Genomic DNA, 104,503 nt, shown 5'->3' with positions numbered 1-104,503 from the left:
CGCGTTCGGTGGCCACGCGTACGCGGCCAACGCGCACCAGGCGAGCAAGGCGCAGCAGATCGCCGTCGCGGAGAAGGTCCTCGCGGGCCTCCGCGGCCCGGACCGGTGATCCCGGACCCGGCACCCCGCACCCCCGCACGGCCCGCTCCCCGCACCCGGGAAGCGGGCCGTCGCCGCACCCGGATCAGGCCAGGGCGTACCGGAAGGCGTAGGTGTGCACGCCCGCGTCGTCGATCCGGATCTCGAAGCCGCCGGTGATCCCGGTCAGCTCCTCGGTGCCGGTGCCCGGCACCACCGTGATCACCAGCCGCTCGCCGCGGCTGCCGGGCGCGCAGTGCTGCAGCACGAAGCTGCCCTTCCGGCCGTCCAGCTCGCCGGTGTACCGCTCGAAGGCGGTGTACGCCGCCGGCTGACCCGCGCCGTCCGCCGCGCTGATCATGTGCACGGTGCTGGTGCCGGCCAGCCCGCCCCGGAAGGTCTTGGTCAGCGTCACCCGGGCGAGTGCCGCACCCGGCCGGTCGTCCAGCACCTCCGGCTCCCAGCTGTCCACCGTGAAGCCGCCCTCGGCCAGCCCGTCCATCCCGTCCGTCCCCTCGTCGCTGCGGATCGCTGCGGCCAGCCTGGCACGGGCCACCGACAACCGGGCCCACGACCGGCGGGCGGGCCTGCACGTGCTCCGGTGTCAGCCGGTGAGCGCCCGCACCGCGGCCGCCAGCCGCGCCGGCGCCCCGGCGTCGTACTGCAGGAACAGCCGCGGCTCGGTGAGCTCCAGCTCGATCAGCAGCGGCGTGCCGTCCGGGCCGCGCACCAGGTCCACCCGCGCGTACAGCAGCTCCGTGCGCTCCGGCACGGCCGCGAGCACCCCTTCGGCGACGGCCAGCTGGTCGGCGTCGGGCCGCCGTGCCTCGTCCGCGAACCGGCCCGCCGGGCCGGACAGCATCGGGCCGCGCCGCACCGCGTGGCTGAACGCGCCGCCGATGAAGACCAGCGAGGTCTCGCCCTCCCCGTCCACCGCCGGCAGGTAGGGCTGCACCATGGCCGTCCGCCCGGCTGCGGTCAGCAGGTCGGCGTGGGCCGCGGCCGCCGCCCGGTCGGTGGTCCGCACGGTGTCCCGGGCGCCCGACGACACGGTGGGCTTCACCACCAGCTCCGGCCAGGGCGCCGTCCCGCCGTCCAGCCGCTCGCCCGGCCCGACCCAGGCGGTCGGCACCACCGGCACGCCGGCCCGGGCGAGCTCCCGCAGGTACGTCTTGTCGGTGTTCCGCTCCAGCACGGGCACCGGATTGCAGAGCCGGGTGAGCCCGGCCGCCCGCCGTGCCCAGGCCAGGAACTCGGCGCGCCGCCCGGTGTAGTCCCAGGTGCTGCGCACCACCGCGGCGTCGAACCGCTCCCAGGCGACCGCCGGGTCGTCCCACACCACCGCCTCCGCGGCCAGCCCCTGCGCGGCGAACGCGGCCAGCGCCGCCCCCGCCTCCTGGTCGGGGGCGTCCTTGCTGGTCACATAGGCCACGGCGGGGGGCGCGGTCACGGGGTCTCTCCTTGCTCGGTGCGGGCTTCGATGCGGGATCCACGCCGGACGGGACGGCGCCGTTCCCGCGGCAGCCAGTGGTCGGCGACGGGCTGCCGGACGGTCGGTCCGCCGGTGTGCGGGCCACGGACGTACCCCTCCGGCGGGGTGGGCAGCGCCGCGACGCAGGCCCTGGAACAGGCGTCGACCAGCCCGAGCCTGCGGACGGCGGTCAGCTTCGCGATCGTCGGGGGCAGGGTGACGATCTGCCGGCGATCGTCGGCCGGCAGCCCCTGCAGCGGGTGGAACTCCTCGCGGCCGTCCGCCGCGGCCTCCTCGACGAGGTCGAGCAGCCGCAGCCGGCCGGGGCCGAGGTGTCCTGCCGCTCGGTGTGGAAGGCGACCCGCCGGCGGTTCGTCGCGTGTCCCCGGTCGAAGCACCGGCAGAGGTCCTGGCGGGCGCTCCGCTCGTCGAGGACGGCGGGCACCTGCGGACTGTTCGGCATGTGATCACCCTAGGGAGCGGGGTCGCCCGGGTCCGCACGGGGGCGGTGATCTCGTCGGGGACGTCGAACTCGCCGCCTCCTCGGTGGTGGGGCAGACAGCACCACGAACGGACCCTCACCGGCGTGAACAGCTACGCCCGGGAGCGGCCCGGTGCCCGGCCGGACCGGCCGGCCGGCGGTGGCCTCGGACTACGCCTGAACCGGTTGTCGGGTGCTACGGCCGGGCGGTGCCGGTGAGGTCGGCGAGCAGGCGGCGGCCCTCCGGCCAGTCGCCGAGTCCGGAGTCGCTGTTGATGTGGCCGAGCGCCCCGACGTCGACGAGCTTCGCGCCCCAGGCGTCGGCGAAGGCAGCGGCCCGCTCGGCGGTGCACCAGGGGTCGTCGGTGCTGGCGACGACCGTGGCCGGGAAGGGCAGCGGGCGCAGTGGCACGGGCCGGAAGTTCTCGAGCTCCGGCACCTCGGCGGTGTCCACGTCGGCGGGGGCCACGAGCAGGGCGCCGGCCACCCGGCCGGGCCCGGTGCGCCCGGCGGCCCAGTGGGCGACGGTGATGCAGCCGAGGCTGTGCGCGACCAGGACGACCGGGCGGTCCGCGGCGGCGACCGCGGCGTCCAGGGCGGCCACCCAGTCGGTGCGCTGCGGCGCGTCCCAGTCAGCCTGCTCGACCCGGACGAAGCCCGGGTCGGCGGCCTCCCAGCGGGTCTGCCAGTGGGCGGGGCCGGAGTTCTGGTAGCCGGGCAGGACGAGGTGCAGGGGTGCGGCGGGGGACACGGCGGGCTCCTCGGATCGGGTTGTGGGTGCGGCGTGCGGGCGGCCGGTGCGGGTCAGCCGGCGGGCGGCAGGACCTCCTCGACCGCGCTCGTCCCGGCGCCCGGGCGGGACTCCCAGCGCCAGGACTCGTCGAGCCGCAGGCGGCCGTCGGTCAGCCGGGAGAGCGTGCTGGCGCAGTGTCCGCTGCTGGTCTCCCCGGCACGGTTGAGCTGCACGTACCTGAATTCGAGGGTGTCGCCCGCGCGGGTGCCGACGAGGTGGCCGTGCACGATGTCGCCGCCCTGGTAGGAGGCCCAGACCCGGCCGTCCTGCTCGCGGTAGGCGAAGCTGGTGGCGGCGTCGACCTCGCCGTGCTCGGCGCGTCCGGTGGGTGAGAAGACCAGGCCGTCGAGGGATGGCAGCATGGCGGCGCTCCTTCCGTGCGGGAGCGGACAGTCGATCACGGCGGCCGCGGGCGCTGCCAGCGTTTCCGCATACTGGGACGGTGTCTCGCTCCTCGGGCGGCCCGACTGCGCCCCGGTACCGGGCCGGGCCGCCGTGGGGCGGCTCAGAGGTAGTCGTCGAGCAGGGCCAGGGCGAAGCCCTGCTCGTCCACCGTGCGCAGCACCCGCCGCAGCACGTCCGTCATCGTCCCGCCCCACTCCGCGCGGCCGCGGAAGTGGGTGAGGATGATGTCGCCGGGGTGCAGCACCCGGTCCGTGTGGCGGTACTCCGTGCGGTCGGGGAAGGCCTCCTCGTTCCACAGGGCGAGGGCCCGGATCCCGCACTGCTGGGCGGCCCGCAGGGTGTCGTCGGTGTACTCGCCGTAGGGCGGGCGGAACAGCGGCGGCCGGGAGCCGGTCTCGCGTTCGAGCTCGTCCTGCTGGCCGCAGATCTCGGTGCGCTGCTCGGCGGCGGTGAGCTTGCGCATGTCGCGGTGGTTGAGCGTGTGGTTGCCGGTGGCGGCGTGCCCGTTCGCGAGCAGGCCGCGGAAGTAGCCCCAGTCGGCCCGGGCCAGGTAGCCGGTGAGGAAGGTGCTGTAGGGGATGCCGAGTTCGGCGGTCATCCGGGCGAACTCCGGGTCCTTCTCGGCGCCGTCGTCGATGGTCAGGAAGACCACCCGGTCCTCGGTGGGGACGCGCTGGACGACCGGCGGCAGACCGGGCCGCAGGACGACGCCGGCCTGGCCGGCGGCGAGCGCCGGCCGCTGTTCGGGCGGGGCGGGGGCGACGGCGGGCAGCCGGTCGAGGCCCCAGCGGGCGGCCTGCTCGCGGGCCCGGCGCTCCGCGGACTGCCGGGCGGCCTGCACCGGGTCGATCCCCAGGGGCGCGTGGCGTTCTCGCGTTTCCACGGCGGCGAGCGGCGGCAGTGCGGCGGGCGCGGTGGCGGCGGGGGGAGCGGTGTTCCGGGAGGGCGCGGTCGAACAGGCCGTCAGGACGACGGCCAGCCCGGCCCAGAGCGCCGGGCCGACCCGGGGGTGGCAACCCGATGAACCGATCTTCATACCGGCGGATGATCCCCGAGGTGCCCCGCGGCCAACCGCCCGCCGCCGCAGGGCCGCACGGACGGCGCAGTGGCGGGGTGTCAGACCGGGGGCTGCACATCGCCCGTGGTAGTGCTCCGCCCACCGGGCCGGCCCGGCAGGTCCCCGGGCGGGATCCCCGGATGGTGGCCGCCGCCCCGGCCCGCGGCCGCCGTCCCGCCCGGGCCGTCGTCGAAGGCGATCCGGGAGACGATCCGGTACCGGTCCCCGCGGTACACCGAGTGCACGTACTCCACCGGCCGGCCGGCCGCGTCACTGGTCAGCCGCTCGAACAGCAGCGCCGGCGAGAGCACCGGCACCCCCAGCAGCCGGGACTCCGCCTCGTTGGTGACGGTCGGTTCGATCGACTGGACGGCCTCCCGCACCCGGACGCCGTGCCGCTCGCGCAGCAGGTCGTAGAAGTCGCCCGACTCCATGTCGGCCGGGGCCAGCCCGGGCACCAGCGCGGCCGGGATGTGCAGGTGCTCGATGGCCATCGGCTCGCCGTCGACCAGCCGCAGCCGGGCGATCCGGGTCAGCTCCGCGGCGGGGGAGATCCGCAGCCGCCGGCCGAGCCGCGCCCCCGCCGGCACGGTCTCGAACTCCAGCACCCGCCCCGCCCAGCTGCCGGCGGCCCGCGGAACGCTGAAGGCACTGCCCTCGGAGGCCATCGCCATCTCCTGGACGACCTTCTCCGGGGCCACGAACATGCCGCGGCCGTGCTCGCGGACCAGCAGGCCGGTCGCCACCAGTTCGTCCACCGCCGCCCGCAGGGTCGGCCGGGACACCCCGAGCTCCTCGCAGAGCGCCCGCTCCGACGGGATCGGGTCACCGGGGCTCCGGGCCTCCACCAGATCCCGCAGGTGGTCGCGCACCCGCGTCCGCTTCATCGCGACCCCCGGTCTCTCGCCCGACATGGCAGCTCCCTCGTCCCGAAACTGACCAGTACCTTACCAATACGGCCCCGCCGGGGCGGGGGCGAAAACGGGTTGCCGTCCGGGGGCGGCGCCGGATAGGAAGCCTGAATGCTCAGAGGCAGCACGGTCGGGCTCAGGGCCCGGCACGAGGACGACATCCCGGTCCTGCGGACCGAGCTCTACGACGACGTGGTCAACGCCTCGCGCGCCGAAGGCAGACCCTGGCGGCCGATGACGCCCGGCTCGAAGGACCCGCGGCTCGTGGTGGACGACAGCGACCAGGGTCTCGTCCAGTTCTCCGTGGTGGAGCTGGACGGCGGCGCGCTGGTCGGCACCGCGACGCTGTGGGGCATCGACACCCACCACCGGTCCGCCCACATCGGACTGGGCCTGCTGCCGTCCGCCCGCGGCAAGGGCTACGGCACCGACGTGGTCGCGGTGCTCTGCCACTACGGCTTCGTGGTGCGCAGCCTGCACCGCCTGCAGATCGAGACGCTGGCGGACAACCCCGCGATGCTGCGCTCCGCCGAACGCAACGGCTTCGTCCGCGAGGGCGTGCTGCGCTCCTCGGCCTGGGTGATGGGCGAGTTCGTGGACCAGGTGCTGCTCGGGCTCCTCGCCGGCGACTGGAAGCCGGACCAGCAGCTCCGGGCCGCGCCCTCCGCGGCGAACGGAGGCCCCCGCGCGCCCCGGTAGCGGTATCCGCGTGCCTCGGAGGACCTGCCCGGTCAGCGGTCGGCGACCACGACGTAGAGGGTGAAGGCCGCGAAGAAGGGGCCGTTCTCCAGGTGGTCGAGCCAACGGGCCGCCCCGTCCTCGGTGAAGTACCCCGCGGTGACGGCCCGGCGGGTGCAGCGTTCCAGGCCGAGGATCAGGTCGGCGGTGCGGACGTCCCGGAAGACCGGGGTGATCGGGAGGACGGCCGTCACCGTGAAGCCGGCCTCCGCCGCCAGCCGCGGGAGCCGGCCGCCGATGTGGGCGTTCCGCACGGCCTGCTCGGTGACGTACCGGGTGTAGGCCTGCGAGAGGTCGCCGTCCGGGTGGTCGACGGTCAGGGTGCCCCAGTCGGGCTCGCCCGTGACGAGGCGTCCGCCGGGGCGCAGCACCCGGTGGATCCCGCCGAGCGCCCCGGCCGGGTCGGCGACGTGCTGCAGGACCCGGTCGGTGCGGGCGCGGTCGGCGGCGCCGTCCGGCAGCGGCAGCTCCTGGAGGTCGCCGAGCCGGACCTCGACGGTGGGCAGCCCGGCCGTGCGCGCGGTGGCGGCGTCGACGGCCGCCCGGTCGAGGTCGATGCCGATCACCCGCCCTGCCGGGCCCGCCGCGGCGGCCAGCGCGCCGAGGTCCGCGCCGGGGCCGCAGCCGAGGTCCAGCACCGTCCCGCCGTCCGGGACGTCCAGTTCGGCGAGCATGCGCTGCTTGTAGGACCGGCCCGGATCGGTGGCGGCCACCCGGTCGAGGTAGGCGATCGGGTCGGGGGTGTCGGTCTCGAACACGGTGGAGGTCATGCCTCCAGTCAATCAACTCCCGGCCGGCCGCGGGCCGACAGCTCTTCCGCCGCCGCCCCTTGACGGGCCAACTGGTCTATGCCACTTTCTTTTACCAGTGGTGCTCCAGTCCGCAAGTGGTAAGTTTCCCGTCCTCCCGAGGTGGCCCCGCAGTGATCATTCCGACGCCCCACCGGATCGTCTCCGCGCCCGGCCGGTTCACCCTCGACCGCACCACGGCCGTGCACGCCCCCGGCGCCGCCGCGGCCGCCGCCGACCTGCTGCGCACCCTGCTCCGCCCGGCCACCGGCCTGCCGCTGGCACCCTCCCCGGACGGTGCCGTGCTGTTCGCCGTCGACCCCGCGCTCACCGCCGGGCTCGGCCCCGAGGGCTACCGGCTCTCCGTCACCCCCGCCGCCGTCCGGCTGCACGCCGCCGCCACCGCCGGTCTGCTGCACGGCGTCCAGCGGCTGCGCCAACTCCTCCCCGCCCAGGCCCTGCTGGACCGTCCGGCGCCGGACGTCCGCTGGGAACTGCCCTGCCTGACCGTCACCGACCGCCCCCGGTACCCGTGGCGCGGCCTGATGCTCGACGTCGCCCGGCACTTCCTGCCCGTCGCCCACCTGCACCGCACCGTCGACCTGCTCGCCCTGCACGGACTGAACGTCCTGCACCTGCACCTGACGGACGACCAGGGCTGGCGGATGCCGGTCTACGCCTACCCGCGGCTCACCGCGGTCGGCTCCGTCCGGGCCCGGACGATGACCGGACGGGCCGGCAGCGGCCGCTTCGACGACCGCCCGCACGGCGGCGCGTACACCAAGGCCGAGCTCCGCGGACTCGTCCGGTACGCCGCCGAACGCGGGGTCACCGTCGTGCCCGAGATCGAGATGCCGGGCCACGCCCGCGCCGCGCTCGCCGCCTACCCGCGGCTCGGCAACCGTCCCGAACGGCGGCTCGACGTGTGGACGGAGTGGGGCGTCTGCGAGAACGTCCTCGGGGTGCACGACGAGGCGCTGGCCTTCTGCACCGAGGTGCTGGACGAGGTGATGGACGTCTTCCCCTCGCCGTACGTGCACCTCGGCGGCGACGAGTGCCCCACCGCCGAGTGGGAGGCCGCGCCGTCCGCGCGGCGGCGTGCCGCGGAGCTCGGCCTCGCCTCGCCGAAGGACCTGCACGGCTGGTTCCTCGGCCGGGTCGGCACCCATCTGCTGGAGCACGGCCGCCGCCCGGTCTGCTGGGCCGAGGACAGCAGCACCCCCGCACTGCCGCCCGAGTTCACCGTGATGCCCTGGCGGGACGCCGACCACGGCCTGGACGCGGCCCGCCGCGGCCACGACATCGTGATGGCGCCCTACCGCGCGACCTACCTGGACTACCCCGCCTCCGACGGCCCCGGCGAACCGCTCGGCCAGGAGGGCGCGGTGGTCGACCTGCGGGCCGTCCACGGCCTCGACCCGGCCCCCGCGCACTGGCCGGAGGAGGCCCGGGCCCGGGTGCTCGGCGCCCAGGCCCAGCTGTGGACCGAGTTCGTGGCCGACGCCGCGGAGGCCGACCGCCGGCTCTACCCCCGGCTCTGCGCCCTCGCCGAACGTGCCTGGAACCCGGACGCCGAGTGGCCCGCCTTCGAGCAGGCCCTCACCGGCCACCGCCCCCGACTGGCGGCACTCGGCCTGCCCTCGGCGTTCTGACGCCCCGCCGGCCCACCGACCGGGCGACCCCCGAACCGTCCGCCCGTGTGAGCCGCCCGCCCACGAGCCGCCCGCTCCCGACCGGGCCGCTCACGACCCGCCCCGCCCGCGGCCCCGGCCGCCCCCGATCCGCACCACCCGCTCGCTCCCTGCACCGCCCGGGTGCCCGCCGTCCGCGGGCCCCGCGTCCCGCACCCCCACCGGAGAGAGGGAACACCGTGTCAGGAAAGCCCCCCGTCGCGCGCCGTCTGCGCACCGCGACGGCCGTCTGCATCGCCGCCGGCCTGGCCGGCGCCGCGCTGCTCGCCCCGCCGGCCTCGGCCGCGACCGACGCGCTCAGCGTCCAGTACCGCACCAGCGCCACCGGTGCCACCGCCGACCAGGTCGAACCCTGGCTGGAGGTGGTCAACACCGGCTCCACCACCGTGCCGCTGAGCGAACTCAAGCTGCGCTACTACTTCAAGTCCGACGGCCCGACGACCGGCTACCGATTCGCCTGCTCCTGGGCGGTCAAGGGCTGCGGCAACATCACCGGCACCTTCGGCACCCTCGCGAACCCGACCGCGACCGCCGACCGCTACCTGGAGATCGGCTTCACCGCGGGCGCCGGCTCGCTCGCCCCCGGGCAGAACACCGGCGACATGCAGCTGCGCTTCTACCGGTCGGACTGGCAGACCCTCACCCAGTCCGACGACTACTCCTTCAGCGCCGCCCGCACCAGCTACGCCGCCTGGGACAAGGTCACCCTCCAGCGCTCCGGCGCCCTCGTCTGGGGCACCGCCCCGGACGGCACCACCCCGACCACGCCCCCGACCACCCCGCCCACCACACCGCCGACGACCCCGCCGACCGACCCGAACGCGCCCGCGCTCTTCGACGACTTCCGCTACGGCTCCAGCAGCGACCCGGCGCTGCAGCAGCACGGCTGGACGGTGAAGTCCGGCCAGGGCGGCCCCGGCGTGCCCGGGGCGACCTGGTCGCCGGCCGACGTCACCTTCGCCGACTCGGTGATGAACCTCCGCCTCACCACCGACGGCACCGCCGCCGGCACCCGGGAGACGGAGATCCAGACCACCGCCCGCAAGTTCAAGAACGGGACCTACGCGGCCCGGGTGAAGTTCGACGACACCCCGAGCGGCGGCCCCGACGGCGACCACGTCAACCAGACCTTCTTCACCTTCACCCCGCTCAACGCGCCGATGGACCCGGACTACAGCGAGCAGGACTTCGAGTACCTGCCCAACGGCGGCTGGGGCGAGCAGGGCAACATCATGTACACCACGTCCTGGGAGACCTACAACCCGGACCCGTGGAACGCCGTCAACACCCACACCGAGAGCCGCACCTCCTTCAACGGCTGGCACGACCTGCAGATCACCATCGACGGCACCGCCATCACCTACTACATCGACGGACAGGTGTTCGCGGTGCACGGCGAGCCGTACCTGCCCGAGACACCCCAGTGGATCGACTTCAACCACTGGCTGATCGACCTCAACGGCCAGACCGGCAGCGCCCCGCGCTCCTACGACGAGCAGGTCGACTACGTCTACTTCGTGAAGGACCAGGTGCTCACCCCGGCCCAGGTCACGGCGAAGGTCGCCGGCTACCGCGCGGCCGGCACCGCGTTCACGGACACGGTGCCCGCGGGCTGAGCCGCCCGCCCCGCCGCCCCGCCGCGCCCCGCCGCGGGGCGGCGCGCGCCGGCTCCGCGCCGGCCGGGCCCCGGTCCGGCCGGCGCGGAGACTTTGCCTCCGTTTGACACCCTCGGAGGTCCGGGACTAGAGAGAAAGAATGCGCCTGGGCGTGCCGGCGGACGGCGAACCGGGGGCGGCAGCCGTGGACCCGGACGCCCCCGGTCCGGTCGACGTGCCGACCCGCCCCCCGGCCACCGCCGACCCCGACCCGCCGCCCGCCGCCCCCGACACCGCCACCGTGCGGTCGGCCCCCGGCACGGCCGCCCCGCGGGCCCCGGGCGCCGACCCGCCGCAGACCCCGGACACCGCCCCGCTGCCGGCCCAGGAGGACGGCACGGAGACCGCCGGAGCCCCGCCGCCCCCGGCCGAGCCGATCGCCCCGCCCGGCGCCCCGCCGGGCGCCGCCCACCGCGACGCCGTCGTGAAGCTCCTCGCCGAGGGCCTGGGCAGGGCCGTCGCCCTCACCTCCGGCTACGGGGGCCTGGTCTACCTGCCGTCCCCCGACCACCGCTCGCTGGTTCTCAGCACCGTCGTCGGCGTCCCGCTGCCGCTGCTCAGCGCGTTCCGCCGGATCGCCGTCGTCGCCCCGCTGCCGCCCGCCGAGGCCTACCGCTCGGGCCGCACCATCGTCCTCGCCGACCCGGACGAGACCATGCGGCGCTTCCCCCGCCTCGCGGTCGGCCTGCCCTACGCCTTCTCCTTCGCCGCCGCGCCGATCGCCACCCGCGACGGCACCCTCGGCGTGCTGTGCGTGCTGTGGCCCAGCACCGAGGCCGGACTGCCCGGCGGCGCCCGCCGCCAACTGCGCTCCTCCGCCAACCGGATCGCCGCCTCGCTCGCCCCGTACGGCGAACTGGCCGCCGCCGACGAACCCACCGTCGTCCAGCTCCCGCCGCCGTCCGGCCCGGCCACCCGGGTCGGCATCTTCGACTGGGACATCCCCGGCCGCGCCATCGCCGTCGACCGGGAGCTGGAGGCCATCCTCGGCCTCGCCCCCGGCTCCTTCGACGGCCGGCTCGCCACCCTGGTCGAACGGCTCTCGCCCGAGGACATGCCGCTGCTGCGCGAGGCCGCCCGGCGGGCCGCCGCCGACGGCCGCCCCTTCGACCGGCAGGTCCGGGTCCGCGACCCGCGCGGCGGCCACCGCACCCTCGACCTCCGCGGCCGCCGGGTCGCCGACGGCACCCACCTGGTCGTCGTCGTCCTCGACGACTCCGCGGGCTCCGCCGCCGTCGCCGCCGTGGAGCGGCTGCGCGACGGCGTCTTCGCCCTCGACGCCGAGGGCATGGTCGTCTACGTCAACCGCACCGCCGAGATGTTCCTGCACGCCCGCCGGGACGAACTCCTCGGCCGGCACCCCTGGGACGTGCTGCCCTGGCTCGGCGACCCCGCCTACGAGGACCGCTACCGCGCCGCGATGCTCTCCCGGCGCCCGACCGCCTTCCTCGCCTGCCGGCCCCCCGACCACTGGCTCGCCTTCTCGCTCTACCCCGACGCGCACGGCGTCACCGGCCGGGTCGTCGCCGCCGCCGAACCGGCCGACCCGCACTCCGCCGTCCTGCCGGAGGCCCCGCCCGCCGCCCCCGCCAGCCTCGGCGCCACCTACCACCTGCTGCAGCTGGCCAGCGCCCTCACCGAGGCGGTCTCCGTCCAGGAGGTCTGCAACACCGTCCTGGAGCAGATCCTGCCCGGCTACGGCGGCCAGGAGCTCGCCCTCTACCTCGCCCGGGACGGCCGGATGCACCTGGTCTCCCAGAGCGGATACCCCGAGGGCTTCCTCGACCGCTTCGAGGCGACCCCGCTCGGCGCCCGGCTGCCCGGCACCGAGACCCTGATCGCCGGCACCCCGCTCTTCTTCCAGTCCTCCCGCGAACTCCTCGACGCCTACCCGGGCATCCCGCAGGACGAGATGCGGGCCTGGGCCTTCCTGCCGCTGATCGCCTCCGGCCACCCCGTCGGCAGCCTCATCCTCGGCTTCGAGCAGCCGAGGACCTTCACCCCCGAGGACCGGATCCAGCTGACCGCCCTCGGCGGCCTGATCGCCCAGGCCCTGGAGCGTGCCCGGCTGTACGACGCCGAGTTCGAGCTCGCCCGCGGCCTCCAGCAGGCCCTGCTCCCGCACCGGCTGCCCGCCGTGCCCGGCATCGCCATCGCCGCCCGCTACCTGCCCGGCACCCGCGGCATGGAGATCGGCGGCGACTGGTACGACGTCATCACCACCCCGCACGGCCTCTGCCTGGTCATCGGCGACGTCGAGGGACACAACGTCGGCGCCGCCGCCACCATGGGGCAGCTGCGCAGCGCCGTCCGCGCCTTCGCCTCCGGCGGCTCCCCGCCCGCCGAGGTCCTGGTGCGCACCAACCACCTGATGGTCGACCTCGACCCGGGGCTGCTCGCCAGCTGCTGCCTGATCCACCTCGACCCCTCGGACGGCCGCGCGCACGGCGTCCGGGCCGGCCACCCGCCGCCGCTGCTGCGCCGCCCCGACGGCCGCACCGACCTGGTCGACCTGGAGGGCGGGCCGCTGCTCGGCGTCGACCGCTCCTCGCACTACCCCACCACCCGGCTGCACCTGCCGGTGGGCTCGGTGCTCGCGCTCTACACCGACGGCCTGGTGGAGACCCCGTCCACCGCCATCGACCAGGGCATCGACGAACTCCGCAGCTCGCTCGCCCACGCCGGGCCCGTCGTGCCCGCAGGCCACGGAACGGCACCGGACGGCGACGGCAGCCCCGGCAGCGCCTGCACCCTCGACGGCCTCGCCGACCGGCTGGTCGGCCGCGCCCGCCGGACGGTGCAGCGACCCGACGACATCGCCCTGCTGCTCGTCCGGCGGGAGTAGACCGCTCCTCCGGCGGGCGTCGGCGGCCGCTCCGCCGCGGGACCGGAGGCGACGGTTCCCCGACTTTGGTCGCGGCGGAGAGCGACGGAGGATGGTCGCGGCGCCCCGGGGCCGGACCGCTAGCCTCTGCGCGTGACCACCAAGCCGACCGCTCTCCGCCTGGCGGGCGCCCTTCCGGCCGCGTTCCTCCCGACCGCCCCCACCAGGGCCGACTTCACGCCGCGGGCCCTGCAGCGCCGGGCCCTGCCCGGTCCCTGGGGTGCCCGGGCGGTGGTGCGGGAGAGCGTCGCCGCACTCTTCGCCGGCGGGCTCGGCGGGCTGATCCAGCTCGCCGACTCCTCCGCCGGCGCGGCGCTCGCCACCGGTCTCGCCGCGGCCCTGCTCTGCCTGCTGCGCCGCGGCCTGCCCGGGACGGTGCTGGTGCTCGCCGGCGCGGCCATCGGCGGGTACGGCGGCTTCCTGCCCGTCCTGGTGCTGGCTGGCTGGTCCGCCGGCTACCGAATAGCCCGGCCGTCGGTGCTGACCGCGGTCTTCTGCCTCGCCTTCAACGCGGTCGTCGTCCTCTCGCTGGCCGTCAACACCGACAGCCTGCCCGTCCGGGCCAACCTGGTGGTCTCCTCGGTCGGCTTCCTGCTGCTCGCCGTGCTGCCCGCCGTGGTCGGCCGCTACCGCGCGCAGCGGCGGGCGCTGCTCACCGCGCTGCAGGAGCGCAACTCCCAGCTGCTGCGCGAGCGCGCGATGATCGCCCATCAGGCGCGGCTGCGCGAACGCCACCGGATCGCCCAGGACATGCACGACAGCCTCGGCCACCAGCTCGCGCTGATCGCCGTGCACACCGGCGCGCTGGAGGTGGACCGCGGCCTGACCGCGCCGCAGCGCGAGGCGGTCGGCGTGCTCCGCCAGGCGGCCACCGGCGCGATGCGGGAGCTGCGCGAAGTGGTCGGACTGCTGCGGGACGACACCCTGCCCGAGGCGGGCGGCGTCGAGGCGGTCGAGCGGCTGGTCGAGGCCTCCCGGGCGGCGGGCGCCGCGGTGGCGCTGACCCGGGCCGGCGACCCCCGGCCGCTGCCGGCCGCCTCGGGCCACGCGGCGTACCGGATCGTCCAGGAGGGGCTGACCAACGCCCACAAGCACGCGCCCGGGGCGAGGATCACCGTCTCGCTGCGCTACGAACCCGACGCCCTGGTGGTGGAGGTGCGCAACGGCCCGCCGCCGGCCGGCGCCGACGGGGCCGTCCGCGGCGGCCAGGGCCTGACCGGCCTGCACGAGCGCGCCCGGTTGCTCGGCGGCATCGTGCACGCCGGCACCGCGGCGGACGGCGGGTTCCGGCTGGCCGGGGTGCTCCCGTACGAGGGCGGGGGGCGGCCGGACGGCGCGGGCACGGGGGCGGACGCCGGCCTGCCCGACGACCTGGGGCTCGACCTGCCGGTGCCGCCCGACCCGACGCCGCGTCGCAGCCCGGCGCTGGGCTGCGCGGTCGGCGCCGGACTCGTCCTGCTGGCCTCGCTCGGTGCGCTGGCCTGGGCCGTCGTGACCTTCTTCCACATGATCGACAACGCCACGCTCCCCCGGAAGACCTTCGACGCGCTGACCGTCGGCAGCCCGGAGCAGGAGGTGCGCCGGCAACTGCCGTCCGGCAGCAGGCAGATGACCAACGACTACCGCCACCAGGGGCCGGCGGTGCCGGCCGGCGCGTCCTGCTCCTGGTTCATCGCCGGCGAGGACACCGACGCCCTGGAGACGGAGACCGTGCTGCGGCTCTGCTTCCGCGACGGCCGGCTCGTCGAGAAGCAGCACTACTCTGCCAGGTGACAGACCGTGACCCCTGCCAGGAGACCCCAGACGTGATCAAGGTCCTCGTCGCCGACGACGAGCCGCTCATCCGGGCCGGCATCCGGATGATCCTCACCTCCGCCGACGACATCGACGTGGTGGCCGAGGCCGCCGACGGCCGCGAGGCGCTGGAACTCGCCCGGGCCCACACGGCGGACGTGGTGCTGCTCGACATCCAGATGCCCGTGATGGACGGGCTGACCGCGCTGGCGGAACTCCCGCGGGCCGCCCCCGGTGCGCGGGCGATCGTGCTCACCACCTTCGGCGAGCGGGAGAACGTGCTGCGGGCGATCTCCTCCGGCGGCGCCGGGTTCCTGCTGAAGGACACCGCCCCCGGCGAACTCATCCAGGCCGTCCGGGCGGCCGCCGGCGGCAACGCCTTCCTGTCGCCCGCCGCCACCCGGCACATCGTCGACAGCCTGGCGGCCGGCCCGGCCACCGCCCGCGGCGAGGCGGCCCGCCGCCGGCTGGCCGTGCTCACCGAGCGCGAGCGCGCGGTGGTCGACCTGCTCGGCGAGGGCCTGTCCAACGCCGACGCCGGCGCCCGGTTGCACATGAGCGAAGCCACCGTGAAGACCTACGTCAGCCGGATCCTGGCCAAGCTGGACTGCGACAACCGGGTGCAGGCCGCGCTGCTCGCCCGCGACGCGGGGCTCTGACCGGCACCGACCGGCACCGACCGGTACCGACCGGTACGGATCGGCACCGACCGGACAGCCGGTCAGGCCTGCGGCTGGAGGATGCCGGAGAGCCGGGCCTGCGCCCGGTCGAGGTCCAGGGCGAGCTGGGCCCGCAGGGCGGGCAGCAGCGCGAGCGCGGCCCGGGCGGCGTCCGCCGAGGGCTCCGGATCGGCCTCGGCCGAGGTGACCGCGGCCCGCAGCGGCATCGTGGTCAGCGCCGTCTCCCAGGCCGCCCGGTGCACACCGGCCGCGTAGCGGGACGTCAGGTACTCGAGCGGGGTCAGCGCGAGGCCCTCGGCGTCGCCCGGCCCGGCCAGCCGCTCGCTGGGCAGCAGCCAGGCGATCCCGTCCCGGGCGATCAGTTCGAAGGCCCGGGACTCGTCGGGCGACGCCCACGACCCGGCGTCGGCCGTGGCGGCGGCCAGCAGCCGGTCCAGCATCGCGGCCTCCCGCGGGCCGGCCGGCCGGTCCGGATGCTCCTGGTCGGCGAGCAGTTGGGCCAGGTGGTAGCGCTGGCCCCAGCTGCCGACCCAGCGGTGCATGGCACCCGCCCGGGTCTCCCGGAGGGCGGCGAGCGCCAGCGCCCGGGTGGTGAGGTCGCGTCGGACGAGCACGCCCTCGGAGTCCGGGCCCAGCCGGCGCAGGGCCGACTGCACGGTGGCCGGGGTAGGCCCGTCGTACCAGCGCAGCGTCCAGCTGCGACGGAGGGGGTCGTACTGCGGCTCGAACGCGGTGCGGTACTGCGCGCCGAGCCGGTCGGCGAGCCGGCGCAGTCGGGGCCTGCGCCGGGAGGTGGGGGTGGGCATGGCTGCACAGTAGCCAGCACGCTCCGGCGCGCGACGCGACGCGCGCGACCCCTCACCCCGCTGGGCGCCCCCCACCCGCCCCGAGGGGTGCACACCCCGCAGCAGCCGTATCCTGCTGCTCCCGTACGGGCTCCCCGGGACCGCCCCGCGCCGGCCCACGGCATCACCCCGGGGTGCCCGGGGGCACCTCCCGGCGATGGGCATCCCCCAAGGGGCGCGGGAACCGCGCAGTCCGGGTGTGGGCATCACCGCGGTACGGGCCGGCCCGGGGAGCCCCGACGGAACTCCGCAGCCGTCAGCCGGAAGGCTTGCTCCGCGTCTCGGTGGTCGGCCCCTGGGCGAAGTCGATGTCGTGCAGGCGCAGGGCGCCCGCCTGGTCGAGCAGCACGGTGGAGGCGCAGCCCGCGAGCGGTTCGTCGGCGGTCGCGAGCCGGGTGTGCAGCCGGTCGGTGGCCCAGCGGTGCCGGGCGAAGGCGTACGCGGAGACCCTGCGGCCGCGTTCGTGCTGGCCCTGTGCGGCCTCCTCGGGGCTGGCGTCCAGCAGCAGCAGGTGCAGCCGGCGGCCCTGCGCGGCCGCGGTGCGGGCGATCCACCGCCGCACCCACGGCAGCGTGCCGCAGTCGTGCACCACCAGCGGCCCGCCCGACCGCAGCGCCCGGTGCAGCCCGCGGTAGTGGTGCAGCCTCACCAGCGGCCGGTAGAGCGCGTACGGCAGGGACGGCAGCCGTTCCTCGTACCGCTCGCGCGAGTGCTGGGAGTCCACCACCGGGGCGCGCGAGCACCGCCGGATCAGCGTGGACTTGCCGCTGCCCGGCAGTCCGGAGACGACGACCACGTCCTCGGCCGGGTAACGCAGTGCGGCCGGCACCGGCCGGCCGCGGAGATCGTGCAGGCCCGCCGGGCGCAGCACGCCCGGTGCGGTCCGTGCCGTGCATGCCTCGGTCCCGGCCCCCGTCGCGGGCCCGGTACTGACGGTTTCGCGCACCGCCCCCTCCTTCCGGTACCCGTGCCCTACCCGGAACGGGACAAGGGCTCACCAAGAGAGGGTAATGCGATCATCCGGGGCCGAGGGGGGCCGTTCCGTGCCGTGACCCGGCCGTGGTCTGCTGGAACGGCTCGGCGGCGTCCCGGTGGCAACCGCACCCCGGCCGACCCGGTTCCCGTGCCCGGCCCGCCCGGTGACACCCCGTCGGGCGGACCGTGCACCACCCGGCGGGCCACCGGGCGAGCCGTCCCGCGGGTACGCTCCGTGCCCGCACCGGCCGTGGGCTGTGACCCGCTTGTAGCCGTTCGCGGACGACTTGAGCGATCTTGCCCGGATGGTTCGTGGCATCCTGGAGCGCTGTGGCCGGGCCGACGGTGCCCGACCGGGGGGAGGGGAGTTGCGGATGAGGTTCTGCTTCCTGGTCGAGGAGCACTACCGGAACGACGGCATGCCGCTCGACGTGGTGCGGCAGCTGACCGCGTGGGGCCACCGGGTCGACGTCGTCCGCCCGGGCAGCTCGCTGCTCGACCTCGGCGCGCTGGTCCGCGCCGGCGACCACGACGCGTGGGTGCTCAAGACCGTGTCCGGCGGGCCCGGCCTCGGCCTGCTGGAGTCCGCCGCCGCGGTCGGCCTCACCACCGTCAACGACGCCCGGGCGATCCGGCCCGTCCGCGACAAGGCCCAGGCCGCCGTCATCGCCGCGCACCGCGGACTGCCCGTCCCCACCACCTGGGCGGCCACCCGCTGGGAGGACTTCGGCCGGATACCCGACGCCCACTACCCGCTGGTGGTGAAGCCCGCCGACGGCAGCTCGGGCCGCGCCGTCCACCTGCTGGAGCGCCCCGAGGAACTCGCCCGGCTCGGCGCCGAACTCGGCGGCGAGGGCCTGCTGATCGCCCAGCCGTACGTGCCCAACGGCGGCGTGGACCTCAAGGTCTACAGTGCGGGCGGCGAACTCTTCGCCACCGAACGGACCTCCCCGCTGCACCCGCACCACCCGCACCGCGAACGGCCGGTGGCGCTCGCCCCGGAGGTCGCCGCGGTCGCGGCCCAGGTCGGCGAGGTCTTCGGGCTGGACCTGTACGGCGTGGACATCCTGCTCGGCCCGGACGGCCCGGTCGTGGTCGACGTCAACGACTTCCCGAGCTTCCGTGCCGTCCCGCAGGCCGTCGCCCGGGTCTCCCGCGCCGTGCTCCGGCTGGCCCGCACCGGCTCCTCCTGGCCGTCGGTGGCCGCCGCGCCGCCGCAGGGCGTCGCCGGCACCCTGCCGGCCGCGGTCGGCGGTGCCGCGTGAGCGCCCGCGCACACGTCAGGCTGCTCACCGCCGACCCGGACCATCCGCTGCTGGCCGCCGCCGCCGCGCTGCTGCGCGCCGACGGCCACGTGGTCGACAGCCAGCACCCGGACGCACCCGAGCGGCCCGGTGCGCCGGACGTCTGCCTGCTGAAGGCCCGCACTCCGCAGGCGCTCGCCCTGGCCGCCCGGCTGGAGGAGCGCGGGGTGCCGGTGCTGAACCCGGTCGCCGCCACCGCGTTCTGCCAGGACCGGCAGCGGATGGCCGACCGGGCCCTGGCCGCCGGGCTGCCGTTCGCCCCGACCCGGACGGCCGGCCTCGCCGAACTGGCGGAACGGGCCGTCCACGAACCGGTGGTGGTGAAGAGTCTGCACAGCCGCCGGGGCGACCTGGTCGCGGCCGTCCACGACCGGGCCGGGGCCCGCCGGCTCGCCGAACGGTGGCCCGGGGAGCCGGTGGTCGTCCAGCCGCTGGCCCGCAACGACGGCTGGGACCACAAGCTCTGGGCGGTCGACGGCCGGCTCTTCGCCGAGCGCCGCCGCTCCGAACTCGCCGCGCCGGCCGCCGTCGCGCGCGAGGAGCTGCCGGTCGCCGCACTGCCGGACGGCTGGGCGGAGCTGGTCCGGGCCGCGGGCGAGGCCTTCGGGCTGCAGGTCTACGGGGTGGACGTGCTCGACACCGCCGACGGCCCGCTGATCGTCGACATCAACGCCTTCCCCGGCATCCGCGGCCAGCAGGGTGCGCCCGAGGCACTGGCCGCGCTCGCCACGGCCGTCGCCGCGGGCCGTCTCCCCTCCGGGGCCCGGGCCGCCTGACCCGCCTGCCCGTTCTCCCGGCCCGGCCCGTGCGAGCTGCCGAGTGCCTGACGCCCGGGCAGCACCCGTCCTCCGCGCGCCGGAGGGTCCGGACGGTCACCGGACGGGTGCCCTCACCAGGCGGTCGGCCGGACCTCGAAGCCGGTCAGGCCCTCTGGCGGCTCCTCGGAGACCCGGCGGTCCTCGACGACCGCGCGGCTCGGGCCGCGCCCGCACCACTCCACCAGGCGTTCGACCTCCGCCGGCCCGCCCTCGAAGACGGCCTCGACCCGGCCGTCCGGCAGGTTCCGCACCCAGCCGGCCACACCGGCCGCAACGGCCTGCTGCCGGCAGCTGTCGCGGAAGAAGACGCCCTGCACGACCCCGGCCACCATCACACGTCTACGGATCACGCCTGCCAGGTATACCCGATCCCGGACGGCGGCCGCGGGGCCGCCGCGCCGCGCGGCCGGGCCGGGGCGGCCGACGTCCCGTCAGGACCGGTCCGGCGCACGGCCGCACGGACGGCGGAATTCCGGCCGGGCGATTCGGTCCGTTCCCGGAAATTGTCCGGGGCGTGATCGGAAATTCATCGGGACGGTTCCGGGCGAACGGCAATTGAACGGCGCCGGGGAATGGCAAAGGGCCGGGGCAGCCGATACGGCTGCCCCGGCCCGTTCGTCGGTGCAGGTGGGGGGATCAGGCCACGGCCGGGCTGAGCTTCGGGTTCGGGCCGAAGGAGTTCGCCTCGGACTGGCCCTCGGTGGCGGCGAAGACGATGAGGACGATCGCACCGATCAGCGGGACGAGCCCGATCAGGATCCACCAGCCGGGGCGGCCGGTGTCGTGCAGGCGGCGGACGGTCACGGCGAGGCTGGGGACCAGCACCGCGAGGCCGTAGAGCGCGGTGAGCAGCGAGGTGTCCAGCAGGCTGCCGACGATCGCCAGGACGACGTAGATCACGAGGTTGACGAGGGCGAACATCCAGTATTCCTTGCGGCGTGCCCGGCCGCCGAAGCCCGCGTAATTCTTGAGCACAGCCAAGTACCAGTCCACGTCAGTTGTCCCTGTTTTCGTGCCGATTGGGTTGGGGGGAATGTAGTGGTGGGGGTGATGGGCGGTCAAGAACTTTTTCAACGGGTGGGGGAAGCAATTCGCCCGGGCCCGACACAGGGCTGTAACCCGGTCGCAGCGGCCCCGACAAACGTCCCCACTAGGCTGGTGGCACACCCGTCACAGGCCCACGCCCCGTACCCCGAGGAGGACCGTGCGCCGCCCCCTGCCGCACCCCGCGGCCGCACCCGGCTGGCTGCTCCACCCGCTGCGCTGGCAGCGCGGGCCGGTGCCCCGGGCGGCGGTCGTGCGCGGCGCCCTGGGTACGGGCCCGGTGCTGGCGGTGTGCCTGGCCGCCGGGCAGCCGCAGGTGGGCGTGCTGGCCGGGCTCGGGGCGATGTTCGCGGGCATCAACGACCGTCCCGGCACCTGGCGCAGCGGGGTGCTGCACATGGCCGTCCCCGCCCTCGCGGGCGCGCTCGGCCTGCTGGTCGGGCAGAGCGCCGGGGCGGGCGCCCGGGTGCTGCCGGTGCTCGCCCTGGTGGGGCTGGTGTCCGGCGCGGTCAGCGTGGCCGGCCCGGTCTGGTCGCTGGCCGGCCTGCAACTGCTGGTGCTGACCGCGGTCGGCGGCGGCATGCAGCTGACCGTCCCCGCCTGGCTCGGCGCCGCCGCCTTCCTGGCCGGCGCCGGGTGGCTGCTGCTGCTCCGCCTGACGGTGCGCAGGCCCGGGGGCCGGCTCCGTGACGAGCGGGCCGCCGTCGCCGGGGTGTACGACGCGCTCGCCGACGCGCTGGAGGCCGTCGGCACCCCGGCCGCCGAGCCGGCCCGCCGCGCCCTGACCGCCGCCCTCGACCGCGCGGACGAAGCCCTGCGCCTGCGGGCGCTGATCCGGCTCCCGCGGTCCGGTCGCTCCGCGGCCGACCTGCGGCTCGCCGCCCGGCTGGGCACCGCCGCCGCGCTCTGCGAGGCCAGCGTCGCGCTGCTGTGGGAGGGCGAACCGCTGCCGGCCCGGGTCGCCGACGGGCCGCGCCGCCTGGCGGAGGCCGTCCGCCGCGACACCGCCCCCGGCGCACTGCCCGCGCCGGTCTCCGACACCCCGGCGCGCAGCGCCTTCGACCGCGCCGTGCTGGAGGCCGGGGTCGCCTTCGGCGCCTCCGCCCCCGCCGCGCCGCCGCACCCGGGCCGGCGACCGCTGGTGCACCCGGCCGGTCCCGCGGGCCGCGAGTACGGGCTGCGGGTGGCCGCGTGCGTGACCGTCAGCACCGCCGTCGCCCTGCTGCTGCACACCGGCCACTGGTACTGGCTGCCGGCGACCGCGGCCTTCCTGGTCAAGCCCGACCTCGGGCCGCTGTTCTCCCGGGTGGTGAGCCGGTTCGCCGGCACCGCCGCCGGGGTGATGGCCTTCGTCCCGCTCGCGGGGCTGCTCACCGGCCGCTGGTGGCCGGCCGTGGCGGTGGCCCTCGGCGGCGCCCTGGTGCCGGTCGCCGTACGGCACTTCGCCCTGCAGACGGCCGTCGTCACGGTGACGGTGCTGACCTTCGTCTCGGTCGGCGGCGACCGGCAGGCCGCGGCCTCCCGGCTGGCCGACACCGCCGTCGCCTGCCTGCTGGTGCTGCTCGTCGGCCACCTGCCGAGGCTCGCCGACACCCAGGCCCGGGTCGGCCACCGGTCCGCGCACGCCCTGCGGCACACCCGCCGCTACCTGCAGCACGTGCTGGCGACCGGCCCGGCCGACCCCGCCGGGCACCCCGCCGACCCCGCCGGGGACGTCGCCGGGAACGCCGGGCACGCCGCCGAGCAGCGGGCCGAACTGCGCCGCGCCGCCTACCAGGCGCTCGCCGAGGCGCGCACCGCCGCCGAGACCGCCGCCGCCGAACTCCGCACCGGCCGCGGCCCGGACTGGCTGCGCGTCACCACCGGCGCCGAACGGATCGTCGACGCGGCCACCGCCTGCGCCGTCCGGCTGGAACACGGCGCCGCCCGGCCGGCCGCTCCGGCGGCCCGCCAGGTCGCCGAGGCACTGGACGCCGTCGCCGACGCCCTCGACGGCCGCGGCGCCGCACCCGGCCCCCGCCCGGCGCTGGCCGACCTGCCGCCCGACTGCCTCACCCTCAACGACATCGTCACCGAACTCCGCCGGATCCGGACCCTCACCACCGCGGCCTGACGCCCCGGCGGCCGCCCGGACCGGCGGCACCCGCCGCACCCCGGCGGCGGCCGGGCCCGGCCCGGCCGCTAGCATTCGGTACGAACACGCCCGATCCCGGTCGGACCGGAGGAAATCCTCCCGGTCCGCCCTCACCCGCGGATCGGCGCGGCCCTCCGGCGGTCAGCGGCGACCGCCCGCCGTCCAGCGAAAGCCGCCGCACCGGCGGCGCACCACGGAGCCCCCATGCGCCCAGCGCCGCCCGCCGATCCGACCAGCTCCCCGGGCGAGGTCCCGGCGCTGGTTGCCCTCGCCGTCACCGCCTTCGCCATCGGCACCACCGAGTTCGCCGCGATGGGGCTGCTGCCGCAGATCGCCGACGGCCTGCACGTGTCGATCCCGCGGGCCGGCTGGCTGGTCTCGCTGTACGCGCTCGGCGTGGTGATCGGCGCGCCGCTGCTCACCGCCCTGTGCGCCCGGCTGCCGCGCAAGGCCGTCCTGGTCGGACTGACCGGCCTGTTCACGGTCGGCAACCTGCTCTGCGCGATCGCCCCGAACTTCGCCTTCCTCGCCGCCGCCCGGCTGATCACCGGCCTGCCGCACGGTGCGTTCTTCGGCGCCGGCGCGGTCGCCGCCGCCGAACTCGCCGCCCCGCACCGGCGGGCCCGCGCCGTCTCGGTTATGTTCTCCGGCCTCACCGTCGCCAACATCCTCGGCGTGCCCGTCGCGACCCTGCTCGGCCAGCAGCTCGGCTGGCGGGCCGCGATGCTCGTGGTCGTGGCGATCGGCGGGCTCGGCGTCGCGGCGATCGCCCGGTTCGTCCCGCCGCTGCCCAGCCACCCGCAGGCCGGCCTGCGGCACGAGCTCTCCGCCTTCCGCAGCGGACAGCTCTGGCTGGCCCTGGCCACCGTGGTCGTCGGCTGCGCGGGCCTGTTCGCCTGCTACAGCTACATCACCCCGCTGCTGACCGAGGTCTCGGGCTTCGCGGACGGCTCGGTCACCCTGGTGCTCGCCCTGTTCGGCGTCGGCTTCACCCTCGGCAACGCCGTCGGCGGGTGGGCCGCGGACCGGGCACTGCGGCCGAGCATCTGCGCCGCCTTCCTGCTGATGGCGCTCGCCCTGGGCGTCTTCGCGGTGACCGCGCACGCCGAGTGGTCGGCGGCCGTCACGGTCGTGCTGATCGGCGTGTTCGGGTTCGCGGTGGTGCCGACGGTGCAGACCCTGGTGCTGCAGAAGGCCAGGAACGCGCCCACGCTGGCCTCCGCCACCGTGCAGGGCGCCTTCAACCTCGGCAACGCGCAGGGCGCCTGGCTCGGCGGGCTCGCCCTGAGCGCCGGCTGGGGCTGGACCTCGCCGACCCTGGTCGGCGCGGGGCTCGCGCTGGCCGGCTGCGCGATCGCCACGGTCTCCTGGGTGGTCGACCGCCGCGGCGGCGGGCCGACCGCGGTGGCCGCGGGTACGGCCGCCGCCGAGGCGCCGCAGCCGGTGCCGAACTGACGGCCCGCCGGGGCCCGCACCGCGGGCCCCGGCAGCACCGTTCGCACTCCCGCGCCCGGGTCAGTCGAGCGGCGCGACCAGTTCGCCGGTCGCCGCGAGGTGCACCGTCAGCGCCTCGGTCGGACACATCTCGGCGGCCTCGGTCAGCCGCTCCGACGCCTCCGCCCGGGCGTGCCGGGGCACCGCCCGGCCGTCCGGGCCGAGCTGCACGTCCGCCGGGGCCGCCGCCGCGCACAGCCCGGTGCCGACGCAGCGGATCCGGTCCACCCGGACCTCGAGCCCGCCGGCGTCCCCTGCCGCGGTGCTCACCAGGCCACCGCCAGCCGCTGCGGGCTGCGGGTGAGCAGGCCGCGCCGCCACTCGATCGCGGCCGGCGCGTCCACCAGCCGCAGCTGCGGGAAGCGGCGGGCCAGCCCGTGCAGGGCGAGTTCCAGCTCCATCCTGGCGAGCCAGGCGCCGAGGCAGTGGTGCGGGCCGGCGCCGAAGGTCAGGCTGGGCGTGTCGAGCGCATCGAACAGCGGGATGCCGTCGGGGTAGACCGCCGGGTCGTGGTTGGCCGTGCGGGCGTCCGCCGCGACCACGCTGCCGGCCGGGATCAGCACCCCGCCGATCTCCGCGTCCTCGACCGCGCGGCGCAGCAGGCCGGGCGCCGTCTCCTGGTCGCCGAGCGGCACCGCGCGCAGCAGTTGTTCGGCCGCGGCGGCCGCGCCCGCCTCGTCCGCGCCGATCCGGGACCAGCCCTCGGCGCCCTCCGAGAGCAGGTAGACCAAGGCGTTGCCGAGCGAGGTCATCGTGGTCTCGTGGCCGGCCACGACCAGCCCGCACACCAGCGAGACGAGCTGGGCCTCGGTGACGCCCTCGGTGCGGTCGGCGGCCTCGACCAGGCTGCTCACCAGGTCCTCGCCCGGGTCCTTGCGCCGCTCGTCGACGACCTGCTGCCCGAACCGGCCGAACTCCTGCATGGCCTGCCGGATCTCCTCCGCGGTGTACGCGGTGGCCGACAGCGCGTGGTCGCTCCAGCGGCCGAGCCGCTCGTAGTCCAGTCCGTCCAGGCCCATCAGCCGGCTGATCACCGCGACCGGCAGCGGACGGCTGAACGCGCCCACCACGTCGGCGGGCGAGCCGGCCGCCTCCAGGCCGTCCAGCAGGTCCTCCACCACCGAGCCCACCCAGGGCCGCCAGCGGGCGATCGAGCGCGGGGTGAAGGCGCGCTGCACGGTGCGGCGCAGCCGCTGGTGGGCCTCGCCGTCGAGGTTGAGGATGGCCTCCGGGTCGTCCAGCAGGTTCGGCACCAGCGTGGTGGCGGGGGCGTCGGGGGCGAACAGCGAGGCCCGGTCGAAGCGCGGGTCGGCGAGCAGCTTGCGGACGTCGGCGTGCCGGGTCACCACCCAGACGGGCGTGCCGGTGGGCAGGGCGGCCAGCCGCGGCGGGCCGGGTTCGGCGTGGCGCAGGCAGTGCAGCGGGACGAGGGCGGGCATGTCGGGGGCCGCGGCGTTCGCGGTGGTCATCCGGTCCTCCAGGCGTCGGCGCCCGGGCGTCCGCCTGCGCACACCGCAGGCGGACGCGTGGTCCGGGCGTTCACTCGTGCGGGTGCGCGGTCGGTGGGCGTGGGGCGCCGCGGCCGCGGCACCCGTCCCGACACCCGACCGTACGGGTACGTCGCACGCGCCGGAAGGACGCGAATCGGCCATCGGTGGACGGGAGTCCGCCGATGGCCGACGCCGTCTCAGATACCGGTCTCCGCGGGCAGCCGGCCGGACCGGACTGCGGCCAGCAGCTCGGCGTGGTCGGCCTCGCTGCGGTCCGCGTACGCGACGGCGAAGTCCGCCATCGCCACGTCCAGCTCCTCGCTCTTGCCGCAGTACCCGGCGAGCAGGGCCGCGTCCGCGGTGTGGGTGTGCGCCCGGGCGAGCAGCGCGCCGGTCAGCCGGCCGTAGTCGTCCAGCTGGTCGGGGCGCAGCGCGGCCGGGTCGACGCTGCCCTTGCGGTTGCGGAACTGCCGCACCTGGTAGGGGAGTCCGTCGACGGTCGTCCAGCCCATCAGCACGTCGCTGACCACCTGGATGCGGCGCTGGCCGAGTACCACCCGCTGGCCCTCGTGCACCGGCAGGCCGGAGACGGCGAAGCCGGCCCGGGCCAGGTGAGGCAGCAGGACCGAGGGTCGCGCCTCCTTGACCTGCAGCACCAGCGGCTGCTCGCGCTGGTCGACCAGCAGCACCACGTAGGCACGGGTGCCGACACTGCCGGTGCCGACGATCCGGAACGCCACGTCCTGCACGCTGTACCGGCTCAGCAGCGGCTGCATCTCCGGTGCCACGGTCGACAGGTAGGCGGCCAGCGAGCCCGCCACCTCGGCGGTCTCGGCCTCCGGCACCCGGCTGAGCACCGGCGGCGCCGGGGTGAACCGCCAGCCGCCGTCGTCCTGACGGACCGTCGACTTCGAAGCGAAGCGGGCACTGGTGTTGCGCAGCGCCTTCTCCGCCACCGCCTCCAGCACCCCGGCGAGGTCGTGCGCCTCGGCGAAGGCGACGAGGTGCTCGTCGGCGATCGCGTTCCAGGCGTCCAGCGCGGGCAGCTTCGCCAGCTTGCGCACCGTCCTGCGGTACGAGGACGAGGCGTGGAACGCCGCCTGCCGGCAGTCGTCCTCCGAGGCGCCCGCCTGACGGCCGGCCAGCACCAGGCTGGCCGCGAGCCGCTTGAGGTCCCACTCCCACGGGCCGGGGGCGGTCTCGTCGAAGTCGTTGATGTCGATGACCAGCCGGCCGCGGGCGTCGCCGTAGAGGCCGAAATTCGCCGCGTGCGCGTCGCCGCAGAGCTGCGCGACCACGCCCGACACCGGGGTCTCCGCGAGGTCGTGGGCCATCAGCCCGGCCGACCCGCGCAGGAAGGCGAACGGCGAGGCCGCCATCCGGCCCACTCGTATCGGCACCAGGTGCTCCAGGCGCCCGATGTTCGCCTCGTCCACCGCCTCGGCCACGGTCGGCCGGTCGGCCGACACCTCGAAGCGGGCGTGCGCCGCCCGCGGAGCCCGCTCGCGCAGCGCCTTGCCGCGCTGCCTGCCGTCCCCCTGCGGGGGCCACGGTGCGAATCCCGGTACCGCCCGTCCCAAGATCGCCCCACCCGCCGTCTGCTCGGCCAACCCTGCCACCGGCACTCCGTCTCCTCTGGCTGATCACGCTACTGCAGCCCAGCACGCTACCGCCGGAGGCTCCCCGGCAGGCAGCGGGGACGTTCCGGGTCCGTAACATGCAGGTCATGGCCCATGACCTGCGCGCGCTCGACGACGCCTACCTCGCCTTCTGGCGGGAGTACCAGCTGTGCACCTTCACCACGCTGCGACCGGACGGCACGCCGCACGTGGTGCCGGTCGGCGCGACCTTCGACCCGGAGACGCTCACCGCCCGGGTGATCAGCAGCCGGACGAGCCGCAAGGTGCGCAACGTGGTCGAGGCCGGCCCGGACGGCGCCCGGGTGGCGCTCTGCCAGGTCGACCGGGCCCGCTGGGCGACCCTGGAGGGTGTGGCGACGGTCAGCCAGGACCCGGAGCGGGTGGCCGAAGGGGTGGCCCGCTACACCGAGCGCTACCGTCCGCCGCGGGTGAACCCGGACCGCGTGGTGATCGAGATCCGGGTCGACCGCGCCCTCGGCCGCGCCTGAACGGCCTCTTCCGGGAACGCACCGCGCCCCGCCCGCCCGGCCGGGAGCCGGAGGAGCGGGGCGCGGTCCGTCCGCGGCGGACGGTCAGCTCACGTTGACCGCCGACCAGGCGGCGGCGACCGCCGCGTACTCGGCGCTGCCGGCGCCGTACAGGTCGGTCGCGGCCTTGAGGGTGGCCGTCCGGGCGCCGGAGTAGTCGGTGGTGGACGTCATGTAGACGGTCAGCGCCCGGTACCAGACCTTGCCCAGGGCGTCCCGGCCGATCCCGCCGACCGTCGACCCGTTGCAGGTGGGGCTGTCGTACGAGACCCCGTTGACCACCTTGGCCCCGCTGCCCTCGGCCAGCAGGTAGGCGAAGTGGTTGGCCACGCCCGAGGAGTAGTGCACGTCCAGGTTGCCGACGCTCGAACTCCAGCAGTCCGCCGACTTGGTGTCCCTGGAGGGCTTGTCCATGAAGCGCAGCGCGGGCTTGCCGAAGCCGGGCTGCACGATCTCCTCGCCGATCAGGTAGTCGCCCGGGTCGGACGCGTTGGCCGCGTACCACTCGACCAGCGTGCCCATGATGTCCGAGGTCGCCTCGTTCAACCCGCCGGACTCGCCCGAGTAGTTGAGCTTCGCACTGCGCGAGGTCACGCCGTGGGACATCTCGTGCCCGGCCACGTCCAGCGACACCAGCGGGCCGAAGGTCGAGCCGTCGCCGTCGCCGTACGTCATGCAGAAGCAACTGTCCTGCCAGAAGGCGTTGTTGTAGTTGCTGCCGTAGTGCACCCGGTTGTACGAGCCCTTGCCGTCGCCGGCGATGCCGGAGCGGCCGTGCACGTTCTTGTAGTAGTCCCAGGTGGTGTTGGTGCCGTACTGCGCGTCGACGGCGGCGGTCGACCGGTCGGCGTTGGCGCCGGTGCCCCAGTGGTTGTCCGCGTCGGTGAAGAGCGTGGCGGGCGCCCGGCTGAAGCAGATCGAACCGAAGCACAGGTCGGTCTTGTTGGCGGCGTCGCCGGTGTAGGTGTTGCCGCGGGTCGGGTCCTTCAGCTGGAAGGTGCTGCCGGAGGCGGTCGTCTCCAGCGGCACCGTCCCGCTGTACAGCGAGGCGCCGTCGCCGGCCGCCGTCTCCAGGCCGTCCCAGGCGTCGATCCGGGCGCCCGTCCGGGCGTCGGTCAGCACCGTCCGCGCCACCGGGTTGCCCAGGTAGTCGGTGCCGGCGGCGGTGGTCTGCCAGGCCAGCCGCGGCTTCCCCGACCGGGCGTCCACCACCAACTGCGGCTGCGCGCCCTGCTGGACGGTGGTCCGGCCGGGCACGGCCCGGACGAGCTCGCCGTTCGCCTGCGCGGCCGCGGCCTCCTTCGGGACGGACGGCGTGGTCGACGGCACCGCCAGGTCGGTGCTCGCGGCCCGGTCGGCGCCGCGGTAAGAGCCGTCCGGGCCCAGGTGCACCACCAGGTCGCCGCCGAGCACCGGCAGACCCGCGTAGCTGCGGTCGAACCGGACGTGCCGGCTGCCGTCGGCATCCGTGACGACGTCCCGGACGGAGCTGGACTGGCTTTCGGTGACGCCGAGTTGGGCGGCGTGCGAGGCCATCGCGGCCTCGGCCCGGGCCACCGCGGCCGCCTGCGGCGCCGGGGTCGGACGGTCGGTCGCGCCCGCGGCCGGCGAGGCGACGGACACCAGTGCACCCGCCACGACGGCGACGGCGGTGGCCACGGCAGTGCTGCGGGGAATGCGCATCGTGCTCCTCGGTGTGTGGGGAGGTACGGGCACCGCGAGGGGTGTGCACGGCGCCCGGGGAGCGTTGGCGCTGAACCTGAGAGGGGGTCACGGCGGGAGGGTGCCGCCGGAGTACGTTGTTTTACATGTCCAGGACAGTTCTCGTAAAGACCGCCCATGGAAAGACTTGTGAGGGACAGTCACGAGAGGCGCGGACCCGCGTGTGGAAGAGTCGGGGGCGTTGCCCGTGCCGGCCACCCGGGGTCGAACCCCGTGGCCGAGAGGATCAGGAGCCGTTCCATGCCCGAGGAGATCACCCTGCGCCCGGTGACCGCCGACGATCTCGACCTGTTCGAGAGCGAGTTCAACGGGCCGGAGGGAACAGGCTTGTACCAGTGGTTCGGCTTCGGCTCACCGGCCGGTCTGCGCCGGCAGTTCGCGGAGAACGGCCTGCTCGGCCCCGACGGCGGCGTGCTCTCCGTCGCGGAGGCCGGCCGGACGGTGGGCCGGGTCGAGTGGTTCGCCGGCACGTGGGGACGGCCCGCCACCTCCACCTGCTGGACCCTGGCGATCGGGCTGGTGCCCGCCGCGCACGGCCGCGGCACGGGCACCCGGGCCCAACAGCTGCTGGCCGACTACCTCTTCGACCACACCAGGGCCGAACGGCTCCAGGCATGGACGGACTGCGCCAACCTCGCCGAGCAGCGCGCCCTGGAGAAAGCGGGCTTCGTCCGGGAGGGCGTGCTGCGCTCCGCGCAGTGGCGCGGCGGCCGGTGGCACGATCAGGTGATCTTCTCCATGCTCCGCACGGAGCGGCCCGGCGGCGCATCGAGCTGACCGTGCGGCAGCGACCGGCCTGACGGACGGTCGGGTTCTGTCCGGCGGATCACGCGACGGGCTCGGGTCAGGGCTTCTCGTCGGCGAGTTCGCACATCAGGTCGACGAGAGCGGTGACGGCGGCCGACGGCCCGTTGCTCGGCCACAGCACGCCGTAGTCGAGGGCCGGCCCGTCACGGAAGGGAACGAACGTGATGCCGGGCCGGTCGTGGTACTGCGCGGCGCGCACGGCCACGACCGACACGCCGAGACCCGCGGCGACCATGGCGGTGGTCTCGGGCCAGAACGTGTACACGGGTCCTCGGGGGACGGGACGCCCCGACGGGGTATGGGTGGGCAGGTGGAAGTCCAGCAGGGATTTCGGGAAGGCGCCCCGCGGGGTGATCAGCGGGGCGGCGGCCAGGTCCTCCAGTGACACGCTGCTGCGCCGGGCCAACGCGTGGCCGGCCGGGACCATCAGCGCCCGCGGCTCGGAGAGCAGCACGGGTCCGCTGGTGATGCCGGGCTCGCGTACGGGGAACTCGCTCACCTGCACGTCGAGCTCGCCGCGCCGCAGCGGGCCGAGCGGGTCGTCGAACTGGATCTCGAGGATCTGCACGGTGCACCCGGCGTGCCGGCTGCGGAGGACCTCGGCCGCGCGGAGGACCAGATCGGCGCACCAGGGAGTCGAGTAGCCGACGCGCAGCGGACCGGTGATGCCGCGCGCCCCGGCGACGGCCCGGTCGATGGCCTGCTGGATCTGCAGCCGGGCGGGCAGCAGGTCGTCGCACAGCTGTTGGCCGAGCGCGGTGAGGCGGACGGTGCGGGAGGTGCGTTCGAACAGCGGCGCGCCGATGCGCCGTTCCTGCTTCTTGATGGCATGGCTGACCCGGGACGGGGTGATGTGCAGCCGCTCGGCGGTGCGCCCGAAGTGCAGTTCCTCGGCCAGCGCCAGGAAGATCTCGATGTCGCGCAGTTCCATGCCGCCTCCTGATCATGAACCTAGCGGTCAATGCTGCGTTGACACAACGCGCATCGATGACCGGCCGGGCAACGCAGCCTTGCCGACTTCGCCGTTGTTCGTCCCCAGGGGCGCCCGCCAGGCTGAGGGCCGGTGTCCGAGAGGCGTGACCCGGCCGGGTGCCGGTCCCCCCGCGGCGCGCCGCAGATCGACCACCGAACGCAAGGAGACCCGTGATGGGAACGCGTACGACCGGCTTCTCGAAGACGGGACTGCAGAGGGTGCGCGACGTGCTCGCGCGGCACGTCGAGTCGGGGCGGATACCCGGCGTCGTCGCGCTGGTGAGCCGAGGCGAGGAGACGCACGTCGAGGCGCTCGGGGCGATGCACCACGGCGGCGGCGCGCCGATGCGCCGGGACACGGTCTTCCGGATGGCCTCCACCTCCAAGCCGGTCACCATGGCTGCGGCCGTGGTCCTGCTGGACGAGTGCCGGCTGCGCCCGGACGACCCGGTGGAGCAGTGGCTGCCGGAGCTGGCCGACCGGCAGGTGCTGAAGCGGATCGACGGCCCGCTGGACGACACCGTGCCGGCGCGCCGGCCGATCACCGTACGGGACGTGCTCACCTGCACCTTCGGCCTCGGCATGGATATGACGTCGCTCGGCACGCCGATCATGAACGCCGTCTTCGAGCAGGGGCTCACCCCCGACCTGCCGACCCCGATGCCCGAGCCGGACGAATGGATGCGCCGCCTCGGCACGCTCCCGCTGATGCACCAGCCGGGCGAGCGCTGGCAGTACCACATCGGCAGCGACCTGCTCGGCGTGCTCGTCGCCAGGGTCACCGGCCTGCCGTTCGAGACCTTCCTGCGCGAGCGCGTCCTCGACCCGCTGGGTATGACGGACACCGGCTTCCACGTGCCCGCCGACAGGACCGGTCGCCTGCCCACCCTCTACGCCCCCGACCCGCGGACGGGCGGGTTCACGGTGTGGGACGAGGCGACGGACGGACGCTGGAGCAAGCCCCCGGCGTTCCCGGGCGGCGGTGGCGGCCTGGTCTCCACCGCCGACGACTACCACGCCTACTTCCGGATGCTGCTGAACGGCGGCCTCCACGAGGGCGAGCGGATCCTGTCCCGGCCCGCGGTCGACCTGATGACGACCAACCGCCTCACGCCCGAGCAGAACGCCGCGCGCACCGCCATGGCCCTCGACAACGTGCACCTGTCCTTCGGCCAGGGACAGCACGGCGGTTGGGGCCTCGGCATGGCGGTGCGCACCTACCGCGGCGACTACGCGCCGGTCGGACAGTTCGGTTGGGACGGCGGAAGCGGCACCTCGACCTACGCCGACCCGGAGTACGGGGTCACCGGGATCCTGCTCACCCAGGTCGGCCTGTCCGTCCCCAACGCCGCCCACCTCATCCACGACTTCTGGACCACCGTCTACCAGGCCGTCGACTACTGACACCGACCCGGCAGGCAGTCGTACAGGACTTCCCCGCCGGAGACGAAGGAGCACACGATGTCCCTCACCCTGACCGACGAGGACAGGACCACCCTGCGGACCGCCGCGTACGGTGCCGTCGAGCTGATGGCCGCCGCCGGCGCCACCGGCTCCCCCCACAGGATCGCCGCCGCCGGATCGATCGCCCTGGCCTCCGCGACCGGGCCGGTCGGACACGTCCTTGCCGCGAAGGGCAAGCGCGTGGCCCTGCACGGCACGTCCGTGGCCGAACTCGCCGACCAGGTGCTGCCGGCCCTCACCGCAGCCATGGCGCTGCTCGACCGGCAGGATCCCGCAGAGGCCGACAACTTCCGCGACACCGTCCTCCTCGCCCTCGAAGCCGGCCGGGTCCACGAGGCTCGACCCGCCCCCGTCCTGGCGGACATCGCGCGCAGGATCACCGCAGCCCTCGGCGCCGTCGGGCCGGCCGGTCGCGACAGCAGCCCGGTCGGCTGAGTCCGGCGCGCCACCGCCCGCCCGGCGGCACACTCACCCGAACGCCGTCAGGTCCGGCTCAGGGGCGAGTCGGAAGGCGGACGGGGTGCAGCCGTAGCGGGCGGTGAAGCGGTGGGTGAGGTGGGCGTGGTCGGTGAAGCCCGCCATGGCCGCGACCTGGGCCAGCGGCAGGGCCGTCCGGCGGACCAACTGCCCGGCCACGTCCAGCCGGACACCCAGCACCTCCGCCCGGAACGTGCTCCCGCCGCGGGCCAGTTCACGCTGCAGCGTCCGCGGCGAGAGCTGCAGCGCGCCCGCCGCCACCGACAGCCGCCACCCGGCGGCCGGATCCCGCCGCACCGCCGCCCGCAACCGCTCCACCGCCGTCGCGGCCGGCTCCGCGCCGTCCCACTCCAGCCGCCAGTCCGCCGCGCGGCTCCCACCGCGCACCCGGACCCGCCGCCCCACCCGGGCCCGAGCCGCAGCACCCTGCACCGCCCGGACGAACAGCGACTCCGCCCCCGCCGGAGCGCTTCCCAGGTACGGGACATGACGGATCGTCAGTCCGTCCCGCTCCGCCAGCAGCAGCGTCCGGTGCCCGAGGTGCAGCCAGGCCTCCAGCCGTCCGGCGGCCTCCGCCAACTGCTCCGGTCCCGCCGCCGGCTCCGGCGTCCCGAACACCGCCAGCAGCCGGTCCGCGGCCTCCTGCAGACCGGGCCCGCCCGCGGAGGTCCACAACGTGCCCACCAGCACCGCGTGCAGCCGCTCCGGCGCGGCCCGCCCCGTCGCCAGCAGCTCCGCCACCCGCTCGGCCGTCCGCGCGGAGGCGGCCCGGTCGCCCAGCGAGGCCAGCACCGCCGCGGTCATCGCCGGATGCGCGGTGCGACCGGGTTCGACGGGGCGGTTGGACATGGCGCGATCGTACAAGCGGTGCGTCACGGCCCGGCGGCAGCATGGCGGCCATGGACCTCAGCACCACGCGCATCCTCGTCACCGGCGGCACCAGCGGAGTCGGCCGGGCCCTCGCGGCCGCACTGGCCGCCCGCGGCGCCACCGTCGCCACCTGCGGCCGCACCGTGCCCCCCGGCACCGACCTCGCCTTCACCGCCGACCTGGCCGAACCCGGTGCGGCGGCCCGCATGGTCGAGCAGGCCGCCGCCCGGCTCGGCGGACTCGACGTGGTGATCGCCAACGCCGGTGTCCAGTACGCCACCCCGCTCACCGACGGCCCGGACCCGCAGCTGCTGGCACGCATCCGCGACGAGATCGCCGTCAACCTCACCTCGGTCGCCGAACTCGCCGCCGCGGCCTGGCCGCACCTCGCCGCCCGCCCCGCGGCCGCCTTCGTCGCGGTCGGCTCCGGACTCGGCTACGCCCCGAAGCGCAGCGCACCCGTCTACTGCGCCACCAAGGCGGGCCTGCACACCCTGCTCGACGCCCTGCGCTACCAGGCCGAGAGCGCCACCCCGCACGTCCGCGTCCAGGAGGTCGTCCTGCCGCTGGTGGACACCCCGATGACCGCCGGCCGCGAGGGCCCGGCCCGCAAACTCACCCCGGAGGCGGCCGCCGACGCGATCCTGCGTGGCCTGCGCACCGGCCGCCGCACCGTCCCGATCGGCGCCTCCCGTGCCCTCCTGGCGATCAACCGCCTCAGCCCGGCCACCGCCCGCCGCATCCTCCGCGACGCCTGACGGCGGCCCGCCCGCGCACTCCCTTTCGGGCCGCCGACGGTACGTCAGGCCGCCCAGTCCTCGCAGTACTCGAGGTGCAGGCCGCGGCCGTCGGCGATGAGCCCCTCCAGGTAGTGGATCTCGGCGCAGTAGTGCGGGGAGGCGGGGTGGGCGCGGACGTGCGCGGGGCCGTGCTGGGCCACGTCCAGGAAGCGGTCCGCGGTCTCCCGGAAGGCCCGCGCACTGCCGGTCATGAACAGCGTCCCGGCCGCCACCTGCTGGTGGAAGCGGTCCCGGAACTCCCGGTGGTGGCGCTCCTCCAGCGCGGCGTCCGGCACCTGCGCCGCGGCCCCCTCCGCCTCCGGCAGGTCCGCCGTCCCGGGCGCCCCGGCACCGAGCCGGGCCCGCAACTCCTTCCACCGCGAGGGCGCGAACTGCAGCGAGTGGTGCAGCAGCACCAGGTCCAGCCGCTCGTTCCCGGCCGCCGCAGGCACGAACGCCCCCGGCAGCCGGTTGCCCCGGATCGGCACGTGGACCAGCGACCGCGGCGAGCGCGCCGCCAACAGCCACAGCCCGCCGATCGTCCTCGCCGCCCCGCGGTCGAACCAGCCCTCCAGGACGTCGTCCCGGTCGACCAGCACCGCCCGCTCCACCGCGCCGCGCGGCCGGACCACCCGGAACTCCTGCGCACCGAGCCGCGCCCGGTGCACCTGGACGGGCAGCCTCACTTGGTGCCGCCCATCGGCCCCAGGTAGAGGTAGTCCGCCTGCCCGGTGCGCCGCGCCCGGTCCACCGACTCCAGGAAGCGCATCCGCCGCGGCGTGAGTTCGGCCGCCCAGTCCGCCATCGGCAGCACCCGGAAGCCGGTGTGCTCCGCCGGGTCGGTGCGGACGGCCGCGAGCCGGTCGGCGTCCAGCGCCCCGCCGTCGAAGACGAAACCGATCTTGAACGGCAGCTCGCCGACCGGCGGCGCGAACATCACCGTGAGCAGCCGGCCCGGCTCCTCCGGCAGCACCAGGCCGGTCTCCTCCCAGGTCTCCCGCCTCGCGCACCCCCACGGGTCCTCGCCGAAGTCCAGGTTCCCGCCCGGCAGCTGCCACAACTCGGGGTCGTAGACCGACCGCAGCATCAGCGGATGCCCGTCCGCGTCGGTGAGATGGGCGGCGGCGAACACCGTGCCGTGCGGAAGCGTCCGGACGAACTCCGCGGTCGGCAGCAGTTCCACGGCAGCCCCCTCCTGGCCGGGGCTCACTCGCCGGGGTAACGCACCCCGATCCGGTCCCGGACCGCGTCCAGCGTACGCATCACCGCGATCGAACCGTCCAGTGGCACCAAGGGCGACTCGGTCAGTCCGGCCCGCAGGCAGCGGACGACCTCCGCGGCCTCCCACCCGTACCCGTGGCCCTGCCGCGGCGCCGCCCGGAACTCCTCGGGCTCGCGGCCGTCGCGGTGCAGCACGAAGCCGTCCGGATGGAAGAAGTCGCGCTCGATCTCGATCCGGCCGGCCGACCCCTGGACGCTCGCCCGCTGCGCGCTCTGCGCCGTCAGCGAGCAGCCCAGCAGCGCGGTGGCCCCGCCCGGGTGGCCGAGCACGATCGCGGTGTTGGCGTCCACGCCCTGCGGGGTGAGCTGCGCCCAGGCGTGCACCGACTCGGGTGCGCCGAGCAGCAGTTGGGCGAAGGCCACCGGGTAGACGCCGAGGTCGAGCAGGGCGCCGCCGCCGAGGGCCGGGTCCCAGAGCCGGTGCGCCGGGTCGAACTCGGCGGGGAAGGCGAAGTCCGCGTGCACCGACCGGACCTCGCCGATCGCGCCGTCCGCGACCAGCTCGGTGATCCGGCGCACCGTCGGGTCGAGGTACGTCCACATCGCCTCCATCAGGAAGAGCCCGCGCTTGCGCGCGGTCGCGACCAGCTCCTCCGTCTGCGGGGCGCTCAGCGTGAACGGCTTCTCGCAGAGCACCGACCTGCCGGCGTCCAGCAGCAGCGACGTGGCGCTGTGGTGGTGGGCGTGCGGGGTGGCCACGTACACCACGTCCACGTCCGGGTCGGCCGCCAGCTCCCGCCAGCTCCCGTACGCGCGGGGCACGCCGAAGCGGTCGGCGAAGGCACGGGCGCCCTGCTCGGAACGGGAGGCCACCGCCAGCAGTTCGGCGCCCTCCACCTGCAGCAGGTCCTCGGTGAAGGAGACGGCGATGCCACCGGTCGCGAGGACGCCCCAGCGGATCGGACGGTCGGCGGCGGGCTCCATGCTGCTGCTCCCAGGGTCGGCGGTACGGCTCGGGAGGCGCGGCACGGGCCTGGTGGCGCCCGGGGGACACCACGGCAAACGCTCTCCGATCGCCGGTCAGCCTAACCGGCGGTGACCGGCGGCCAGGACCCCCGTCCGCCCACCGGTCACCGCCGGAGCACTCACCCGTCGGCGGCGAGGACCTCCACGGCCGCGGACAGCGGCACCTCGCCGCAGGACGGCCCGACCAGCACCGTGAACACGCCCTTCTCGGCCAGCCAGCGGCGCTCCTCGACCGACCAGTGGGCGAGCGCCCGCGGTGCGACCTCGATCCGGGCCTCCACCCGCTGCCCGGGCTCGGCCCGGACGGACGCGAACCCGGCCAGCCAACGCACCGGCCGATCCACGGCACTGCCGGGCCTGGCCAGGTACACCTGCACCACTTCGCGCGAGGCCCGCCGGCCGGTGTTGCGCAGCACCGTCCGGACGGTGAACCCGGCGCCCGGTGCGACGTGCTGCGGCACCTCCACCGCGAGGTACTCCCACTGCCCGTAGCCCAGCCCGTGGCCGAACCAGTACGCGGGCTCGGCGCCGGCCCTCAGCCAGCCGCGGTGGCCGAGGTGCAGGCCCTCGCGGTAGGCGAGCACGCCGTCCTGCGGGTGGGTGCCGGGAACGGCGGGTCCGGCGCCGGTGGCCGGCCAGGTGGTGGGCAGCCGCCCGCCCGGTTCGGCCCGGCCGAAGAGCACGTCGGCCAGTCCGTCGCCGCCCTCCTGGCCGGGGAACCAGCCGAGCAGCACCGCCGCGGCCTCGCCGCGCCACGGCATCAGCACCGGCCCGCCGGAGTTGACCACCGCGACCGTGGCCGGGTTGGCCGCCGCCACCGCGGAGACCAGGGCGTTCTGCCCGCCGGGCAGGTCGAGGGTGCTGCGGTCGAATCCCTCGCTCTCGTGCTGCTCGGAGGTGCCGACCACGACGATCACGGCGTCGGCACCGCGGGCGAGTTCGACGGCCGCGGCGAGCTCCTCCTCCGGGGTGCCGGCGGGGGCGTCCGCGGTCAGTGCGACCACCCGGCCGTGACCGGGTTCGACGATCCGCCGGGCCGCGACCTCGGTCTCCCGCCCGGCCGCGAGCTCCACCTCGGCCTGCCGGAACGCCGGCGTGACGTGCAGGTACGTCGGGTCGTCGGACTCCGGCGCCGCGTAGCAGTCGAGCACCGTCCGGCCGTCCACCCGCAGCCGGACGGCGCCGAGCCCGACCACCCCGAGCCGCCAGCGTCCGGCGGTGGCGACCCGCAGCACCGTCCGCAGTTCGACGCTGTGCAGGGCGGCGAGGTCGACCGACTCGTCGACCTCGAAGGAGCGTCCGCTCGGCCGGTCCTCGGTGTGCAGCACCTGCCCGGCGGCGTCCAGGAAGCGGACGTGGACGCCCGGCCGGCCGGTCGCCGGGTTGCGGCAGTCGCCGGCGGCGACCGGGGTCGGGCGCACCGAGGTCCGGACGCCGGGCGCGTGGACGACCTCGACGCCGGGCGGGAGGGCGGCCCGGATGCCGTCCAGCGGCGACACCACCGCGGCCGGGTAGACCGAGGCGCTGCCGCCGCCCTGGATCCGCGCGGCGGCCGCGCCGGGCCCGAGCACGGCGATCCGGCGCACCCGGGCCGGGTCCAGCGGCAGCAGCCCGCCGCGGTTGGTCAGCAGTACGGCCCCGGCGGCCGCGGCCCGGCGCAGCAGCGCGCGGTCCCGCTCCGGGCGGGCCGTGACCGGGGGCCGGGCGGGGGCGCCGTCCAGGGCGCCGACCCGCCGGGCCAGCCGGAGCAGCCGGCGCACCTTGTCGTCCAGCGCCGCGGCCGGCACCCGGCCGGATCGGACGGCCTCGGCGAGGCGCTCGCCCCAGTGCTCGTTGGGCCCGGGCATGGCGAGGTCGACGGCGGCCGCCCCGGTGGTCTCCGTGCTGCGGACGGCCCCCCAGTCGGAGACCACCAGGCCGTCGAAGCCCCACTCGCCCTTGAGCGGCTCCGCCAGCAGCGGACTCTCGCTCATGGAAAGGCCGTTGACGCCGTTGTACGCCGACATCACCGCCCACACCCCGGCCCGGACGGCGGCCTCGAAGGGGGCGAGGTAGACCTCGCGCAGGGTGCGTTCGTCGATCGCGGCGTCCAGGGTGAGCCGCTCGGTCTCGGACTCGTTGCCGACGTAGTGCTTGGCGGTGGCGGCGACCCCGCCGTCCTGGACCCCGCGGACGTACGCGGCGCCGATCCGGCCGGTGAGCAGCGGGTCCTCGGCGAAGCACTCGAAGTTCCGGCCGGCGTACGGCGAGCGGTGCAGGTTGAGGGTCGGTGCGAGCAGCACGTCGACGCCCTTGCGGCGGGCCTCGGCGGCGAGCAGTGCGCCCAGCCGCTCGACGAGCTCCTCGTCCCAGCTGGCGGCCATCGCGGTGGGGGAGGGCAGGGCGAGGGCGGTGTCGGTCTCGTCCCAGCGTTCGCCGCGGACGCCGATCGGGCCGTCCGAGGTGACGATCGGCCGCAGCCCGAGGGCCGGTTCGGCGCTGGTGCGGAAGGTGCCGCCGCCGGAGACCAGGCGGGCCTTGCGCGCGATGTCGAGGACCTCGGGTCCGACGGTGTCGGTGGCGCCGGGGGAGTCGGGGGCGGGGGAGCCGGGGGAGCGGCCGGAGGTGTCGATGGCGGTCAACTCTTCACCGCCCCCTGCATGATGCCGTCGATGATCTGGCGTCCCATCAGGAGGAAGGCGGCGATCACCGGCAGACTGGCGACCAGGGCGCCGGTGAGGACGAGCGAGTAGTCCTTGATGTAGCCGCTGGCCAGCTCGGAGAGGGTGAGCTGGATGGTCGGGTTCTGCTGGGTCATGACGACCTTGGGCCAGTAGAAGTCGTTCCAGGTGGCCATGAAGGTCAGCATGCCGAGCACCGCCATCGCGGGCCGGGCGGCGGGCAGCGCGACGTGCCAGTACAGGCCGCGGGTGGTACAGCCGTCCATCCGGGCGGCGTCGAGGAGTTCGTCGGGCAGGGCGGTGACGAGGTACTGGCGCAGGAAGAACACGCCGAAGGCGTTGGCGACGGCCGGCACGATCAGTGCCTGCAGGTGGTCGGCCCAGTGGAACCAGTTGGCCATCATGATGTACAGCGGGATGATGCCGAGCTGGGTCGGCACCATCATGGTGGCCACCACCGAGGCGAGCAGCGGGTTCCGGCCGCGGAAGGGCAGCTTGGCGAAGGCGAAGCCGGCCAGTGAACTCGTCAGCACCACGCAGGCGGTGACGGTCGAGGAGACGACCAGCGAGTTGAGCAGCGCGAGGCCCATGTCGGTCTGCCGGAAGGCCTCGCCGATGTTGTGCAGCAGGTTGCCGCCGGGCAGCAGCACGGGCGGCACCCGGTGGACGTCGGTGTTGTTCCGGGAGGCGGCGACGACCGTCCAGTACAGCGGGAAGACGGACAGCACCACGCCGACCGCGAGGGTGGCGTACACGCCCTTGCCGGCGGAGAGTTGGCGGTTGCGGCTCACGAGGCGTCGGCCCCCTTCATCCGGCGGGCGGCGAGCAGGTTGGCGGCCACCACGACGACGATGAGCAGGAACATCGCCCAGGACACCGCCGCCCCGTAGCCGTACTTGAAGCGGCCCCAGAACTGGTTGTACGAGTAGAGCGCCAGGGTCTGGAACTGGTGCTGGGAGCCGCCGGTGGTCGGGTCCTGCTGCTGGCCGAAGAGCATCGGCTCGCCGAACAGCTGCAGGGCGCCGATGGTGGAGACGATGACGGTGAACAGGATCGTCGGCCGCAGCATCGGGATCGTGATCGACCGGAACTGCCGCCAGCGGCTCGCCCCGTCGATCGCCGCGGCCTCGTACAGCTCGAAGGGCACGGACTGCATGGCGGCCAGGTAGATCAGCGCGTTGTAGCCCGTCCAGCGCCAGGTCACGATCGCGGAGATGGCCGTCCAGGAGGAGAGCGTGCCGGCCTGCCAGTCGATCCGGTCCACCCCGAACAGCCCGAGCGCCCAGTTGACCAGGCCGAAGTCCCGGCCGAAGAGCTGGACGAAGATGAGGGTGACGGCGGCGACCGAGGTGACGTTGGGCAGCAGCACCCCGAGCCGGAAGAACGTGCGGCCGCGGATCCGGTAGTTCAGCAGGTGCGCGAGGCCGAGCGCGAACAGCAGTTGCGGCACGGTGGAGAGCACCCCGATGCCCAGGGTGTTCTTCAGCGCGTTCCAGAAGAACGGGTCGTCCAGCAGTCGGCGGTAGTTCTCCAGGCCGACCCAGCTGCTCTCGGTGCCGGGCCGGTCGGCCCGCCAGCCGGTCATCGAGACGTAGCCGGTGTAGAGCATCGGGAAGAGCCCGAACACCGCGAACACCAGGAAGAACGGGGCGACGTACAGGTAGGGGGAGGTGCGGCGCTCGATCCGGCTCCAGCGGGCGGCCGGGGCGCGGGCGGGGCGCAGCGGCGTGTCGGCGGACACGGTCGCGGCCATGGCGGGGGCTCCTTGCGGGTGGGCCGCGGTGCCGGCGGGGTCAGGTCCGCGCCGGCACCGCGGGATCGGGGGGTGTGCTCCTCGCGGTGCGTCCGTGGCCCTGGAGAGCGGGTTACGGCGGCCCGGGAGGGGGCGTGTCAGCCGGTGATGTTGGCGACGTCGGCGAGGGCCTTCTGCCAGGCGGTGCCCGGGTCGGCCTTGCCCTGCTCGATGGAGGTGAGGGCGTTGCCGATGGCGGTGCCGATCTCGGCGCCGTGCGCGCCGAGCGGCTGCGGCTGCAGGTCCTTGGCGGACTGGGAGAAGATCTTGCCGGTGGGCGCGTTGTTGAACAGCGGGTCGGTGAACCCGGCGATGTCGGGCTGGCTCCAGAGCGCCTGGTCGGACGGGAAGTAGCCCTTGTTCTTGAACAGCCAGGACTCCTGCTCGGGGGCGGTGAGCCACTTCGCCAGCTCGACGGCGGCCTTGGTGTGCTTGCCGGCCTTGGGCACCGTCAGGTACGAGCCGCCCCAGTTGCCGCCGCCGCCCGGGATCCGGGCGATGTCCCAGCTGCCGCCGTCGGTCGGCGGGTTGGCCTTGAACTCGTAGCTCATCCAGGCGGGGCAGGCGACGGTGGCGAACTGGCTCTTCTGGAAGCCGGTGTCCCAGGCGGGGGTGAAGGCCTGGATGCCCGCGGACTGCCCGTCCTTGATCGCACCGGCGACCAGGTCGAAGGCCTGCTTGACGGCCGGGTTCTCCTGGACGACGGGCTTGCCCGAGGCGTCGTAGAAGCCGGTCGGCGCCTGCGCGACGATCGAGCTGAACAGGTTGCCCGCGCTGTCGAACCACTTGGCGCCCTTGGTGGGGCTCTTGGCGAGGAACTGCTTGCCGGCGGCGGTGTAGGCGGGCCAGTCGGCGAGCAGCGCGGAGACCTGGTCGCGGTCGGTCGGCAGGCCGGCGGCCTTGAACAGGTCGGTGCGGTAGCAGAGGGCCATGCCGCCCATGTCGGTGCCGAGGCCGAAGAGCGCCTTGCCGTCGGCGCTGGAGGCCGGGGCGGTCTTCGAGGGCACCCACTGGTCCTTGCTGACGCCGTACTGCAGGAAGTCGACGAACTTCGAGGCCTGCGGCTGGAACCCGGCCACCTGCCCGATCTCGATCGCCTCGATGTCGGCGGTGCCAGAGCCGGCCAGCAGGTGGGCGCGCAGGTTCTGGTGGTGGGCGCCGAGGTCGGCGCGGTTCTCCTTGACGGTGATGTTGGGGTGCAGCTGCTCGTACTGCTTGTAGAGGTCCGCGTAGCCGAACTCGGAGAACAGGTTCACGGTCAGCGTGATCTTGGCGTCGGCGGCGTCCTCGGCGGCCGGGCCGCTGCTGGAGCAGCCGCCGGCGAGCAGGGCGACGGCGAGCGCGGCGGAGGCGGCCGCCGCAGCGGATCTCCGGCCGGTGCGGGCGGTGGGCATGGGTGGGCTCCTTGCGGGGATTCGGCGTGGGGCGGATGTACGGGGGGCGCGGGAGAGCGCTCCACCGGATGGACGTGCGGGCGTCCATCGGATCAGATGGGAGAGCGCTCTCCCGTCGGACGGAGCCTGGCCCCGGAACAGCCCCGCCGTCAAGGGGCTGCACTCAAAAGCTTTGCGCACCTGCCGATTTGAAAGCACGATCGGCGAGGGTCCGGCTGCTGCAAGGGGCTTGACATGACGGAAACATCGCGGCAACCATTCCCATGACTGCGAGAGCGCTCTCCCAGGAATCGGCCGACGCGTGCCGTCCTCCCCCACCCGTCTCGTCAGGAGAGTTCCCCATGCTCGCTCCACCCGCCCGTGCGGCGGCCCCCACACCGCACTCCGCACCACCCTGGCGCGCCCTGGCCGGGCTCGTCGCCGGCGCCCTGGTCGCCGGACTGCTGCTGTTCCTGCCCGCCGGGCGGGCGCAGGCGGCCGCCTCGCTGCTCTCCCAGGGCCGCCCGGTCACCGCCTCCAGCGAGGAGAACTACGGCACCGCGGCCGCCAACGCGGTGGACGGCAGCACCGGCACCCGCTGGTCCTCGGCCAACACCGACCCGCAGTGGATCCAGGTCGACCTCGGCCACCACCGGTGCGGGCGGCACGGAGACGCTGAACGTCTCCGGCAGCGGCCGCTACGTGCGGATGTACGGCACCCAGCGCGGCACCGGATACGGCTACTCCCTCTGGGAGTTCCAGGTCTACGGCACCCCCGGCGGCGGCACCCCCACCGGCAGCTGCGGCACCGCGAACGCCGCCCAGGGCCGCCCGGTCACCGCCTCCAGCGAGGAGAACTACGGCACCGCGGCCGCCAACGCGGTGGACGGCAGCACCGGCACCACCACCGGTGCGGGCGGCACGGAGACGCTGAACGTCTCCGGCAGCGGCCGCTACGTGCGGATGTACGGCACCCAGCGCGGCACCGGATACGGCTACTCGCTCTGGGAGTTCCAGGTCCGCACCGGAGGCGGCAGCACCCCGCCGACCGATCCGCCCACCACCCCGCCGACCACGCCGCCGCCGGGCAACTGGACGACCGTCTTCAACGAGGACTTCACCGGCGGCGCCGGCACCGCGCCCAACGGCAACGACTGGATCGTCGACACCGGCACCGCGTACCCCGGCGGGCCGGCCAACTGGGGCACCGGCGAGGTGCAGACGGCCACCAACGCCCCGGCCAACGTCGGCCTGAACGGCAGCGGCGCGCTCAACCTGACCGCGCTGAAGAACGGTTCGGCCTGGACCTCGGGCCGGGTCGAGTCCAAGCGCACCGACTTCGCCGCGCCGGCCGGCGGCCAGCTGCAGATCTCCACCACCGTCAAGCAGCCCGACGTGGCCAACGGCCTCGGCTACTGGCCGTCGGTCCGGGCGATGGGCGCCGCCAACCGCGGCAACTCCACCGTCTGGCCCGGCGCGGGCGAGAGCGACATCCTGGAGAACGTCAACGGCCGCAGCCAGCTCTCCACCACCCTGCACTGCGGCACGGCCCCCGGCGGCAACTGCAACGAGTACAACGGCATGACCAGCGGCCTGGCCTCCTGCACCGGCTGCCAGACCGGCTACCACACGTACTCGCAGATCATCGACCGCACCACCTCCGACGAGCAGATCCGCTGGTACCTCGACGGCCGCCAGGTCTGGCAGGTCAACGAGTCGCAGGTCGGCGTCGCCACCTGGGACGCGGCCGTGCACCACGGCTTCTACCTGGTGTTCAACCTCGGCATCGGCGGCGGCTTCCCCGACGCGGTCTGCAACTGCACCACCCCGACCGACGCCACCACCTCCGGCGGCACCCTGAGCATCGACAAGGTCACCGTCCAGGTCGCCACCGGCACCGCCCCCGCCCCGCTCACCGACCCGGCCGTGCCCACCGCGCCGTCCACCGTCAAGGTGACCGGCTCGCAGGGCAACTGGCAGCTGCAGGTGGACGGCCGGCCGTACCAGCTCAAGGGCATCACCTGGGGCCCGGCCAACTCCACCGCCGAGGCGCACATCCGCGAGCTCAAGGCGATGGGCGTCAACACCCTGCGTACCTGGGGCACCGACGCCGGCAGCAAGCCGCTGCTGGACACCGCCGCCGCGCACGGCCTCAAGGTGGTCAACGGCTTCTGGCTGAACCAGGGCGCCGACTACGTCAACGACACCGCCTACATGGACTCGACGCTCGACCAGATCAAGCAGTGGGTGACCACCTACCGGAACCACCCCGGCGTGCTGCTCTGGGACGTCGGCAACGAGGTCATCCTCACCACCCAGGACCACACCTACAACGGCACCACCGTCGAGCAGCAGCGCGTCGCCTACGCCAAGTACGTCGAGCGGGTCACCCAGGCGATCCACGCCATCGACCCCAACCACCCGGTGACCTCCACCGACGCGTACACCGCCGCATGGAAGTACTACAGGGACTACTCGCCCAGCCTCGACCTGCTCGCGGTGAACTCCTACGGCGCGGTCTGCAACGTCAAGAACGACTGGATCAGCGGCGGTTACACCAAGCCGTACATCATCACCGAGTCCGGCGAGGACGGCGAGTGGGAGGTGCCGAACGACGCCAACGGCGTGCCGCTGGAGCCCACCGACGTCAAGAAGCGCGACGCCTACCTCTCCAACTGGGGCTGCATCACCGGCCACACCGGCGTCTCGCTCGGCGCTACGGTCTTCCACTACGGCACCGAGAACGACTTCGGCGGCGTCTGGTACAACACCGTGCCCGCCGGCTGGCGGCGGCTCGCCTTCTACTCGGTCGCGAAGAACTACGGCGGGAACGCCGGTGGCAACACCCCGCCGGTCGTCTCGGACCTGTCGCTCAGCAACACCGCGACCGTCCCGGCCGGCGGCACCTTCGACATCACCGCCGCCACCACCGACCCCGACGGCGACCTGATCCGCTACAACCTCTACTACTGCGCCAAGTACGCGGGCGGCGGCACCGGCTTCAGCCAGGTCGCCTTCACCCAGACCGGTGACGGCCGCTTCACCGCGGTCGCCCCGAAGGGCCTCGGTGTCTACAAGGTCTACGTCTACGCCTACGACGGCCACGGCAACGTCGGCATCGAGACCAAGTCCTTCCGGGTGGTCGCTTCCACCCCGAGCGGCACGAACATCGCGCTCGGCCGGCCCGCCACCGCCTCCACCTTCCAGGCCCAGGGCAACGGCGCGCCCTACCCGGCGTCCAACGCCACCGACGGCAACTGGAACACCCGCTGGGCCAGCGAGTGGGCCGACCCGCAGTGGATCCAGGTCGACCTGGGCGCGGTGAAGTCCTTCAGGCACGTCCAGCTGGGCTGGGAGGGCGCCTACGGCAAGGCCTTCCAGATCCAGACCTCGACCGACGGCACCAACTGGGCGACCGCCTGGTCGACGACGAGCGGCACCGGCGGCGTCGACGACGTCGACGTGAACGGCAGCGGCCGCTACGTACGGGTGAACATCACCCAGCGCGGCACCGCCTACGGCGACTCGCTGTACGAGTTCGGCGTCTACGCCTGACCCGGAGCCCCGACCCGGACACCCGTGTCCGGCCCCAGACTCCCGGGACGCGCCACGCCCCACCGGGCGCGTCCCGGGGCAACCCCCACCCATCCGTTCGAATGGAGGTCCGATGCGACCCCGTTTCCTGTCCCGGGGCAGGCCGCGCCGGACGGCGTTCGCCGTCGCGTTCGCCGCGCTGCTCGCCCTCGCGGGCATCGGCGGCACCGCCCGCCAGGCCGTCGCCGCCGACGGACTGATCTCGCAGTCCAAGCCGGTCACCGCCTCGTCCATCGAGAGCCCGAACTTCCCGGCCGGAGCCGTCGTCGACGGCGACCCGACCAGCCGGTGGGCCTCGAACTGGAGCGACCCGCAGTGGATCCAGATCGACCTCGGCGGTCCGGCGACGGTCAGCAAGGTCGAACTCAGCTGGGAGGCGGCGTACGCCACCGCCTACCAGCTGCAGACCTCGTCCGACGCCGCCACCTGGTCGACGATCTACTCGACCACCACCTCGGCCGGCGGCGTGCAGTCGCTGAACGTCAACGGCACCGGCCGGTACGTCCGGCTCAACGCCACCCAGCGGGCCACCCAGTACGGCTACTCGCTGTACGAGTTCAAGGTGTACGGCACCGTCACCACCCCGCAGACGGGCTACGTCCTGGCGAACCCGCAGGTGACCGGGGTGACGCCGTCCACGGCCAACCCGCCGCACACCTACTTCCACGAGTTCCAGGCGAACTGCTCGCCGACGCGCAACCTGCCGGACGACCCGATCGTCTTCCCCGGGCTGGCCGGCGCCTCGCACATGCACACCTTCATGGGCAACACCACAACCACGGCGACCTCCACCCCGGCCTCGCTGGCGGCGGGCGGCACCAGCTGCCTCGCCCCCGGTGACAAGTCCGCCTACTGGATGCCGACCATGTACAACGGCGCCACGGAGGTCAACCCGGTCGGCCTGCAGACCATCTACTACAAGACGGGGGTGACCGACTACACCTCGGTGCGGCCGTTCCCGCCGGGTCTGCGGTTCGTCGTCGGCAGCCCGTCCGCGACCCAGACGGAGTTCGCCACCAACCCGGGCTACGTGGCGGGCTGGGAGTGCGGCAACAGCTACCACAACACCGACCTGCCGACCTCCTGCCCCGGCGGCGGCGCGGTCAACCTGCGCTACCAGGCCCCCAGTTGCTGGAACGGCCTGTACCTGGACACCCCCGACCACAAGAGCCACATGGCCTACCCGGTCAACGGCGTCTGCCCCTCCACCCACCCGGTGGCGCTCCCGATGATCGAGTTCAAGATGGCGTGGCCGGTGCCCTCCGGCGACCTCTCGCAGCTGCGGCTGGCGAGCGGCCGGGGGTACTCCTTCCACTACGACTTCTTCAACGCGTGGGAGGCGCCCACCCTGGCGGCCCTGGTGGACCACTGCATCGTCGGTGGCCTCCAGTGCAACGCCCGCGGCTACGACGAGACCCAGCCCGGGCGCGGTGCGGCGCTGAACGAGCAGTACCGCCTGCCCTGACGCCCGCCGACCGACCGTCGCCCCCGCCCCTCCCCGCTCCCCCGGGGAGGGGCGGGGGCGCACGGCCTGCACCCGGGCCGGCCGAGGCCGGTAATCGGCGCTGGTGAACGCCCGGGAACGGGCTGATAGAGCGCTCTCCCGCATGCTATAAAAGGCTCATGAGCGAAGCCCTCCGCCCGGCCGCCCAGCGTTCCGCGACCCTGGAGGACGTGGCCCGGGTCGCCGGCGTCTCCCGTGCGACCGTCTCCCGCGTGATCAACGGCATCCGCAACGTCGACCCGGCCATCCAGGAGAGCGTCCGGCAGGCCGTGGCCAGCACCGGCTACGTGCCCAACGGTGCGGCCCGCTCGCTGGTCACCCGCCGGGCCGGCGCCCTCGCCCTGGTCGTCTCCGGCAGCGGCACCGACGAGCGGGACGAGGAGGCGACCCGGACACAGGTCTTCACCGACCCCTTCTTCGGCCGGGTGGTCAGCGGCGTCTTCACCGGCCTGCGCCCGCACGGCGTCCATCCGGTGCTGATGCTCGCCGACGCCCCGGGCGCCCGCGACCAGGCGCTCTCCTACCTCAAGCAGGGCAACGCCGACGGTGCGATGGTGGTCTCCACCCACGCCGACGACCCGATGCCCGGCCTGCTGCTGGCCGCCGGCGTGCCCACCGTGCTGTTCGGCCGTCCGGCCGCCCCGCTGCCGGTCAGCTGCGTCGACCTGGCCAACCGGGACGGCGCCCGGCTCGCCGCCGACCACCTGCACGCCCGCGGCCGCCGCCGGGTGGCGACCATCGCCGGCCCGCCCGCGGTGCGCGCCGCCCGCGACCGGCTGGAGGGCTTCCACGAGGCGATGGCCCGCCACGGCATGCCGTACCTGCCGCACGCCGAGGCGGACTTCACCCAGGCCGGCGGCGAGCGGGCGATGACCCGGCTGCTCGTCGAACACCCGGACCTCGACGGGGTGTTCGCCGCCAACGACCTGATGGCGCAGGGCGCCGTCGCGGTGCTGCGGGACCACGGCCTGCGGGTGCCCGAGGACGTCGCGGTGGTCGGCTTCGACGACAGCAGCGCGGCCACCGCCGGCCGGCCGCCGCTCACCACCGTCCGGCAGCCGGTGGAGGAGATGGCGGCCGAGATGGCCCGCATCCTGCTCGACGTGCTGGCCCGCCCCGGCCGGGGCGCCACCTCGGTGATCTTCGAGCCGGAACTGGTGGTCCGCGGGTCCTCCTGACCGGCTGTCAGGCTCATGCGGAATCCAACCCTCCACATATGTGGGCGAGTTATGGGGATCATGCGGATGATTGTGCGGATCGTGTCGTAGAGTTGGCGCGTACAGTTCGATGACCGGGGGGATTGTCGTGCGCCGTGCCGCGCCTGCTGCTGCGCTTGTGCTGGGCCTGGCCTGCCTGACGTCCTGCGGCAGCCAGTCCGGCCCGGCCGCCGACCGCGCCACGGCCGCGGGCACCACCGCGGCCGCGCCCGCCGCCTCGGGTTCCGCCGCAGCGGGCGGCGCCCCGGCGGCCGCCGCGGGCGGCACCGTCACCGTCGCCTTCGCCGGCGACGTCCACTTCGAGGGCCGGACGGCCTCCCGCCTCGCCGGCGGCCCGGACACCGCGCTCGGCCCGATCTCCCGCACGCTCGCCGCCGCGGACCTGGCGGTGCTCAACCTGGAGACGGCGATCACCGGCCGCGGCGCGCCCGAGCCGAAGACCTACACCTTCCGGACCAGCCCCAAGGCGCTGCAGACGCTGCGCGACGCAGGGGTGGACGTGGTCTCGCTGGCCAACAACCACGCCGTGGACTTCGGCGCCGACGGCCTCGCCGACACGCTCGCCGCGAAGGCCTCCTCGCCGATCCCGGTGGTCGGCTTCGGCCGCAACGCCCAGGAGGCGTACGCCCCGTACGTGACCACCGTGAAGGGCGTGAAGGTCGCGGTGCTCGCGGCCAGCCAGGTGCAGGACCTCACCAACCAGAAGTGGCGCGCCGGTTCGGCCAAGGCGGGGATCGCCTCCGCCCTCGACCCGGCCGCGCTGCTGCGGGCCGTCACCGAGGCCAAGCGCCAGGCCCCGGTCGTCCTGGTCTACCTGCACTGGGGCGAGGAGGGCCACACCTGCCCGACCGGCGCCCAGACCGACCTCGCCCGCAAGCTCTCCGCCGCGGGCGCCACCGCGGTGGTCGGCACCCACGCGCACACCATGCTGGGCTCCGGCATGCTCGGTGACACCTACGTGGCGTACGGCTTCGGCAACTTCCTCTGGTACGGCACCTCGAACTACACCGACTCCGACGAGACCGGCGTCACCACGCTCACGCTGAGCGGGGACGGCCGCACCGTGGGCGAGCGGTTCACACCCGCGCACATCGACAAGCGCGGCGTCCCGGTGCCGCAGTCCGGCGCCGCCGCCACCGCCGCCGAGCACCGCCGCGACCGGCTGCGCGCCTGCACCGGCCTCGCCCCGGCGCCCGCAGCCCGCGACTGACCCCGGGCACCGGGCCCCCGCCCCGGCCGATGCCGGGCCCCCGATCGGCCTCGCCCACGCACCGGCGCGGCCGCGGAACCGCTGGGACACGGCGTGAGCAGCCCTGAAAGCTCACGCCGCCCAGCGGCCCGCACCCTCAGGACCGGTCCTCGCGGGGACGTACGGGCACACCTCGCGCCCCGAGCGGCATGCCGGAGCGCCGCGGAGTCAGCTCCTGGGCCCGGCCGTGGTCAGCGGTTCTCCGTGCGGGGCCGGGGCGTAGGCCCGCTCGTGCCACCACGAGGCGTCGACCTCGACCTCCTCCCACTCCGCGGTGCGCCGCAGGATGTGCGCGGTGATCCGCTCGGGCAGCCGGACGGCGTGCTCCCGCACGTAGTGCGCGAGGCCGGATGGCCACAGGTACTCGCCGTCGGTGAACTCGGCCGAGCCGTTGACCTCGCCGCAGATCCGGCATCTGGAGACGCCGAGGAACTGGCGCGCGACGTGCCCGTGCTCCAGGTAGTCGGCGACCTCGGCGCGTTCCCACATCTCCCACTCCGGGTCCACGAGGGCCGCGGGGTCGGGCAGGTCCGGGCTCTCGGGGGAACGCCAGTATCCGAACAGCGTCAGCCTCACGGCGCGCCCCTCCCTCCCGGGCGCCGGCCACGCTCCTGACGCCCGCTCACATTCGGCGATGTGATCCGAAGCCTGCGTCAGATGCCGGGTGCACGTCAACGGCTGGGCGTCAGGAGCCGCGCAGTCGCTCGATCTCCCGGCGGTCGCGCTTGGTGGGGCGGCCCGTGCCGCGGTCGCGCAGCGCCGTCGGCACGGCGAACTCGCGCGGCGGCGGAGGCGGGGAGTGGTCGACGTAGCACTGCGCCGCGATCTCGGCGCCGACCCGCTTGCGGATCGGTTTGGCGACCACGACGACCCGCTCCCGGCCGTCGTACCGCAGCCGGACCTCGTCCCCGGGCTTCACCGTCTGCGCGGGCTTCGCCCGCTCGTCGTTCACCCGCACGTGCCCGGCCCGGCAGGCCGCCGAGGCCATCGAGCGCGTCTTCAGCAGCCGGACCGACCAGATCCAGCTGTCCACCCGTACCGGGCCCTCGTCCTCCGCCATGCCCCGAGCCTAGACGCCGGGCCGCCCCGCACCGAAACGTCGGCGCCGCAGATGCCGGCCGCACCGGGCCCTCCGTTGCACAACGTGCCCGGTCAGGCACGGCGGGTTAGCCTGACGGGAGGACCGCCGCACGGGCGGCCCGACCCCGAAAGGACGTCCCGGTGTTCGTGCCCGACGAGCGAGAGCCCCTGTCCGACAGCTGTGCCCGCCCCGCCGACCTGAGGCACGCGGTCGGCACCCGGGACGCCTTCCCGATCGGTGATCCGGCGGGCCGCCCCGGCCACCCGGACCACCGCGACGCCCCCCGCCTGGTGGTCGAGTGGGACGGCCGCACCTGGCAGCCCGTGGCGATCGCCGACAGTTGGGCCGCCGCCCAGCAGATGATCGTCGGGAACGGCCGGCCGCCGGTCTTCCCCCAGGTCTCCGGCCGGCTGCCGGTGTTCCGGCCCGGGCCCCGCGGCCGCCGTGCGGACTGAGCCGCCCGGCCGCTACGCACAACGGGTGGTCGTCGGGGCCCGGTGCGGCCCCGCCGTACGTGCCCGTACCGCACGGAGGTGAGCATGTCCGCTATGAGCCCTGACCGCGCACCGGGCCCGGCCCGGACCCCGTACGAGATCGCCAATGCCGTGGGCGAGGAGATCCGTGTCCTGAACCACCGGACGGCCCCTGGGATCGGGGCCTTCCCCGACCCGTCCAGCGTGCACGACGTGGTGACGGCGCTGCACGCGATCCTCTTCCACCTGCCGCAGGCGCTGGCGCAGGCCGCCGCCGGGCTCGCCGCGATCCCGGCGGAACAGATCAAGGTGGCCCTGCCGGACGGCGAGGGGGACACCCCGGCGGCGCGGCAGGCCCGGGTCGTCGAGGAGCTGGCGCGGGCGGCCGAGACTCTGGAGGTCGCCCGGGCGCACGTCGCGGCCGCCTCGGCCTTCACCAGCGGGCTGGACCGCACCGTCCTGATCGTGGACGACGACCCGCTGGACGACCTGGTCGCCGCCTTCCACGACTGATCCGACCCGTCCGGGACGGGCCGGACGGGGTCGGTCCCCCGGCAGCGCCGCTCAGTCCTCCGGCAGCGCCGCCACGTACACCCAGGCGCCGTCCAGCCGGACGAAGGTGCTGTGCTCCTCCATGGCCCCCGGCTCGCGGCCGTCCGTGAAGTGCGCCCGGAACCGCACCGTCCCGGCGGTGTGGAACGCCCCGCCCTCCGTCGTCGCCAGCACCTCCAGCCCCGTCCAGTGCAGCCCCGGGTCGAAGCCGATCCGGGGCGGCCTGGTGTCCGGGTGCCAGGTGCGCAGCAGGTAGGGGCCGTCCTGGACGGCGAAGGCGCTGTAGCGCGAGCGCATCAGCTGCTCCGCGGTGCCCGCCGCCGCCTCGCCGCGGTGCAGCCGTCCGCAGCAGCCGCCGTAGGGGCCGCCCAGGCCGCACGGGCAGGGGTCGGCGGGGGAGAATCGGGGGTGGCGGCGCTTCGACATGCGTCCCATTCTGCCGGTCGCGCCGCCCGCCCCCGGAACTCGGGGCCGGGTGCTGCAACTGCCCGGCCGTGGCCCACGTCTCTTCGGGTGAGGGATCCAGGCGCGGCCCGAGGAGGCGCATCATGCGACGGTGGATCACGATCCCGATGGCACTCGTTCTCGCCGGCACCGGTGCCGTGGTGGTACCGGCCGCGGCATCCGCGACCACACCCACGGCGACGGTGACGACCTGCCCGACCGGCTGGGGCAGCCTGCCGAAGGCTGCGAACCCCGCCACCGGGCAGCACCCGCTGACCGACATCCGCACCGGCCAGCACCCGTGCTGGGACCGCATGGTGCTCGACATCCCCGGGACGACGACCGCCGGCCACGTCGGCTACCACGTCCAGTACGTCCCGTCGCTGATCCAGGACGGCTCCGGCCGGACGATCCCGGTGAACGGCGGCGCGATCCTGGAGATCGTGGTCGTGGCACCGTCCTACGACCCGTCGACCGGTGCGCCGGTGTACCCGGCGAAGGCCGGCCAGTCGCTGCCCGGCGTGAACCTCACCGGCTACCGCACCTTCAGGGACGCCAAGTTCGGCGGCAGCTTCGAGGGCCAGAGCCAGGTCGGCCTCGGTGTGCGGGCCCGACTGCCCTTCCGGGTCTTCCAGTTGGACAACCGGCTGGTGATCGACGTGGCGCACAGCTGGAACGCCACCTCCTGAGCCGTACGGGCACGGCACGGAGAGAACACAGGGCTCCCCGGCCGGGTGCGGACCCGGCCGGGGAGCGTTCGTGCGGTTACGGGAAGGCGACCAGGTTCGCCACGTTCGACGAGGAGTTGGACGGGCCCCCGGCCGAGTCGATCACGTGGTTGATGGTGCCGGTGCCGCCCAGCGACACGGTCACCATGTCGTGGAAGCGCACCCCGGACCGGTTCGGCACCTCGAAGGCGCGCTCGGCCACCACGGACGGGTTGGCGCTGAAGTAACAGTAGCTGCCCAGCCCCCACGCCTCGTGGCTGGTCACCGAGTCGGCGACCTTGTACGCCGCGTAGCCGCGGGTCGAGCCGTTCGTCCAGGCGGACTGGTCCGGCGGGTCGTACGGCATCTCGTTCTGGAAGAAGTACGTCCGGCCGCCGTTGCCGTTCCAGACCACCTGGGTCTGCTGGTAGTGCTCGACGAACAGGCCGTACATGGTGACGTTGTTGCCGTTGACGGTCAGGCCGTTGGCGGCGGTGTTGCTCGTCCAGCCGACGCCGCTGCCGTGGTCCGCGCGCCAGATCCACATGTGGTCGCCGATCACGTTGTTGCTGTTCACCACCAGCGACTGGGTGGCCCGGCCGACGCCCGCGCCGCCGACCCGGAAGAACACGTCGTGCAGCGAGGTCGGGTCCGCGGAGTGGTCGGCGCCGGACCCGGCCGGGCCGACCCGCATCAGTACCGCCGAGTTGGTGGTGCCGGCGTCGATCAGCAGGCCGGCCACCTTCACCCCGTCCACGTCGGCGACGGTCATCGCGGTGACCCCGTTGTCCGGGACGAGGGTGGCCAGGCCCAGGCCCAGCACCACGGTGTCCGCACGGGTCACGTCGATCGCCCGGTCGAGGTGGTACACACCCGGCGTGAACAGCAGGTTCTTGCCCTGGCCCAGCGCCGCGTTGATGTCGGCGGCGGTGGCGCCCGGCTTGACGATGTAGAACTGGTCGATCGGCAGCGAGCCGCCCTGCTGCGCCCCGCCGGCCCAGGTGGTGCCGCTGCTGTTGCTGCGCAGCGCCGGGACGAACACCTTGTAGGCGCCGGCCGCGTCCACGTACAGGAAGGGCTTCTCGCGGACCACCGGGGTCTGGCCGACGGTGGTGTACGGCGGGTTGGGGAAGGAGTTCGCCGGGGCGTTGACGTCGCCGACGAAGACCATGTTCCAGTTGGAGCCCGTCCAGCCGCCCCACTGGGCGTTCCGGGAGAGCCACTGCTGCTGGGAGCCGGAGCGCACCTGGCCGTCGATCTTCGAGTCGGCGATGAAGCCGCCGCTGGACCAGCCGCCGTCGTCCAGCTGCAGGTTGCCGCGGACGTGCATCCGCCGGTACGGCGCGGCCTGCGAGACGGCCCAGCGGTCGGTGCCACCGGTCGGGTTGACCGACAGGTTCTCGGCGGAGCGCCAGAAGTTCTGGGTGGCGTTGCCCTGGAACCAGTCGGCCTCGGCGTGCACGGCGCCGTTGACGGTCACGTCGTCGGGGGAGAGCCCGAGGCCGGCGACCTGGGTGTAGAAGCCGACGTTGGCGTCGACGTTGTAGCTGCCGGGCTTGAACAGCAGGGCCTGGCGCTGGGCGCCGAACTGGTTGGACTCCTGCTGCGAGAAGACCGCGTTCAGCTTGGCCTGGACCGTCGAGGCGGGCATCGACGGGTCGAAGACCGCCACGTTGGGCCCGAAGTCGGGCGTGCCGGGCGGGTTCTGGCTGCCGCTGCCGAAGGAGAAGGACTGCGCGGCGGTGCCGTTGCAGGTCCACTGCTGCAGCTGGACGGCGTCCGCGGTGGAGGCGCTCGGCACGTCCAGGCACTTGCCGCTGTTGCGGTTGACGAAGTGGTAGCCGCCGCCTGCCTCGGCGACCGGCTGCCACTGCTGGTTGGGGCCGCCGCCGTACGCCCAGAGCTGGATCTTCGCACCGTCCGCGGTGGACACGTCGGTGACGTCGAGCACCTTGCTGGTGTCGTTCTGCGCGTTGATCCGGACGTAGCCGCCGCCGGCGTCCTGGAACTGCCACTGCTGGGCGCCGGTGCCGTTGCAGCCGTACTGCTGGACGGCGGTGCCGTTGGCGGTCGCGGCGGCCGCGGCGTCCACGCACTTGCCGCTGTGCTGCGCGACGAGCGCGGTGGCGCCGGTGGGCAGGCCGGCCGCCTGCGCGGCCTGGCCCTGGACGAGCATCACCGCGGTGGACGCCGAGGCGATCAGGCCGACGGCGGTGACCAGCGGCAGGGCCCGGCGACGGGCGTGCGCCCGCCGGTGCACGGGTGGGACTGGCATGGGGTTCGCTCCTGTTCGGTCGGGTCGCGGCATCAGGCCGGCAGGGTCCACTGCTGGTTGGCGGCGGCGAAGCAGTCCCAGATCTGCAGCCGGGTGCCGTTGGCGGAGCTGGGCCCGGTGGCGTCCAGGCAGCGGCCGGAGGCGGGGTTCACCAGGGTCTTGTCGGCGCGGGCCTGCCACTGCTGGGCCCCGGTGCCGTTGCAGTCGTAGAGCTGCACCTGGGAGCCGTTGGCGGTGCCGGCGGCGGTCACGTCCATGCACTTGCCGAGCGCGCGGACGGTGCCGTCGGTGCCGACCGTCCAGGTCTGCGCGGCGGTGCCGTTGCAGTCGTACAGCTGGACCGCGGTGCCGTTGGCGCTGTTCGCGGCGGCCACGTCCACGCACTTGCCGCCGTAGCCGGTGATCCGGCCGGTGCGGCCGGTGGGCGGCGGGGTGGTGCCGCCGGTCAGCGCGTTGAAGGTCCTGGTGAACTGGTACGCGGACTGCGGGGTGCCGCTGCACGAGTCGGAGAGGGTGCCGTCGGCGGCGCAGGCCTTGTCGCGGCCGATCGCCCAGAAGGCGAGCTGCTGGATGCCGTGCGAGGCGGCGAAGGACTCCAGGGTCGAGGCGTTGCCGGTGGTGAAGACCTCGGCGGTGGTGTCGTTGACCCCGATCATCGGGGTGTTGCCCTCCATCGCCCACAGCTGGTCGGAGGTCTTGCCCGTCCAGATCTGGCCGAGCTGGGTGTGCAGGCCGTTCGCGGCGTTGATCGCGGCCTGCCCCATGTCCATGGCCGGGCCGTAGTCCATGGTCATGATGTTGACCATGTTGACGTCCAGGCCGCGGCTCCTGGCGTTGTTCAGCAGGCTGATCGAGTTGGACTCCAGGCCGGACGGGCCGACCGGCAGCGTGTAGTTGACGGCGAGCCGCTTGCCGGCCGCCGCGTACTGCTGCTGGAGGGCGGCCAGGGCCTGGTTGCGGCGGTCGTTGGCGGCGGTGTCGTTCAGCGCGGAGCCCTCGATGTCGAGGTCGATCCGGGTCAGGTTGAGGGTGTCGACGACCCGCTTGTACTGGGCCTGCAGCGCGGAGACGCTCGTGCAGGCCTGGCCGAGCTCGGTGCCGGCGGCGCCGCCGAAGGAGGCGATCACGTCGCCGCCGGCCGAGCGGAGGCCGTTGATCGCGTTCTGCCAGGAGGCGTCGGCTATGTCGGTGTTGCCGTTGAAGGTGGCGGTGCAGCTCCCGTTGCTGATCACGAAGGCGAGCGTGAAGTACTTGAGGCCGGTGGCGTTGCGCACATCGGTCATCACCGAGGGCGAGTTCCAGGTCTCCAGGTAGGGGGCGGCGAAGTGGGCCGGGAAGCCCGGGCCGGGGTTGGCCGCGGCGGCCGCCGGCGAACCTCCGGCGATCAGCAGGGCGGCGGCCGTCGCGGGCAGCGCGACCGCCGTCGCGACGGTACGGGCAAGGGTGCGGATCAAGGCTGTCTCCTCCTGTCCCGGCGGTGCGCCGGGGCGTGGTGGGGGTGAGGATCAGGGACCTTTGCGTTCACGAAGTGAACATGGCGCAGCGGTCGGCGACCCGTTCGGCGCGGTCGACCGACCGACGGGCAGCACGCTGCGATGGTGCAGACGGATCGCCAGGCGATCCGTCAAAGTGCTTCCGAGGCTCCCGACTGGCGGTATGTCACCAGTTCGTCCCGGGTGCGGCGGACGGCACGCCAGGCCCCGACGAATTGGTCTGGACCCTTTTTCAGAACGTGAAGTTAGGCCCGTTGAACCAGCCGCGTCAACCCCCGTGCGTACAGAACCCGAAGGCAGAACCTCCGGTCACCCTCCGTGTCCCGGGGCGCCGACACCCGGGGAGCGGTGGAGTATGAGGGAGAGAGGAGCCCACCGGACGGGGTGAGACGCGATGGAAGACCGCCGCTTCCCGTTCCTCGACGGCGTCGCAGGGGCGCTCGTCGACGGCAGCGGCAGGATCGTCGGCTGCACCAGCGCCGCCGAGGAGCTCCTCGCCCTGCCCGCCCGCGCCCTGGTCGGCCGGGCCCTGCGCGACCTGCTCGCCGACCCGGACACCTGGCGCGGCCCCGAGGAGTCCGGCCCCGGCGGCTGGGACGGCCGGGTCACCGTCCGCACCGGCGACGGCCGCCCGCTCAACCTCTACGTCCGCGTCCTCACCCTGCACGGCGACAACCCCAACGACCCGACCGGCACCCGGCAGGTCGTCCTCGGCGCCAAGTCCTCCACCGTCGCCCGCTGGCGCCAGGACCAGGCCTTCACCCGCGAGCTCTTCCTCCAGGACCGCTTCGGCCTCGCCGTCTTCGACACCGACCTGCAGATCGTCCGTACCAACACCCACCTGCTGCCGTACTCCGGCGTCCCGCCCACCCTCAGCGGCCTCAAGCTCGCCGACTTCCTGCAGCCGGCGGACGCCGTCGTCCTGGAGGCCCACCTGCGCGAGGTCCTGGAGACCGGCCGCCCGCTGGTCCTCGCCGAAGGGCTCGCCCGTACCGTCGTCGACCCCCGCAGCGGCCGGATGATGGCCATCTCGGCCTTCCGGCTGCAGGACTCCGACGGCGTCGTCATCGGCCTCACCGTGCTCTTCACCGACATCACCGAACAGCACCGCTCCCGCCAGCGCCTCGCGCTGCTGCACCGCGTCACCGCCGCGGCCGGCGGCTCGCTCTCCGTCACCGGCACCGCCGAGGGCCTCGCCAAGGCGCTCGTGCCCGAGTTCGCCGACGTCGCCGTGGTCGACGTCGCCGCCGCCGTCTTCACCGGCGACGAACCCGTCCCGGACCCCACCGGACGCCTGCTGCTGCGCCGCACCGCCGTTGCCGGTCCGCCCGAGTCCGCGCCCGCCACCGGCGACACCGTGCTCGTCCGGGCCGACGGCGCCCCCGACCGCTCCACCGCCGCCGAACCCGCCCACGACTGGGAGATCACCGCCCCGCTGGTCGCCCGCGGCATCCTGCTCGGCCAGGTCACCAGCCGCCGCAACCGCTGGAAGGACCGCTACGAGGAGGGCGACCGGCTGCTGCTCGCCGAGATCGCCGCCCGCGCCGCCCTCGCCGTCGACAACGCCCGCCGCTACACCCGCGAGCACCGTGCCGCGGTCGGCCTGCAGCGCAGCCTGCTGCCGCCCGCCGTCCGCACCGTCGCCGCCGTCTCCACCGCCAGCGTCTACCTGCCCACCGACAGCGCCGGCGGCGTCGGCGGCGACTGGTTCGACGTCATCCCGCTCTCCTCCGCCCGGGTCGCCCTGGTCGTCGGCGACGTCGCCGGGCACGGACTGCAGGCCACCGCCACCATGGGACGGCTGCGCACCGCCGTCCGCACCCTCGCCGACCTCGACCTCGAACCCGACGAACTGCTCGTCCACCTCGACGACCTGGTCTCCCAACTGCTCTTCGAGGGCGACTTCACCGGCGACGCCGAGGAGGGCGAGACCGCCGAACCCGAGGACACCGCCCCGGTCGGCCGACGGCACCGGCCCGACCCCGGCTCCGTCGGCGCGACCTGCCTGTACGCCGTCTACGACCCGGTCACCCGTGCCTGCACCATCGCCAGCGCCGGCCACCCGCCGCCCGCCGTCGCCGACCCCGACGGCACCGTCCACTTCCTGCCCGTCACCCCCGGCCCGCCGCTCGGCGTCGGGGGCCTGCCCTTCGAGGCCATCGAGACCGTCCTCGACGAGGGCAGTGTCCTGGCCCTCTACACCGACGGCCTGATCGAACGCGGCGAGGGCGACATCGACGAGGGCATGGCCGAGATCCAGCGGCGGCTGGCCGCCGTCGCCGGGGAGGACCGGCCGCTGCGCGAGGCCGCCCTGCAACTCGTCGCCGGACTCCCGCCCACCCGGCTGCGCGACGACGTCACCCTGCTGCTCGCCCGCACCCGCGCCGTCCCCGCCGAATCCACCGCCACCTGGACGGTCGATCCCGACCCGGCCGCGGTCGCCAAGGTCCGCGCCGACGCCACCGCCCGGCTCGCCGAGTGGGGCCTCGACGACCTCGCCTTCACCACCGAACTCGTCCTCAGCGAACTGGTCACCAACGCCATCCGCTACGCGGGCGGGCCGGTCGGCGTCCGCCTGATCCGCGCCGACACCCTCATCTGCGAGGTCTCCGACGGCAGCAGCACCCAGCCCCGGATGCGCCGCGCCCGCCTCACCGACGAGGGTGGCCGCGGCCTCTACCTCGTCGCCCAGCTCACCGACCGCTGGGGCAGCCGCTACACAGCCGCCGGCAAGACCATCTGGACCGAACAGGAACTCCCGACCGACCCCTGACGGATTCCCTGAGGGGCGCGGAGAACCGCGCAGTCCGGAGGCGGGCCCGCCGTGACCTGCCGGGGCCGCCGTGGCACACCCCTCACCGCAACGTGCCCCGCAGGAACTCCCTGTTCAGCGTCGAGATCGCCGACAGCGGGATCCCCTTCGGGCAGGCCGTCGCGCACTCGCCGGTGTTGGTGCAGCCGCCGAAGTCCTCGGCGTCCATCGCGCCGACCATCCCCCGCACCCGGCTCGACCGCTCCGGAGCGCCCTGCGGCAGCAGGTTCAGGTGCACCACCTTCGCCGCCGTGAACAGCATCGCCGACCCGTTCGGGCACGCCGCCACGCACGCCCCGCAGCCGATGCAGGCGGCGTGCTCGAAGGCCGCGTCCGCCGCCTCCTTGGGGACGGGCGTGGCGTGCGCCTCCGGCGCGCTGCCGGTCGGTGCGGTGATGTACCCGCCCGCGCCGATCACCCGGTCCAGCGCGGAGCGGTCCACCACCAGGTCCTTGACCACCGGGAAGGCCGCGGCCCGCCACGGCTCGACGTCCACCGTGGCGCCGTCCTCGAAGTGACGCATGTGGAGCTGGCAGGTGGTGGTCGGCTGCGGCCCGTGCGCCTGCCCGTCGATGACCATGCCGCAGGCGCCGCAGATGCCCTCGCGGCAGTCGTGGTCGAAGGCCACAGGCTCCTCGCCGCGCAGCACCAGCGTCTCGTTGAGGGTGTCGAGCATCTCCAGGAAGGACATGTCGGGGCTGATCTCGCCGACCTGGTAGGTGCTGAACCCGCCGGGGTCGTCGGGGCCCGCCTGCCGCCAGATCCGCAGGGTGAGGTTCATGCGTAGCTCCGCTGGGTGGGGTGGACGTACTCGAAGTCGAGGTGCTCGCGGTGGAGCAGGGGGGCTCGGCCGGTGCCGGTGAACTCCCAGGCGGCGGCGTACGAGAAGGCCTCGTCGTCGCGGAGCGCCTCGCCCTGTCCGGTGCGGCTCTCCTCGCGGAAGTGCCCGCCGCAGGACTCGGTGCGGTGCAGCGCGTCCAGGCACATGAGCTCGGCGAGCTCCAGGTGGTCGGCGACCCGGTTCGCCTTCTCCAGTTGCTGGTTGAGGCTCGCCCCGGTGCCGGGGACGGTGACCCGCCGCCAGAACTCCTCGCGCAGTTCGGGGATCCGGGCGAGCGCCCGGCGCAGCCCGGCGTCGTTGCGGGCCATCCCGCACTCGTCCCACATGATCCGGCCCAGTTCGCGGTGGAAGGACTCCGGGGTGCGGTCGCCGCGGACGGCCAGCAGCCGGTCCAGCCGCTGCACCACCTCCTGCCGCACGCCCTCGACCTGCGGGTCGCCCGGATCGAGCGGATCCGAACCCTGCCGCGCCAGGTAGTCGTTGAGGGCGGGCGGCAGCACGAAGTAGCCGTCCGCGAGTCCCTGCATGAGGGCGCTCGCGCCGAGCCGGTTGGCGCCGTGGTCCGAGAAGTTGGCCTCGCCGATCGCGAACAGCCCGGGGACGGTGGTCTGCAGGTCGTAGTCCACCCACAGCCCGCCCATGGTGTAGTGCACCGCCGGGTAGATCCGCATCGGCACCCGGTACGGGTCCTCCGCGGTGATCCGCTCGTACATCTCGAAGAGGTTGCCGTAGCGCGCGGAGACGGTGTCCCGGCCGAGCCGGGCGATGGCGTCGGCGAAGTCGAGGTACACGCCCTGCCCGCCGGGGCCGACCCCGCGGCCCTCGTCGCAGACCGCCTTCGCCGCGCGGGAGGCGATGTCTCGCGGCACCAGGTTGCCGAAGGACGGGTACATCCGTTCCAGGTAGTAGTCGCGCTCGGTCTCGGGGATCTCCGCGGGCGGGCGGGTGTCCCCGGCCGCCTTCGGCACCCAGATCCGGCCGTCGTTGCGCAGCGACTCGCTCATCAGGGTGAGCTTCGACTGGTGGTCGCCGGAGCGCGGGATGCAGGTCGGGTGGATCTGCGTGAAGCACGGGTTGCCGAACCACGCGCCGCGCCGGTGCGCCCGCCAGACGGCGGTGGCATTGGAGTTCTTGGCGTTGGTCGACAGGTGGAAGACGTTGCCGTACCCGCCGGTGGCCAGCACCACGGCATCCGCCAGGTGGGTGGACACCTCGCCGGTGACGAGGTCCCGGGCGACGATGCCGCGGGCCCGTCCGTCGACGACGACCAGGTCGAGCATCTCGGTGCGCGGGTGCATCTCCACCCCGCCGGCCGCGATCTGCCGCGACAGCGCCTGGTAGGCGCCGAGCAGCAGTTGCTGGCCGGTCTGCCCGCGGGCGTAGAAGGTGCGCTGCACCTGGACGCCGCCGAAGGAGCGGGTGTCCAGCAGCCCGCCGTACTCCCGGGCGAAGGGCACGCCCTGCGCCACGCACTGGTCGATGATCTCCACGGAGATCTGCGCCAGCCGGTGCACGTTGGACTCCCGTGCCCGGAAGTCGCCGCCCTTGACGGTGTCGTAGAACAGCCGGCGCACGCTGTCGCCGTCGTTGCGGTAGTTCTTCGCCGCGTTGATGCCGCCCTGGGCGGCGATCGAGTGGGCCCGCCGCGGCGAGTCCTGGAAGCAGAACTGCACCACCCGGTAGCCCTGTTCGGCGAGGGTCGCACCGGCCGCGCCACCGGCCAGACCGGTACCGACCACGATCACGGTGTGCCTGCGGCGGTTGGCCGGGTTCACCAGCTTCGCCTCGAACCGCCGCTGGTCCCAGCGCTGTTCGATCGGTCCGGCGGGCGCCTTGGTGTCGGCGACCGGCGCGCCGAGGGCGTAGTCGAGGTACGGGGTCACTTCACCGCTCCGATCATCACGGCCACCGGCACGGCGAGGAAGCCGGCCGTCAGCACCAGCGCCAGCACGTTCGCGGTGGCCTTCAACACCCGGTCCCGGCGTGCGTTGTTGACGCCGAGGGTCTGCGCGGCGCTCCAGAAGCCGTGCCGCACGTGCAGCCCGACCGCGAGCATCGCGACGACGTAGATCCCGCCGCCGTACCAGGTCGAGAAGGACGCCACCACGTTCTGGTACGGGTGGCCCTCCTCGGCCCGCGGGTTCACGGTCAGCGTGGTCAGGTCCAGGATGTGCCAGACGATGAACAGCGCCAGGATCACGCCGCCCCAGCGCATCGTCCGCGTCGCGTAGCTCGACCGGGCCCGCCGCCGCGCGTACTTCTGCGGGCGCGCCGCGAGGTCGCGCCGGCTCAGCTGGTACGCGGCGACGCCGTGCGCCACCACCGAGACCAGCAGCACCACCCGGGCGATCCACAGGAACCAGGCGTGCCCGAGGAAGGGCTGCCCGACCGTGCGCAGCCACGCCGCGTAGCCGTTGAGGTCGTCCGGCCCGAAGAAGATCTTCAGATTGCCGAGCATGTGGGCCACCAGGTACAGCAGCATCACCGCGCCGGAGGCGGCCATCACCGCCTTCTTGCCGATCGTCGAACCCCACAGCACCGCCAGGGCGTGCCGCGGCCGACGCGTTCCAGTCGCCAGAGCCATGCGCTCCACGCTAGGAACAGCCCCTACCTCACGTCCAAGACATGAAAAGGCTCGTCACCATAGGATATGGCTATGGTCGAGAGGGGCGCGGGGAACTGCGCAGTCCGGGACCGGTGCACCATGCGGTTCCGGGCCGACCCCTGGTACGAACAGATGTCCGCATCCGAATTGCGCAGTTCTCCCCCAGCCTTCGGCCGGGAGGTGCCCGACGCGCCCTGAGGGGTGGCCCAATGCCGGGAGGCAGACCTTGCAACTCCAGCAGCTCCGCTACTTCACCGCCGTCGCCGAACTCGGCAACTTCACCCGGGCCGCCGAGCGGCTGCACGTCGCACAGCCCTCGCTCTCCCAGCAGATCAAGGCGCTGGAGCGGGAGCTGGGCGCCGAACTGCTGCACCGCAGCCGCGGCGCCACCACCCCCACCGACGCGGGCGAGGCCCTGCTGCCGCTGGCCCGCCGCATCCTCGCCGACACCGACAGCGCCCGGCTCGCCGTCCAGGAGACGGTGCAGCTGCGCCGCGGCCGGGTCCGCCTCGGGGCGCCGCCGAGCCTGTGCGTCAGCCTGCTGCCGGACGTGCTCGGGGCCTTCCGGGCCCGCTTCCCCGGTGTCGACCTGCAGATCAGCGAGGGCGGCTCCGGCGACCTGGTCGCCGCCCTGGACGCCGGCGAACTCGACCTCGCCCTGATCGTCTCGCCCAGCCCCGGCGGCGCCCTGCCCGGCCTGGACGTCACCCCGCTGCTGCACGAGGACCTGGTCCTGGTCTCCGCCGAGCCGCTGCCCGAACAGGCCGTCCCGGTCGGGGAGTTGCGGGACCGCCCGCTGGTGATGTTCCGGACGGGCTACGCGCTGCGCGACGCCACCCTGGCGGCCTGCCGGGAGGCCGGGTTCGAGCCCCGGTTCGCCGTCGAGGGCGGCGAGATGGACGCCGTGCTCGGCTTCGTCCGGGCCGGCCTCGGCCCTGCCGTGGTGCCCGCCATGGTCGCAGCCCGCTCGGGCCTGCCGACCACCCGGTTCACCGGCGCCGGCCTGGGCCGGACGATCTCGCTCGCCCACGGCCGGGACATCCCGCTCGGCCGGGCCGCCGACCGGATGCGCGCCACCGTCGCCGAACGGCTGGCCGCACAGGCACGGCGCGGCAAACTGCCGGAGGGCACCCGGCTGCTCGCCGCGCCGTGACCGGCGGCCGTGGCGCTCAGCAGATCCGCGGCAGCTGCTCGCCGACCGGCAGGTCGATCACCCGGGTGCCGCCGAGCGCGGTCCGGGCCACCACCATGCCGGGGTGGTCGGTGACGCACTCGCCGATCACCGCCGCGCCCGCGCCGTACGGGTGCGCCCGCATCGTCTCCAGGACGGCGTCCGCGTGCTGCCGCGGCACGAAGGCGACGAGCTTGCCCTCGTTGGCGACGTACAGCGGGTCGAGGCCGAGGATCGCGCAGGCGTTGGCGACCTCCGGCGGCACCGGGATGCCCCGCTCCTGGACGACCACGCCGACCCCGGCGGCCGCCGCGATCTCGTTGAGCGAGGCGCCGAGGCCGCCGCGGGTGGGGTCGCGCAGCACGTGCAGGTCCGGCGTGACGGCCAGCATCGCCTGCACCAGCCCGCCGAGCGGGGCGCAGTCGCTCCGCACGTCGACGCCGAACTCCAGTCCCTCGCGGACGCTCATCACGGCGACGCCGTGCAGCCCGATCGGCCCGCTGACGATCACCACGTCGCCCGGCTCGGCGCGCTGCGGCCGCAGGTCCACCCCGGCCGGGATCAGCCCGATGCCCGCGGTGTTGAGGTAGATCCCGTCGCCGCGGCCGGCCTCGACGACCTTGGTGTCGCCGGTGGCCACCTCGACGCCGGCGGCCCGCGCGGCCGCGCCGAGCGCCTGCGCGACCCGGGCGACCTGCGCCGTCTCGACGCCCTCCTCCAGGATGAACCCGCAGGACAGGTAGGCGGCCGTGGCGCCGCTCATCGCCAGGTCGTTGACGGTGCCGTTGACGGCCAGGTCGCCGATGCTGCCGCCGGGGAAGAACAGCGGCCGCACCACGTACGAGTCGGTCGAGAAGGCGAGCCGCACCCCGCCGAGGGTGACCGCGGCGGAGTCGCCGAGCGCGGCGAGCACCGGGCCGCCGAAGGCGGGTGCGAAGACGTGCTCGACGAGTTCGGCGGAGAGCGCCCCGCCGCCGCCGTGCCCCATCACCACCCGCGGGTGGTCGCGGAGCGGCAGCGGGCAGCTCCAGTTGGAGAAGTCCGGCGTGGGGAGGGTGCCGGCGAGGGTGTCGGTGTCAGGCAACGGGGCTCGCCTCCAGCGGGGCGGCGGGTGCGGCGGGCGCACCCAGGCGGCGGTACAGGTAGTAGGCGGCGCAGGCGCCCTCGCTGGAGACCATGGTCGCGCCCAGCGGGTTGCGCGGCGTGCAGAGGGTGCCGAAGGCCTCGCACTCGTGCGGCTTGAGCAGGCCCTGCAGCACCTCGCCGGCCCGGCAGGCGGCCGGCTCGCAGGTGTTCACGTCCCCGACGTCGAAGCGGTGTTCGGCGTCGAACTCGCGGTAGCGGGACGAGAGCCGCCAGCCGCTCTGCGGGATGGTGCCGATCCCGCGCCAGGCACGGTCGGTGGTCTCGAAGACGTCGGCGAGCATCGCCTGTGCGGCCGGGTTGCCCTCGTCGCGCACCGCCCGCGGGTAGGCGTTGTCCACCGTGTGCTCGCCGCGCTCCAGCTGGCGCACGGTGCGGCGGATGCCCTCCAGGATGTCCAGCGGCTCGAAACCGGTGACCACGATCGGCACCCGGAACCGCTCGGCGAGCTCCGGGTACTCGGCGGTGCCCATCACCGAGCAGACGTGCCCGGCGGCGAGGAAGCCCTGGACCCGGCAGTCCGGCGACTGCATGATCGCCTCGATCGCCGGGGGCACCCGGACGTGCGAGACGAGCAGGCTGAAGTTGCGGATCCCGCGCTTCTTCGCCTGGTACACCGTCATGGCGTTGGGCGGGGCGGTGGTCTCGAAGCCGATGCCGAAGAACACCACCTGCTTGTCCGGGTTCTGCTCGGCGACCCGCAGCGCGTCCAGCGGGGAGTAGACCACCCGCACGTCGCCGCCCTCGCTGCGGACCCGGAACAGGTCCTTGCCCGTGCCCGGTACCCGCAGCATGTCGCCGAAGGAGCAGAAGACCACGTCCGGGCGGGAGGCGATCTCCAGCGCCTTGTCGATCACCTCCAGCGGGGTCACGCACACCGGACAGCCCGGCCCGTGGATCAACTCCACTCCCTCGGGCAGGAGTTGGTCGATGCCGTGCCGGATGATGGTGTGCGTCTGGCCGCCGCAGACCTCCATCAGCGCCCAGGGGCGGGTGACGGTGGCCCGGATGTCGTCGAGCAGCCGCCGGGCCAGCTCCGGGTTCTGGAACTCCTCCAGGTACTTCACTTGCTCTCCGCCTCCTTCGGGGCGCCCGCGGCCGCCTCCCACGGGTCGCCGAACTCCTCCTGCAGCAGCCCGAGTTCCTCGAACAGCTCAAGGGTCCGGCGGGCCGACTCCTCGTCCAGGCGCTGCAGCGCGAACCCGACGTGCACGATCGCGTACTCGCCGACCGCCAGGTCGGGCAGGTACTCCAGACACACGTCCTTCACCACGCCGCCGAAGTCCACGACGGCCATCCGGGTGCCGTCGCGCTCCTCGATCTCCATCACCCTGCCGGGCACCGCCAGGCACATCGGCTGCTCCTCGTTCGTCCTTCGGCGGGGGCGGGTGCGCCTCCGCCGTTCAGTTGCCGGTCCGGCCGGCCACCACGAGCTGGCCGAGGGCCAGACCGCCGTCGTTGGGCGGCACCAGCCGGTGCCGCAGTACGGTGAAACCGGCCGCCCGCAGCCGGCGCAGACACTCCTCGGTGAGCAGCGCGTTGCCGAACACCCCGCCGGTGAGCGCCGCTGTGCCGAGCCCGGTCCGCTCCCGTGCCGCCAGGCACCAGCGCTCGACCAGGGCGGCCACCGCGCCGTGGAAGCGCCGGGCGACCGCCGCGGCGGGCATGCCGGCCGCCAGGTCGGCCACCACCGCGGCCAGCACCGGTCCCGGCTCGGCCACCGAGACGCCGCCCTCGTCCCGCATCCCGAAGGCGTACGGCCCGCCGCAGTCCTCGGCCTCCAGCGCGGCGGCCTCCAACTCCACGGCGGCCTGGGCCTCGTAGCCGGCCCGGTGGCAGACGCCCGCGAGCGAGGAGACGGCGTCGAACAGCCGGCCCATGCTGGAGGTCGGCACGCAGTTCAGGCCGCGCGCCAACTGCTGCCGCAGCACCGCCAGTTCGTCCGCAGGGCAGGCCGCGGTGCAGGGCAGTCCGGGCGCCCACGGCAGGCCCGCCGCGTACAGGTGGGCGAGCGCCATCCGGTACGGGCGCTCCACCGCGGCGTCCCCGCCGGGCAGCGGCACGTGGCCGAGCCGGCCGAACCGGTCGAAGCCGTCGTAGTCGGCGAGCAGCACCTCGCCGCCCCAGACCGTGCCGTCCTCACCGTAGCCGGTGCCGTCGAAGGCGATGCCGATGACCCGCCCGGTGCCGTCCAGCCCGTGTTCGGCCATCGCCGAGGCCACGTGCGCGTGGTGGTGCTGCACGGTGCGGACCTCGCGCCCGCGGGCCTGCCGCCGGGCCCACTGCGCGGAGCGGTAGCGCGGGTGCCGGTCCGCCGCCAGCAGCTCCGGCCGGACCCCTGTGACGGCCGCCAACTGGGCGACGGCGCGGCCGAATCCGGCGAGGGTCGCCAGGTCGTCCATGTCGCCGACGTGCCCGGAGGGCCAGGCGGTGCGCCCCTCGGCCAGTGCGAAGGTGTTCTTGAGGTCCCCGCCGACGGCGAGCACCGGGCGGACGTCCACCGGCAGCGGCACCGGCAGCGGCGCGTACCCGCGGGAGCGGCGCACCGGCAGCACCTCGCCGTCCACCACCCGCACCACCGAGTCGTCGCAGGGCACGTGGATCGGCCGGTCGTGCGCCAGCCAGCCGTCCACCAGCGGGGCGAGGCGGTCCAGCGCCTCGGCGTCGTCGGTGACGATCGGCTCGCCGGAGAGGTTGCCGCTGGTCATCACCAGCACCCGCGGACCGTCCGGGTCGCCGGGCAGGCCGAGCAGCAGCCGGTGCACCGGGGTGTACGGCAGCATCACGCCGAGGTCGGGGCAGCGCGGGGCGACGCCCTCGGAGATCCCGGGGGCGCCGGGTCGGCGGCGAAGCAGCACGATCGGCCGGGCGGCGGACTCCAGGGCGGCCCGTTCGGCCGCGCCGACCCGCGCCAGCGCGGCCGCCTCGGCCGGCGAACCGGCCATCACCGCGAAGGGCTTGTCGCCGCGCCGCTTGCGCCGCCGCAGTTCGGCCACCGCGGCGGCACTGCCCGCGTCGCAGACCAGGTGGTAACCGCCGAGTCCCTTGACGGCGAGCACCTTGCCCTCGGCGAGCAGCCGCCGGGCGTCCTCCAGCGCCGCCGCTCCGCGCAGCCCGGCCCGCCCGGGCACGGTGAGCGACAGCTCGGGCCCGCAGGCGGGGCAGCAGATCGGCTGGGCGTGGAAGCGCCGGTCGGCCGGGTCGGTGTACTCGCGCCCGCAGTCCGCGCACATCGGGAATCCGGCCATGGTGGTGGCGGCACGGTCGTAGGGCAGCGCGGTGACGATGGTGAACCGTGGCCCGCAGTTGGTGCAGGTGATGAACGGGTGGCGGTGCCGCCGGTCGTCCGGGTCGGCGAGTTCGGCCAGGCAGTCGGCGCAGGTCGCGGTGTCCGGCGGGATCAGGGTCCGGCTGCCGCCGCCGCCCGTGGACGGCACGATGGCGAAGCCGTCCGCGCCGGTGGTCTCGATCGGCTCGTGCAGCACCGAGGCGACCCGGGCGAGCGGGGGTGCGTCGTCGGCGATCCGCCGGCAGAACGCCGCGACGGCGTCCGGCAGTCCCTCGACCTCGGCGAGCACGCCCTCGCCGGTGTTGGTGACGTGCCCGGCCAGCCGCAGCTCCGCGGCGAGCGCGTGCACGAAGGGGCGGAAGCCGACCCCCTGGACGATCCCGCCGACCCGGACCAGCCGCCGTTCGACGGCGGGCGCCTGCGGCGAGGCGGTCACGAGACGGCCGGCGGCAGCGCCGGTTCCCGGTGCGGGTGGGTGCCGCCGTGCCCGTGGTCGTGTCCCGGCCCGTGGTCGTGGCCGTACCCGTGGTCGTGCGCCCGGTCGGCACCGTGCGGAGCGGGCGGCGGGCCGTGGTGGTGCCCGGCGGACGGCACGCCCATCACCGGCCGGTGCACCGCGCCGCCCTCCAGCACCGCGGTGGCCCGGTCCAGCAGCAGCCCGACGCCCTGCCCGGTGCGCGCCGAGGTGAACAGCACCTCCACCCCCGGGTTCACCCGCTCGACGTGCGCGAGGAAGGCCGCCTCGTCGAAGTCCACCGCCTCGGCCAGGTCCGCCTTGGTCACCACCACCAGGTTCGCCAGCCCGAACGCCGTCGGGTACTTCAGCGGCTTGTCCTCGCCCTCGGTCACCGAGGCCAGCGCCACCCGCAGGCTCTCCCCGAGGTCGTACGAGGCCGGGCAGACCAGGTTGCCGACGTTCTCCACGAACAGCAGCCGGGTGTCCGCGGGCAGCCAGCCGTCCAGGTGGCGGGCGAGCATCGCCGCCTCCAGGTGGCAGAGCCCGTCGGTCAGCACCTGCTTCACCGGGGCGCCCGAACGGGCCAGGCGCAGCGCGTCGTTCTCGGTGGCGAGGTCCGCGGTGAGCGCGGCGACGGGCGTGCCGCGCCGCCCGGCGAGCAGCAGCTCGGCCTCCAGCAGGGCGGTCTTCCCGCTGCCGGGGCTGGAGAGCAGGTTCACCGCGACGGCGCCCCGGGCGGCGAGCGCCCCGCGCAGCTCCCGGGCGGCGTCCTCGTTGCGGGCCAGCACGGCCTGCTGGAGGTCGACAACTCGGCACATGGCGTCAGCCTTCCTGGTCGGCGTACGCCGGACGGTCCGCCCAGCGGACGCTGCGGATCTGCAGCTCCCGTCCGGTCAGCAGCTCGGTGGCCGCGCCGCTGCCGCAGCCGGGGCAGGTGAGTTCGGGCGGCATCCCGACCGCCCACCCGGTGCCGCAGGCGCCGCACCGGGCGTGCGCCGCCACCGGTTCGGTGATCAGCTCGGCGCCCTCCAGGACCGTGCCCGAGCAGGCGAGTTCGAAGCAGAAGTGCAGCGAGTCCGGCACCACGCCGGCGAGTTCGCCGACCTGCAGCAGCACCGACTCGACCCGGCCCGCGCCCTCGGGGGCGGCCTGCGCCACCTGGTCCACCACGGCCATGGCGATCGACATCTCGTGCATCGGCACCCCGCTCTGCGCCCGCCCGGAGGCGGTGACCGGACGGTCGGGGACCATTACAGGCCGCGGTCCCCGGACGCGGGGTGCGCCGCGCCGTGGGCGCGGCGCCCGCTACGCCATTCGCAGCACCGCCGCGCGGTCACATCTGCCGGATCTTCAGGTACCGCTTGAGGTCGGGCAGGCTCTGCACGAAGACCGCCACCGCGGCGGCGCTGAGGAGGACGATCAGGAACTTGCGCATGAGGGGGCCTCTCTGTCGGTGGTACCGCTTAGGTCGGACGCTGGGGCGGTGCCCGGATCGGCGGGTCCGCCGTCGAGCAGCCGGAGGATCACGGCGACGGCCTCGTCGACGGCCGCGGTGACCGGGGCGCTGAGCCCCATGCCCTCCTCGACCGTCTCCGGCTCGCAGCCGACCACGAACACCTGCCGAGGCGGGCTGCCGCCCGTGCCGGCGGCGAGCGTGGCGAGCAGCGAGAGCACCGCGTCCGGGCCCATCCGGTGGCCGTCCAGCGCCGGCGCCTGCGGCTCGATCGCCCCGGGCGCCGGCGCCTCCAGCAGGTACACCGTGCCGGGCGTGCCGCCGCGCTCGGTGGCGTCCACCAGGACGAGCGTGTCGTAGCCGTCGAGCAGCCGGTAGGCGAGGTGCACGCCGCGCACCCCGATGTCGGCCGCCTCGACGCCCTCCGGCAGCGGCCGCCCGGTCAGCCGGCGGACGGCCTCCACGCCGAAGCCGTCGTCGCCGAGGAAGACGTTGCCGACCCCGGCGACCAGGACCCGGGGCGCCGCCCCGCTGCCGTCCGTCACGTCTCCTCCAACGGGGCGAGTTCCTCCGCGGCGGCGAGCGCACCGTCCGCGGGGGCGAGTTCGTCGGGCTGGAAGTACAGGAAGCGGCCCTGGGCGCGCCACAGGTCGGCGCCCGGGTCGCCGTCGACGGTGACCGCGACGTGCACCGCCCCGTCGACGTCCTGCAGCACGGCCTCCACCAGGGCGGTGCGGCCCTGCAGGAAGAGGTCCTGGGCGTCGGTGCGGCGCCGGCCGGGCCGGAGCACCACCCGGTCGCCCGCGCCGAGCGCCCGGCCGTCGATCACCACCCGGTCGGTGGCCGGGTCCACCCCGGGGTCGCCGCCCGGGTCCCACCAGGGCGTGTCCGGCCGGACCCCGGGGACGTCGGCCCCGGCCGGCGGGCCGGCGGTCACCTCGCGCAGCGCCCGGACGGCGCCGTGCAGACGCTCCATCACCTCCGGCGGCAGCGAGTCCGCCAGGTCGACGGCGGCGCCGGCCCGCTCGTCCGTGCCGCGTGCCTCCCGCTTCTCCTGCTCGGTCAGCGCGGAGGTGCGCAGCGCGAGGATCTCGTCGATCTCGGTGCCGTCGTACAGCGCACCCGGGCTCTCGGGGGCCACCTGCGGGTGGTCCTCCAGGATGATCGGTGAGGAGAGCACCACGTCGGCGCGGCCGTCGTCGCCGGCCAGCACCGGCCAGGTGCGCAGGTTGCGGCACTCGGCGACGGCGCCCTTCGCCCACTCCGGCGGGTCGGTCATCGAGACGAAGGAGCCGCTGTCCAGGCCGAGCAGCACGTGCGCGGAGACGAGCGAGTGCGCCAGCGCCTCTTCGCGGCCGTCACCGGGGCCGGCCGTCCACGCGGTGGTGTTCTCCACCACGGCGCGCAGCCGGTACGCCGCGTAGGGGCCGGGCAGCGGCTGCAGCCTGACCCGCAGCACCCCGTCGACCTGGGCGCAGCGGCGGACGGTGCGGCCGACCGTCCGCTCGCCGTCGCGGACGGACTCGATCTCGGTGCGGGCCGGGCAGTGCACGGGCAGCAGGACCTCGCCGGCGAGCAGCTCGTCGACGGTGGCCGACATCGTGACGCGCTCCTCGGCGCCCTCGTCCCAGGCGGTGAGCACCCGGTCGGAGAGCTCCAGCGCCCCGGTGTCCTCGTGGCCGCCGTCCTCGCGCAGCCGCTGCACGGTGCGGCGCTGCACGCGCAGGAAGCGCAGTTCGGCCGTCAGGGTGGCGCCGCGGCGCGGCTCCACGAGCAGTTCGGTGTGCTGGTCCGGGTGCTCGCCGGCCCCCTCGCCGTAGCCCGGCGGCACCAGCACGCCGAACTGCCAGCGCAGCCGGTTCTTGGCGGAGGACGCCCGGTACGGGTAGAGCACGTAGCCCTCGAACAGCACGGCGTCGGCGATCTGCCGGGCGCCGGCGAACCGCTCGGCGGCGGGACGGACGGCGGTCATCGCGCACCCTCCCGGGCCATCGCGGGCCCCTGGAAGGGCTCCTGCACGGGTTCCCGGGCCGCGGACGGCCCCTCGGCGGCCGCCAGCAGGGCGCGCACGGTGGCCTCCCAGGACGGCAGCCCGTGCCGGGAGCGGTACGCGAGCAGCTCGTCCATGGCGTCCCGGGGCAGTCGCAGCCAGCCGCAGCCGGGGAAGTGCTGCTCCATCATCTCCCGCCACACCCGCACCGGGAGCTTCACCCGGGTCTCCTTGTGCCAGGGCACGGGCTGCACCCCGAAGCCGTTCTCGCCGGTGAAGACCGTGCCGGAGAACAGCACCAGCAGCGGCACGTCGCCGTCCTCCAGGGAGGCGAGGTAGCGGGTCGCGGCGATGTCCAGGTCGTAGGTGCACGGCACCGGCAGTTCCACGTCGGTGCTGCCGGTGAAGCCCGGCACCAGCAGCGGGACCTGCGCGAACTGGACGGGGTTGAGGCTGGTGCCCCAGCGGGACCGCTCGCCGAACAGGTCGCCGAGCCGCTCGGCCTCGCCGTCGTCGTAGCCGCGCCGGGCCGGCTCGATGCGCAGCTGGCAGCGGAGCGCCAGGGCGTGCACCCGGGCTCCGCCGGAGCCGATCCGCAGCCGGAAGAGCAGGGTCGGCCCGGCGGCGTACCGGTCGCCCTGCACCCCGGTGCAGTCGAAGGTCAGGTCACAGGTCACGGGGTGTCCTCGGTCAGGGGCCGGGCGAGGCCGGCGAGGCGGTCGAAGAAGCCCTCCAGCTCGGCGCGGGCGGTCGGACCGCCGTCGAAGCCCTGCCAGTGCAGCCGCATCCGCCCGACCAGCTCGTAGCAGGCGTCGACCGGCACCAGGTGGCAGGTCGTCACGCCGTCCGCGCGGCGCAGCAGCAGCGCCTCGACGTCCGGCTCCAGCAGCGCGGCGAGCCGGGTGCGGTCGAGCACGGCCTGCCAGGTGCTCGGGTCGAGCTCGCTCTCGGCGGGGCCGGCCGGGCTGGGGTAGAGCGCGATCAGCCGGTCCAGCGCGGCGTTGCGGAGGAAGAAGACGGTGGAGACCGGGATCTGCAGCGCCTCCCAGTCCGCGTCGTCGACGCCGTGCGCCGGGTCGACCAGGTAGCGGCGGGGCACGCTGCGGTAGCGGCCGCCGGCCGCCCCCGGGCGGTCGAAGAGCATCGCGCAGGCCGGGCAGGCGCAGGCCAGTTCGCGCTGCGCGGTGTCGGCGAGGTGCCGGTGCTCGGGGGCCAGGGCGGCGCCGCAGAAGGCGCAGCGCTCCGGGCGGGGCGCCGCGGGTGTGCGCAGCCGGCGCAGTACCGCGGCGCCCGCGCCCGGGGCGTCGGTCGGGGACGTGGTCATCCGGCGTCCGCCCCCACCGGCGGCCGGCGGCCGATCTGCAGCAGCGCGGGCTGCGGCGGCGCCTTCTCCAGCCGGATGTCCGTCACCTCGGGCGCGTAGCAGGCGAACGCGGACTCCAGGTCCCGCCGCAGCGCGTCCTCGCCGCCGCAGCCGCAGCCTCCGGGGGCGGTGCGCAGCCGCACCGACCCGGCCTCCGCCGCGTAGCCGATCAGCTCGGCCGGACGGCCCGGCAGCGAGCCGATCGCCCGCCGGATCCGCTGCTGGACGGTCTCCGGGTGGAGGTCGTGCAGCACCAGCAGCCCGGAGACCACCTGGTCGTCGAGCAGGGCGGCGGGCAGCGGGGCCGTTCCGTCCGCACCGAGCAGTGCGACGATCCGCGCGAGCCCCTCGCCGTAGAAGGCCATCAGCTCGCGGACGAGGTCCTCGGCCGCGGTGACGGCGGGCCCGTCCGCCTCGCCGGCCAGCCGGTCCAGGACCTCCTGGACCCGCCGGCCGGCCGTCTCCGCGGTCATCAGGCCAGTCCGCTCAGGCCGGTGGGGACGTGCATCTTCTGCACCGTGCGGCCGTCGCCGACGTACATGTGCACGCCGCAGGGCAGGCACGGGTCGAAGCTGCGCACGGCCCGCATGATGTCGATGCCCTTGAAGTTCTCCGGGGAGTTCTCCTCGAAGATCGGCGTGTTCTGCACCGCGTCCTCGTACGGGCCGGGGGTGCCGTAGCTGTCGCGGACGCTGGCGTTCCACGGGGTCGGCGGGTACGGGTGGTAGTTGGCGATCTTGCCGTCGCGGATCACCATGTGGTGCGAGAGGACGCCGCGGACGGCCTCGGTGAAGCCGCAGCCGATCGACTCGTCCGGCACCTCGAACTTCTCCCAGGTCTGGGTGCGTCCGGCGCGGACCTCCGCCAGCGCCTTCTCGGCGAAGTGCAGGGCGCAGGCGGCGGCGTAGGCCTGGAAGTACGTGCGGGCGCGGTTGCGCTCCAGCGCGTTGGACCACTGCGGGATCTTCCACTCGAAGGTGGTCTCCGGCTTGGTCATGGTCTTCGGCAGGTTGATGACCACGCTGTGGCCGGTGGCCTTCACGTAGCCGATGTCGACCAGGCCGGAGAGGGCGGTGGACCACAGGCGGGCGATCGGGCCGCCGCCGGTGTCCAGCGCGAGGTGGTCCTTGCCGTCGAACCAGCGCGGCGACATCACCCAGCTGTACTTGTCGTCGAAGTTCCGCTTCTGCGGCTGGGGGATGGTGTGCTGGTTCCACGGGTGCCGCGGGTCGACCGGGTTGCCGAGCGGGTCGTGGGTGACGAAGAGCTCCTGACCCTCCCAGTCCTGGTAGTAGGAGCTGCCGAGCAGGATCCGGATGCCCAGGTTGATCTGGGTGAGGTCGTTGGTGACGAGCTTCCCGTCGACCACGACGCCCGGGGTGACGAACATCCGCCGGCCCCAGTCCGTCATGTTGCGGTACGTGAAGTCGCAGTGGTCGGGGTCGTTGAGGCTGCCCCAGCAGCCGAGCAGGATGCGGCGGCGGCCGACCTCCTCGTAGCCGGGCAGGGCCTCGTAGAAGAAGTCGAACAGGTCGTCGTGGAGCGGGACGACGCGCTTCATGAACTCCACGTAGCGCATCAGCCGGCTGAGGTAGTCGGTGAACAGCTGCACGCTGGCGACCGTGCCGACGCCGCCCGGGTAGAGCGTGGAGGGGTGCACGTGGCGGCCCTCCATCAGGCAGAACATCTCCCGGGTGTAGCGGCTGACCTGCAGCGCCTCGCGGTAGAACTCGCCCTCGATGGGGTTGAGCGAGCGCATGATGTCGGCGATCGTCCGGTAGCCGTGCTCGGCGGCGTGCGGTGCCGCCGTCCGCTCGGCGCGCTCCAGCACGCCCGGGTTGGTCTCGCGGACCATCTTCTCGCAGTAGTCGACCCCGACCAGGTTCTCCTGGAAGATGTTGTGGTCGAACATGTACTCGGCGGCCTCGCCGAGGTTGATGATCCACTCGCCAAGGTGCGGGGGCTTCACCCCGTACGCCATGTTCTGTGCGTAGACCGAACAGGTGGCGTGGTTGTCGCCGCAGATGCCGCAGATCCGGCTGGTGATGAAGTGTGCGTCGCGCGGGTCCTTGCCGCGCATGAAGACGCTGTAGCCGCGGAAGACCGACGAGGTGCTGTAACACTCCGCGACCTTCTTCTGCTTGAAATCGATCTTCGTGTGGATGCCCAGGCTGCCCACGATCCGGGTGATCGGGTCCCAGGACATCTCCATCAGGCCGTCGCCGGTCGGCTTCGCTGTCGTCGCCATCGGGAGTGTGTGCCCTTCGTCGTTGCGTCGGGGGGACAGGGGCGGACGCCGCGCGCCCACGGCACGCGGCGTCCGGGGTCGGTCACCAGGGGGTGCGGTAACCGGTGGTCAGCTTGCGGCCGGTGCGCCGCCACTTGGGCTCCTTGTCCACCGTCTTCGCGGTGATGGAGCGCAGGCGGCGGATCGCGGCCCCGTAGGCCTCGCTGGCGGTGGCGGAGATCCGGGCACCCGGGGGCTCGTCCATGAAGGGCATGAACTTGTCCGGGAAGCCGGGCATGGTACAGGCGATGCAGACACCGCCCACGTTCGGACAGCCGCCGACGCCGTTGATCCAGCCGCGCTTGGGCACGTTGCATTTGACGACCGGGCCCCAGCAGCCGAGCTTCACCAGGCACTCCGGCTCGCCGTACGCCTCCGCGAACTGGCCCTGCTCGTAGTAGCCGCCGCGGTCGCAGCCCTCGTGGACGGTCGCGCCGAACAGCCAGGTCGGCCGCAGCTTGTCGTCCAGCGGGATCATCGGCGCCGCGCCGGTCAGCTGGTAGAGCAGGTACGTCAGCGTCTCGGAGAAGTTGTCCGGCTGGATCGGGCAGCCCGGCACGCAGACGACCGGCAGGCCGGCCTTGGACGTCCAGTCCCAGCCCAGATAGTCGGGCACGCCCATGGCGCCGGTCGGGTTGCCCGCCATGGCGTGGATTCCGCCGTACGTGGCGCAGGTGCCGATCGCGACCACGGCGGTGGCCTTGGGGGCGAGCCGGTCGAGCCATTCGCTGGTGGTGATCGGCTGGCCGGTCGCCGGGTCGTCGCCGAAGCCGCACCAGTAGCCCTCGGGCTTGATGGACTCGTTCGGGATCGATCCCTCGACCACCAGGACGAACGGCTCCAGCTCGCCGCGTTCGGCCTTGAAGAACCACTCGACGAAGTTGTCCGCACCCTGCACCGGGCCGCACTCGAAGTCGATCAGCGGCCAGTGCACCGCGACCTCGGGCAGGCCCGGCAGGGCGCCGGTGACGATCTCCTCGATGCTGGGCTGCATCGCGGCGGTCAGGGACACGGAGTCGCCGTCACAGCTCAGACCGGCGTTGATCCAGAGGATGTGCACCGGCGGCTGTTTGCCCTCCGGTGCCGTGCCCCGGCCGGCGGCCTGGGCGTCGGTAGCCGTAGCACCCATGTGGATGCCTCCTAGAAACGGGGATGAGACCGGACAAAACGGACTCAACGCTCTTCATAGCAGCGTCCGCACTCCACCGCCCGGGCGAACGGCCGAAGGGGTCGCTCGAACGGGCTCAGTCCGTAGGGGGCGCCGGCCCCTTGTGCCGCCGTACCGCCCGGCATACGGTGTGTTCCACCCCGTCGAACAGAGCGTTTGACGGGGAGTCGGACACACCTGCCGAACCGGGGGCCCCATGACCGATCGGACGACCGGTACCGCCGCGGAGGCCGACGCCCGCGCCCTCGGTGCCCGCATCCGCGGCTACCGGGAGGCGCGCGCCCTGTCGCTGCGCGCCCTCGGCGAGGCCGCCGGTGCCAGCCCCGGCTTCCTCAGCCAGGTCGAGCGCGGCCTCGCCGGCGCCAGCATCGGCATGCTCCGCAGGATCGCCGACGCCCTCGGCCTCACCATGGCCGACTTCTTCGACCACTCCGTCCCCGCCGGGCCGCGGGTCGTCCGCCGCGAGCGCCGACCCGCGCTGCCCACCGCCCCCGGCACCCGCAAGTACCTCGTCTCCCAGCGGCCGCTCGCTCATCTGGAGGTGTACGCGGGGGAGTTCGACCCCGGCGCGTCCACCGGTGAGGAGGCCTACACGCACGGCGACTCCCAGGAGATCCTGCTCGTCCTCGCCGGCACGGTGACCGTCGAACTCGACGGCCACCCGTACACCCTCGGCGTCGGCGACAGCCTCGACTACCGCACCGCCACCCCGCACCGGGTCGCCAACCACGCGGACGTCCCCGCCGAAGTGCTCTGGATCGTCAGCCCGCCCACACCGGACTGACGGCACCCCACCCCCGACCCCTCCCGCCGGACCGACCCCCCAGGCAGTGACCATGAGCCCCTCGCCCGCCGGCCCCGCCCGCACCAACGGCCACGTCTCCCACTGGTACGCCGCGGACGGCCTGCCCGCGCAGCGGCCCGCCCTCGACGGAGACCTCGACGTCGACGTCGCCCTCGTCGGTGGCGGCTACACCGCCCTCTGGACGGCCCACTACCTCAAGAAGGCCGAGCCCGCGCTGCGGATCGCCGTGCTGGAGAAGGAGTTCGCCGGCTTCGGCGCCTCCGGGCGCAACGGCGGCTGGCTCACCGCCGCCCTGCCCGGACAGTTCCGCCGCTACGCCGCCGCGCACGGCCGGCCCGCCGCCCTCGCCATGCAGCGGGCCATGTTCGCCACGGTCGACGAGGTGGCCGCGGTCGCCGCCGAGGAGGGCATCGAGGCCGACATCCGCAAGGACGGCGAACTGCACGTCGCCGTCGGCGCCGTCCAGGAGCAGCGGATGCTCGCCCACCTGCCCGACCTGCGCGAGGAGGGCTGGGGCGAGGAGGACATGGTCCGGCTCGGCCCTGGTGAACTCGCCGACCGCGTCCGGGTCGCCGGCGCCCGCGGCGCCCTGTGGACCCCGCACTGCGCCCGGATCCACCCGGCCAAGCTGGTGCGCGGCCTCGCCGACGCCGTCGAGCGGCGCGGCGTCGCCCTGTACGAGGGCACCGAGGTGCTCGACATCCGGCCCGGCGCGGCCGTCTGCCGCGGCGGGACGGTCCGCGCCCGGCACGTCGTCCGCGCCACCGAAGGCTTCACCGCCGGGCTGCGCGGCCAGCGCCGCACCTGGGTCCCGATGAACAGCAGCATGATCGTCACCGCCCCGCTCGACCGGGCGGTGTGGGACGCGATCGGCTGGCAGGGCGCGGAGGTGCTCGGAGACGGCGCCCACGCCTACTGCTACGCGCAGCGCACCGCCGACGGCCGGATCGCGATCGGCGGCCGCGGGGTGCCGTACCGCTTCGGCTCGCACGTCGACAGCCGCGGCGAGACGCACGCCTCGACGCAGCGCCAGCTCGCCGAGCTGCTCGGGCGGTTGTTCCCCGCGGCGGCGGGCACGCCGATCGACCACGCCTGGTCGGGCGTGCTCGGCGTGCCCCGCGACTGGTGCGCCACCGTCCAGTACGACCCGGCGACCGGGCTCGGCGCGGCCGGCGGCTACGTCGGCCACGGCGTCGCCACCGCCAACCTCGCCGGCCGGACGCTGTGCGACCTCGTCCTCGGGCGGGACACCGAGCTCACCCGGCTGCCCTGGGTCGGCCGGAAGGTCCGCGGCTGGGAGCCCGAACCGCTGCGCTGGTTCGGCATCCGCGGCCTGTACGTCGCCTACCGCGCCGCCGACCGCCGGGAGTCCGGCGGCCTCGGCCGTACCTCCCTGATCGCCCGCGCCGCGGACCTGCTCAGCGGCCGCTGAGCCGCTGCCGGCCCGGGCCGGTCAGCCCGCCGCGGGCGACCAGAGCGGCTTCAGCTGGGCGATCCAGGTGTCCTTGACGGTGAATCCGACGTGCCCGTACAGGCCGAGCGCACCCGTCGGCGAGTCCGCGTCGACGCCGAGCGAGGCCGTGGCGAACCCCGCCTCGCGGGCCTCTGTCATGGCCTGCACCAGCAGTGCCGAGGCGATGCCGCGCTTGCGGCCGGCCCGGCGGGTGCCGACCAGCGAGACGTACAGGTCGCGCCGGCCGGTCGCCCCGGTGTGCGCCTCGTACTCCTCGCCGAGGAGGATGCCGAGGGCCTCGCCGCCGCCGGCCGCGTCCTCCGCCACGTCGTAGGCGACGAAGCTCAGACCGGGGCGGAAGGCCGGGCCGGACGTCATGTGCGCCCAGCCCTCCTCGGTCTGCTCCGTCGAGCCCCAGTGGTCGCGGAAGGCCTCGTTGCGGACCAGCCGGGCGTCCTCGGAGCGCTCGGCGGTGAAGCCGCGCACCTCGATCCCGTCCGGGGCCGGGAGGTCCGGCAGCGGCGCGAGCAGGTCCCGCGTCATCCCGTGGAACCAGCGGGCGGCCGTGTAGCCCAGCGCCGCGTACAGCTCGCCCGCCGGGGTGTTCCGCGCCAGGCTGGAGCTGTAGAGCGTCAGCGGCCGCTCCGGGTAGCGCTCCAGGTGCAGCGGCAGCGCCGCCTCCTCGGCCCAGGCCAGCAGCGCCGCCCCGACGCCGCGCCCGCGGTACGCCGGGTGGACGCCGCCCAGGTAGTACATCTCGTGCACCGGGTCGGCCTCGGTGCGCGCCTTGAGGTAGCCGTAGCCGATCATCGTCGGGCCGTCGTAGAAGGCGACGGAACCCCGGGCGAAGTCGCAGTACGGGTCGGCGAGGTACTCCCGGAGGTCGTCCACGCCGTGGTGCTCGTCCTCCCGGTCCTCGGCTTCGACGGCGGCCAGCAGCTCCAGCCAGGCGTCGAACTGTTCGGCCCCGATCGGCCGCCGGTCGAAAGGTACGTCAGTGCCCATACCGCGGGAGTCTGGCGCCCCCGCCGGGGCCTGGCAAAGGATTTACCGGTCGGGCCGGGGCTCCGCGCGGGGCGCCACCCCGTCGCCGTTCGATTCCGCCGAGCCGGGACGGGACGCCAGCTCGTACAGCGCGTCGGTGGTCTCCGGGTGCTGGATCTCGTCGAGGAGGTGGTCCTGCTCCGGGTCGCCCGAGTAGCGGATCGTGGCGACCGGGTCGCTCGCCGCGTCCGCCGCGTCCCTGGGCGTTTGTGCGTTCACCGCGGTCTCCTTCCGGTGACGTCCGGGGTGCCCACCCGACCAGTCTAGGTGCGCATCGCCGCCCGGCGACGGACCGGCGCGGCGGCCCGCGGCGGCCCGCGGCGGCCCACGACGGCCCACGACGGCCCGCGGCGGCCCGCGGCCGTGCTGTCGGAAGGGTGTGCGAGAGTCTGCGCATGCTCGAGATCGTGGTGAAGACGGAGAACGCGGAACGGCACGTCAGGGTGCCCGCCGGGGAACTGGCCGGGCTGGTCCGGCGGATCGGCGCCGAGGACGACCGGTACCTGGTGGTGCAGCGGATACCCGACCTGCCCGACGTGTACACCCAGGTCTGGCACAGGACCGGTGGCGACTACCAGCTGGAGCACCGCGACGGCGGCTCGGACCGCCACTTCCAGGCGATGGTCGACGGCCCCGAGGCCGTCATCGCCGCGATGACCGGCTGGGCCCGGCAGGAGTCCGGCTGGGACACCGGCCCGGCGTGGACGCTGCTGGACATGGGCCCCGACCCCGAGGTACCGCCGCTCGACCTCGACGAGGAGGAGCGCGAGGAGCTGGAGTCCTGCGTCCGTGCCGAACTGCTCCGCGGCTACACCACCCGGGCGCGGCTGGCCGAGACCGCCGAGTACCACCTGGTCAGCGGGGACCGCCGGCCCGTCTCCCGCGTACAGGCGCAGGCGCTGGCCGACCGGATGTGGCGGGAGCGGGTCGCCGAACAGGCCGCCTGGCAGGGCGAGACCCAGCCCGAGCAGCTCACCCGGGCCTTCGCCGCGCTGGAGGAGTCCGGCATCACCGCCCGCGAGAACTTCACCTGCTGCCGCAGCTGCGGCCAGTCCGAGATCGGCGCGGAGGGCGGCCCCGACGCCCGCGGCTTCGTCTACTTCCACACGCAGTGCACCGATTCCGCGGCCGCCGGGCACGGCCTGATGCTGCTCTACGGCGGCTTCGACGGCTCGACCGGGACGACCGCGGCGATCGGCCACGAGGTGGTGGCCGCCCTGGAGGCCGTCGGGCTGCCCGCCCAGTGGGACGGCGACCCCGACCGCGCGATCTCCGTCACCCCGCTCGACTGGCGCCGCCGCCTGGTCGGGTAGGACAGGCCTTCAAAGGCGTGGGGGATCACCACAGGGGCGCGTGGGGGCGCCTCACGGGGAACCCATCACATCCGGCGGGTGCGCTCAGTCGGGGACTTCGGCGAGGGTGCGGAAGTCGCGTGCGTGGGACGCGAGTTCGGCCGGTCCCAGGGCGCCGTCGGGCGTCGTCTCGTCGTAGGTGACGAGCATGCTGCCGTCGGCCCAGATGCACTCGCCGATGCTGCCGCGCTGCGCCGGCAGCATGCCGCAGGCCATCGCGCCGCCCCGCGGGCCGGGATCGACGGTGCGCAGGCCGTCCACGGGCACGCCGGACCGGCGGAGGCGGTCGAGGTGCTCGTGCAGGGAGTCCGCGGGGTCGAAGAAGTGCTGGTGGCGGCCGTAGGCGGAGACCCGGTCCGTCAGGCCGTCGCCGTACCGGGCCTCGATCGGTCCGAGACCGCGGGAGACCCCGGTGTGGTAGGCGCCGAGCGGACCGGGCGACCGGGTCACGACGACCGCCGTCGCCTTGACCGTGAACGGCCCGTCCTGATGGGTGGGCAGCGAGCGGAACGTCGGCGGGGCGACGAAGCGGTAGGCGCCCAGGGCGGCGAAGTTCTCCCGGTACGCACAGCCGAGTCCGGCCGCGGCCAGCAGGACGGCCGTCAGCGCCGCGGCGGCGACGGGCCGCCGCAGCCCGCGGCGACGGCCGGGCCGGTCCGGTGGGTCGGCCGGTCCGCCGGGCCCGGCCTGTCCGTCCGGCTCGTCCTGCGGTGTGTCGGACACGGTCCCTCCTGGTGTCGGTCGGGTCATCAGGTGCCGTCGAGCGCACCAGGCAGCGGGGTGCGAGGGCAAGATCGATTGCCCCGATCGTCCGCGGTCGTCCGGAAATCTCCGCGCCGGATCGTTATCGGCCGGGGCTGTCAGCGGCCTGTGGCACAGTGCCGCGCATGGAGAACGACCTGCACGGCGAGGCCCTGATCGAGCTCGTCATCGCCAAGGTGAGCACGGACGGCTGGGAGACGGCCGACATGCCGGACCTCGACGACGAGCCGGTGCCGCTGCCCGCCGAGACCCTCGCCGCCCTCCGACTGCCGGACGGGCGGCCGCTGCCGCCGAGCCTGCGGCGCTGGCTGGCCTTCGACTCCTCGTTGCCGGTCGGGCTCGGCTGGTACCCGGAGGCCCCGGCGCCCGACCTCGCGGGCGCCGCGCTCTCGGAGGCCGTGGACGAGCTGTACGGATTCGGCAGCAACGAGGAGGTGTGGTCGAAGATGTTCGCCGAGTTCGAGCCGCTGCTGCCGGGCCGTTGCCTGCCGCTGGTGGGCGGCTGCGACTCGCGCCGGCTGCTGTACCTCGGCGAGCCGGACTCGGCGGGGGAGTACCCCGTCCTGGTCACCGACATGGACGACCTTCCGTACGTGGCGGTGATGTACCCGGGGCTGGACGTGTACCTCGCCGACGAGGCCGGCCTCCTCGACCTGGACTTCGGCACCTACACCGGGCTGATGGACCATCCGGTCTACGGCGCCCGGATGCGGGAGCACGCCGAGCGGACCCGGCTGGGCGCCGAGGGGCTGGAGATCCAGGACCTGTACGCCCCGGAGGCCGACACGGAGGAGTCCTGACGGTCCGTGGGGGTGCCCGGCGCCCGCCGGACCCGGCGGGCCACCCTGCGGACCCGCTCCACAGGTGGGGTGATTTGCGCCGATCTAGCATCGTTCGAGAACGGACTTGGCGCGGCGTCAGGCCGCTCCGGTCCGCGCCGCTGCCGCTTCCCCGGTCTGCGGACCCCTCTCGAAAGGACCCACCGCCGTGCGCGTGCCCACCCCCGCGAGACTCCTCCTGCCGGCGCTGAGTGCCGCCCTGGCCGTGCCGCTGCTGACCGCCGTGCCCTCGGCGGCCGCCGCCCCGGCGGGCTTCGGAGCGGTCGTGCAGTTCAAGAGCGCCAAGTTCGGCACGTGCATCTACGACACGCCCGGCGGCGGGGACAACTACCGGCTCCAGACCTGCCACGGGGACGACCTGCGGCAGCAGTTCGCCCGCGAGGTGCTCGGCGACGGCTCGGTCGTCTACAAGGGCGTCGCCTCCGGCCAGTGTCTGGACAACAACGGCACCGCTGCCTACGCCCACAACTGCAACACCAGCGGCTACCAGCACTGGTGGGAGAAGAACAAGGCCGGCCCGGTGATCACCCTGCAGAACCAGCAGACCCTGCAGTGCCTCGACACCGACGGCGACTACGTCTACGTCCACGACTGCGGCGAGCTGACCAACCCGAACCAGCGCTGGCAGATCGTCACCCTGGACTCCTGACGCGCCTCCCGCCGGCGCCCCGGCCCGCACCGGCCGTGCGGCCCGGGCACCGGGGTGCCCCGGGATGCGTCGGGATGCGGCCCGGTGTGTCGGGGCGCGTCGCGGTGCGGCCGGCGGCGTCACCCGATCGGGGGGCCGTGCGCCGACCCGGGAACAACCGTGACCGCCCGGGGCTTGTCCCCGGTGTACGGGATCACCGGTTGAAGGGGAGCCACCATGACCACGCTGACCGTCCGTTACATCGGCGGCCCGACCGCCGTCCTGGAGCTCGGGGGCCTGCGGCTGCTCACCGACCCGACCTTCGACGCCCCGGGCGCCCACCCGGTCGGCGCCCGGACGCTCACCAAGACCGCCGGCCCGGGGCTGCCCCTCGCCGAGGTCGGGCCGGTGGACGCGGTACTGCTCTCGCACGACCACCACCCGGACAACCTGGACGCCTCCGGGCGCGAGCTGGTCACCGGCGGCGCGGTGCCGACGGTGCTCTCCACCGGATCCGCGGCCGACCGGCTCGGCGGGGCCGTCCGGGCGCTGCCGAACTGGGAGCACACGGTGCTGACCCGGCCGGACGGCGGGTCGCTCCGGGTCACCGGCGTGCCCGCCCTGCACGGGCCGCAGGGCAGCGAACCGCTGGTCGGCGAGGTCACCGGCTTCGTGCTGTCCGGCGGCGGCCTGCCCACCGTCTACGTCAGCGGCGACAACGCCTCGCTGGACGTCGTCCGCGAGGTCGCCGACCGGGTCGGCCCGGTCGACGTGGCGCTGCTCTTCGCCGGTGCGGCCCGCACGCCGCTGATCCCGGACGCCCCGCTCACCCTGACCAGTGCCGGTGCCGCGGAGGCCGCCGCGATCCTCGACGCCCGCCACGTCGTCCCGCTGCACTTCGAGCACTGGGCGCACTTCACCGAGGACGGCGACTCGCTGACCAAGGCCTTCGACACCGCGGGTCTCGGCGACCGCCTGCACCGGCTCGCGCCCGGCGGCCTGGCCCGGTTCTGAGCCCGGCCCGAAAGGGGCCGGACGGCGGGCGGCCCGTGCGGCGGCGGTCGGTGCCGCTGCCGCACGGGCCGTTCAGGAACCTCGGGTCACTGCGCCGGGTCACTGCCCGGGTCACTGTGCCGGGTCGGCCTCGGGGCTGGCCGTCAGGGAGCTGCCGGAGGCGCGCAGCATCTCGTCCCGGGGGACGACCTTGACCCGCTCGCGGCCCTCCCGCTCGCCGAGCGCCCGCTCGTGGGCGTCCAGCAGCTGCCAGCCCTCCCAGGTGGTGTAGTCGACGCCGCGCTCCTCCAGGAAGGCCACCACCGCGTCCTCGGCCGGCGACTCGGCGATCCGCAGCAGGCCGGCCCGGTGGTCCTCGACCAGGCAGGCGACGGTCTCGTTGGCGTCGCCCTTGGTGTGGCCGATCAGGCCGACCGGGCCGCGCTTGACCCAGCCGGTGACGTAGGTCGAGGGCAGGTGCACCCCGGCCTCCAGCACCCGGCCGGCCTCGTGCGGGACGGTCGCCGTCATCGCGTCGAAGGGCAGCTTGGGCAGCTCGTCCGAGCGGTAGCCGACGGCGCGGTACACCGCCTGGACGTCCCAGTCGCGGAAGATGCCGGTGCCCTCGGTGTCACCGTTGCCGTCGAGGGCGGTGCGCTCGGTGCGCAGGCCCACCACCCGGCCGTCCTCGCCGAGGACCTCCACGGGTGACTCGAAGAAGTGCAGGTGGATGCGGTGCGGGCGGTCGCCGATGTCGCGGATCGCCCAGTTCTCCAGGGTGGACGCCACCATGTCGGCCTGCTTGTTGCCGCGCCGCGTGGCGATCGAGCCGTCGTCGTAGTCGATGTCCTCGGGGTCGACGACCACCTCGATGGTGGGGGAGTGGTCGAGCTCGCGCAGTTCCATCGGGCTGAACTTCGCCTGCGCCGGGCCGCGGCGCCCGAAGACGTGGATCTCCACCGCCCGGTTGGCGGCCAGCCCGTCGTACACGTTGCCGGGGATCTCGGTGGGCAGCAGCTCGTCGGCGGTCTTGGCCAGGATGCGGGCCACGTCGAGGGCGACGTTGCCGACGCCGAGCACGGCGACCTTCTCGGCCTCCAGCGGCCAGGTGCGGGGCACGTCCGGGTGGCCGTCGAACCAGGAGACGAAGTCGGCGGCGCCGTAGGAGCCGTCGAGGTCGATCCCCGGTATCCCGAGGTCGCGGTCGGCCACCGCGCCGGTGGCGAAGACCACGGCGTCGTAGAAGCGGTGCAGGTCCTCCAGGGCGAGGTCGCCCGGGTAGTCGACGTTGCCGAAGAAGCGGACCTGCGGCTTGTCGAGCACCTGGTGCAGGGCGGTCACGATGCCCTTGATCCGCGGGTGGTCGGGTGCCACGCCGTAGCGGATCAGGCCGAACGGGGCGGGCAGCCGCTCCAGGATGTCGATCGAGACACCCGGGTCGGTGGCGATCCCGGACTTGAGCAGGGCGTCGGCCGCGTAGACACCGGCGGGGCCGGCTCCGACGATCGCGACCCGGACAGGGCGGGACATGGCGGCATCCTTCGGCAGGGGCGGGCCGCGGGCGGCCCGGGAACGGACGGCGGAGAGGTTTCCGAATGCCACCATCGCCGCCGCGGGCCTCCGGCGGTACATACCTCTGCTTTATGTACCCATAGGTTTGACTTATGGGAGTCCGGATGCTGGACCGCCTCGCGCGCCGAAGTCGTCCGGTGCCATGGGACACCACATCATGATCCGTCGGGCGGGTCGGGTCGAGGGCCTGGGGCCCAGGGCCTACGATCGCCCGCATGGGTCTCAGGGGGAAGATCATTCGGTGGGTGGCCGCGGCCCTCGGGGCGGCCGCGGTGTGCGTGGCGGTGGCGTGGGGGGTGGGACTGCTGCTCGACGTCCGCCCGCCGCGGAGCGCGTACGCGACGGGCTGCGGGAAGGTCGACTACGAGCTGCGGGACGAGCTGCGCGCGCTCCCGGTCTTCGACCGGCAGCCCGCGGGCGCGCGAGCGTTCGGCGGGTCCACCGGGTGCGAGCCCGACGACCGGACGGCCACGGCGAGTCGGAGCTACGCCTTCGCGGGCGCCCCTGCCGAGGTGTTCGCCTTCTACCGCGACCTGGCGGTGCAGGACGGCTGGACGCCCGAGGCGCAGCTGACGGACAGCCGGCGCCTGGCCTTCACCAAGGGGTACCGGGGGACGCGGATCCGGCTGACGGTCTCGTGGTCCTCTTCCGCCGGGGAGCCGCAGTACGGCGTGACCGTCGAGGGCAGTCTTCCGGCGGGGTCCCCGGACTGACCGGGTCCGCACAGTGTGGCGGAACGTCTGCGGCCGCCGCTCCGCGCTTAATTCAAGGCTCGACAAAAGCGGGGCGGGCGTTGTTGGATGCGGAGCGGGCGCACTCCTCGCGGGTGCCCCCGGCCGCGTGGTCGCGCCGACCGACGACCCTTTCGTGTCCGCAGAGGAGCGCCATGACCACCGCACTGACCGAGGGGCAGGCCGGGGCCGGCCGCCCGGAGGGGGACCGGGCCGCGCGGGAGCTGGCCGAGCGGCGCGTCCGGCAGGCGCTCGGGGCGGTGGAGGTGGTCGGCGGGCGGGCCCTGCGCGGCGGGCTCTACAACTCGGTACGGCTGGTCGAACTCGCCGACGGCCGGCGGCTGGTGCTCAAGGCCGCGCCGCCCGCCGACGCGCCGGCACTCACCCACGAACAGGGCCTGCTCGACACCGAGCGGCTCTTCCACCGCCTGGCCGCCGCCACGGGCGCCCCCGTCCCCGCCGTCCTGCACCACGAACCGGCCGGCCCGGGCGGTGCCGGCGAGTGGCTGCTGCTCGAACACCTCGACGGCCGCACCTGGGACGAACTGCGTGACAGCCTGACAGAGGATCAGCGAATGTTGCTGCGCGGCCAGTTGGGCGCTGCCGTCGCCCGGATCGCCGGTGCCACCGGACCGCGCTTCGGCTACCCGGGGCCCGTCCCCGGCCTGCAGGGCGCCGACTGGCCGACGGCCTTCGCCGGGATGCTGGCCGCGGTGCTCGCCGACGCCGAACGCTTCGGCGTCACCCTGCCCGTCCCCTCCGCCGTCCTGGCCGCACTGCCGGTGCGGTTCGGCGGTGCGCTGGCCGAGGTGCGCCGACCCGCGCTCGTCCACTTCGACGCCTGGGAGGGCAACCTCGTCCTCACCCCCGACCCGGTGCACGGCGGTCTGCGCCTCGGCGGCCTGATCGACGGCGAACGCGCCTTCTTCGGCGACCCGCTGGCGGAACTCGTCGGCCTCGACCCGCTCGGCAGCCCCGAGGACGATCCCGGCCTGATGGCCGGCTACCGGAGCGTCGCCCCCGGCCTGCGCACCGACACCGCGGGTGCCCGCGCACGGCTGGCGCTCTACCGGATCCACCTCGCCCTGGTCATGCGGGTCGAGAGCGCACCCCGGGGCTATGCGCCCGAGCACACCGCCTGGCTGCTCTCCTGGTCCGCCGACCGGATCACGGAACAGCTGGCCGTCCTGGACGGGCTGGCAGCGGGCGGAACGGAGGCGGGCGGAGCGGAGGCGGGCGTGAGCGAGCCAGGTGGAAACGGGCCTGGCGAAACCCGACCGGGTGCTGCGGCTGCGGGAGGGTGACCGGGTGTCAGCAGGCGGCCGGGCGCTGGGCGAGCAGTTGCGCGTGCGGGGTCCGCTCGTCCTCGTACGGCCGGCGGACCAGCCGGGCGACCTCCGTGAGGCCGGCCTCACGAAGGAGCGCGGCGAGGGCGTCCGGCCACCAGCGGTAGGCGGGTGCGACCTTGTGGTCGTAGGGCGTGACCGGCGGGACGGGGCCGTCGGTGGACTGGACGGCGATCAGGACGTGCCCGCCCGGCGCCAGCAGGCGGTGGAACTCGGCGAGCACCCCGGGGAGTTCCTCCGGCGGGGTGTGGATCAGCGAGTAGTGGGCGAGGATGCCCCCGAGCGAGCCCGCAGCGAGCCCGGGGCCGAGCATCGGCCCCTCCTCGAAACGCAGCTGCGGGTGCCGCGACCGGGCGATCGCCACCATGGCGGGCGAGACGTCGATCCCGAAGGCGTCCACGCCGAGTCCGTGCAGGTACGCCGTCACATGGCCGGGCCCGCAGCCGAGGTCGGCCACCGGGCCGCCGCCCTCCTGCAGCACCAGCCCGGCGAGGGCCTCGACCATCGCCCGGTCCAGCGGCCGCGCGCCGAACCCGTCGGCGAACAGCTCGGTGTACTGGACGGCCACCGCGTCGTAGGCGGCCCTGGTGGTGTCGAGGTGGCCCGTGCCGGTGCTCTCCGTCATGCGGCCCAGGCTAGCGGCCGGCCCGGGCCGCGGGCCCTCGCCGGGCTGAGACCGTCCCGGGTTCGGCCCGGTCCGCGGCCGGGCTCAGTCCGGGGCGAGGCGGGCGGCGCGGAGGGTGAGGTAGTGGCGTTCGGGGAGGTTGGTGGCGCGTTCCGCGGCGGCGTGGTAGTCGGCGAGGGCGGCCCGCCGGTCGCCGGCCATCTCCTCCAGGTGGGCGCGCGCCGCGTACAGCCGCTGGTGCCCGGCCAGCGCCGCGGGGGTGTCGAGCCGGGCGAGCAGGTCGAGCCCCGCCCGCGGGCCGTGCACCATCGCGGCGGCCACCGCCCGGTTGAGCCGGACGACCGGGCTGTCGGCGATCCGCTCCAGCACGCCGTACAGGGCGAGGATCTGCGGCCAGTCGGTCTCCTCGGCGGTGGCGGCCTCGTCGTGCACGGCGGCGATCGCGGCCTGCAGTTGGTACGGGCCGACCGGTCCGCGCGGCAGGGTGGCGGTGATCAGGGCGGTGCCCTCGGCGACGGCCGCGGCGTCCCAGCGGCCGCGGTCCTGCTCGGCGAGCGGGACGAGTTCGCCGTCCGGCCCCGTGCGGGCGGTGCTGCGGGCGTGGGTGAGCAGCATCAGGGCGAGCAGGCCGGCCGCCTCGCTGCTGTCGGGGACGGCCCGGTGCAGGGACCGGGCGAGCCGGACCGCCTCGCGGGAGAGGTCGGTGCGCTGCAGGCCGGCTCCGCTGCTGACGGCGTAGCCCTCGTTGAACACCAGGTAGAGGACGTGCAGGACCAGGTCGAGGCGGTGCGGCAGTTCCTCGGGGGCGGGCATCGAGAACGGTACGCCGGAGGTCCTGATCCGCTGCTTGGCGCGGCTGATCCGCTGGCCCATCGTGGCCTCCGGCACCATGAAGGCGCTGGCGATCTCGGCGGTGGTCAGCCCGCCCACGGACCGCAGGGTGAGGGCGACGGCGGCGGCCGGCGTCAGCACCGGGTGGCAGCAGAGGAAGAGCACGGTCAGCGAGTCGTCGCGGTCGGCGGCGCCGTCCTCGTCGGCGGCCGGGGCGGTGCGGCGGTCGTCCGGCTCGCGGGCGGCCACCGTCTCCTCGCGCCGGCGGCGGGCGGTCTCGCTGCGGACCTGTTCGGTCATCCGGCGGGCGGCGACCTGGACGAGCCAGGCCTGCGGGTGGTGCGGCAGGCCCTGCTCGGGCCACTGGACGGCGGCGGCGAGCAGGGCCTCCTGGACGGCGTCCTCGGCCGCGTAGAAGTCCCCGTACTGCCGGGTGAGCACGCCGACGACCCGCGGCGCGAGTTCGCGCAGCAGGTCGTCGACGGTGGGGCCGGTGCCGGTCAGCTCAGAGCTCCACGGGCGGCGCGGCCATCACCTGGCGCACCTGGATGGCCATGTTCAGCGGCTCGCCGCCGGGGCCGGGGGCGCCGGAGACGTGTCCGGCGATCTCGATCGCCCGCTGCTCGCTCTCGCAGTCGACGATCCAGTAGCCGGCCAGGAACTCCTTGGTCTCCGGGAAGGGCCCCTCGGTGACGAGCGGGCCGCCGCCGGTGCCCGAGGCCCGGACGATCTTGGCGCTGTCCGGGAAGGCCAGGCCCTGGGCGTCGACGAACTCGCCGTCGGCGATCAGCTTCTCGTTGGCGGCGCCCATGAAGGCGATGTGCGCCTTGACGTCCTGCTCGGCCCACTCGGTGATCGCCGGGAATTCGGTGCCCTCCGCGCTGAACTGCATCAGCAGCATGTACTTCATCGTTCTCTCCTCGCCGTACGGGCGGCCCCGGGCGGGGCGCCGTCACAGGTGGGTAGAAGCCGGCGGCGGGATTTCGACAGGCCCGGCCGGGATCCTCCGAGGATTCTTGCCGGGCCGTCCGGCCGCACGGTCCTACCGGAGGTCGGCGCGGCGGGCGCGGCCCCACCAGGACAGGAAGCTGTCGATCACCTGGCCCGTGCCGGCCGGGGTGGGCCGCCGGTGCCGGGGCACCGACCAGGCGCGGGCCTGCTCGGCGAGGTCCCGGGGGGAGCAGGAGCACCCGGCGGAGGGGGAGCACGGTGTCATGGACGTGGCCTTCCCCTGCAGTGTCGCGGTCTCGTCACAGAACCGTACCGGCGGCGCAACCGCGGTGCGGTTCTGACGCGCCGTCGATAGCGGAACGTCACGCTCCCCTTGTGGTGCCCGAGGGGCGGCCGGGGCGGCTCCCCGGTGCTTCCTGAGTCCTTGCTGGGAGTCGATCCGGTGCACGGACGGCTCCGCCGCGGTACGGTTCCCAGGTCGCGGGGGCGGTCGGGGACGCAGGCTACCCCTCGGTCACCTGGGAGTTCGCTGAGTGAGGAGCACGTGGGGCGCACGGGGTGGGTACGTGTGAAATGGCAAATGACCTATGTGCTGATTATTCGACAACTTTGCACTCTCCTGGGTGATTCGGTGGATGCGGCCGGGGCCGATGGTCATACGATGTGCGGCGGGGGATGACGTTGCGCGGCGCCCTGGGCGCCGCGTTTTTGGTGACCACACGTACACCGCAATGCGCGCACTCGCACATCGCACAATCCGGACGGCGACTCTCCGCGCGACCCGCGCGCCGTCCGAGGGGGAGGGACACCTCATGGGGCGTAGAGCCCGAATTGCCGCTGCCTGCACGGTGGCGGGCCTGGTCATGACGCTCGCGCCGATGCCCGGCGCGTACGCGGCCACGACCCCCAGGATCGACCTGCGGCTGCTGGTCGTCGACGACGGCGGACCGGCCGTCGGCGCGATCGTGGCCGAACTCGACAGCACCGGCGTGCCGTACACCCGGATCGACCTCGCCGCGTCGGGCCGTCCGACCATCGCCGCCGGCTTCCTCAGCGACACCCTGAACGGCGCTCCGCGGGCCAAGTTCCAGGCCGTGGTGATGCCGAGCGAGAGCCCGGCCGGCCTCAGCAGCGACGAGCTCACCGCGCTCGCCTCCTACGAGGCGCAGTTCGGCATCCGCCAGGTCGACGCCTACACCTACGCCGGCGCGAGCGTCGGCCTCAACTGGGGCACCCTGCCGGGCGCCTACGCCGGCACCCTGGACGGCGTCCAGGCGCAGGTGACCGCCGCCGGCAAGTCCGGGCCGTTCGGCTACCTCGAGGGCGGCGTCACCTTCGAGGACAACTCGCCCTCCGTTTCCGAGAGCTACGGATACATCGCGACCCCGCTCGCCCAGCAGGCGGCCGGCGCCACCTTCACCCCGTACGTCGACGCGCCGATCCCCGGCACCGACACCCGGGGCTCGCTGGTCGGCGAGTACGCCCACGACGGCCGCCGCGAACTGGTCGTCACCTTCGTCTACAACGCCTACCAGAGGCAGTACCGGCAGCTCGCCCGCGGCATCGTCGAGTGGGCCACCGAGGGCATCCACCTCGGCTACGACCGCAACTACTTCGCCCTGCACGTCGACGACGTCTTCATGTCGGACGACCGCTGGGACACCGTCCTCAAGTGCACCCCCGGTGACGTGACCTGCCCGCCCGGCAGCAACCCGGAGGAGCACCCCAGCCGGATGACGGTCGCGGACGCCCAGTACCTGAAGCAGTGGCAGCAGGACCACAACTTCAAGGTCGACCTGGCGTACAACGGCGGCGGCTCGGAGGACTTCAAGGCCGACGGCGACGGCACCGACCCGCTGGCCGTCCAGATGATCGCCGACCAGTCCGCCTACCGCTGGATCAACCACACCTACCAGCACCAGTTCCTCGGCTGCGTGCAGGACACCACCGTGGTGCCGTGGCGCTGCACCACCAACGCCAGCGGGCAGACGGTGTGGACCAGCCAGGCCGACATCACCTCCCAGATCACCAACAACCGCACCTGGGCGGCGAACAACGGCCTGACCGCGCCCGACCAGACCGAGCTGGTCACCGGCGAGCACTCCGGCCTGGTCACCAACCCGCAGCAGCCCACCGACAACCCGTACCTGGCGCCGTCGGTGAACAGCACGGGCACCCGCTGGCTCGCCAGCGACTCCTCCCGCGAGCACGACCAGCGCGCCGTCGGCAACGCCCTCACCGTCCCGCGCTACCCGCTCAACGTCTTCTACAACGCGGCGAAGACGGTCGAGGAGGTGGACGAGTACAACTGGATCTACACCTCCCGCGCGCAGGGCGGCAGCGGCATCTGCGAGGACAACCCCGCCACCAGCACCTGCCTGCCGACCCCGCTGGACGTGAACACCGGCTACGCCGACTACATCGTCCCGCTGGAGTCCCGACTGGCCGTCAACCGGGCGATCAACAACGACCCGCGGCCGCACTTCGTGCACCAGTCGAACTACGCCGAGGACCGCATCGCCTACCCGGTGATGGAGCACATCCTCGCCGAGTACGACGGGCTGTACGCCTCCAACACCCCGCTGGTGAACCTCCGCCAGAAGGACATCGGCGTCGAGCTGCAGCGCCGCGCCGCGTGGAAGAACGCCGTCAACTCCGGCCAGGTCACCGCCTACCGGATCGGCGACACCGTCACCGTCAGCGCGCCCTCGGGCGTCCTCGCCGAGGCCACCATGCCGACCGGCACCGTCCAGAAGCAGCTGATCGGCTCCACCGCCTTCGGCTCCGCGTACGCCGGGCAGCTGTCCGGCTGGGTCGGCCCCGGCCTCACCCAGGTCAACGTCACGCTGAAGCTGCCGGCCGGCGAGGTGCCCGCGCAGACGGCCCTCAAGGCCGTGCGCACCGCCATCGCCAAGACCGTCGCGAGCCTCCCGGTGCCGAAGGGCGTCAAGTCGCCCGTCCCGGCCGGGCCGACCGCGAGCGGCACCACGCTCAACAAGCTCACCTCCAAGAGCACCGCCTCCACGTCGACCGCGACGAAGGGCGGAACCCGCAGCACCCGCAGCACCCGCTGATCCGACCGGACGGCGACCGCCGTCGGACGCCCCGGGCCGGGGAGCGACCCTCCCCGGCCCGGGGCACCGGCCAGCACCACGCGCACCACCACCGCCCGCCTGCCCGGGGGCGGGATTTCCTGGGGGGGAATCCATGAACACACGTCTGCACGCCGTGCCCGCGGCCGGGACCGAGCCCGACGCGCCGGGCGCGACACGCCCGGCCGACCTCGCGCACCTGGTCGGCACCCGCGTGACCATGCTCACCGAGGGCACCTACCCGCACAGCCACGGCGGCGTCAGCGTCTGGTGCGACCAGCTCGTCACCGGCATGCCGGAGATCGAGTTCCGGGTCATCGCCATCACCGGCACCGCCGGGCAGCCCCTCTCCTGGGACCTCCCCGGCCACGTGACCGACGTCCGCGCCGTCCCGCTCTGGGGCCCCGCCCCACCCGGCCAGGCACCCAGGGGCGCCGCCATGCGCGCCTTCCTCACCGGCTACGAGCGCTTCCTGCTCTCCCTCCTCGACCCCACCGAGGAGGACGCCTTCGGGCCTGAGCTGTACGTCCTCGCCGACCACGCCCGGGCCGGCCGGCTCAGCCCCGCGCTGCGCTCCGAGGCCGCCCTGCGCGTCCTCGCCGACGTCTGGAACCGCCCCCACCTCGCCACCGCCGCCGCAAGACCCAGCCTGCACGACGCGCTGACCGCCACCGAGCTCCTGGAGCACGCGCTGCGCCCCCTCGCCGCGCACCCCAAGCCCGGCGGCGTCCTGCACGCCGTCAGCGGCGGCCTCGCCGCACTGCCCGGCCTGGTCGGCAACCACCTGCACGGCACCCCGTTCCTGCTCACCGAGCACGGCATCTACCTGCGCGAGCGCTACCTCGGCTACGGCACCGGCTACGCCTGGCCGGTCAAGGCGCTCGTCCTGGGCTTCTACCGGATGCTCGCCGTCGAGAGCTACGCCCGCGCCGCCCTCGTCACCCCCGGCAACCGCTACAACCGCCGCTGGGAGGAGCGCGCCGGCACCCCCGCCGAGCGCATCCGCACCGTGTACAACGGCGTCGACCCCGAGGCCTTCCCGCCCGCCGGACCCGAGCCCGAGGTGCCGACCCTCAGCTGGGCCGGCCGGGTCGACCCGATCAAGGACCTGGAGACGCTGATCCGGGCCTTCGGCATCGTCCGCGCCGAGATACCCGGTGCCCGGCTGCGGCTCTTCGGCGGCACCCCCGCCGGCGGCGCCGCCTACCGGGAGCGCTGCGAGGCCCTCGCCGCCGACCTCGGCATCGGCGACGCCGTGGTCTTCGAGGGCCGGGTCGACGACATCCGCGACGCCTACGCGGCGGGCAACGTCGTCATGCTGTCCAGCATCAGCGAGGGCTTCCCCTTCACCCTCATCGAGGCGATGTCCTGCGGCCGGGCCACCGTCTCCACCGATGTCGGCGGCGTCCGCGAGGCCGTCGGCGACACCGGCCTGGTCGTCCCGCCGCGCGAGCCCGCGGCGATGGCCAAGGCCGCGCTCGAACTGCTCCGCGACTCCGACCGCCGCGCCGAGATGGGCCGCGGCGCCCGGATGCGCGTCATCGAGCAGTTCACCCTGCGCCAGACCATCGACTCCTTCCGCGACATCTACAGCGAGCTCGACCGCCGCGACCGCTTCCGCACCGCCCGCGACGACGGCCCGTTCGACTGGTGGTCGCCCTCCCAGCCGGAGACCGCCGAGGCCGGCGCCGCCCGCTCCGCCGTCGGAGCCGCCGGATGAGCACCCTGCTGAACCTCTCCGAGGACGGGCCGCGCCCCGAGGACACCGTCGTCCTGCAACTGCCGCCGGCCCGCCGCAAGAAGGCCGCGAAGCCGGACGAGACGCTCGCCCTGCGCGTCCCGCCGCCCGAGGAGCTCACCGGCAAGGCCGCCGGCACCCGGCACAACCCCGACGAGACGCTCGCCCTGCGGATCGTCGAGCCCGGTGCGGCCGGACGCGGCTCCGCCGAGCCCGTCCCGCTGCCCGAGGACCCGCTCGACGAACTCGCCGAACGGCTCGCCGACGTCTGCGCGCGCGCCGTCCACCCCTTCGAGATCGCCGCCGTCCTCGAGTCCGACGGACTGACGGACGAACAGGCCGCCGTCCGCTACGGCCGCACCGACTCCTTCTCCATCGCCGAGGAGCTCTTCGCCCGCACCGAGCGGCGCCACCCCGCGCCGCCGGAGCCGCACGACCCCTGGCAGGCCGACCCGCTGCGCACCGTGCTGCGGGGCCTGCTGTTCGCCCTGCCCGGCCTCGCCTACCTGCCGACCGCACGCTTCCTGCAGTCCGGCGGCGCCGGCAGCGCCCTCGCCCTGACCGCCCTGGTCGGCTGGGGCCTCAACCAGGCGCTCGCCCACCGGGCTTACGCCTGGCGCTCGCTCGGAGCCCGGGCCGCGGTCGGCCGGAGCCTGCTGCGCGGCGGTCTCACCGCCACCGCGCTCGGCACCGGCGCGGCCGCCCTCGCGGGGGCGGACACCGCCGTCCTGCTGTTCGCCGCGGGGCAGTCGCTCTACCTGGCCTCGGCCACCGTGCTGCTGGTCACCCGCCGGGCCAAGCGGCTGATGGGCGCGCTCGCGCCCACCACGGCCGGCGCGGCCGCCACCCTCGTGGTGGACCTGCCGAACTGGCTGCGGATCGCCGGCCCCGCCCTGTCGCTCGCCCTCGCCGCCGTCTTCGCCGGCATCGAGATCGGGCAGCGGCTGAGGGCCGGCGACAAGACGCCGGAGGCGGGCGTGCCGCTCGCCGACAGCCTGCCGCACGGGCTGTTCGGCCTCGCGGTCGGCGCGCTGGTGATCACCGCCTCGTTCGGCGACCCCTGGCGGCCCGCCGTGCCCGGCGGCGCCTCCGCCGCCGTCGCGCTGACCCTCAGCATGGGCCTCGCCGAATGGCTGCTCTTCCGGTTCCGCAGCCGGTCGGTGACGGCGCTGCACACCAGCACCACCGCGGACCAGTTCCGCAACCGCACCGACCGCACGCTCGTCAGGCTCATCGCGGGCTACCTCACCGTTCTGGCCACCCTCGGCACCGGCGCCGCCCTGCTCTGGACCCGGGCCCTCCCCGGCCCCGTCCAGCTCGGCGGACTGCTGCTGCTCGGCGCCCTGCTCTGGACGGCCCTGCTGCTCCAGGTCTTCGGCGCCGTCTGGCCGCCCGCACTGATATGCACCGCGGCCGCCGCCGCGGAGAGCACGGCCGGCGCGCTGCAGCCGGCCTGGGCCACCCCGGCCCGACTCGCCGTCACCGGCCTCGCCGTGGGCGCGATGGTGCTCGTCGCCCGCGCCAGAACCGGCCGCATCACCGCGCACAGATGAGGCGCACCGCGCCCCGCTGACGCGCAGCCCGCCCCGGCGGGCCCGTGCCGCACCGACGGCACCCACGTACCCCCCACCGCGCGCCCCGTCCGAGGGCCCGCCGGCCACACCCACACGTCCACACCACCGGAGGCTCGCCCATGAGCAGCACCACCGCCACCACCGCCGCCGTCACCGGAGCCGAGGGCTTCATCGGCTCCCACCTGGTCGAGAAGCTCGTCACCGACGGCCACCGGGTCCGCGCCATGGTCCAGTACAACTCCTTCTCCTCGTTCGGCTGGCTGGAGACCCTGGACCGGGACGTCCTGGACAACGTGGAGATCGTGCTCGGCGACGTCCGCGACCCGGGCTCGGTCACCGGCCTGGTCAAGGGCACCGACGCGGTGTACCACCTGGCCGCGCTCATCGCGATCCCGTACTCGTACCAGGCCCCGCACTCCTACGTGGAGACCAACGTCACCGGCACCCTCAACGTGCTGGAGGCCGTCCGCCACCTGGAGATCCCGCGCCTGGTGCACACCTCCACCAGCGAGACCTACGGCACCGCGCAGACCGTGCCGATCACCGAGGACCACCCGATCAACACCCAGTCCCCGTACGCGGCCTCCAAGGCCGGCGGCGACCGGCTCGCGGACAGCTACCACGCCAGCTTCGAGACCCCCGTGGTGACGCTCCGTCCGTTCAACACCTTCGGCCCGCGCCAGTCCATGCGCGCCGTCATCCCGACCGTCATCGGCCAGGTCGCGGCGGGGGAGCGCACCATCACCCTCGGCGACCTCCGCCCCACCCGCGACTTCCTCTACGTCAAGGACACCGCCGCCGCGTTCGCGACCGTCGGCACCGCCCCCGCCGAGCAGGTCGTCGGCCGCACCTTCAACGCCGGCACCGGCGGCGAGATCTCCGTCGGCGACCTGGTCACCCTGGTCGGCAAGCTGATGGACGCCGACCTGACGGTCCGTGAGGACACCGACCGCATCCGTCCCGCCGCCTCCGAGGTCATGCGCCTGGTCGCCGACGCCACCCGGCTGCGCGAGGCCACCGGCTGGGCCCCCGCCCACTCCCTGGAGGAGGGCCTGCTGCACACCATCGAGTTCTTCCGCGACCCGGCCAACCTGGCCCGCTACAAGACCGACCTGTACAACGTCTGATCCGCGCCCGCCACCACCGCACACAGACAAGGAGCACCAGCATGCACGCTGTCATCCTGGCCGGCGGCAAGGGCGTCCGCCTGCGCCCGTACACCACCGCGCTGCCCAAGCCGCTCGTGCCCATCGGCGACCAGCACGCCATCCTCGAGATCGTCATGCGCCAGCTCGTCGCGGCCGGATTCGAGAGCTGCACCCTCGCCATCGGCCACCTCGGCCACATCATCCGCGCCTACGTCGGCGACGGGTCGCAGTGGGGCATGGACGTCTCCTACACCACCGAGGAGACCCCGCTCGGCACCATGGGCCCGCTGCTCACCATGCTCGACACCCTGCCCGAGCACTTCCTCGTCATGAACGGCGACGTCCTCACCGACCTCGCCTACGGCGACGTCCTCAAGCAGCACATCGACGCCGAGGCACCGCTCACCATCGCCACCTACGCCCGCAAGGTCAACATCGACTTCGGCGTCCTCACCACCGAGCAGGGCCGGGTCACCGAGTTCCGCGAGAAGCCCAGCATGGACTACCACGTCTCGATGGGCGTCTACGGCCTCTCCAAGACCACCCTCACCCGCTACACCCCCGGCAAGCCGCTCGGCTTCGACGACCTCGTCCTCGACCTGCTGGACGCCGGAACCCCGCCCCAGGCCTACGAGTTCAACGGCTACTGGCTGGACATCGGCCGCCCCGACGACTACGACCGGGCCAATGCCGACTTCCGCGAGAACCGCGACCTGCTGCTGCGGGGTGCCTGACCCATGGACGTCCTCGTCCTCGGAGCCACCGGCTTCCTGGGCGGCCACATCGCCGAGCACCTGCGCACCTTCCCCGGTGCGCGGGTGCTCCGCGCCGGCCACTCCTCCTCCGCCGACCTGCGGATCGACCTCGCCAACGAGACCGTCGAGGGCCTCGCCGCGCTGCTCGCCGACCTCCGCCCCGCCGCGGTGGTGAACTGCGCCGGCGCCGTCACCGGCGACGCCCTGCTGCAGACCGGCCTCAACGCCCGCGGCCCCGCCGTGCTCGCCGCCGCCCTGCGCGCGGTGCTGCCCGGCACCCGGCTCGTCCACCTCGGCTCCGCCGCCGAGTACGGCGCCTGCGAACACGGCACCTCGCTCGCCGAGACCGCCGCCGCCCGGCCCGGCGGCCTGTACGGCGCCACCAAGCTCGCCGGCACCCTGGCCGTCACCGAGGCCGCCGCCAAGGGCCAGGACGCCGTCGTGCTGCGGGTGTTCAACCCGATCGGCCCCGGCGCGCCCGGCACCTCGCTGGCCGGCCGGCTCGCCGCCGAACTCCACCGGGCCGGGCCGGACGGCACCGTCACCGTCGGCGACCTCTCCGCGCACCGCGACTTCGTGGACGCCCGCGACGTCGCCCGCGCGGTGGGCGCCGCCCTCACCGCCGCCCACCCGCTGCCCCCGGTGGTCAACGTCGCCGGCGGCGAGGCCCGCCCCGTCCGCGCCGTCGCCGACGCCCTGGTCGCCGCCGCACGGTTCGGCGGCCGGATCGAGGAGCACGGCGCGGGCTCCGAGCGCTCCGCCGCCGTCTCCTGGCAGCAGGCCGACATCTCCACCGCCCGCGCCCTGGGCTGGGAGCCGCGGATCACGCTCGCCGAGTCGCTGGCCGACCTCTGGCACGGCCTCACGGCCGCCGCGGCGGCCGGCCCGAACGACACCCAGGGGCGCGCCGCCTGATGGAGGAGCGCCTGCTCGTACCGCTCTACGTGCACCCGGCCGAGGACCCGTCCGCCTGGCGGGCCCTCGTCCGGGCCGCACCGCGCCTGTACGGCGTCGTCGTCAACGCCGCCGACGGCCCCGGGGAGGCGCCCGACCCGGTGCTCGCCGAACCCGTCGCCGAACTCCGCGAGGCCGGGGTCCGCATCCTCGGCTACGTCGACACCGACTACGGCCGCCGCCCGCACGCCGCCGTCGTCGAGGACCTCCAGCGCCACCGCGCCTGGTACGGCACCGACGGCGTCTACTTCGACCAGGCGTGCACCCACCCGGCGTTCCTGCCCTACCAGCGGCGGCTCACCGTCGCCGCCCGCGCCCTGGGCTGCGCGAGCGTCGTCCTCGGCCACGGCACCCACCCCGACCCGGCCTACGCCGACGGCGGGGTCGCCGACCTGCTGGTCACCTTCGAGGGAGACTGGCAGGCGTACGAGGCGGCACCCGTACCGCGGTGGACGGCCGACCACCCGCCGGAGCTCTTCTGCCACCTCGTGCACGGCGTGCCGTCCGGCCGGCTGCGCGCCGTCCCGCGCGAGGCCAGGCTGCGCGGCGCCGCCGTCCACTACGCGACACCGGGCGACGGCGACAACCCCTGGCGGACGCTGTCGCCGGCCCTGACACCGGCCCTCGCGGGGCCCGCCGCCCTCACGCCCACCCGGACGGAGACCGACCCATGACCCGCCGCCACCCCGCCGCCCTCGCCGCGGCCGCCCTGCTGCTCGCCCTCGCCGGGTGCTCCGGCGGGGGCGACGACGACGGCCCCGACCAGGACGAGCCCACCGCGGCGCCGTCCGGCACGGCGAACCCCGCGCCGTCCGGGTCCACCGGTGCGAGCGGCGGCCCCTCGGCGAGCACCTCGCCGACCCCGGGCAACGACACCGCCCCCTCCGGCAGCCCGACCGGCGGCCGGCCGACCACGGCCGGCCGGTGGCAGCCCGCCCCGCGCACCGCCTGGCAGTGGCAGCTCGACGGCCGCGTCGACACCGGCGTCGACGTGCCGGTCTACGACATCGACGGCTTCGAGAACGACGCCGCCACGGTCGCCGCGCTGCACGCCAAGGGCCGCAAGGTCATCTGCTACGTCAACGTCGGCGCCTACGAGGACTACCGGTCCGACGCCAAGGCCTTCCCCAAGACCGTCCTCGGCGGGGCCAACGGCTGGAAGGGCGAGTCCTCGCTGGACATCCGGCGCACGGACGTGCTGCTGCCGCTGATGGCCAAGCGCTTCGACATGTGCCGCGAGAAGGGCTTCGACGGCGTCGAACCGGACCTGGTCGAGAACTACCGCGCCGACACCGGATTCCAGATCAGCGCCAACGACCAGCTCGCCTACAACAAGGCCATCGCCAAGCTCGCCCACGACCGCGGCCTCGCCGTCGGCCTCAAGAACGACCTCGACCAGATCCCGGCCCTGGTCGGCGACTTCGACTTCGCCGTCAACGAGCAGTGCGCCGAGTTCGACGAGTGCGACGCCCTCAAGCCCTTCATCGCGGCCGGCAAGGCCGTCTTCCACGTGGAGTACAAGACGCCCAACGCGCAGTACTGCGCCAAGAGCCGCGAGATCGGCCTCAGTTCCATGACCAAGCACCTGGAGCTCGACGCCTGGCGGCAGCCCTGCTGATCACCCTTCCGCCCGGTCGGCGGCCTGCGCCATGATGATCCGTCCCACGCGAACGGAGCACCATGCACATCACGGCCGAGTACGAGATCACGCCGCAGGAACGCGCGCGAGCCTTCCGACAGGGCACCGCGAAGCAGCGGCGGAAGGCCTGGGCCCTGTGCGCCCTCATGTCGGCGCTCGGCGTCGTCGAGGTCCGGTTCTTGCGTCAGCCCGTCTACGGCGGCATGTCCCTCGCCGTGGGCCTGGTCGCGCTGGGCATGCTCACCGTCGGTACCAGGACGGCCGTCCGGGACCAGACACCGCCCTCGTCCGAGCCGGTCGAGGTCACCGTCACGGACACCGGGGTGACCCTCCGGCGGCCCGGCCACACGACGGAGACGGCCTGGTGGGCCGTCCGGTTCGTGGAGACCGCCGACTTCTTCCTGCTGTACCACGCACCGAGGCTGTTCACCCCGGTCCTCAAGCGCGGCTTCACCCCCGAACAGCAGACGGAGGTGCGCGCCCTCGCCGCGGCGGGCCGGCCGGCGCAGCCCGCGGGACCCTCCCGCGCGACCGCCGTGGGCTAGCCGCGCCGCGGACCGCCTTCTCATCGCCGGTCGAGCGTGTCCACAGCCGGGTCTCATCCGCGCGGCCCAGCATCGTGGCATGGACATCGACCACGACGAGGGCCGGCGGGTCAGCCGGCGGACCGCGCTCGCCGGGCTCGGCAGCATCGGCCTCGGTGCACTGCTCGCCGCCTGCGGCCGGGGCGGCGGCAGCACCACCACGGCCACCGCCACCGACGGCGCGAGCGTCACCGTCTCGCCGCAGGCCACCGGCACGGCCGACCTGGCCGGCCTGTTCGCCGGCGCCAACACCTGCACCCTCTCGCCCTCGACGACCCAGGGCCCGTACTACTTCGACGCCGACAAGGTGCGCTCCGACATCCGCGAGGACCGCGAGGGCTCCCGGCTCCGGCTGGCGATCCGCGTCCAGGACAGTGAGAGCTGCAAGGCCCTGCCCGACGCGGTGGTGGAGATCTGGCACTGCGACGCGGCCGGCCACTACTCCGGTGCCGAGGCGCTCTCCGCCGGCGGCGGCGGTGCCCCCGGCGGTGCGCCCGGCGGGGCACCGGGCGGCACGCCGCCGTCCGGGCCACCGCCGTCGGGAGCCCCGGGCGGTGCCGGTGGTGCCGGTGGTGGAGGCGGTGCTCAGGGAGGCGGGGGCAGCCAGGCCGACCTCGTACCGCAGGACGACGAGCGCTACCTGCGCGGTGCCCAGGTGACGGGCAGGAACGGCATCGTCTCCTTCACCACCATCTGGCCCGGCTGGTACTCCGGCCGCACCGTGCACGTCCACGCCATGGTCCACGTGAACGACGAACGCACCCTCACCACCCAGCTGATGATGGACGAGAAGCTCAACTCGGCCGTCCTGGCGAAGCAGCCCTACGCCGCGCACACGGGCCGCGACACCTTCAACGACGGCGACAGCATCTACCGCGCGGACATGCTGCTGAAGATCACCGAGGACGGCGACGGCCACCTCGGCGTCATCACCCTCGCCGTCGACCCGGACAAGAACGGCCGCTAGTGTCCTGAGTCTGGAATTCGCTTCAGATATCCGGCGAGGCGTTCGAGGATGTCGTCGGCGGTCTTGGTCCACACATAGGGCTTCGGGTCGGT

97 protein-coding genes and 2 pseudogenes are annotated in these 104,503 nt (G+C 74.5%); 44 read left to right on the top strand and 55 right to left on the bottom strand.

Annotated features, from left to right (window positions below):
* A pseudogene (locus tag IE98_RS47110) lies at positions 1–88 on the top strand (transglycosylase family protein); the annotation flags it as partial.
* 96 nt (positions 89–184) lie between these two features.
* Here IE98_RS47110 and IE98_RS0133745 read toward each other — a convergent pair.
* From IE98_RS0133745 to IE98_RS0133715, 7 genes are all read right to left on the bottom strand, one after another.
* A complete protein-coding gene (locus IE98_RS0133745; RefSeq protein WP_234443776.1) occupies positions 185–634 on the bottom strand; it encodes a DUF3224 domain-containing protein in 450 nt (149 codons plus the stop codon).
* Positions 635–682: 48 nt separating this feature from the next.
* Positions 683–1,528: an ATP-grasp domain-containing protein gene (locus IE98_RS0133740; RefSeq protein WP_030275597.1), complete on the bottom strand. Its 846-nt coding sequence runs from the start codon at positions 1,526–1,528 to the stop codon at positions 683–685.
* Positions 1,525–1,947 (bottom strand): hypothetical protein, encoded by a 423-nt coding sequence (locus IE98_RS0133735; protein ID WP_030275596.1) that lies wholly within the window; start codon positions 1,945–1,947, stop codon positions 1,525–1,527. The genes IE98_RS0133740 and IE98_RS0133735 overlap by 4 nt, the downstream gene beginning before the upstream one ends.
* A gap of 279 nt (positions 1,948–2,226) precedes the next feature.
* A complete protein-coding gene (locus IE98_RS0133730) occupies positions 2,227–2,781 on the bottom strand; it encodes an RBBP9/YdeN family alpha/beta hydrolase (protein WP_030275595.1) in 555 nt (184 codons plus the stop codon).
* Positions 2,782–2,834: 53 nt separating this feature from the next.
* Positions 2,835–3,185: a hypothetical protein gene (locus IE98_RS0133725; RefSeq protein WP_030275594.1), complete on the bottom strand. Its 351-nt coding sequence runs from the start codon at positions 3,183–3,185 to the stop codon at positions 2,835–2,837.
* A 143-nt stretch (positions 3,186–3,328) separates the two neighbouring features.
* A complete protein-coding gene (locus IE98_RS0133720; RefSeq protein WP_052391334.1) occupies positions 3,329–4,264 on the bottom strand; it encodes a polysaccharide deacetylase family protein in 936 nt (311 codons plus the stop codon).
* Between the two features lie 80 nt (positions 4,265–4,344).
* Complete coding sequence (locus tag IE98_RS0133715; RefSeq protein WP_030275592.1) at positions 4,345–5,199, bottom strand: GntR family transcriptional regulator; 855 nt, start codon at positions 5,197–5,199, stop codon at positions 4,345–4,347.
* Positions 5,200–5,307: 108 nt separating this feature from the next.
* Here IE98_RS0133715 and IE98_RS0133710 point away from each other — a divergent pair, with 108 nt between their 5' ends.
* Positions 5,308–5,895: a GNAT family N-acetyltransferase gene (locus IE98_RS0133710; protein ID WP_052391333.1), complete on the top strand. Its 588-nt coding sequence runs from the start codon at positions 5,308–5,310 to the stop codon at positions 5,893–5,895.
* Positions 5,896–5,927: 32 nt separating this feature from the next.
* Here IE98_RS0133710 and IE98_RS0133705 read toward each other — a convergent pair whose 3' ends face one another.
* Positions 5,928–6,704 carry a methyltransferase domain-containing protein gene (locus tag IE98_RS0133705; RefSeq protein WP_030275590.1) on the bottom strand — a complete coding sequence of 259 codons (777 nt, stop codon included), beginning with the start codon at positions 6,702–6,704 and terminating at the stop codon, positions 5,928–5,930.
* Between the two features lie 152 nt (positions 6,705–6,856).
* On the opposite strand from IE98_RS0133705, the gene IE98_RS0133700 reads away from it, so the two are divergent.
* The 5 genes from IE98_RS0133700 (at position 6,857) to IE98_RS0133680 (ending at position 15,405) form a co-directional block, all read left to right on the top strand.
* Positions 6,857–8,374 carry a beta-N-acetylhexosaminidase gene (locus tag IE98_RS0133700; protein WP_043175754.1) on the top strand — a complete coding sequence of 506 codons (1,518 nt, stop codon included), beginning with the start codon at positions 6,857–6,859 and terminating at the stop codon, positions 8,372–8,374.
* A 218-nt stretch (positions 8,375–8,592) separates the two neighbouring features.
* The gene (locus IE98_RS0133695) at positions 8,593–10,029 is read left to right on the top strand and encodes a cellulose binding domain-containing protein (RefSeq protein WP_030275588.1); all 1,437 of its coding nucleotides are present in this window, start codon (positions 8,593–8,595) and stop codon (positions 10,027–10,029) included.
* 139 nt (positions 10,030–10,168) lie between these two features.
* Positions 10,169–12,913, top strand: coding sequence for a SpoIIE family protein phosphatase (locus IE98_RS0133690; protein WP_078661513.1), 2,745 nt, complete (start codon positions 10,169–10,171; stop codon positions 12,911–12,913).
* A gap of 132 nt (positions 12,914–13,045) precedes the next feature.
* Complete coding sequence (locus IE98_RS0133685; RefSeq protein ID WP_052391332.1) at positions 13,046–14,725, top strand: sensor histidine kinase; 1,680 nt, start codon at positions 13,046–13,048, stop codon at positions 14,723–14,725.
* Between the two features lie 32 nt (positions 14,726–14,757).
* Positions 14,758–15,405 carry a response regulator gene (locus IE98_RS0133680; RefSeq protein ID WP_030275585.1) on the top strand — a complete coding sequence of 216 codons (648 nt, stop codon included), beginning with the start codon at positions 14,758–14,760 and terminating at the stop codon, positions 15,403–15,405.
* A 62-nt stretch (positions 15,406–15,467) separates the two neighbouring features.
* Here the strand turns inward: IE98_RS0133680 and IE98_RS0133675 are convergent, their stop codons facing one another.
* Both IE98_RS0133675 and IE98_RS0133670 read right to left on the bottom strand, forming a co-directional pair.
* The gene (locus IE98_RS0133675) at positions 15,468–16,232 is read right to left on the bottom strand and encodes a hypothetical protein (protein ID WP_030275584.1); all 765 of its coding nucleotides are present in this window, start codon (positions 16,230–16,232) and stop codon (positions 15,468–15,470) included.
* Between the two features lie 295 nt (positions 16,233–16,527).
* Entirely contained in the window at positions 16,528–17,142 is a 615-nt protein-coding gene (locus IE98_RS0133670; protein WP_052391331.1) for an AAA family ATPase, read from the bottom strand.
* 478 nt (positions 17,143–17,620) lie between these two features.
* Between IE98_RS0133670 and IE98_RS0133665 the strand changes: the two genes are divergently transcribed.
* Both IE98_RS0133665 and IE98_RS0133660 read left to right on the top strand, forming a co-directional pair.
* A complete protein-coding gene (locus IE98_RS0133665; RefSeq protein WP_030275582.1) occupies positions 17,621–18,511 on the top strand; it encodes an ATP-grasp domain-containing protein in 891 nt (296 codons plus the stop codon).
* Positions 18,508–19,326, top strand: coding sequence for an ATP-grasp domain-containing protein (locus IE98_RS0133660; RefSeq protein ID WP_030275581.1), 819 nt, complete (start codon positions 18,508–18,510; stop codon positions 19,324–19,326). Before IE98_RS0133665 ends, IE98_RS0133660 begins: the two co-directional genes overlap by 4 nt.
* 113 nt (positions 19,327–19,439) lie before the next feature.
* Here IE98_RS0133660 and IE98_RS0133655 read toward each other — a convergent pair whose 3' ends face one another.
* Positions 19,440–19,718, bottom strand: a complete 279-nt coding sequence (locus tag IE98_RS0133655) for an acylphosphatase (RefSeq protein ID WP_234443774.1) — start codon at positions 19,716–19,718, stop codon at positions 19,440–19,442.
* Between the two features lie 286 nt (positions 19,719–20,004).
* Positions 20,005–20,361 carry a DUF805 domain-containing protein gene (locus tag IE98_RS0133650; protein ID WP_030275579.1) on the bottom strand — a complete coding sequence of 119 codons (357 nt, stop codon included), beginning with the start codon at positions 20,359–20,361 and terminating at the stop codon, positions 20,005–20,007.
* A 211-nt stretch (positions 20,362–20,572) separates the two neighbouring features.
* Between IE98_RS0133650 and IE98_RS0133645 the strand changes: the two genes are divergently transcribed.
* Positions 20,573–22,525 (top strand): FUSC family protein, encoded by a 1,953-nt coding sequence (locus IE98_RS0133645; RefSeq protein ID WP_234443773.1) that lies wholly within the window; start codon positions 20,573–20,575, stop codon positions 22,523–22,525.
* Positions 22,526–22,750: 225 nt separating this feature from the next.
* Positions 22,751–24,001, top strand: a complete 1,251-nt coding sequence (locus IE98_RS0133640; RefSeq protein WP_052391330.1) for an MFS transporter — start codon at positions 22,751–22,753, stop codon at positions 23,999–24,001.
* 60 nt (positions 24,002–24,061) lie between these two features.
* Here IE98_RS0133640 and IE98_RS0133635 read toward each other — a convergent pair whose 3' ends face one another.
* From IE98_RS0133635 to IE98_RS0133625, 3 genes are all read right to left on the bottom strand, one after another.
* Positions 24,062–24,310: a ferredoxin gene (locus IE98_RS0133635; protein WP_052391329.1), complete on the bottom strand. Its 249-nt coding sequence runs from the start codon at positions 24,308–24,310 to the stop codon at positions 24,062–24,064.
* The gene (locus IE98_RS0133630; protein WP_030275575.1) at positions 24,307–25,509 is read right to left on the bottom strand and encodes a cytochrome P450; all 1,203 of its coding nucleotides are present in this window, start codon (positions 25,507–25,509) and stop codon (positions 24,307–24,309) included. Before IE98_RS0133630 ends, IE98_RS0133635 begins: the two co-directional genes overlap by 4 nt.
* A gap of 218 nt (positions 25,510–25,727) precedes the next feature.
* Positions 25,728–27,113 (bottom strand): DUF2252 domain-containing protein, encoded by a 1,386-nt coding sequence (locus IE98_RS0133625; RefSeq protein WP_420706247.1) that lies wholly within the window; start codon positions 27,111–27,113, stop codon positions 25,728–25,730.
* Between the two features lie 143 nt (positions 27,114–27,256).
* On the opposite strand from IE98_RS0133625, the gene IE98_RS0133620 reads away from it, so the two are divergent.
* Entirely contained in the window at positions 27,257–27,658 is a 402-nt protein-coding gene (locus tag IE98_RS0133620) for a pyridoxamine 5'-phosphate oxidase family protein (protein WP_030275573.1), read from the top strand.
* Between the two features lie 84 nt (positions 27,659–27,742).
* Here IE98_RS0133620 and IE98_RS0133615 read toward each other — a convergent pair whose 3' ends face one another.
* Entirely contained in the window at positions 27,743–29,380 is a 1,638-nt protein-coding gene (locus IE98_RS0133615; RefSeq protein ID WP_030275572.1) for a M4 family metallopeptidase, read from the bottom strand.
* Between the two features lie 279 nt (positions 29,381–29,659).
* On the opposite strand from IE98_RS0133615, the gene IE98_RS0133610 reads away from it, so the two are divergent.
* Entirely contained in the window at positions 29,660–30,196 is a 537-nt protein-coding gene (locus IE98_RS0133610; RefSeq protein WP_030275571.1) for a GNAT family N-acetyltransferase, read from the top strand.
* Between the two features lie 67 nt (positions 30,197–30,263).
* On the opposite strand, the gene IE98_RS0133605 is transcribed toward IE98_RS0133610, so the two are convergent.
* Positions 30,264–31,157, bottom strand: a complete 894-nt coding sequence (locus IE98_RS0133605) for a LysR family transcriptional regulator (RefSeq protein WP_030275570.1) — start codon at positions 31,155–31,157, stop codon at positions 30,264–30,266.
* 215 nt (positions 31,158–31,372) lie between these two features.
* On the opposite strand from IE98_RS0133605, the gene IE98_RS0133600 reads away from it, so the two are divergent.
* Both IE98_RS0133600 and IE98_RS0133595 read left to right on the top strand, forming a co-directional pair.
* Complete coding sequence (locus IE98_RS0133600; protein ID WP_030275569.1) at positions 31,373–32,602, top strand: serine hydrolase domain-containing protein; 1,230 nt, start codon at positions 31,373–31,375, stop codon at positions 32,600–32,602.
* A 57-nt stretch (positions 32,603–32,659) separates the two neighbouring features.
* On the top strand, positions 32,660–33,097 hold the full coding sequence (locus tag IE98_RS0133595; RefSeq protein WP_030275568.1) for a hypothetical protein: 438 nt from the start codon (positions 32,660–32,662) through the stop codon (positions 33,095–33,097).
* Positions 33,098–33,130: 33 nt separating this feature from the next.
* Here IE98_RS0133595 and IE98_RS0133590 read toward each other — a convergent pair whose 3' ends face one another.
* On the bottom strand, positions 33,131–33,988 hold the full coding sequence (locus tag IE98_RS0133590) for a helix-turn-helix transcriptional regulator (protein WP_030275567.1): 858 nt from the start codon (positions 33,986–33,988) through the stop codon (positions 33,131–33,133).
* A gap of 50 nt (positions 33,989–34,038) precedes the next feature.
* Here IE98_RS0133590 and IE98_RS0133585 point away from each other — a divergent pair, with 50 nt between their 5' ends.
* Positions 34,039–34,767, top strand: a complete 729-nt coding sequence (locus tag IE98_RS0133585; RefSeq protein WP_030275566.1) for an SDR family NAD(P)-dependent oxidoreductase — start codon at positions 34,039–34,041, stop codon at positions 34,765–34,767.
* Positions 34,768–34,811: 44 nt separating this feature from the next.
* Here IE98_RS0133585 and IE98_RS0133580 read toward each other — a convergent pair whose 3' ends face one another.
* The 7 genes from IE98_RS0133580 to IE98_RS0133550 all read right to left on the bottom strand — a co-directional run bounded on the left by IE98_RS0133580 (position 34,812) and on the right by IE98_RS0133550 (position 42,881).
* Positions 34,812–35,474: a hypothetical protein gene (locus tag IE98_RS0133580; RefSeq protein WP_030275565.1), complete on the bottom strand. Its 663-nt coding sequence runs from the start codon at positions 35,472–35,474 to the stop codon at positions 34,812–34,814.
* The gene (locus tag IE98_RS0133575) at positions 35,471–35,971 is read right to left on the bottom strand and encodes an NUDIX domain-containing protein (protein WP_030275564.1); all 501 of its coding nucleotides are present in this window, start codon (positions 35,969–35,971) and stop codon (positions 35,471–35,473) included. The genes IE98_RS0133580 and IE98_RS0133575 overlap by 4 nt, the downstream gene beginning before the upstream one ends.
* A 23-nt stretch (positions 35,972–35,994) precedes the next feature.
* Positions 35,995–36,993 (bottom strand): Gfo/Idh/MocA family protein, encoded by a 999-nt coding sequence (locus IE98_RS0133570; protein ID WP_030275563.1) that lies wholly within the window; start codon positions 36,991–36,993, stop codon positions 35,995–35,997.
* Between the two features lie 161 nt (positions 36,994–37,154).
* Positions 37,155–39,563 carry a glycoside hydrolase family 3 C-terminal domain-containing protein gene (locus IE98_RS0133565; protein WP_052391339.1) on the bottom strand — a complete coding sequence of 803 codons (2,409 nt, stop codon included), beginning with the start codon at positions 39,561–39,563 and terminating at the stop codon, positions 37,155–37,157.
* Positions 39,564–39,652: 89 nt separating this feature from the next.
* A complete protein-coding gene (locus tag IE98_RS0133560; protein ID WP_030275561.1) occupies positions 39,653–40,486 on the bottom strand; it encodes a carbohydrate ABC transporter permease in 834 nt (277 codons plus the stop codon).
* Positions 40,483–41,448 (bottom strand): carbohydrate ABC transporter permease, encoded by a 966-nt coding sequence (locus IE98_RS0133555; RefSeq protein ID WP_030275560.1) that lies wholly within the window; start codon positions 41,446–41,448, stop codon positions 40,483–40,485. The genes IE98_RS0133560 and IE98_RS0133555 overlap by 4 nt, the downstream gene beginning before the upstream one ends.
* 137 nt (positions 41,449–41,585) lie before the next feature.
* The gene (locus IE98_RS0133550; protein ID WP_030275559.1) at positions 41,586–42,881 is read right to left on the bottom strand and encodes an ABC transporter substrate-binding protein; all 1,296 of its coding nucleotides are present in this window, start codon (positions 42,879–42,881) and stop codon (positions 41,586–41,588) included.
* 263 nt (positions 42,882–43,144) lie between these two features.
* On the opposite strand from IE98_RS0133550, the pseudogene IE98_RS52700 reads away from it, so the two are divergent.
* The 5 genes and pseudogenes from IE98_RS52700 to IE98_RS0133530 all read left to right on the top strand — a co-directional run.
* A pseudogene (locus IE98_RS52700) lies at positions 43,145–43,474 on the top strand (discoidin domain-containing protein); the annotation flags it as partial.
* A 94-nt stretch (positions 43,475–43,568) separates the two neighbouring features.
* Positions 43,569–46,415 (top strand): discoidin domain-containing protein, encoded by a 2,847-nt coding sequence (locus IE98_RS0133545; protein ID WP_420706244.1) that lies wholly within the window; start codon positions 43,569–43,571, stop codon positions 46,413–46,415.
* A 112-nt stretch (positions 46,416–46,527) separates the two neighbouring features.
* Entirely contained in the window at positions 46,528–47,919 is a 1,392-nt protein-coding gene (locus IE98_RS52695) for a DUF1996 domain-containing protein (protein ID WP_030275557.1), read from the top strand.
* A 158-nt stretch (positions 47,920–48,077) separates the two neighbouring features.
* Complete coding sequence (locus IE98_RS0133535) at positions 48,078–49,136, top strand: LacI family DNA-binding transcriptional regulator (RefSeq protein WP_030275556.1); 1,059 nt, start codon at positions 48,078–48,080, stop codon at positions 49,134–49,136.
* A 109-nt stretch (positions 49,137–49,245) separates the two neighbouring features.
* Entirely contained in the window at positions 49,246–50,385 is a 1,140-nt protein-coding gene (locus IE98_RS0133530; protein WP_030275555.1) for a CapA family protein, read from the top strand.
* A 207-nt stretch (positions 50,386–50,592) separates the two neighbouring features.
* Here IE98_RS0133530 and IE98_RS0133525 read toward each other — a convergent pair whose 3' ends face one another.
* Both IE98_RS0133525 and IE98_RS0133520 read right to left on the bottom strand, forming a co-directional pair.
* Positions 50,593–51,000 (bottom strand): hypothetical protein, encoded by a 408-nt coding sequence (locus IE98_RS0133525; protein ID WP_052391325.1) that lies wholly within the window; start codon positions 50,998–51,000, stop codon positions 50,593–50,595.
* A 109-nt stretch (positions 51,001–51,109) separates the two neighbouring features.
* Positions 51,110–51,484, bottom strand: coding sequence for an RNA-binding S4 domain-containing protein (locus tag IE98_RS0133520; RefSeq protein ID WP_030275553.1), 375 nt, complete (start codon positions 51,482–51,484; stop codon positions 51,110–51,112).
* 161 nt (positions 51,485–51,645) lie between these two features.
* On the opposite strand from IE98_RS0133520, the gene IE98_RS0133515 reads away from it, so the two are divergent.
* Positions 51,646–51,960: a DUF6087 family protein gene (locus IE98_RS0133515; RefSeq protein ID WP_030275552.1), complete on the top strand. Its 315-nt coding sequence runs from the start codon at positions 51,646–51,648 to the stop codon at positions 51,958–51,960.
* A 93-nt stretch (positions 51,961–52,053) separates the two neighbouring features.
* The gene (locus IE98_RS0133510; protein ID WP_030275551.1) at positions 52,054–52,491 is read left to right on the top strand and encodes a hypothetical protein; all 438 of its coding nucleotides are present in this window, start codon (positions 52,054–52,056) and stop codon (positions 52,489–52,491) included.
* A 51-nt stretch (positions 52,492–52,542) separates the two neighbouring features.
* On the opposite strand, the gene IE98_RS0133505 is transcribed toward IE98_RS0133510, so the two are convergent.
* Complete coding sequence (locus tag IE98_RS0133505) at positions 52,543–52,965, bottom strand: YchJ family metal-binding protein (RefSeq protein ID WP_043175753.1); 423 nt, start codon at positions 52,963–52,965, stop codon at positions 52,543–52,545.
* A 113-nt stretch (positions 52,966–53,078) separates the two neighbouring features.
* Between IE98_RS0133505 and IE98_RS0133500 the strand changes: the two genes are divergently transcribed.
* Entirely contained in the window at positions 53,079–53,663 is a 585-nt protein-coding gene (locus IE98_RS0133500; RefSeq protein WP_030275549.1) for an AMIN-like domain-containing (lipo)protein, read from the top strand.
* A gap of 76 nt (positions 53,664–53,739) precedes the next feature.
* Here the strand turns inward: IE98_RS0133500 and IE98_RS0133495 are convergent, their stop codons facing one another.
* Positions 53,740–55,956, bottom strand: coding sequence for an RICIN domain-containing protein (locus IE98_RS0133495; RefSeq protein WP_078661511.1), 2,217 nt, complete (start codon positions 55,954–55,956; stop codon positions 53,740–53,742).
* Positions 55,957–55,988: 32 nt separating this feature from the next.
* Positions 55,989–57,410 carry a chitinase gene (locus IE98_RS0133490; protein ID WP_030275546.1) on the bottom strand — a complete coding sequence of 474 codons (1,422 nt, stop codon included), beginning with the start codon at positions 57,408–57,410 and terminating at the stop codon, positions 55,989–55,991.
* Between the two features lie 433 nt (positions 57,411–57,843).
* On the opposite strand from IE98_RS0133490, the gene IE98_RS0133485 reads away from it, so the two are divergent.
* Positions 57,844–60,222, top strand: a complete 2,379-nt coding sequence (locus tag IE98_RS0133485) for a SpoIIE family protein phosphatase (RefSeq protein ID WP_030275545.1) — start codon at positions 57,844–57,846, stop codon at positions 60,220–60,222.
* Between the two features lie 82 nt (positions 60,223–60,304).
* On the opposite strand, the gene IE98_RS0133480 is transcribed toward IE98_RS0133485, so the two are convergent.
* Genes IE98_RS0133480 through IE98_RS0133470 form a run of 3 tightly spaced genes read right to left on the bottom strand, consistent with a single transcriptional unit; the run spans position 60,305 to position 63,686 of the window.
* Positions 60,305–61,042 carry a succinate dehydrogenase/fumarate reductase iron-sulfur subunit gene (locus tag IE98_RS0133480; RefSeq protein WP_030275543.1) on the bottom strand — a complete coding sequence of 246 codons (738 nt, stop codon included), beginning with the start codon at positions 61,040–61,042 and terminating at the stop codon, positions 60,305–60,307.
* A complete protein-coding gene (locus IE98_RS0133475; RefSeq protein WP_030275542.1) occupies positions 61,039–62,985 on the bottom strand; it encodes a fumarate reductase/succinate dehydrogenase flavoprotein subunit in 1,947 nt (648 codons plus the stop codon). Before IE98_RS0133475 ends, IE98_RS0133480 begins: the two co-directional genes overlap by 4 nt.
* The gene (locus tag IE98_RS0133470) at positions 62,982–63,686 is read right to left on the bottom strand and encodes a succinate dehydrogenase cytochrome b subunit (protein ID WP_030275541.1); all 705 of its coding nucleotides are present in this window, start codon (positions 63,684–63,686) and stop codon (positions 62,982–62,984) included. The genes IE98_RS0133475 and IE98_RS0133470 overlap by 4 nt, the downstream gene beginning before the upstream one ends.
* A gap of 247 nt (positions 63,687–63,933) precedes the next feature.
* On the opposite strand from IE98_RS0133470, the gene IE98_RS0133465 reads away from it, so the two are divergent.
* Positions 63,934–64,860, top strand: coding sequence for a LysR family transcriptional regulator (locus IE98_RS0133465; protein WP_030275540.1), 927 nt, complete (start codon positions 63,934–63,936; stop codon positions 64,858–64,860).
* A gap of 16 nt (positions 64,861–64,876) precedes the next feature.
* On the opposite strand, the gene hypE is transcribed toward IE98_RS0133465, so the two are convergent.
* The 14 genes from hypE to IE98_RS0133390 all read right to left on the bottom strand — a co-directional run bounded on the left by hypE (position 64,877) and on the right by IE98_RS0133390 (position 77,989).
* Positions 64,877–65,962: a hydrogenase expression/formation protein HypE gene (gene hypE, locus IE98_RS0133460; RefSeq protein ID WP_030275539.1), complete on the bottom strand. Its 1,086-nt coding sequence runs from the start codon at positions 65,960–65,962 to the stop codon at positions 64,877–64,879.
* Positions 65,955–67,088, bottom strand: a complete 1,134-nt coding sequence (gene hypD, locus IE98_RS0133455; RefSeq protein ID WP_030275538.1) for a hydrogenase formation protein HypD — start codon at positions 67,086–67,088, stop codon at positions 65,955–65,957. Before hypD ends, hypE begins: the two co-directional genes overlap by 8 nt.
* On the bottom strand, positions 67,085–67,375 hold the full coding sequence (locus IE98_RS0133450) for a HypC/HybG/HupF family hydrogenase formation chaperone (protein WP_030275537.1): 291 nt from the start codon (positions 67,373–67,375) through the stop codon (positions 67,085–67,087). Before IE98_RS0133450 ends, hypD begins: the two co-directional genes overlap by 4 nt.
* 49 nt (positions 67,376–67,424) lie before the next feature.
* Complete coding sequence (gene hypF, locus IE98_RS0133445) at positions 67,425–69,746, bottom strand: carbamoyltransferase HypF (RefSeq protein ID WP_030275536.1); 2,322 nt, start codon at positions 69,744–69,746, stop codon at positions 67,425–67,427.
* A complete protein-coding gene (gene hypB, locus IE98_RS0133440) occupies positions 69,743–70,585 on the bottom strand; it encodes a hydrogenase nickel incorporation protein HypB (protein ID WP_030275535.1) in 843 nt (280 codons plus the stop codon). The genes hypF and hypB overlap by 4 nt, the downstream gene beginning before the upstream one ends.
* A gap of 4 nt (positions 70,586–70,589) precedes the next feature.
* Positions 70,590–70,964, bottom strand: a complete 375-nt coding sequence (locus IE98_RS0133435) for a hydrogenase maturation nickel metallochaperone HypA (protein ID WP_030275534.1) — start codon at positions 70,962–70,964, stop codon at positions 70,590–70,592.
* A 136-nt stretch (positions 70,965–71,100) separates the two neighbouring features.
* Positions 71,101–71,202, bottom strand: coding sequence for a DUF6893 family small protein (locus tag IE98_RS52690; RefSeq protein WP_420706243.1), 102 nt, complete (start codon positions 71,200–71,202; stop codon positions 71,101–71,103).
* Complete coding sequence (locus IE98_RS0133425; RefSeq protein ID WP_030275533.1) at positions 71,187–71,765, bottom strand: hydrogenase maturation protease; 579 nt, start codon at positions 71,763–71,765, stop codon at positions 71,187–71,189. The genes IE98_RS52690 and IE98_RS0133425 overlap by 16 nt, the downstream gene beginning before the upstream one ends.
* Complete coding sequence (locus tag IE98_RS0133420) at positions 71,762–73,192, bottom strand: hypothetical protein (RefSeq protein ID WP_052391324.1); 1,431 nt, start codon at positions 73,190–73,192, stop codon at positions 71,762–71,764. Before IE98_RS0133420 ends, IE98_RS0133425 begins: the two co-directional genes overlap by 4 nt.
* The gene (locus IE98_RS0133415) at positions 73,189–73,887 is read right to left on the bottom strand and encodes a DUF6084 family protein (protein ID WP_030275531.1); all 699 of its coding nucleotides are present in this window, start codon (positions 73,885–73,887) and stop codon (positions 73,189–73,191) included. The genes IE98_RS0133420 and IE98_RS0133415 overlap by 4 nt, the downstream gene beginning before the upstream one ends.
* The gene (locus IE98_RS0133410) at positions 73,884–74,534 is read right to left on the bottom strand and encodes a DUF5947 family protein (RefSeq protein WP_030275530.1); all 651 of its coding nucleotides are present in this window, start codon (positions 74,532–74,534) and stop codon (positions 73,884–73,886) included. The genes IE98_RS0133415 and IE98_RS0133410 overlap by 4 nt, the downstream gene beginning before the upstream one ends.
* Positions 74,531–75,046 carry a hypothetical protein gene (locus IE98_RS0133405; RefSeq protein ID WP_030275529.1) on the bottom strand — a complete coding sequence of 172 codons (516 nt, stop codon included), beginning with the start codon at positions 75,044–75,046 and terminating at the stop codon, positions 74,531–74,533. The genes IE98_RS0133410 and IE98_RS0133405 overlap by 4 nt, the downstream gene beginning before the upstream one ends.
* Positions 75,046–76,821: a nickel-dependent hydrogenase large subunit gene (locus tag IE98_RS0133400; RefSeq protein WP_030275528.1), complete on the bottom strand. Its 1,776-nt coding sequence runs from the start codon at positions 76,819–76,821 to the stop codon at positions 75,046–75,048. Before IE98_RS0133400 ends, IE98_RS0133405 begins: the two co-directional genes overlap by 1 nt.
* 82 nt (positions 76,822–76,903) lie before the next feature.
* Positions 76,904–77,989: a hydrogenase expression protein HypE gene (locus IE98_RS0133390; protein ID WP_030275526.1), complete on the bottom strand. Its 1,086-nt coding sequence runs from the start codon at positions 77,987–77,989 to the stop codon at positions 76,904–76,906.
* Positions 77,990–78,224: 235 nt separating this feature from the next.
* Here IE98_RS0133390 and IE98_RS0133385 point away from each other — a divergent pair, with 235 nt between their 5' ends.
* Together IE98_RS0133385 and IE98_RS0133380 are read left to right on the top strand one after the other, a co-directional pair.
* Positions 78,225–78,812 carry a helix-turn-helix domain-containing protein gene (locus tag IE98_RS0133385; RefSeq protein ID WP_030275525.1) on the top strand — a complete coding sequence of 196 codons (588 nt, stop codon included), beginning with the start codon at positions 78,225–78,227 and terminating at the stop codon, positions 78,810–78,812.
* 52 nt (positions 78,813–78,864) lie between these two features.
* Positions 78,865–80,265: an NAD(P)/FAD-dependent oxidoreductase gene (locus tag IE98_RS0133380; RefSeq protein ID WP_030275523.1), complete on the top strand. Its 1,401-nt coding sequence runs from the start codon at positions 78,865–78,867 to the stop codon at positions 80,263–80,265.
* Positions 80,266–80,286: 21 nt separating this feature from the next.
* Here the strand turns inward: IE98_RS0133380 and IE98_RS0133375 are convergent, their stop codons facing one another.
* Complete coding sequence (locus IE98_RS0133375; RefSeq protein ID WP_052391323.1) at positions 80,287–81,291, bottom strand: GNAT family N-acetyltransferase; 1,005 nt, start codon at positions 81,289–81,291, stop codon at positions 80,287–80,289.
* A 42-nt stretch (positions 81,292–81,333) separates the two neighbouring features.
* Complete coding sequence (locus IE98_RS0133370; protein WP_030275521.1) at positions 81,334–81,549, bottom strand: hypothetical protein; 216 nt, start codon at positions 81,547–81,549, stop codon at positions 81,334–81,336.
* Between the two features lie 176 nt (positions 81,550–81,725).
* On the opposite strand from IE98_RS0133370, the gene IE98_RS0133365 reads away from it, so the two are divergent.
* Positions 81,726–82,643 (top strand): DUF6891 domain-containing protein, encoded by a 918-nt coding sequence (locus IE98_RS0133365; protein WP_030275520.1) that lies wholly within the window; start codon positions 81,726–81,728, stop codon positions 82,641–82,643.
* An 84-nt stretch (positions 82,644–82,727) separates the two neighbouring features.
* Here IE98_RS0133365 and IE98_RS0133360 read toward each other — a convergent pair whose 3' ends face one another.
* Positions 82,728–83,405 carry a hypothetical protein gene (locus tag IE98_RS0133360; RefSeq protein WP_030275518.1) on the bottom strand — a complete coding sequence of 226 codons (678 nt, stop codon included), beginning with the start codon at positions 83,403–83,405 and terminating at the stop codon, positions 82,728–82,730.
* Between the two features lie 164 nt (positions 83,406–83,569).
* On the opposite strand from IE98_RS0133360, the gene IE98_RS0133355 reads away from it, so the two are divergent.
* The 3 genes from IE98_RS0133355 (at position 83,570) to IE98_RS0133345 (ending at position 85,925) form a co-directional block, all read left to right on the top strand.
* On the top strand, positions 83,570–84,244 hold the full coding sequence (locus tag IE98_RS0133355) for a hypothetical protein (protein ID WP_052391322.1): 675 nt from the start codon (positions 83,570–83,572) through the stop codon (positions 84,242–84,244).
* A 187-nt stretch (positions 84,245–84,431) separates the two neighbouring features.
* Entirely contained in the window at positions 84,432–84,932 is a 501-nt protein-coding gene (locus IE98_RS0133350) for an RICIN domain-containing protein (protein WP_030275515.1), read from the top strand.
* A 216-nt stretch (positions 84,933–85,148) separates the two neighbouring features.
* Positions 85,149–85,925, top strand: a complete 777-nt coding sequence (locus IE98_RS0133345) for an MBL fold metallo-hydrolase (RefSeq protein WP_030275513.1) — start codon at positions 85,149–85,151, stop codon at positions 85,923–85,925.
* Between the two features lie 111 nt (positions 85,926–86,036).
* Here the strand turns inward: IE98_RS0133345 and IE98_RS0133340 are convergent, their stop codons facing one another.
* Positions 86,037–87,434 (bottom strand): FAD-dependent oxidoreductase, encoded by a 1,398-nt coding sequence (locus IE98_RS0133340; protein ID WP_043175758.1) that lies wholly within the window; start codon positions 87,432–87,434, stop codon positions 86,037–86,039.
* Positions 87,435–87,691: 257 nt separating this feature from the next.
* Between IE98_RS0133340 and IE98_RS45325 the strand changes: the two genes are divergently transcribed.
* On the top strand, positions 87,692–88,189 hold the full coding sequence (locus IE98_RS45325) for a hypothetical protein (RefSeq protein ID WP_052391321.1): 498 nt from the start codon (positions 87,692–87,694) through the stop codon (positions 88,187–88,189).
* A gap of 173 nt (positions 88,190–88,362) precedes the next feature.
* Complete coding sequence (locus IE98_RS0133330; RefSeq protein ID WP_063749054.1) at positions 88,363–89,511, top strand: aminoglycoside phosphotransferase family protein; 1,149 nt, start codon at positions 88,363–88,365, stop codon at positions 89,509–89,511.
* Between the two features lie 7 nt (positions 89,512–89,518).
* On the opposite strand, the gene IE98_RS0133325 is transcribed toward IE98_RS0133330, so the two are convergent.
* The 4 genes from IE98_RS0133325 to IE98_RS49660 form a co-directional block, all read right to left on the bottom strand.
* Positions 89,519–90,178 carry a class I SAM-dependent DNA methyltransferase gene (locus IE98_RS0133325; RefSeq protein WP_030275503.1) on the bottom strand — a complete coding sequence of 220 codons (660 nt, stop codon included), beginning with the start codon at positions 90,176–90,178 and terminating at the stop codon, positions 89,519–89,521.
* Between the two features lie 84 nt (positions 90,179–90,262).
* Positions 90,263–91,513 carry an RNA polymerase sigma factor gene (locus IE98_RS0133320; RefSeq protein ID WP_030275502.1) on the bottom strand — a complete coding sequence of 417 codons (1,251 nt, stop codon included), beginning with the start codon at positions 91,511–91,513 and terminating at the stop codon, positions 90,263–90,265.
* Position 91,514: 1 nt separating this feature from the next.
* Positions 91,515–91,919 carry a YciI family protein gene (locus IE98_RS0133315; RefSeq protein WP_030275501.1) on the bottom strand — a complete coding sequence of 135 codons (405 nt, stop codon included), beginning with the start codon at positions 91,917–91,919 and terminating at the stop codon, positions 91,515–91,517.
* 132 nt (positions 91,920–92,051) lie between these two features.
* Positions 92,052–92,225, bottom strand: a complete 174-nt coding sequence (locus IE98_RS49660; RefSeq protein ID WP_159401155.1) for a hypothetical protein — start codon at positions 92,223–92,225, stop codon at positions 92,052–92,054.
* 598 nt (positions 92,226–92,823) lie between these two features.
* Here IE98_RS49660 and IE98_RS0133305 point away from each other — a divergent pair.
* From IE98_RS0133305 to IE98_RS0133260, 10 genes are all read left to right on the top strand, one after another.
* Positions 92,824–95,034 (top strand): hypothetical protein, encoded by a 2,211-nt coding sequence (locus IE98_RS0133305; RefSeq protein ID WP_106976785.1) that lies wholly within the window; start codon positions 92,824–92,826, stop codon positions 95,032–95,034.
* Positions 95,035–95,272: 238 nt separating this feature from the next.
* Positions 95,273–96,772: a GT4 family glycosyltransferase PelF gene (gene pelF, locus IE98_RS0133300; RefSeq protein WP_052391335.1), complete on the top strand. Its 1,500-nt coding sequence runs from the start codon at positions 95,273–95,275 to the stop codon at positions 96,770–96,772.
* The gene (locus IE98_RS0133295) at positions 96,769–98,343 is read left to right on the top strand and encodes a hypothetical protein (RefSeq protein WP_052391319.1); all 1,575 of its coding nucleotides are present in this window, start codon (positions 96,769–96,771) and stop codon (positions 98,341–98,343) included. The genes pelF and IE98_RS0133295 overlap by 4 nt, the downstream gene beginning before the upstream one ends.
* 140 nt (positions 98,344–98,483) lie before the next feature.
* On the top strand, positions 98,484–99,491 hold the full coding sequence (locus tag IE98_RS0133290) for an SDR family NAD(P)-dependent oxidoreductase (protein ID WP_030275495.1): 1,008 nt from the start codon (positions 98,484–98,486) through the stop codon (positions 99,489–99,491).
* Between the two features lie 41 nt (positions 99,492–99,532).
* Positions 99,533–100,246 carry a sugar phosphate nucleotidyltransferase gene (locus IE98_RS0133285; protein ID WP_030275494.1) on the top strand — a complete coding sequence of 238 codons (714 nt, stop codon included), beginning with the start codon at positions 99,533–99,535 and terminating at the stop codon, positions 100,244–100,246.
* Between the two features lie 3 nt (positions 100,247–100,249).
* Entirely contained in the window at positions 100,250–101,182 is a 933-nt protein-coding gene (locus IE98_RS0133280; RefSeq protein WP_030275492.1) for an NAD-dependent epimerase/dehydratase family protein, read from the top strand.
* Positions 101,182–101,895, top strand: a complete 714-nt coding sequence (locus IE98_RS0133275; protein ID WP_052391318.1) for a spherulation-specific family 4 protein — start codon at positions 101,182–101,184, stop codon at positions 101,893–101,895. Before IE98_RS0133280 ends, IE98_RS0133275 begins: the two co-directional genes overlap by 1 nt.
* The gene (locus IE98_RS0133270) at positions 101,892–102,839 is read left to right on the top strand and encodes an endo alpha-1,4 polygalactosaminidase (RefSeq protein WP_030275489.1); all 948 of its coding nucleotides are present in this window, start codon (positions 101,892–101,894) and stop codon (positions 102,837–102,839) included. The genes IE98_RS0133275 and IE98_RS0133270 overlap by 4 nt, the downstream gene beginning before the upstream one ends.
* A gap of 62 nt (positions 102,840–102,901) precedes the next feature.
* Positions 102,902–103,405: a YcxB family protein gene (locus IE98_RS0133265; protein WP_030275487.1), complete on the top strand. Its 504-nt coding sequence runs from the start codon at positions 102,902–102,904 to the stop codon at positions 103,403–103,405.
* Between the two features lie 79 nt (positions 103,406–103,484).
* The gene (locus IE98_RS0133260; protein ID WP_030275485.1) at positions 103,485–104,411 is read left to right on the top strand and encodes a protocatechuate dioxygenase; all 927 of its coding nucleotides are present in this window, start codon (positions 103,485–103,487) and stop codon (positions 104,409–104,411) included.
* The last annotated feature ends 92 nt before the right edge of the window (positions 104,412–104,503 follow it).

Origin of the sequence: Streptomyces sp. NRRL B-24484, from assembly GCF_000717715.1 — a bacterium.
Lineage (GTDB): Bacteria > Actinomycetota > Actinomycetes > Streptomycetales > Streptomycetaceae > Kitasatospora.
Note: the sequence above shows the minus strand (reverse complement) of the source record. Positions and strands in the feature narration are given on the sequence as shown.

Coding starts and splice junctions, on each gene's coding strand:
- IE98_RS0133275 (WP_052391318.1), top strand. CDS start 101,182: ATGGAGGAGCGCCTGCTCGTACCGCTCTACGTGCACCCGGCCGAGGAC.
- IE98_RS0133365 (WP_030275520.1), top strand. CDS start 81,726: ATGCTCGAGATCGTGGTGAAGACGGAGAACGCGGAACGGCACGTCAGG.
- IE98_RS0133500 (WP_030275549.1), top strand. CDS start 53,079: ATGCGACGGTGGATCACGATCCCGATGGCACTCGTTCTCGCCGGCACC.
- IE98_RS0133630 (WP_030275575.1), bottom strand. CDS start 25,509: ATGACCACCGCGAACGCCGCGGCCCCCGACATGCCCGCCCTCGTCCCG.
- IE98_RS0133675 (WP_030275584.1), bottom strand. CDS start 16,232: ATGCCCACCCCCACCTCCCGGCGCAGGCCCCGACTGCGCCGGCTCGCC.
- IE98_RS0133325 (WP_030275503.1), bottom strand. CDS start 90,178: ATGACGGAGAGCACCGGCACGGGCCACCTCGACACCACCAGGGCCGCC.
- IE98_RS0133305 (WP_106976785.1), top strand. CDS start 92,824: ATGACGCTCGCGCCGATGCCCGGCGCGTACGCGGCCACGACCCCCAGG.
- IE98_RS0133295 (WP_052391319.1), top strand. CDS start 96,769: ATGAGCACCCTGCTGAACCTCTCCGAGGACGGGCCGCGCCCCGAGGAC.
- IE98_RS0133615 (WP_030275572.1), bottom strand. CDS start 29,380: ATGCGCATTCCCCGCAGCACTGCCGTGGCCACCGCCGTCGCCGTCGTG.
- IE98_RS0133390 (WP_030275526.1), bottom strand. CDS start 77,989: ATGGGTGCTACGGCTACCGACGCCCAGGCCGCCGGCCGGGGCACGGCA.
- IE98_RS0133505 (WP_043175753.1), bottom strand. CDS start 52,965: ATGGGACGCATGTCGAAGCGCCGCCACCCCCGATTCTCCCCCGCCGAC.
- IE98_RS0133585 (WP_030275566.1), top strand. CDS start 34,039: ATGGACCTCAGCACCACGCGCATCCTCGTCACCGGCGGCACCAGCGGA.
- IE98_RS0133450 (WP_030275537.1), bottom strand. CDS start 67,375: ATGTGCCTGGCGGTGCCCGGCAGGGTGATGGAGATCGAGGAGCGCGAC.
- IE98_RS0133355 (WP_052391322.1), top strand. CDS start 83,570: ATGGAGAACGACCTGCACGGCGAGGCCCTGATCGAGCTCGTCATCGCC.
- IE98_RS0133405 (WP_030275529.1), bottom strand. CDS start 75,046: ATGACCGCGGAGACGGCCGGCCGGCGGGTCCAGGAGGTCCTGGACCGG.
- IE98_RS0133720 (WP_052391334.1), bottom strand. CDS start 4,264: ATGAAGATCGGTTCATCGGGTTGCCACCCCCGGGTCGGCCCGGCGCTC.
- IE98_RS0133595 (WP_030275568.1), top strand. CDS start 32,660: ATGTCCCTCACCCTGACCGACGAGGACAGGACCACCCTGCGGACCGCC.
- IE98_RS0133485 (WP_030275545.1), top strand. CDS start 57,844: ATGGAAGACCGCCGCTTCCCGTTCCTCGACGGCGTCGCAGGGGCGCTC.
- IE98_RS0133705 (WP_030275590.1), bottom strand. CDS start 6,704: ATGACCTCCACCGTGTTCGAGACCGACACCCCCGACCCGATCGCCTAC.
- IE98_RS0133620 (WP_030275573.1), top strand. CDS start 27,257: ATGGCCCATGACCTGCGCGCGCTCGACGACGCCTACCTCGCCTTCTGG.
- IE98_RS0133260 (WP_030275485.1), top strand. CDS start 103,485: ATGGACATCGACCACGACGAGGGCCGGCGGGTCAGCCGGCGGACCGCG.
- IE98_RS0133380 (WP_030275523.1), top strand. CDS start 78,865: ATGAGCCCCTCGCCCGCCGGCCCCGCCCGCACCAACGGCCACGTCTCC.
- IE98_RS0133265 (WP_030275487.1), top strand. CDS start 102,902: ATGCACATCACGGCCGAGTACGAGATCACGCCGCAGGAACGCGCGCGA.
- IE98_RS45325 (WP_052391321.1), top strand. CDS start 87,692: ATGGGTCTCAGGGGGAAGATCATTCGGTGGGTGGCCGCGGCCCTCGGG.
- IE98_RS0133495 (WP_078661511.1), bottom strand. CDS start 55,956: ATGCCAGTCCCACCCGTGCACCGGCGGGCGCACGCCCGTCGCCGGGCC.
- hypB (WP_030275535.1), bottom strand. CDS start 70,585: ATGTGCCGAGTTGTCGACCTCCAGCAGGCCGTGCTGGCCCGCAACGAG.
- IE98_RS0133725 (WP_030275594.1), bottom strand. CDS start 3,185: ATGCTGCCATCCCTCGACGGCCTGGTCTTCTCACCCACCGGACGCGCC.
- IE98_RS0133715 (WP_030275592.1), bottom strand. CDS start 5,199: ATGTCGGGCGAGAGACCGGGGGTCGCGATGAAGCGGACGCGGGTGCGC.
- IE98_RS0133435 (WP_030275534.1), bottom strand. CDS start 70,964: ATGCACGAGATGTCGATCGCCATGGCCGTGGTGGACCAGGTGGCGCAG.
- IE98_RS0133480 (WP_030275543.1), bottom strand. CDS start 61,042: ATGAACCTCACCCTGCGGATCTGGCGGCAGGCGGGCCCCGACGACCCC.
- IE98_RS0133385 (WP_030275525.1), top strand. CDS start 78,225: ATGACCGATCGGACGACCGGTACCGCCGCGGAGGCCGACGCCCGCGCC.
- IE98_RS0133470 (WP_030275541.1), bottom strand. CDS start 63,686: ATGGCTCTGGCGACTGGAACGCGTCGGCCGCGGCACGCCCTGGCGGTG.
- IE98_RS0133420 (WP_052391324.1), bottom strand. CDS start 73,192: ATGACCGCCGTCCGTCCCGCCGCCGAGCGGTTCGCCGGCGCCCGGCAG.
- IE98_RS0133710 (WP_052391333.1), top strand. CDS start 5,308: ATGCTCAGAGGCAGCACGGTCGGGCTCAGGGCCCGGCACGAGGACGAC.
- IE98_RS0133555 (WP_030275560.1), bottom strand. CDS start 41,448: ATGGCCGCGACCGTGTCCGCCGACACGCCGCTGCGCCCCGCCCGCGCC.
- IE98_RS0133550 (WP_030275559.1), bottom strand. CDS start 42,881: ATGCCCACCGCCCGCACCGGCCGGAGATCCGCTGCGGCGGCCGCCTCC.
- IE98_RS52695 (WP_030275557.1), top strand. CDS start 46,528: ATGCGACCCCGTTTCCTGTCCCGGGGCAGGCCGCGCCGGACGGCGTTC.
- IE98_RS0133600 (WP_030275569.1), top strand. CDS start 31,373: ATGGGAACGCGTACGACCGGCTTCTCGAAGACGGGACTGCAGAGGGTG.
- IE98_RS0133665 (WP_030275582.1), top strand. CDS start 17,621: ATGAGGTTCTGCTTCCTGGTCGAGGAGCACTACCGGAACGACGGCATG.
- IE98_RS0133400 (WP_030275528.1), bottom strand. CDS start 76,821: ATGGCGACGACAGCGAAGCCGACCGGCGACGGCCTGATGGAGATGTCC.
- IE98_RS0133590 (WP_030275567.1), bottom strand. CDS start 33,988: ATGTCCAACCGCCCCGTCGAACCCGGTCGCACCGCGCATCCGGCGATG.
- IE98_RS0133375 (WP_052391323.1), bottom strand. CDS start 81,291: ATGGGCACTGACGTACCTTTCGACCGGCGGCCGATCGGGGCCGAACAG.
- IE98_RS0133530 (WP_030275555.1), top strand. CDS start 49,246: ATGACCGGGGGGATTGTCGTGCGCCGTGCCGCGCCTGCTGCTGCGCTT.
- IE98_RS0133340 (WP_043175758.1), bottom strand. CDS start 87,434: ATGTCCCGCCCTGTCCGGGTCGCGATCGTCGGAGCCGGCCCCGCCGGT.
- IE98_RS0133510 (WP_030275551.1), top strand. CDS start 52,054: ATGAGCCCTGACCGCGCACCGGGCCCGGCCCGGACCCCGTACGAGATC.
- IE98_RS0133535 (WP_030275556.1), top strand. CDS start 48,078: ATGAGCGAAGCCCTCCGCCCGGCCGCCCAGCGTTCCGCGACCCTGGAG.
- IE98_RS0133280 (WP_030275492.1), top strand. CDS start 100,250: ATGGACGTCCTCGTCCTCGGAGCCACCGGCTTCCTGGGCGGCCACATC.
- IE98_RS0133605 (WP_030275570.1), bottom strand. CDS start 31,157: ATGGAACTGCGCGACATCGAGATCTTCCTGGCGCTGGCCGAGGAACTG.
- IE98_RS0133610 (WP_030275571.1), top strand. CDS start 29,660: ATGCCCGAGGAGATCACCCTGCGCCCGGTGACCGCCGACGATCTCGAC.
- IE98_RS0133290 (WP_030275495.1), top strand. CDS start 98,484: ATGAGCAGCACCACCGCCACCACCGCCGCCGTCACCGGAGCCGAGGGC.
- IE98_RS0133285 (WP_030275494.1), top strand. CDS start 99,533: ATGCACGCTGTCATCCTGGCCGGCGGCAAGGGCGTCCGCCTGCGCCCG.
- IE98_RS0133570 (WP_030275563.1), bottom strand. CDS start 36,993: ATGGAGCCCGCCGCCGACCGTCCGATCCGCTGGGGCGTCCTCGCGACC.
- IE98_RS52690 (WP_420706243.1), bottom strand. CDS start 71,202: ATGCGCAAGTTCCTGATCGTCCTCCTCAGCGCCGCCGCGGTGGCGGTC.
- IE98_RS49660 (WP_159401155.1), bottom strand. CDS start 92,225: ATGACACCGTGCTCCCCCTCCGCCGGGTGCTCCTGCTCCCCCCGGGAC.
- IE98_RS0133690 (WP_078661513.1), top strand. CDS start 10,169: ATGCGCCTGGGCGTGCCGGCGGACGGCGAACCGGGGGCGGCAGCCGTG.
- IE98_RS0133410 (WP_030275530.1), bottom strand. CDS start 74,534: ATGACCACGTCCCCGACCGACGCCCCGGGCGCGGGCGCCGCGGTACTG.
- IE98_RS0133545 (WP_420706244.1), top strand. CDS start 43,569: ATGTACGGCACCCAGCGCGGCACCGGATACGGCTACTCCCTCTGGGAG.
- IE98_RS0133640 (WP_052391330.1), top strand. CDS start 22,751: ATGCGCCCAGCGCCGCCCGCCGATCCGACCAGCTCCCCGGGCGAGGTC.
- IE98_RS0133315 (WP_030275501.1), bottom strand. CDS start 91,919: ATGAAGTACATGCTGCTGATGCAGTTCAGCGCGGAGGGCACCGAATTC.
- IE98_RS0133520 (WP_030275553.1), bottom strand. CDS start 51,484: ATGGCGGAGGACGAGGGCCCGGTACGGGTGGACAGCTGGATCTGGTCG.
- IE98_RS0133330 (WP_063749054.1), top strand. CDS start 88,363: ATGACCACCGCACTGACCGAGGGGCAGGCCGGGGCCGGCCGCCCGGAG.
- pelF (WP_052391335.1), top strand. CDS start 95,273: ATGCTCACCGAGGGCACCTACCCGCACAGCCACGGCGGCGTCAGCGTC.
- IE98_RS0133345 (WP_030275513.1), top strand. CDS start 85,149: ATGACCACGCTGACCGTCCGTTACATCGGCGGCCCGACCGCCGTCCTG.
- IE98_RS0133270 (WP_030275489.1), top strand. CDS start 101,892: ATGACCCGCCGCCACCCCGCCGCCCTCGCCGCGGCCGCCCTGCTGCTC.